The organism is Legionella sp. 39-23, assembly GCF_001897665.1.
Taxonomy (GTDB): Bacteria; Pseudomonadota; Gammaproteobacteria; order Legionellales; family Legionellaceae; genus Legionella; species Legionella steelei.
The window spans coordinates 1-115,343 of sequence record NZ_MKTO01000038.1 but is presented as its reverse complement, the minus strand read 5'-3'; the positions used below and the strand labels follow the sequence as shown (position 1 = coordinate 115,343).

Genomic DNA, 115,343 nt, shown 5'->3' with positions numbered 1-115,343 from the left:
AATAGCCAGAGCCCATAGGTTCTAGAGCAGTAACGTCATAACCTTCTTTGACTAACTGGCAGCTAAGTATCATACTTCCGGCACCAACCTCAAGTATCTTTGCATTTTTACCTATATTGTTCAAATCATTATGAATCAAATTCCTTCCAAATTTTGCCTCTCCAATATAGATCTCTAGTAAAGACAATATTTCTGGTGCTTTTTCTCTCACATATAAGCGTATGTCATTAAGCCATTGTTCTATTGGCGGAATATAAAGTGTATCGCTCATTACTTGATTGTCCCTAGTTTGAATGCTTACTATTTTATAATAATTAATGTATTAAATCTGATCGTGACACAAAAACACTGACACTAATTATGATTTTTGTTCAGCTGATCATATCTCTTAAACACAGTTCGAGGAAGGACAAATCTTTTTCTTGAAACAAATGGGAGGTTCCACCTATAACGCAGATAAATTATTTTGTCTAAAAACCAATAGTTTTAATGCAAAGAAAAAGTAAATGGCGATCAAGACTATTGCTATTAATTGGACTATTTGAGGAGAGTAACCTAAATGATCAACGCCCTCTATGAGTAATGCTAAATTAATTAAATAGCCGGTAATGTATGTGGCAATGAATCGTACTATAGTCATCCGATTCAATTGTTGATTTTGTTTATTCGCAAACACCCATCGTTTGTTACTGAAAAAACTAAAAGTAAGATTGAAAAAAAATAGTATGGTGATAACAATTTTAGGATTGATACCAGTCCAAGTAAGCCCTAGAAAAATGGAGTAACCAATCATATTGGTTATTAAACCCACCGTGCCAAAGCGTATGAATTGAGTTAAGTTTCTCGAGAATTGAAACGGAATAATCGCTTTATACATATTGTACTCTACTTACTTTTTGCTTTAATTTAATAAAAACATTGATTATGGTTACGATATTACTAAGCTATATGGCTAAGTGATACATTAAATAACAATTATTTTAATTATTAAATTAAAATGTATTGTGAGGCATAGAATCTTTCCATGCTAGCCGATGGAGATTACAAAGAAGCTAAAGATTAAGGCCCATTAACTCAAGTGCTTGTGGTTCACCTGAATCATTTTTTTTCAAAAGGAGAATGTCTCTCCTCCTAAGCTGATCTTTACATTAAAGAAACGTTGCACTAAAGTATGAAGCCTTAAAGCATAAGCCTTAATCGAGAGTATTAGATAAATTTGGGGTTAATTTAGTGCAAAATCAAAGTAATTTAGTGGAAGATATAAAATCACAATCCACCAGAGTTCCTGTTTCTTTGGTAACTGTTTTCATAATTTTCTGCTTGAATTTATTGCCATTATTTTTCTTCTTGCACCGAGCCTCTGTTCTGTTAAGTGGTATTTTTATTTTATTTTTATCTTGCCTCTTATTATATCCATATAAAAAGCGTTGGTGCTCTGGATATACTCATGAATTTAAAATACTGATCCGAAATAGGATTGATGCACTTTACTTTATTGCTCCTTTTTTTATAGTGCCTGTTTTTTGGAACATTTCTCCAACCATTTTATTTCTTAAATTTGATTTCTATACAAAGGTCATTGTTTCCTGGTTTATATTCTCAGTAATTTGGCTGAATAAATATTATGCTGTAGCCAATGAAAAAACAGAGTATCGTAGTATAGCGTTTTATTTTTTTATGTTTGCTAGTTGTGCTCTATGGTTACAACTACTCTGGAAAATTGGGGCGGAATCTGTTGTTTATACCAGCGTTTCTGCCAATCGATTCAACAGATTAGCACAAGCTTTTTATTACATTTGGGAACATAAGCCATTTTCATCTCATTTTTTAATGTCATTTCAATCTGTTGAGAATTATAATCAGCAAATTGCATACGCAGGATATTCTCCCCCATTTTTGATATTAATTTATGCTTATGCAAAAATATTAGCATTTTTATTAGGAGTAACATTAGAAATAACAACGAGAGTTGTTTCAATTTTTTATTCCATTATTTTTGCTGCCGTGTATGTATTTACACTTATCAATAATCCAAATAAATCGGCATTAAATAAAACCTTAGTCCAATTTTCAATTTTCTGTGTATTCGGAATAATGCTATCCATACCGAGTTTTTGGATTCAACTCACTCAAGATAGTGGAACGGATAACGTTTTCCCATTAATAATGTATTGTACGCTTTTTCTATTCGTTTACGTTAGTCGACAAGATTTCACCTCTGCATGGTTCAAGTTTGGCTTATTGGGGTTATGCCTCCTTGTGCCAATATATGGAATATTGATGATTATTACATTAATGTTTTATGCTTTTCGTGAGGAGTATAAAAGAGAGCATTATTCCGCGGTAATTTCTGTATTATTGTTTGCATGTGTTGTTGTCATGGTGTCTTATTTATACCCAATTATTATGGTAAAGCTTTTGCATTATAAAAGCGATTCGAGTTCGTTTCTTTTTCGTTCAGGCTTAGATGGTGATGTAAGATATTACAAAAACATGCTCCAAGCTTTAGTTCGTCCTGTGTGCGTATCATTTACTCGTGAGTGGAGCAGTCTGATTCCTGAACTAATATTCTTATTTATTGCTTTTTTAATTGGCGGTAAAATTTTGTTGAAGGAAAAAGTCGAGCTTTATGCTGTTTATCTGTTTCTTTTTTTCCCCTATTTGTTAACTCTTGTACTTTGGCCGCAAGCGGTTTCAATACATCCCTATTTGTATGATTATATGTTGGAATTACCTCTCTTTTTTGTTGCGGCTTCATTAGTTATCAGCCCCCCAGTCCAACAGCGTCTTCGAGGGCCTTTTGCATTATTATTTATTCTGGGACTGATTAGCTTGCTCCTGTATAATTTTACGATGATCGCCCAGGCAACAAAGGCTTTTAGCCCGTAGTTATTTTAAAAAATTTATTATTGAAATTATATTACCTGCGGACTAAAATGTGCCGCGAGCTTTATTTTAATCAGATGAGTCGGAAGCGAATTAATACAGCGATTATTGATGAGACTCTCAGTTCAAAAGTAAAATGACCTGTGAAGCAACTAAGAGTAAATGTTCATGAAAAAAATCGCTATCCTTCAATCTAATTATATTCCATGGAAAGGTTATTTTGACATGATTGCATCAGTCGATGAATTTATCTTATATGATGATATGCAATTTACTAAAAATGATTGGCGAAATCGCAATAAAATTAAAACAACTAATGGTGTTGATTGGATTAGTGTACCTGTTGGCCAAAATATAAATAGACGTATTCGTGATGTTGAATTGCGAGAAGATGGGTGGCAGAAAAAACATTGGAAGACTTTAGAATACAACTACCGTCGCGCGCCAAAATACCAAGAAATATCATCTTTCCTCGAGCCGTTTTATCAAAAGCATTATACTCACCTCTCTGTTTTAAATCGGCAGTTGATTGAAGCGATATGTGATTACCTTGGGATTACAACAAAAATAACTAACTCATGGGATTACACCTTAATTGATGGTAAAACAGAGCGCTTAGTTGATCTTTGTCTACAAGCTGGCGCTAATGAATATCTTTCCGGACCTGCCGCTTTTGATTATATCAACGCGCAATTATTTGCTGATCAGGGCATTAAATTGAGCTGGTTCGATTATAAAGGCTACCCGGAATATCCCCAGCTGTGGGGTGAGTTTACCCATGAAGTTTCTATTTTAGACCTCTTATTTAACTGTGGCAAAGATTCTGTGAATTACTTGAGGTATGTGAAAAAATGAAATTATCTATTGTCACTACTTTATATAAATCGGAACAACATATTAAAGAATTTTGTGAGCGCGCTGCCTTGGCTGCTGAGCAGCTCGTTGGTGATGATTATGAAATGGTCTTGGTAAATGACGGTTCTCCTGATAATAGCTTTAACGTAGCCCTAGAATTAGCAAAAGTAAATCCGCATATCCTTCTTATTGATCTGTCTCGTAATTTTGGACATCACAAAGCCATGATGACTGGACTCGCACATGCAAATGGAGAGCTTGTTTTTTTGATTGACAGCGATCTTGAGGAAGATCCTGAGCTCCTCAATCTGTTCTCTAAAAAAATGGAATTGGATCTTTGCGATGTCGTTTATGGTATTCAAGAAAAACGCAAGGGTGGCTTTTTTGAGCGAATATCCGGACAGTTATTTTATAGAGTATTTCGCGCACTCACCGGCATAAAAATCCCATCAAATATTGTTGTTGCGCGTTTAATGACTCGACGTTATGTTAATGCACTGTTACTTCATCAAGAACGTGAAATATTCATGGCTGGTCTATGGTCTATTACGGGTTTCAACCAGCAACCACAAATTATAAATAAAAAAAGCACAAGTCAAACTACCTACACACTACGCCGTAAAATATCCATGTTTGTAAATGCGATCACTGCGTTTAGTAATACACCATTAATTAGTATTTTTTATGTTGGTATTTTGATTTTATTATTTTCATCTGCTTATGCGGTGTTCCTCATTGTCAATCGGTTTGTTTTTCACACCATACTCAGCGGTTGGACCTCTATAATGGCATCAGTTTGGCTGTTAGGAGGCCTAATTATTTCGTTCATTGGTATTATTGGCATTTATCTTTCGAAAATTTTCTCTGAAATTAAACAACGCCCATATACTATTGTTCGGCAAATATATCAAAAAAACCTTATCGAGCCGCGTAACAAAGAATTGGTAGTCAGGTCAGCTAAGCCAACAATTGATGAATAATTTAATTGATGTGCCTGGTTTTGAAACATGAATAATGATAGAACATCTTGAAGACCACGTATTCTGAATTAAAGCGAATGCGTTGTATTCAGAATAACTTATTAAGGGACCTTATGAAAAAACTAATTATTTTTGGAACCACAGATGCCGCTGAACTCGCACATTATTACTTTTCTCGAGATTCCGACTATAAAATTGAAGCGTTCTCAGTAGATCGCGAATATTTACGATCAGACACATTTTGTGGTTTACCGGTTATTCCTTTTGATGAAATTGCCCAGAAATATCCACCAACAAGCCATGAGTTTTTCGTTGCGCTAGGATATTCAAATCTCAATGAGACGAGGAAAAAAAAGTATTTTGAGGTAAAGGCAATGGGTTACCAACTTGCCACCTACATTAGTCCTCATGCAACAATACTGAACCAGCACCAAATAGGGGAGAATTGTTTTATTCTCGAAGATAATACCGTTCAGCCATTTGTAACCATTGGTAACAATGTCACCCTTTGGAGTGGCAACCATATTGGTCATCATTCTGTAATATCTGACCATTGTTTTTTAGCTTCCCATATTGTTGTTTCTGGGCGTGTAGAAATCGGTGAGTCTTGCTTTATTGGGGTTAATGCAACATTCAGAGATAATATAACTATAGGGGAAAAATCAATCATCGGTGCAGGAGCACTAATTCTTGCCTCTACAGAACCGCTAGGTCTCTATGTTGGTAATGCAACGGAACGTGCACGTGTTCCAAGTAACCGAATAAAAAAAATTTGAGTCTAGGAAATAAAAAATGAAATGGGAAAAACTAGGTCACATATTTTGCGCAGATAACCATAGCGATTGGATGTACTCACACGCGATGATCCCTATTGCCGAACAAATTGATAATGAATTATATCGAATCTATTTTTCCTGTAGAGATAAATATAATCGTGGGCATGGGGCTTACGTTGAAATTGATATGCGTAATCCGACGAAAATCCTTCGAGTTCATGATAAACCGGTCCTTGAGCCTGGAGAATTAGGTTGTTTTGATGACAGTGGCGCTCTTCCAAATTCGATTGTAATGCATGAAGGAAAGAAGCTGCTTTATTATACAGGGATCAACTTAGGTGTAACGGTTAAAATTCGCAACTCAATTGGTCTTGCGGAGTGGAATGATTCGACGGAGCGCTTTGAGCGACGCTTTTTTGGCCCAGTTATTGATAGAACTCGCGATTTCCCTCATTTTGTAGCAACTCCTGAAGTAACTTATGAGAATGGTTTGTTTCGGGCATGGTTCACATCGTGCATTGGCTGGAAACAAACATCCGAAGGCCCAAAGCATTTCTATCGCCTTGAATATGCAGAATCTAAAGATGGTATTTGTTGGGAACGAGACGGAACAATAGCCATCGATTTTAAAGATGAGCATGAGTACGCTCTTGGCGTGCCAAGAGTGTTACGTGATCCACTCGGTTATAAAATGTGGTTTTGTGCAAGAGCAACAAAAAATTGCGACACTTATCGAATTAATTACGCAACGTCAGAAGATGGGCGAAATTGGCAACGACAAGATACAGTTGAACTTGATGTTTCTGCATCTGGTTGGGACTCTAAGATGACATGCTACCCATTTGTATTTGATTATAATCATGAACGATATATGTTGTATAATGGCAATGATTACGGAAAAACAGGATTTGGAATCGCGGTGTTGATTAATGACTAACTTGGGTAGCTGGCTTTATTCCCTGTGAGTATCGATTTTCTCTGACACCCATAGCAGGACTTTAGTGCTGTTAGAAATTTTTGCTAATCAATTAAGCGACTCATATGAGCGTACAAATGGTAAGTCATTATGGTATCGTGGAAGTTATAGGAATAATGTCGAAATGATGAATACAGAAAAAATTCCCTTCAATAAGCCATATGTTACAGGCAAGGAATCAGATTACATCAACCAAGCTCAGCTCAATAAACAATTATCAGGTGATGGCATATATACCAAACGTTGCCATACGTGGTTAGAAGAGCAAATTGCTGGTACCAAAGCTCTTCTTACTCATTCCTGTACAGCAGCATTAGAAATGGCTGCACTTTTGTCGAATATACAGCCAGGCGATGAGATAATCATGCCATCCTATACCTTTGTATCGACAGCAAATGCTTTTGTTCTTCGGGGTGGTATACCTGTATTTGTCGATATTCGAGAAGACACGCTTAATATTAATGAACATCTTATAGCCGCGGCGATAACGCCTAAAACTAAGGCAATAGTACCTGTACATTATGCTGGTGTAGCTTGTGAAATGGATGCAATCATGGATATTGCAGCACATCATGATTTAAAAGTAATTGAAGATGCAGCACAGGGCGTGATGTCTTATTATAAAGGGCGTGCTTTAGGTGGTATTGGTGATCTTGGGGCTTACAGTTTCCATGAGACTAAAAATATTATATCAGGTGAAGGTGGTGCGTTATTAATTAACAATCCTGAATTTGCTTTACGAGCTGAGATAATTCGTGAAAAAGGTACCAATCGGAGCCAATTTTTTCGCGGAGAGGTAGATAAATATACTTGGAATGATGTTGGTTCCTCTTATCTGCCTAGTGAACTAATTGCAGCTTTTCTTTGGGCTCAACTTGAAGAGGCTGAAAAAATAACGCAACAGCGCCTAGTCATTTGGAATTATTATCATGAGCAACTTAAATCGCTAGAGGATGCTGGTTTTCTTCGCCGTCCGATTGTACCTAGTTCCTGCCAACACAATGCGCATATGTACTATGTCATTTTATCACCTGAAATTAATCGGCAATCAATTTTAGACGCGCTCAACTACAATCATGTAAAAGCAGTATTTCACTATGTGCCTCTGCATTCCTCTCCTGCAGGTATGCGCCATGGCAGAACTCATGGCGATTTATCCTTAACGGATTCTCTTTCAGAGCGAATAATCCGCTTACCTCTTTGGGTTGGTCTGTCTAATAAGCAGCAGGACATCGTTATTGAGCAACTTTTTAATGTATTAAGCATGGGTATTTAATTTTGAAAATTCTAATTACCGGCGGGGCAGGATTTATTGGTTCAGCATTAATTCGCTACCTGATTAAACACACATCGGATTTTGTAATTAATGTAGATAAGTTAACTTATGCTGGGAATTTAGAGTCTCTTTCTCAAATCAGCCATAGTAATCGCTATGTTTTTCAGCAAATAGATATTTGCTCTTCAGAGCTAATCAATCATGTTTTTTCTAGTCTCCAACCTGATGCCGTTATGCATTTGGCAGCAGAAACGCATGTGGATCGCTCTATTGGCGGACCGGCTGCCTTTATCAAAACTAATATTGTAGGGACGTATAACGTACTTGAGGCGGCACGTACCTATTGGCAGTCTTTGCCTGAAACACGTCGCCAATCATTTCGATTTCACCATATCTCTACTGATGAAGTTTTTGGTGATCTTGAAAATTCCAATGAGTTTTTTACTGAAACTACACCCTATGCCCCTAGTTCACCTTATTCGGCAAGCAAAGCAAGCTCCGATCATCTTGTAAGAGCATGGCATCGAACGTATGGGTTGCCAATCCTAATAACAAATTGTTCGAATAATTATGGCCCCTATCAGTATCCAGAAAAATTAATTCCATTAACCATTTTAAATGCACTTTCGGGTAAGCCATTGAGCATATATGGAACTGGGACACAGGTGCGTGATTGGTTATATGTCAACGATCATGTCCGCGCTTTATACCAAGTTCTAAACTATGGACAAGTCGGAGCTACCTATAACATTGGTGGTCATAACGAAATGCAGAACATTGATGTTGTTCGAACTATTTGTGCACTATTAGAAGAGTTGAGCTTTACCAAGCCACAGGGCATTACTCATTATGAGGATTTAATTACCCACGTTACCGATAGACCTGGCCATGATCTTCGTTATGCTATTGATGCAAAAAAAATTCAATCTGAACTTGGGTGGCGGCCTGTAGAAAGTTTCGAAACAGGGATGAGAAAAACAGTAGCATGGTATATTGAAAATCAAAGCTGGTGCAAAGCTATTTTAAATAAAACTCAGCAAGCCTCCAACAGTTTTAAGCTGACTGATAAGGAATTGGTCGTATGAAAGGAATTATTCTAGCTGGTGGTTCGGGCACTCGGCTCCATCCCATTACAAAAGGGATCTCAAAACACTTATTACCTATTTATGATAAGCCGATGATTTATTATCCCTTGTCCGTGCTGATGCTAGCAGGTATTCGTGAGATTCTTATCATTACAACTCTTGAAGATCATCCAGCTTATCTAAGACTCCTTGGTTGGGGGGAACGGTTTGGTATCACCATAGATTATGCGATACAGCCAACCCCAGATGGTCTCGCACAAGCATTTATTATCGGCGAAGAATTTATTGGACGTGACCGAGTTTGCTTAGTCTTAGGTGATAATATATTTTATGGTCAAGGTTTTACCCCAAAACTACGTGAAGTTGCTACTTGTGAAATAGGGGCTACTGTTTTTGCCTATCCAGTAAAAGATCCTGAGCGTTTTGGTATCATTACATTTGATGACAAAATGAAAGCGGTTTCAATTGAAGAAAAACCGACTAAGCCAAAATCAAATTATGCCGTAACTGGGCTTTATTTTTACGATAATCAAGTCGTTGACTTTGCGAAGCAAGTCAGGCCATCCCACCGAGGTGAATTAGAGATCACTTGTATCAATCAAAGCTATTTGGAATGTGGTAATCTTCATGTTGAGCTACTTGGTCGCGGGTTTGCATGGCTGGATACAGGAACTTATGAAAGTCTTTTAGAAGCGAGTATGTTCGTGCAAACGATCGAACATCGCCAAGGACTAAAGATTGCGTGCCTAGAAGAAATTGCTTACAACAACGGCTGGATGAGCAGAGACATGATTGAGCAAATAGGACGTGAGTTAATTAAAAGCAGTTATGGTAATTACTTGTTAGGACTTTTGAGTCAGGAGTTTTAAAGTATTCCTCATTTTCTATATGAAGTGATGTGTGAAGAATACCCAGCCTTGAGCTGCAAATCCCGAGATATCCTCAGCTTTTTTATATACAAAGGTTTTTTAAGAATCCATATTAAGAATACTAATTTTGCTCTAAATCCCTGTCATTCCCGCCTGCGCGGGAATGACACCATTTTACGCCCCTGTTTTTTTAGGGCGCCAAAAAGAATTGCCCTCATTGACACAAGAAATCTCACGTGGTTTGGGTGGATTTATGGCCTCAAGATGAAAAATGGGCATACTCGTATCGGTATATTCTTTTGTTATCTTCAACCATTTTGGTGCTTGGGTTGGATCAAGCTTTTCTAAGTGGGCTCCATGAGTTGCCTTTTGCACTGCCAGATGCATAAATCCTCTTTGGTATAAGGTTTCCCAGAGTTTTGAGCTCGGCATATCTTGAATATTTAATTCACTCATTTGGTTAATACATTGTATCAGATCATCCCGTAGCCAATAGGTATAATATCCCATGACATAGACCCGCTCTCCTTTGGCAACGTTGGGGTTTAAAGAGTTATAAACATAACAATAACCTGATGTTTCAATATTACATGTTGTGCTATGACCTTCTGGATGCTGTATATCCTTAATCGCTAATCTTGTCATGAGACCTGTATCTGTAATGGGTATAAATGGTGCAATACAAAGTGCGATACCCGCAAGCAGCGCATAACAGATTGAGATTAAACGTGGTCGAATTTCAGTTTGCCACATGTACTCTACTGCTATGGCGGGGAAAGGAATGAGCATAATTAAGGTGGCTAAAAAATATCGCGGTACAAAAACGGACGCTTTTGTAACTACCCAACACAATAAACCCAAGCAACCGCAGAGCATTATTTGTGTGGCCGGTTGTTGCAGTGAACGTTTTGCTTTAGGTAAAAATAAAAGGAATATAAATGAGGCAATCCAGAGCACGGACATCGTACCGCCCATTAAAGGATAAAGCCCAAAAACCAGAGCGAATGGATACGTTGAGGCAATCCAAATGGTATCTTTCACAGCATACCAGTGGGATTGATCTGCCCAATTTTTCATACCAAAAAAAGGAGCCAATGGGTTGCCAAACAGGATTTCATTTTTTAATAGATGCGGGAAAAGTGCGATTAAAACGCCTATCCCAAACAAAACTAAAGCGAACATGCTTTGCCGGATGGGGTTTGTTACTTTTAAGTCTCGATTCTGGACAATTTCCTGCCAAAAGAGTAGAGAAACTATGGCTGGAAATAATGCAATGATAAAAGAAAATTTTGCACTGATTGCAAAACCCGTCAGTATTCCTGTAATAATGCTTAATGACTTTGGAAATTGTCTTTCTCTGATGAGGACAATACACAATACGGCGGTAATTCCCAGGAGTGTTGTAAATAAGTCCGTTTTCCCATCGGATAAAAAATTATAATAGGTGCTGGAGGTAAGTAGGATGCTGACTGCAGTGGTCTGAGCAATGAGTCCACCACCTAAATAACGCGTTAAACTTCTTAAAACAAATAGAACACTGATACCAACAATCCAGGCAAATAATTTAGCAATAACAGGATTAGCCAATTTCATGAGCACGGCATAGTGTAATTCACCACTGATACCAATTGAGGAAAAGTCGTGAAATAAACCCGGCATAGCCGTCAATTTATCTCTAAGGGAAATAATTTTGGGATATGCCATGTAAAATGCGGCCGCATCTCCTGCGGGTGCGCGCATATACGTTAAAATCCCAAGCCAGATTACAACAGCAATTACCAGCAGTATAAGTAAAAAGTAGAGCGGACTTTTAACTACTTCTTTGAATGAAACTCTAAGAGATGAAGCAGATATTTGGTTATAGAGATAGGGTATTGATAACAAAGCCATAATGAGTACGATCGAACCAATGAACTCTTTATGTAAAAAACCGGCCAGACCAATAAAAATCCATAGTGTTGATAAAAATGCGGTGCCTAGAGAAAACATGACACAAGGTGGGAGATATTTTCCTAATCGTCTGGAGAAAATACTCAATAATGCATAGCTACAACCAATATTGGCGAGTGTATATATGATCAAAATTAAAAATGGGGTCATATGCGAACCTTATGCACGCAAATTGCGATAAAATAGAGGTTTAAATGTGTTATGTATATTTTGGATGGCTTCTGATTTCGAGCTAAATAGGTATTGCAACGTTTGATGATTTGCAACGACCATAAAAAAGAACAAACAAAAGCCAAACCAGAGAAGGGCAACGAATTTTTGCAAAATAAAATTTTTAATCATTGCTCATCCCTTTATTTTATTGTTGATTGATTTTTGCTTCTGCGCGTTCCAGACGCTCTTTCGTTAAAGCAAGTTCTTGGTTAATTTGTTTTAATTTTACCGTTAATGATGAAACACGAGTAAGACTTTCAAGCATCAAAAACAACACCCAGACAGCACCTAATAAAAACAAGCTGTATGGCGCGTTTTGTTCTCCAAGAAAAGCGCGGATTGATGAGCGAAGATACTCTGAACTCATAATGATTAAGAACGCTAACTCAGCAATGATCCAACTTATTGCCATATGGGCGCTCAATTTTTCTGCACGAACGAGATGGATGGTGTACAACAGTACCAGAACTATGACCCCAATTCCCAAAAAACCAGGTTGTATGATATATCCCATTTCTTATATATCCTTTCTTTTTAATAACAAGCCAGTAAAGCCAATAATAACGCGAAGAGGATATAAACTGGCCTTAGCAAAATTAAATAAAGACTGGCCATGCACACGTCCACGCATTTTTACGGGTATTTCCAGTAAGCGAAAACCTTTTTGATGCAGCATAAGTAATGCTTCTGCTTCGGGATGATCCACTGGATAAGATTTAGAAAAATATTCAAATGCTTTTCGATCGAGTGCTCGCAAACCCGAGGTAGTGTCGGTGATGTGAATACCAGTTGCAAGATAGAGCATACTTGTTGAAAAATACATACCAATGCGACGTGCAAGCGGTGTTTTATAATCTTTATCAGGATTTTCAGACAAATAGCGCGAACCAATAACACAATTTGCTTCCCCGCGAATAATCGGAGCAACTAATGCTTCGATCCAAGAAGGATTATGCTGACCATCCCCATCTACTTGCACTACGATGTCATATCCATGGGTCACTGCATATTTAAACCCAGTCTGAACTCCACCGCCAATACCAAGATTTGCCGCAAGAGACAGGACAGGTACGCCTGCATTTTTAGCAACCATAGATGTATTATCTTTCGATGAATCATCAATGACTACTATATCATAGCCCAATTGTTGTATTTCCTTTAACAATGCTGGAAGGCTCGCTTCTTCATTGTAGGCTGGAACAATGACTAAAATCTTATTTTTTGACATTATTTAAAGGTCCTTATGTCGCAACATGATTATTTTTTTTTATTTTTCAATTCACGCACATCACCAATGATGCGTGCAGGATTTCCTCCGACAATAGCATATGCAGGCACATCCTTAGTCACTACGGCACCAGCACCTACAATGGAACAACGCCCTATACGAACTGAGGGAAGAATTATCGCATTAACGCCAATATAGGCTCCATACTCAATAACCACATCTTCTACGGTGAACTCCATACCTGTTTCATGCTGGGTTGCCGGTGTAAATGAAGTGTGGGAGATGATTTTTGCGCCACGTGTGATGTATACATTGTCTTCAATATGTACATTTTGTGGGAATGTCGTATCGATTAGGACATTGGGCGCAATATAAACTGTGCGAAACTTATCTATTTTTACCCCTCTGATTTTATGCAGCCAGGCAGGTAACCATACGGGAAAAACAGCAATATAAGCCAGATAGCCTAAAGCCCCTTTCCATAAAAATGAAAAGCTTTTGAAATATTTATCTACTCGTTGTGGTTGTATATCTTCCATTATCCGTTCCTTTTCTCTGCGCGCTCTTATTGAAAAGAGAAACACAGCATCTCATCTGTACGAGAAATATAATTAAATCCTACTCTCGTGAATAATTTTCTACTTGCTTGATTACCTTCTTTTATTTCAGCAATTATTTCGCCATTATTAAATTTAGAACGAAAATAACTGATGGCCTGCTCCAATAATTCTTTGCTCAATCCACGATTGCGAAATTCAGGAGCTAAGGTAATACTAATTTCCCATTGTGAACTATTCTCTAGGCGATCAAAACGCACCATGCCCAGGGATTGATTCACTAACTCACCAATTAATAGCATTCGATTAGGGTTACTTAGCAAACGAGTATACCACTGCGAATGCTCATCAACCGCAACAACCTGTTGGTTTCGCGACATCAAGCGAGTATGAGTATCATTGCGCCAACGCAAAATATCTAAAGAATCTTTAAGCTCAGCAGGGCGTATATTCATTTACCAAGTAGTTCCTTTTAATCACTTACTATAGGCTTTGATTACTTTACGTACAGCCTCAATTGTATCATTGATGTCTTGATTACTCATTGCTGGAAACATTGGTAAGGAAATCATGCGTTCATACTCTGCCTCAGCCACAGGCCAATTTCCTTTGCGATAGCCCAGTTGAGCATAATAACTCATCCAGGGAATTGGTATGTAGTGAACATTGACGCCAATATTTTCTGCACGCAGCGCGGCAAATAGTTCTTCACGACCTACTTGTAACTTGTCTAAACATAATCTGATAACGAAAAGATGCCATGCGGAATTGCATTCTTTGCGTTCTGTAGGAAGTTCGATTTCGCCGAGATCGGCTAAACCCTCATTGTAACACGCAGCGATAAATCTTCTTCTTTCTAACCATCCATCCAGTTTTCCAAGTTGGCTTAGGCCTAAAGCACAATTAATATCTGGAATTCGGTAATTATAACCTAGCGTAATGATATCGTAACGCCATGATTGTGTTTCAGCGCGTTGATGAAAATCTAAGTCGATTCCATGATGGCGAAATGAGCGCATACGTTTGGCTAATCCTGCATCATTGGTGAGAACCATGCCTCCTTCGCCGGTAGTGACATGCTTTACCGGATGGAAGCTGAGAATGGTCATGTCCTGTAAGGTACCGACTTTGCGTTCTTTATAGGTCGCGCCTAGTGAGTGTGCGGCATCTTCTATGACAATAAGATTATGTTTTTTTGCTATTTCTCGAATCGCATCGTGATCACAAGGATGGCCAGCAAAGTCTACGGCGATGATGGCTTTAGTTTTAGAGGTAATTTTTCTCTCAATATCAGCAGGGTCGATATTTAAAGTATCGGGCGTTAGATCCGCAAAAACAGGTTTGCCTCCCATGTATAAAACACAGTTGGCACTTGCAACAAAAGAAATTGCCGGGACTATTACTTCATCTCCGGGGCTAATGTTTGCTGCCCATGTGGCCGCATGCAAAGCAGCTGTACCTGTATTCACTGCTATTGCTTCACCAGCACCGGCATAGGCACTCATCGCATCTTCAAATTGTTTTACCATGGGGCCAGTAGTTAGCCAGTTTCCATTTAAAACAGCCTCCACTGCACTGCGGTCCGCATCATCTATACTTTGGCGTGCATACGGTAGGGGTGTCGAGCGAACTGGAGTTCCTCCATAAAGAGCCAATTTCTCACGCATTTTATTCCTCTCCCCTTGAGTTAATTAAGTTTCATCTGCTAATTGCATGTATTTTTTTGGGCGTCTAAGCTTTGTTTGTATCCCCACGCTTACAAATAATACAAAAGTAATTGTTTGAAATATAGTTCCATATGCTACTGCTTCTGATTCACTAATCCCAAAACCTCGCAGTGCGAATATTGAAGCGATTTGATATACGCCAATATATCCTGGTGTAGAAGGAAGAGAAAAAGCCGCTGCTAAATAGGCAAGCATAATAATTGCAGGAAGCAAAGACAACTCTTTCCATCCGAAAGCATAAAATAGAAACCAACATGCTAAGATATCAAATAGGGTAATTAAGATTTGAATTGTAAGACAGGAGCATAATAATTTAGGCGATTTTAATAAATGCACCGCGGTTAAAGATTGTTGATAAATTTGGTTCAACCGTGTTCCTACTTTTGATTGAGTCGCAAGAGATGTGAAGAAGCGTTCTAAACGATGCCCACTTACAGAATACAATGCAATGACAAACAGGCCTAATATAAAACAAGCGGCGATAATCCATACGACAAAATTAAGATTGAGTTGTTTTCCCCAGGCAATCACTAAAATTGCCAGTATTCCACAAAGAGCTAAGCCATCAAATAGTCTATCAATTAAAGTGCTCATTAAAGCTTCAGTATTACTGATGCCAGTGAGCTGCTGTAGTCGTATGCTTTTTAAAATGTCACCTGCCTTAGCAGGATAAATAGCGGTACCGAGATAACCTATCGCTGTGGCCTCCCAGACCTTACTCATGTTTATCCATGGAAGTCCGGTAATGATGTGCCAACGGACACTGCGAAGAAACATAGACAATAAAAAAGAAGCAGCCATAATTGCGATCCAGGGTGTTGCCACATTTTTTATTGAGGAAATAAAATCAGACCATTGTACTTGCGAAAAAGAGTATGCGAAAAAAAAAATACCCAGTATATATCCCGAAAATTTAAGTATTTTTTTCATAGTAATTGGAATAAAAAGTGATTCATTTTATTATGAGAAGTCCCGAATGCTAAGTACTTCGCTAAACGGAGTTTTATATAGGTTCGAAACGTCAGTACATAAGACTGGATGAGGTAGGGCCACAATGTAGGTGAACGTTTTTTTGTATCAGCCTCTGCCATTACTCCTAAACAGAATTTTTGTTTAGACATCTTTTCCCTAAATTGTTCATTCTCACACTGAGAGCGGAGTATAATTAAAACGCACCATTATTTCAATAATTAACCATTTAGGTTTGTCAAAAGGGTAGTACTTGATTTTTAAGGAAATTTCTAAAAACACAGTATGCAACACCTGACATAGATGCTGATTTCAATAGAGTAGATAGTTCTCTTGGTTTATGATTTATCTTAGTAAGCGGTTAGCTTGTTTTGCTGGCTATCATCTATATTTATGAGTTGGTTAACGGTATAATTATTCTTTTGCATAAATTCTGACAAGACTAAAAATAGCTCAAAAGAAATAATGCTGAGTATTTTTTGCCGCAAATTTCTCTGAGTGTAGCACTAGTATTTTCTTGTTGGGTGAATTTTGTTGAGTAGTCGAAGTATGTTCAGTAAGGGGGAAAAAGGAGTGCATACAGAAAAACTTATTGGAAATCACAGCGAAATAACGATGAATCAATTGCTGTGTGAATTTTATCAGCATAAAAAAACCATTTTATTGGTCACCTTACTGAGCATTGCACTTGGAATTATTTATATTTTAGTTAGCGCCCCTGTTTATCAGGCATCCGCGCATATTTCAGCGCCTATGCAAGGGGATATCGTTGCCTTTAATAAGGGAAATTTATGGGGCGATAATAAAACGATTAAGCCCATGAATGTAGATTCAGTGTATGCTGTTTTCAGTAAAGAATTGCTTTCAGCATCCAATAAGAAATATTTTTTTCAAGAATATTATCTGCCTCTTTTAAAACAGAAACCCAAAAATAATGCGTCCTTAAAAAAACTTTATGATGCGTTTTTCAAGAAATTTTCAATAAAAATAGATAACAAACTTTCACCCGGACAAAAAGCTACGGGGGTACAATATGATGTGATGATGAAGTCCACAAACCCGGAACAAGCAGCAGCTTGGGTTAAGCAATTTATTGATTTGGCAAAAGAACGCACGATCAGCTCCCTTATAGGTGATATAGAGAAGCAACGAGCGGTTGTTATTTATCAATTAACACATAAAATAGATATTATCAGTAGGGTCGCTAAAGAAAATCGAACCGACCAAATAGCTAAATTGCATGAGGCGCTAAAAATTGCGCAATCTGCAAAAATGAATTCCGCATTGATGCAATATACTTTGGCAAGTGAATCGAATATGGCATACATGTTGGGTGCCAATGTACTGCAAGCGCAAATAAAAAATTTGTCTGAGAGAAAATCTGATAATGAGTTTATTCCTGATCTACGTACGTTGCAGAGTAAGCTTGATTTTTACTCTTCATTTGTTATAAACCCGAAAGATGTTGCAGTTTTTTCTTCTGATGGCACCGTTGAGATTTCAGGGACACCTATTTCGCCCAAAAAAGAAGTGGTGATCGCTACGTCCATCTTGTTGGGCTTAATCATTGGCATGTTGGGTGTCATGCTATGTTTTGTTATAAGAGTGAATAAGGCTGTTTAATATTATCTAGATTTTCAGGTTAACCTCAGGAATGAGTTGAGAAGGGGTAAGTTTTTGATGAAAGTTTTAGTAACAGGAGCAGCCGGATTTATTGGTTCGCATGTGGCACAAAGATTGTGTGAGCGTGGCGATGAGGTTATTGGTATTGATAACCTGAATAACTATTACGATGTAAATTTAAAAAAAGCGCGCTTACAAAAATTAGCTGATTTTACCCAGTTTAAATTCATTCGCCTTGACCTTGCTGATCGAGAGAATATCGCGCAATTATTCGCAACCCATCATTTTCAACGTGTGATTCATCTTGGTGCGCAAGCCGGAGTACGCTACTCACTTGAAAATCCACATGCTTATGTTGATAGTAATTTAGTCGGTTTTGTTAATATTCTTGAGGGTTGTCGACATCATGGTATAGAGCATTTGACCTATGCCTCATCGAGCTCAGTTTATGGTGCAAATGAAACCTTACCTTTCTCTGTGCACGATAACGTCGATCATCCTTTGAGTTTGTATGCCGCAACTAAAAAGGCCAATGAATTAATGGCACACAGTTACAGTAATTTGTATCAATTGCCTACCACTGGGTTGCGCTTTTTTACTGTGTACGGGCCTTGGGGGCGTCCAGATATGGCGCTGTTTACTTTTACGAAAAAAATTCTTAATGACGAACCTATCGATGTGTTTAATTTTGGAAACCATCGCCGAGATTTCACATATATCGATGACATCGTAGAAGGAATTATGCGCGTCCATGATCATGTGGCAACAGCAAATACGTTATGGTCAGGCGCAACTCCTGATTCTGGAACAAGCGCGGCACCATGGCGGATTTATAACATTGGTAATAGTAGTCCTGTTGTTTTATCTCGCTATATCGATGTGTTAGAACAATGCCTTGGAAAAAAAGCGAAAAAGAATTTATTGCCGTTGCAACCTGGGGATGTACCTGATACTTATGCAGATGTTGAAGACCTTAAGAACGACGTTGGGTATTGCCCGAGTACTACGGTTGAAGTCGGGGTAAAGCGTTTTGTTGACTGGTATCTTGATTATTATGCGGTAAAAAGACACCAGGATGTAAGCCAATATGTAAGCTCTTAATTATGAGCTTCATCTGGAAAATTAACTAATAAAAAATATGGATGAGGGCTAATGTTAACGTCTGTTGAGGAAAGAAAGCTTGCAATAGTTGGGTTGGGTTATGTTGGCTTACCTTTAGCGGTTGAGTTTGGTAAAGTGCGCTCAGTAATGGGGTTTGACATCAATGCCAACAGAATTAATGAGCTTAAAACGGGACATGATTCTACATTAGAGGTAAGTGGTTCAGAGCTGCATGAAGCGAAACATTTATACTTAACAGCAAACTCAGAAGAAATTGCATTTTGTGATACTTATATCATTACCGTACCAACACCTATAGATCAGCACAAACGACCTGATTTTTTGCCGTTGATCAAAGCCAGTGAACTGATTGGCAGCCTATTACAGCCTGGAGATATCGTTATTTATGAATCAACGGTTTATCCGGGGGCTATTGAAGAAGTTTGTGTGCCAGTTCTTGAACGAGTATCTGGGTTGACGTTTAATAAGGATTTTTATGCAGGCTATAGCCCTGAGCGGGTAAATCCTGGCGATAAGCTTCATCGCGTGACTACCATCATGAAAGTAACCTCCGGCTCAACCCCTGAGGTCGCAGATATTGTTGATGCTTTATACAAGCAAATTATTGTTGCGGGAACATATAAAGTTGAAAGTATTCAAGTTGCAGAAGCTGCAAAGGTTATTGAAAATACGCAACGAGATTTGAATATTGCATTGATTAATGAGTTGGCGATTATTTTCAATAAATTAGGTATCGATACACAAGCGGTACTGAAAGCAGCTGAAACGAAATGGAATTTTCTACCGTTTCGTCCTGGTTTAGTGGGCGGGCATTGTATTGGTGTCGATCCTTATTATTTGACTCATAAAGCAGAAGCAATTGGTTATCATCCAGAAATTATTCTTGCTGGACGGCGTCTCAATGATGCAATGGGCACTTATGTGGTGTCGCAGCTTGTTAAAACAATGATAAAAAAACGGATACATGTCGAGGGTTCCAGAATTCTCGTGATGGGGTTCACTTTTAAAGAAAATTGCCCTGATATAAGGAATACACGTGTTATTGATGTGATTAATGAACTAAAAGCTTATAATGTGGCTGTAGATATATATGATCCATGGGCTTCCTCTGCAGATGTTGCGCATGAATATGGACTCACTTTGATTGAACACCCTCCTATGCAGTCTTACGACGGGATTATTCTCTCGGTTGCTCATGAGCAGTTTAAAGAATTAGGAGTTGAGGCCATTCGGTTGTTTGGTAAAACTCAGCATATTCTTTATGACTTGAAGTATTTATTCCCTGCTGATGCAAGTGATTTGCGTTTATGATAGGTGTGTTTTCGATGGTATCACTTTACTCATCTAAGAGTGAGGCAAAGTGAGATGTACGTTATGTTAAATTGATTGATTAAATCAGCGGCTAAATAGAAATGAATAAAAAAATTTTAGTTTTAGGTGCATCAGGTATGCTGGGTAATGCAATCTACAGATACCTATCTGAGCAACCCAATTTGAGCGTTTTTGGGACGATACGAAATTCTAGTAATCTGAAGTATTTTGCAGATAACTTACGCGAGTATCTGTTTCCCAATGTTGATGTGTTACATCAAGATGATTTAATCCATCTGCTTAAAGAATTAAAACCGGATGTAATCATTAATTGTGTTGGTATTATTAAGCAGTTATCTGAATCAAAAGATCCATTAGTGGTTTTACCCATTAATTCGATGTTACCTCATCGATTGGCCCATCTTGCTGATTTAATCAATGCACGAGTTATCCATATTAGTACAGACTGTGTGTTTGCAGGAGCAAAAGGATTATACACAGAAGATGATGATTGCGATGCGAGCGATTTATATGGTGTCTCTAAACGAATTGGTGAGTTGTGCGACTATCAAAATGCCATAACACTGCGCACATCAATTATTGGACGTGAATTAAATACGAATTATGCACTGATTGATTGGTTTCTTAGCCAGCAACAGTCGATCAAAGGTTATAAACAAGCCATATTTTCAGGGTTACCAACGGTCGAATTAGCTCGGATTATCAATGATTATGTGCTTCCTAATGCGCAACTGTCAGGTTTGTACCATGTATCATCAGCACCTATTGATAAATATTCTTTATTGAAATTGGTCGCTGAAGTCTATGGCAAGGAAATTGATATTATACCTGATGAAGATTTTAAAATTAATCGGTCACTTAATTCGGATCGTTTTAAACAGATAACAGGTTATGAACCACCTTCGTGGCCAGAGCTTGTTTTAAAAATGAAAAACTTTAAATAGGACATGTATTATGTTTGATGGGAAAACATTACTAATAACTGGAGGTACAGGCTCCTTCGGTGAAACAGTTCTCAAACGATTTTTGAAAACGGCAGTTAAAGAAATTCGAATTTTTAGTCGAGATGAAAAGAAGCAAGAAGATTTGCGTCTCGCATTAAATGATGACAAGGTTAAATTCTATATTGGTGATGTGCGTGATTATAATAGTGCGTTTCAAGCAACTATAGGCGTTGATTGTATTTTTCATGCGGCTGCTTTAAAACAAGTTCCTTCGTGTGAGTTTTACCCATTGGAAGCGGTAAAAACTAATATTTTAGGTACAGAGAATATTTTGAATGCCGCAATCGCCAACCAAGTGCAAAAAGTGGTTGTGCTAAGTACTGATAAGGCGGTTTACCCGGTAAATGCCATGGGGATGTCAAAAGCACTTGCGGAGAAAATTGTTATTGCTAAATCGCGAGTAATACCCAAATCTGGTCCAACGCTATGTATCACTCGCTATGGCAATGTGATGGCTTCACGAGGCTCAGTGATCCCCCTATTTATTGATCAAATAAAAAAAGGTGAGCAAATAACAATTACTGATCCATCGATGACTCGCTTTTTGATGACATTAGAGGATTCAGTTGATTTAGTGTTGCACGCATTTGAACATGGTAATCAGGGAGATATTTTTATTCAAAAAGCGCCTGCATCAACTATTGCCGATTTAGCACAAGCGCTTCAGGAGTTGCTAAATGGCTCAAGTGAAATTAAGGTCATCGGCACTCGCCACGGCGAAAAGTTATATGAATCTTTAATTTCCCGCGAGGAAATGGCTAAAGCTGAGGAAATGAAACGGTATTATCGAATACCAGCTGATAATCGTGATTTAAATTACAAAAAATACTTTGTTGAGGGTGAGACTAAAATCACGCTATATGATGATTACACCTCCCATAATACGGATCGTCTCTCAATTCCTGCAATAAAAGATTTACTATTTCAGGTGGATTACGTTAGAAATGAGTTAGGACTTTAATCTTCACTTGATAAAGTGTGAGCTTGATCCGAATGAATCAAATGATGGCTAAGTGATTGTTTGATGCTTCGGATCGACGACTTGTACAATGTAAAAAAGTAAGTTTTTTCATTACCCATCTCGATTATCAACAATCATTAAACGAGAACCATTCAATTTCAATTCTGAAGAATTGATAAATAATCTAATCTGAAAAATAAGTTGCAGAAAGCTCGAGATAAGTATTGAAAACCCTAAACCAATTGCACCGAGTGCAAAGAATTTAACTAATACAAACGTGGCGACGATATAAGTTACAGCATAAAAAAAGGCTGCAGAAAAATTCAACCATGCTTTACCTGAAGACCATAAAACTTGACTCATTACCAGAGCAAATGATGCAACATAACCGCATAAACTTATCAATAATAAAACATTGCCATATTGTGCAAAATCAGCGTCATAAATAAGCAATATCTGCTCCTTTAATAGCAATACCATAAGCAAGATGGATAATCCTGTTACTGCATTAGCAGCAAAAATTTTCATAATTGCATGCACAAAAGCGCGATCGTTTCGACCTTTTTCTTTCACTAAAAAGGGTATTGTAAAATTTGCAACAGATGAAGGAATGAAGTTTAAAATGACATGCCACTGAAAAAACGCAGTAAAAACAGCAAGATTACGTACTCCTTCACTTCCTGAGGTGGCTAATACAGTCAAACAAACCCAATGCACGGGACCACCCAGGGCCATTGCGCCCCAAGTAGGGACCGTAAATGTTTTAATAATATGATAAACCTTGGATATATCTATAAATTTTACATTTAATGTGACAATATCCTTGTGAATTGTAATGTAATAGGACAGGGTTGCAAAAAATAACCCTATAGTTAAGCCAACGCACATTCCTACTACGCCATAGGACTTAGCAAAAAATAATCCTAAAACAACGCTTAAGATAGAGCCTATTCCACCAATCAAAGCTGCAGCTATGTTTTTTTCAAAACAATTAAGTATTGCATTAAGTACGGTATTTTGTAATGTAAAAAAGGGGATTAAGCTTGCCCATTTTAATAGGATTAAAACAGAGTTATCTTTGCTCAACCAAACGCTGACAAAGGAACAGAACATAAAAATAAATAAAAGAAGACAAGAAACTGCAAACGAGCATTTTATTAATTCCCCAGTCAGTTTACATATTTTAAGATTATCTTCCTGCTCTTTAATGGACACATAGCGATTAGCCGTTGTGGCGAGCCCCTCACCTAAAAAGCTGGTTAAAGTCACGCTGGTCGCATAGATAAATGCAAAAGAACCGAATTCATCAATATTCATAATTCGGGCGGCAATGATCATCATAATAAAAACGGCGATTTTTTGAATTACAGTAGAACCGAATATAATAAATAGTCGGTGCATATTTCTATTCCTTAAACTGTTTGCTAATTGTTGAAAATTGATCAAAATAAAAAACCTAGGCCGTAATAATTTCGATTGCATTAATTTATCTGCACATCTATTACACGTAATATTTTGCGCTTAGGGATTATAAACTATTTATAAATTTTTTGGTTATAAATATAACATCACCATGTTAATTTCTTTAGAATTTTCATTATGAATTTGCTTGTAATACCCAACTATTCTAAGTACTTATTTTCCATTATTGCTCAGGTGTTTTCCCCATGATTGATTGAGGTTTTAGGCTTTGGATGATATATTGTTGGCGGCTAATGTTTGTTAATCGCTGACTAATAAATGATATGGTATTTTAAACAATGTTGATAAATGATGACAAAAAAAGCTCGCCAATAGGAACGGTAATTATTTTTTTTGTTCTTATTTGTTTATATTACTGTGGAATTTTATTATGTAATTTTACTTTTGATAATGACTCACTCATTGAACTGTTAGTTATTACTTCTGCGCTTTCAGCCATTCTAATTGCAAGAGCCAGTTACAATATTATTTTTTTTTCGCGACTGAGTTTGTTGTTTTTAGTGGGTGTTTATCCCGTTACAATTAAACTCATTGACCCCGAATATTTTTTTTCTGTTTTTGAATTTAAAACGCAAAGTCTTGAAATCACAACATTGATGTATGGCTTAACCTTAATCGCATTACCATCTGCTTTTATTGGGTGGTTAATAGGGCAAAAGCTGTTTCATTTTGCAAAACGGCCAGTTGCTAATCTCAATCTGGATTATTATCGGTTCTTTTTTTATGCAAGTGGAGTTGCTGTACTTTATTTTGGTCATATGATTGCCGTAAGTTCAGGAGGAACCATTTTTAATATAGCTTACGGTGAGAGTACTTCGGGCACACCATTGTTGGGGACTGCAGCGGCGACAGGGGGTGTTGCGCTGTCAATTATGTTTTATTGTGCTCTTGTATTAGGCGAGAGGAAATATTTAGCATTATTTGCAATGGCTGCTTTCTATTTATTAATTTGGTGTCAATTTATACGTGGGCTTAGACAAGAGTGTATTGGTACCAGTTTTTCTATTTTTATCATTTATCTCATGTTTCATCATAAAAAAATTGGCTGGAGAGCCATCTATTTTATTTATATGATACCCCTGTATTTATTTCTCGAATTATGGGGTTTGGTCAGAACTGGATTGCATTTATATCTGAGTGGGGAAACAGGAGTTTCTGATGTGATCAATATGGGACTCGGAAATGCTGCAATAATGGACCATGTGGTCTATTCAGGCACTTTGGGGCCTATCACCACTACTTTTGCAAATACAGTGTATCTCATCGAAAACGGGTTGATTTCATTTTTGTATGGATCTGGATTTGTTGATTATATATGGAGAACATTGCCCTCGTTTCTATATCCAGAAAGACCTCAGGATTTAGCTTATATATTTCAGGATTACGGTCTATCATCGGGTGGTGGTTTTTTTGAGCTTGCCGAAGCGTATTTAAATTTCGGGATGTGGGGGGCGGCTCTTGTTCCCTTGTGTATTTCTTTAGCTATTTCCTGTGTTTATACCTATGCAAAAAATGGTGCAAGTTTGTATCGTTTTTTTGCTCTTTCTGCCCTATTATGCGTGTGGTTACGTGGGGCGTGGTATCAAACTTTTGCTTATTACAAGTCATTTATTTCTGCTACGCTTCTGTTTCTGATACTTAGTTTTATATGTGCGCTATATATGATGGTGAAATTTCCTACTAAGAGGCTGAAGCAATTTAGTTCCTAAGCCTTTAAAATTAAAGGCTATGTTGGAATTCGTTTTTTATGGAAATTATTTTTTTCTGACCATCGTGAATATTGCTGGCAGAAATTATATGAGGAATATATGTGTGGTTTAATAGGGGCACTTTCTTGGAACGATTTTTTAGGTGAGACTGTAACTCGAAAAGAAAATGCGCTAAAAGCATTAAACTTAATTGAGTCTCGAGGACCCGATGCAAAAGAAATTTGGCAAGATGGACACGCTGATTTAGGTCACGTTCGCTTGGCAATTATTGATTTGTCTTTATTAGCAGGCCAGCCAATGGTTTCGGCATGCTCACGTTATGTCATTGTGTTCAACGGCGAAGTTTATAATTTCTTAGACATAAAAAATGAAATTGGCACGGAATATGAGTGGAAGACTGATTCTGATACCGAAGTCATTTTAGCAGCCTTCATTAAATTTGGTGTTGATTGTTTGCAAAAATTTCATGGGATGTTTGCATTCGCTATCTGGGATAAAGTAGATAAAAAGTTATTTGTGGCACGTGATCGTATGGGGGTTAAACCGCTTTATTTTCATGCCTCAGAGCAATTATTTATTTTTGCTTCAAGACCACGAGCAATATTTCAATTGGTACCCAACTTAAGTAAAGAGATTGATCGTCAAGGATTACGATATTATTTAGAGTCTGGTTACTTGCCTGCCCCTCATAGCTATTACGCGGCAATTAAAAAATTAGAACCAGCTCATTATATGTGGGTTGATGAATTTGGTGCGGAAACATTTTGTTATTGGAGTTTGAATAATATTCCAACCGAATTAACAACAGATGATAAGCATGAGTCGGAACTTCTTGATGAACTGGATGCGCTGATTAATAAATCGGTCCAGTTACGGATGGTCAGTAATGTCCCTGTCGGTGCTTTTTTATCTGGTGGGATTGATAGTTCTTTAGTTGTTGCCTACATGAAAAAAAATGCGAACAGCCCAGTCAAGACATTTACTATTGGGTTTGATGATGAGCACTTTGATGAGAGCAATGATGCTGAATTGGTTGCAAACCATCTTGGCACTGAGCATGTCTGTAAAAGATTAACGCCTAATGATTTATTAGCATTGATGCCTAAATATTTGCAGGAATTTGACGAACCTTTTTTTGATTACTCGGCTTTTCCAGTTATGGCTGTGTCGCAATTAGCGCGCAACGATGTCACTGTAAGTCTTTCTGGGGATGGTGGTGATGAAGCATTTGGTGGATATCATTATTATCGCATAATAAAAATCTTGAGCCGAATACAACGTTGGCCACAATCGATACGAAAGGCATTAGCTGCGGGATTTGCTCTGATCCCTGCAAATAAAGCAAAATTGTTTGCCCGTGCATTAAAATCAAATGGTGATGTGGACTCATTTGCATTTATTCGCAGTGTGATAAAAGATTTTTCAGGAATTATGCAGCCGCAATTTCGCGCAGAAACGAAGTCTTTTTCATCGTTATTGGAGGCAAAAGCCCAATCTATGCATGAGGATGTAGGGATTGTAGAAAAATCGATGCGTTTGGATATGGCTTATACATTGCCTGATGATTATTTACAGAAAGTCGATGTGGCGAGTATGGCTTTTTCACTTGAAGCTAGAGAACCATTGTTAGATCATACTATTTTGGAATGGGCGGCTAAACTGCCATTAAAATGGAAAATTAGAAAAAATGTTAATAAATATCTTTTGCGGCAATTAGCGTACCGTTATGTTCCGCGTAAAATTTTAGATCGCCCAAAGAAAGGATTTGGCGTCCCTATGGCTTCCTGGTTACGTAATGAGCTGCGACCTTGGGCTGAATCTCTTTTGGCTGATAAAGCAACGATGGATTATCTTGGTTTAGATAGTCAGTATATTGCTAATATTTGGGAAAAGCATAAAGCCGGTAAATGGCAGGCACAAAGTTGTTTATGGACAATTTTGATATTATTACAATTTCATCAGACGGAACATAATGAACATATTAATTAATGCATATTCTGCGCGTCTTGGTGGTGGACAAACCTATTTAAAAAATTTATTGGATAATTTACCGTCTCATCCTGATTTAAAAATTTATCTTTATGTTCCAGACTCCTTGGTGTTGCCTGCGAGTACTGCAATTACACGCTTAACAACACGTTGGCCAACCCAAAATCCATTATTGCGCGCGGTTTGGGAAAAGTTTGTGTTACCTTTGACTCTAAAAAAGTTGAACATTGATGTATTCTTTTGTCCTGGAGGCGTTGTCGGTACGCGAGCCCCCAAACAGTGTAAAACAATTACCATGTTCAGAAACATGATTCCTTTTGACGAGGGAGTGTACAAAAAAATTCCCTATGGCCTGCAACGCCTCAGAAATTGGATGTTAGCTCGTGTCATGCTAAAGTCCATGACTGCAGCTGATCTTGTCATTTTTATTTCAAATTATGCGCGCACCGTCATTGAGAAACAAACTGTATTAAAAAAAGCGGTAACTATACCTCATGGAATTCCAGCACATTTTCGTCAGTCTACAGAAGGATTATCAAGACCTAAATTTTTACCAGAAAATAATTATATCCTTTATGTATCAAAGTTTGATTTTTATAAGCATCAATATGAGGTGGTAAACGCCTATGCAAAATTGCCCGAAGACTACCGCAAACAATATTCGTTGGTGTTGGTGGGCGGCGTTGATGCTATTGAGTATCCTCGAGTTTTGGAGCTTATTAAAGAAAAATCGTTGAGCGAGCAAGTACACATACTTGGCTCTGTACCTTATGAGGAGCTTCCAGCCGTTTATCGATTTGCCTATATTAATATTTTTGCCTCTTCTTGTGAAAATTGCCCTAATATTCTTTTGGAGGCAATGAGTGCAGGACGTCCAGTTCTATCCTCAAATGTAATGCCCATGCCTGAATTCGGCGGAGAGTCCGTTATTTATTTCTCACCATACTCTGCTGATGATTTGTATGAAAAAATGATTTCTTTATTATCCAATGAACAACTTGTTCATGATTATTCGACAATGGTTGCTCAACAAAGTTTATTATTTGATTTCCCAAAGACAGCAATTAAAACTTGGAGCGAAATTTATAACTTATTCCCAATAAATCAGGTAGCACATGAACATTGCCTTGGTTAGCCAATATTTTTGGCCAGAATCATTCATTATTAATGATCTTGTTAAAGAGTTGACCGAGCAAGGTCATTCTGTATTTGTCCTGACAGGAAAACCCAATTATCCTTCTGGAACAATTTTTTCCGGGTATACCCAACACTCTTGTATGACAGAAGAATATATACCTGGAGTTGAGGTGTTTCGCGCTCCATTACGCCCTCGCGGAATGAAAGGTGCGAAGAGTTTGTTTTTGAATTATTTTTCATTTGCTTATAACGGGATTAAGTTTTTTCCCAAAGCAGTCAAAGGCAAACCTTTGGATGTGATTTTATTTTATGGTCCATCACCAATAACCTCAGCAATTCCCGCAATCTTTTTAAAATGGAAAACTAAAGCACATCTAGCTCTTTGGGTACAAGATTTGTGGCCAGAAAGTTTAAAGGCCACTGGGTATTTGACGAATAGTTTACTTTTGAAAACGGTAGAATGGATCGTTCGTGGGATTTACTTTTGCTCAGATACATTATTGGTTCAATCTAAAAGTTTTATACCTAAGGTGAGTCGTCTGGCAAAGAAAAACAAAATAATCTACTACCCGAATTCTTTTCCTCTGAATGCGAATGAGCCTTTAACCACAACACCTCTTCCGCAAGAGCTGTTAACCTTGTTAGAAAACTATTCTTGTTTTGTTTTTGCCGGCAACTTAGGTACGGCACAAGCTTTAGATACATTACTAGATGCGGCTAAAAGCTTAAGCCATTTAGAAAATTTTAGACTAGTTCTGGTCGGAAGCGGCAGCCAATCCGAGCATATTGAGCGACGCATTAAAGAAGAGGGAATAACGCACGCAGTATTAGCGGGACGGTACCCTATGGAGGTTATGCCGTTGATTTTTAAGCGTGCAGCAGCATTAATTGCTAGTTTAACCAATGAAGAAATATTTTCATATACAATTCCAAGTAAGATACAAGCTTATTTGGCTGCCAGTCGTCCAATTATTGCTGCGTTAAACGGCGAAGGTGCGGAGGTTATCAATGACGCTGGCGCAGGTTTTACTTGTGCTGCTGAAGATGCATCTGGACTCATGCATTGTATTGAGAAAATATACCATATGTCAGAAGAGCAGCGAAACGAAATGGGCCTATCTGGGCACGCTTATTTTATGCAGCACTTTGAAATGTCGGCGCAGACGAAAAAGCTAGTTGAGCTGTTAAATCAGCGTTTAAGTAAAAAAATTTATGCAGAGCAACTGGTTAAAAACAGTGAGTGTGAATGAACAAGATGTTCATGCAATGGCCTTAACTTAAGCATGTGTAGCTAGGTTGCTGGCACCGGGGGGATTATTCACCGTTTGATCCTGGTTGCAAGCAACCAGGCTATGATGGTTCAAAGATTTAGGGTGAAGATGTATCAATTTAGCGCTGCAATTTTTTCTTTAAATCGGCCAATACTCGACTTCCGGTACAAAACATCGCTACCTTCAATTCATATTCTATCGTTTGCATGCATAAACTGACTTGTGCTGATGACTCTAAAGCTGCTTCGAGCATCGGTTTTGCATAACCTACGGTTGATGCTCCTAAAGCAAAAAGTTTTGCTGCATTTAAGCCGTTAAGCACACCGCCTGAGCCCCAAATTTCAAAAGATGGTTTGAGTTCCGCTGCATGGCGTACTGATGTTGCGGTATCAATTCCCCAATTCTGAAAAGTAATGGCTGCTTGTTGTCGAATTGGATCATGAGTTGCTCTATGCCCTTCAATGCGTCCCCAATGGGTGCCACCTAAGCCTCCCACATCAATCGCTGCAATACCAATCTCATTGAGACGCATCATTGTTTCACGTGAAAAACCACAGCCGGTTTCTTTAATGATAATAGGTAAAGGAAGATTTTTAACCACATCAGCCAAAGCCTGCCAGCAGCCTTTATAGTGTGTTGTCCCTTCGGGCTGCATGCATTCTTGTAAGGGATTACAGTGGATAATTAATGCATTAGCTTGTAATGCATCAGTTAAGCGTTGGATATCGCTCAAGGGATTAGTGATTAATTGCGCTATCCCTAAATTACTGTACAAACTGACTTCAGGAAAGTCACGGCGTAAATGTTGCCATTCAAAAGCAGCTTTGGGATCAGTGAGTTCACGTCTTTGTGAGCCAACACCCATTGCCCAACCGTTCAACGCACATGCCTCAATCAGGTTGTGATTAATGTGCTTTGCACGCCGATGGCCTGCGGTCATGGAGCTGATAAGAAAGGGCTTTTCTACTTCTTGGCCAAGCCGGGAACTTTTGATGCTTATTTCATCAAAATTTAAATCGGGGAGGGCATCATGTACCAAATGGATGCTATCGAACGTGCTGAGCTCTGCAGTTTGATTGTCAGGCATTAAAGCCAATTTGATGTGATCTTGCTTACGCTGCTCAAACTGCTCATAGTGATTCGTCATGGATTATGCCTGTTTTACAATTGACTTAACGTTTGGTGCATTGCGATGGCCGCATTGGCCACATCGACTCCCTTATGTCCACCTTTTCCACCTAATCTATCCCATGCTTGTTCTTCGTTATCTGTAGTAAGTACACCAAAAATAACAGGAATATTATATTCCAATGAGACCTGTAAACATCCTTGGCTTACCATATTGCAAACTAGATCATAATGACTGGTTTCACCACGAATTACTGCACCTAGGGTGATAATTGATTGTACCTTTTTTTGCATAGCGATACGTTTTGTGATTAACGGTATTTCTACGGCTCCGGGTACTTCAAATGACTTAATGTCATGTTCGTTAAAGCCACGCTTCAGAAGTTGTGATATTGCTCCTTCTTGCAGCGCTTTGGTGACCTGACGATTAAAAATACTGGTGATGATCGCAATGGGGAAAGAACTTACTATGGTGTCTTCTGCGGCCGCTGTAATTTGCATAATCTGGCTCTCTTATTTCTTGCTGTTTGTAGTAATTTGTGCAATTTACCTTTTTATGTCTATATTTTCCACTTATTTTGCTTTGTGAAGATTCTATTTATGTGAAATAATTTATCTTAGAAATAACAGTTGAAACCTACTATACAAGCTAAAGGTAGCAAATCTGCCGGATTTTTTGTTTTTATGCCTGAAAACCTAATCGCTTCAATCACGAGGAAACACTTATGAGCGCTGCGCGAATAATTATCGGAATTACTGGTGCATCAGGTATGATTTATGGAGTACGTCTTTTAGAACTACTACGACCCACTGCTATTGAAACGCACTTGATTGTCAGTAAGTCAGCACAATTGACACGTAAGTACGAAACCAATTTATCTCTTACTGAATTGAAAGCATTAGCGGATGTCTATCATTCATGGAACGATGTGGGGGCTAGTATTGCTAGTGGCTCTTTTCAAACATTGGGAATGATTGTTGCCCCATGCTCGATGAAAACTTTGGCGGAGATTGCTCATGGAACCAGTGATAATCTAATTGGTCGTGCAGCCGATGTGACCCTAAAAGAGCGTAGAAAGTTAGTACTTATGCCTCGCGAATCACCATTGCATTTAGGGCATTTGCAAAACATGGTCTCACTGACACAACAAGGTGCAATCATTTGTCCTGCAATGCCTGCGTTCTATACCAAACCAGAAACAATTGACGATATTATCAATTACAGCGTAGGAAGAATACTTGATCTTTTTGATCTCGATGTAGGTATTGTTGCGCGTTGGCAGGGTTAAAGTATTATTGCCATAAATTCTGCGTTCGCGTAGAGAGCAGGCTGGGCAGTTAAGACCAGCAATTTTTGAATCTTATTTTTTGAAAAAAACTTTGGAAGTTGTGTTGTTACGCTGGGCTTAACAGCCCAGCCTATTTCTTCGGGTGTACTTTGACCTAGGATATTTTATTTTTTGCACTAGCCTTTCGTATTAAGCTCAACCCAATCGGCATAAGTCGCTATAAATTTTTCTAGGAACTTTCGGGTGTCTTCTTTGGCAATATTCCCTTGCGCGTCAAATAAATCTCCCGCCATACCAATGTATGTTTCTGGTTGCTGCAAGGTTGGTATGTCTAAGAAGACAAATGATTGTCTTAAATGGTGGTTTGCTCCAAAACCCCCAATAGCTCCAGGGGAAACACTCATGACGGCGCCTGGCAGTTTGCTCCAAATACTTTTGCCATAAGGTCGAGAACCTACGTCGATTGCATTTTTAAGTACACCGGGAACAGAACGATTGTATTCTGGAGTGACAAATAAAACTCCTTGATATGTTTTCATTTGCTCGCGAAATTGAATCCAGGCAGCTGGAGGTCGGTTTTCGTCATCGAGATCCTGGTTATATAGTGGCAAATCACCAATTTCGATAATGTGTAGATCGAGAGATTTAGGTGCAAGAGAAATAAGTACTTTTGCCATTTTTCTATTGTAGGACTCTTTGCGCAAACTTCCAACGATGACTGCAATTTTTTTACTCATGCTACAACTCCTTGTGTATTTCAGAATGGCGTTCGTGATTAGACCCCAAGCAAAATCCGAGGTTATGAATAGGTCTATTGTATAATTGCTATAACCTTCCAGTCATTCAGAATAGTATCCTGCACAAACCAGATGGTCAGCAATATCGGTCAGACGCAATGCGCTTAATCGAGAAAATATTGTATTGGGAATTTTTACAAAGAAAAACCCCCTATCCACAAAAATATTGTCATATTTAAGCAAATAGGGGGTTTAAGAAATGATTTAGACTACTTCAACTTCTTCAGCTTGAGGACCTTTTTGTCCGTTGCTTGGCTTGAACATTACTGTTGCACCTTCAGCAAGAGTTTTAAACCCTGTGCCAAGAATTGCACTGAAATGTACAAAATAATCTTTACCGCCACTTTCTAAAAAACCGAAACCTTTGGACTCATTAAACCACTTTACTGTACCACGAATTTTATCTGACATGTTAATTTCCTAAATTGTTACCAGGACATTGTAGCATTATTTATATTAATTGTGCTGTTTTTTATTAAATATTTTTAATTTTTTTTACATTTAATGCAAAAACAACAAATAATGCTTCGCCATCATAGAGCATTTTGATTAAAAATTCTAATACTTTACGATCTTTTAGCCGTTTTCATTTAAAAGCAGGCAGAATGGCGCTAAAAACTTTATAAGGAGGGCTTTTCGGGAGTTTCAATGAGCTCAAGCCCATCTTCTTTTTTGAGAAAAGTAAAAATGATCCCTGAAAAAAAAGTCAGGATTCCAAGCATGAGAAACGTATCATGGAATATTTGGATGGATAAAACATGATTCACAGAATATTTATAAATGAAAAAATTCAGTAAGATTGCTGAAACGGCAACACCAAAACTTTGAGCTAATTGTTGGGTTGTGCTCATGATGCTGGTGGCCGCACTCATATCGTTTTCTGTAATGTTTGCATAGGCGAGTGAATTCATACCAGTATATTGTAATGCGATTAAGAACCCATAAACAAAAGTCAAAAAGGCAATGCCGTATACAGACGAATGCTGGTTGATGGTGAAAAAGGACCAAAGAGAAATGCTGACTAAGATCGTATTTAAAATTAATAAATTTTTATAACCAAACCAGCGCAGTATATATAAAGATAAAGGTTTTACTAAGAAAACACCTAAAGCGATGGGGGTGAGCAATAGGCCAGATAGACTAGGTGTATAGCCCAAAGCAATTTGTAATAGTAGTGGCAATAAAAAAGGAACGCCTCCAAAACTGAGACGGGATAATAAATTGCCCGCAACTGAAATAAAAAATGTACGCGTATGTAAGAGCTCTACCTTAACTATAGGGTGCTTTCTTTTATAGGCGTGTTTGGTATAGCCGCCCAATAAAAGGAGCGCGATAAGGAGTACAGTACCGATTTGCGCTGTCGTTACATTCGATTCGCTAACCATCGATAAACCGAAGGTTAGGGTGGCCAAGCCAGTACCAAAAAGAATAAAGCCCACTTTATCCAGTGGAGGAACTGGGCGTGGAGGCATGTACGGTAACAATTTACTTGATAAGCCTACCGCAAGTATGCCTACGGGAATATTAACCCAAAAAATCCAACGCCAGGAAAAATGATAGGTAATAATTCCTCCTAATAAAGGTCCAAGCATCATCCCTAATGAGGCAACCATGACCACAATACTCATTTTGGCGATTAATTCATGTCGCTCACACGTTCGTAAAATAATGAGTCGACCAATGGGCATAGTTAATGAGCCACCTAAGCCCTGAACAATACGAGCGCAAATTAACTCCGATAGGTTATTTGTAAACCCGCACCAAATAGAACTCAAAGTAAACACCGAGATGGCTGTAATAAAAACAATTTTCATGCCAAATTTATCGGCGATCCAACCACTAATGGGAATAAAAATTGCTAAACTCAAAAGATAGCTAATCAACGCTAATTTCAAATCCACTGGATTGACATCTAAACTCTGCGCCATCACGGGAATTGCTGTATTGATAATCGTAGTATCCACTGCCTCCATAAACATGGCAAAAGAAACAATGAACAGAATGATATTTTTTTTCATGGGTTCAGTATATCAATGGAGATAAAATCTGCATATAGGATTAATTATAAGATCGTAGCCCGGGTTTCGCTGCGCCGCAGGCTACAACTACAATTAAAGCGCAAATTACGATTCACTTAGCAAATTCTTTAATCCTGCCAAATGGGATTTGGCCAAACTTTTGGATTGCTCTTCAGTGCGTTCGACGTTTTTACCAAACCATTCTAAATGTTCGGAGGGCAGCTCCTCTAAAAATCTGCTTGGCAAACAATCTTGCAACTCACCCGCTCGGCGTCTTTGTTTGGCTAGGGTAAAACATAATCCTTTTTGTGCTCGTGTAATCCCGACATAGGCCAAACGTCTTTCTTCTTCAATATGATCCTCATCGATGCTTACTCGATGTGGTAATAACTCTTCTTCCATTCCAACTAAATAAACATAAGGAAACTCTAGCCCTTTTGATGCATGTAAGGTCATAAGTTGTAAGGTTTCATTATCCTGCTCATCGGCCTGCTCCAGAATGTCGATCAAAATTAATTTGTTGATGACTTCGGCCAAAGTTTGTTCTGGATTTTTAGTTAATAACCGTCCTACCCATTCCAACAATTCCCAGACATTCTCCATCTTTTTCTGTGCTTTTGCGGGAGTATCACATTGTTCGTAAATATAGGCTTCATAACCACTGTCTTCGATCAGTTGCTTTAAAAGTTCCAGCGTCGATCCGTTAGTCAATTGCTTTTTGATTTCCTCTATCCACGATTTAAAAGTAAGCAGGGCCGCACGAGGTTTTTCGGCAATATACTCACTTAGTGCAAGGTGGTCTGCTGCCGTGTAAAGGCTAACTCCCCGGCCTTGTGCATAATGCCCTAAAGCATCAAGACTGGATTCTCCTATGCCGCGTTTGGGGGTGTTAATCACTCTTAAAAAAGCGGCATCATCTGCCTCATTACACAGTAATTTCAAGTAAGCGAACGCATCTTTGACTTCTGCTTTAGCAAACCACGACTGACCGCCGCTGATGTTATAAGGAATACCATAATGGCGTAGCACTTTTTCAAATATGCGTGATTGATGATTACCGCGGTATAAAATGGCGTAATCGCCATACTCTGTTCTTGCGCGTAGCTTATGACTAATTAAATCAGTTACTACTTGTTCTGCTTCATCGTTTTCATCTTTACAACGGATAACACGTAATAGCTCACCATGACCAAACTCGCTCCATAATTTTTTTTCAAACAAATGCTGATTGTTGGCAATAAGATGATTGGCGGTATGCAAAATAATGTTGGTTGAACGGTAATTTTGTTCTAACTTAATTATTTTCAATTGCGGGTAGTCTTGCTGTAACTGTTGCAAATTTTCCGGTTTGGCACCCCGCCAAGCGTATATGGATTGGTCGTCATCGCCTACTACAGTAAAACGGGCTTGGATTCCGGTTAATTTTTTTACCAAAAGATATTGGCTGGTGTTTGAGTCTTGGTATTCATCAACCAATAAGTGACGTATTTTGTTTTGCCAATATTCAGATACGGAAGGATGTTCGTTTAAGAGACTGACGGGAAGACGGATTAAATCATCAAAATCGACGGCATTGTATGCTTTTAGTGCTTGTTGATAACGCGGATACAGCAGGGCCGCCTCTTCATGATACGGCGCATCAGATGCAAGTGTAACGACTTGCTCCGGTGTTAGGCAATCATTTTTCCAACGCGAAATTCGTTGTTGGATTTGGAGAATAAATTCGCGTTCAGTTGCTTTATTGGTAGGTAAAAAACCCCGTAAGATTTGTAAACAGTCTTCACTGTCGAAAATAGAAAATCCTTTTTTCAGATTACATAAAGCAAGATCGCGCTTAATCATGCTTAAACCTAAAGTATGGAAGGTTGCTACTTTTAAACCGCGGCGGTTTGCTGCTGGCAGAACAGCGGCAACGCGAGCACGCATTTCATTGGCTGCTTTGTTGGTAAAAGTTACTGCACACACTGTATTTGCGGCATAGCCGCAGGTATTAATTAAATAGCCTATTTTTTGCGTTATGACTCGTGTTTTACCGCTTCCAGCTCCAGCAAGAACTAATAAAGGTCCATCGATATAATGTACTGCTGCCATTTGTTGGCTATTTAACATCTTAAGGATTTCTCACTCAAAAAAAGAGCGATTATTGCCCGCTTGGCATATGTGAATCAACTACTAATTCATGGAGCGTTCGACATCAAACTCTTCTTCGGTATCAATTTCAATGAATTCGGGTTTGGTTTCTGGTTCTTTAGGTTCTTCAATCCCGAAAACTACTTTATCAATGGTTTTAAATAAGGGTGCAAGTATGTTTTTATCTATCATGATTTAGTCCTTTAATTTTTCAGAGGGAGGTTTTAAAAGCATAGCCCAAGATAATTTTTTCTCCAGGAAAATTACGAAAAAATTATGTTATACTTTGCACGGTCACGGGATTCCCTGTGGCTTGCCGTAATTTTATTTTGAGTCCGTTATGAAAGAATCCGACACCCTACAACGCTTTATTTTTGAACATGCTAATATTCGTGGCGAAATTGTCCATATAGAAAATACCTATCAAACGATTATGAGCCAACGGAACTATCCTCCTATGGTTAAAAATTTGTTGGGAGAGGCTATAGTTTCTTGTCTGCTTTTGGCATCCAGTATTAAATTTCAAGGCAGTTTAAATTTGCAATTTCAGGGTGATAAAAGACTCCCGTTATTATTGGTGCAATGCGACCATGAGTTTAATGTAAGGGCTTTTGCTCAATTTATTGAGTGTCTGGAAACAAAAGAGTACGCGGCTGCTTTTCTTGAAGGGCAGATGGTAATTACTATTAATCAGTACAATAAAACAAACTCCTATCAAAGTATGGTTCCTATTCAATCAACTTCCATGGGTGAGAATCTCATGAATTATTTTGCTCAATCTGAGCAAGTCTCTACGCAAGTTTGGTTGGCTGTAAATGAGAATGCAGCTGCTGGGATGTTACTGCAGTTGATGCCCGGTCAAGATACGATACAAAGAGAACAATTTTGGGAGTACGCAGTCCATTTGGGCCAAACAGTCAAAGAACATGAGTTACTCACTTTAGATAATGAAACGTTACTTCATCGTCTTTACCATGAGACGGAACTCAGGATATTTGATAGCCGCAAGACGCAGTTCCAATGTCGCTGTAGCTTGGAGAAAATGAAACAGGTATTGACTGTTTTAGGTGAGGAAGATGCAAAAGAATTATTAAAGGAACAAGGCGAAGTTGCGATTCGCTGTGATTTTTGCAACAAGAAATATACTTTTGATCCGATAGATGTGACGATGTTATTCCATAAGGGATAGCTCATGCAGAATCCTGGGGGATGGTGAAGCCATAATTCAGGATTCCGAATAAAATCTTGTCCCATAACCCTGGATTCCGCTGTGCCGCACCCAGGCTACAATAATCTACTTTATTGTAACGTAAATTTTATAGAAGATAAGATCCCCTGCTCCGATTGAATAAGGTCCATACATTCTCCACGCATGGCTTGTAATATGTGTTGTAAAGTAAGGAATTGCTCACTAAGTTGAATGTACAGACTTGCGGTATGCTTTCCTTCTAACTCGCCAATAGTAAGATAAGCGGCTTGTCCCATTCCGGAGAAATAATCAAGGCTGACGTGGCGTCTCTTGGCAATTCCAGGAAACAGCCCACAAAAAAGTAAACTTTTATCACCTACATCCCGTAACAATTCCATTTGCAAAGTTCTTGGCCTGTGCATGGACTCAAGAAAATCAAGTGCAACAACCGATTCAATAAGTTTAGGTCCTTGGGAAAAACGCATTAATAAAAACACCAAATAACTTTCAGTATTTTCATTGAGTATCAACTGAGTCGCGGCTTGCGCCTCATTCACCAATGCGTGCCATTGGCTGATGTCGGTGGGATGTAAAATTAGTTGTTTCATCATTACTCCCTATTTTTAGCCCCTCACTATTATTTTAGCATCTAAAAAACAACTTGCAGGCCGGAGCTTACGTGAACGTACGCGTGCCCGGAAAATATTTATTGGATAGTAGAATCGTAGCCTGGGTGCAGCGCAGCGGAACCCGGGGATGAAATGTCATAATTGTCTCCCGGGTTCCGCTGCGCTGCACCCAGGCTACAAGTCACAAGTAACAGCGTATAACTCCAGTTTTACTGCTAAAATACAACAAGCAGGTAGGTTTTAGCTGCTTATTCATGTATAATGTCAAATCTATGTACAAATATTCTGTTTTTCCTTCGAAGGTTATTTATGATTGATCAGATTCGCAACATCGCCATTATCGCCCACGTTGACCATGGTAAAACCACGCTAGTAGATAAGCTACTGCAACAAACAGGTACACTCAATGAGAGAGCACCTAAAGTTGAACGTGTAATGGATTCCAATGCTTTAGAAAAGGAGCGAGGCATTACCATTCTCGCCAAAAATACTTGTGTGTATTGGAAAGATCATCAAATTAATATTGTTGATACTCCAGGGCATGCTGATTTTGGTGGCGAAGTAGAGCGTATCTTATCGATGGTTGATAGCGTCTTGTTGTTGGTGGATGCAGTTGATGGGCCAATGCCACAAACACGTTTTGTGACGCAAAAAGCGTTTGCTCGTGGCTTAAACCCTATCGTGGTGATTAATAAAATCGATCGTCCTGGAGCACGCCCACATTGGGTTATGGATCAAGTTTTTGATCTCTTTGATAATCTAGGTGCAACTGATGCGCAATTGGATTTTCCGGTTGTTTATGCATCTGCATTAAATGGTTATGCTAAGTTAAATCTGGAAGATGAAGCGACCGATATGAGTGCTTTATTGCAGACAATTATTGATAAAGTCGACGCACCGAAAGTGGATGCAAATGGTCCTTTCCAAATGCAAATCAGCTCCTTAGATTATTCATCTTATGTAGGAACTATTGGTATAGGTCGAATCACGCGCGGACAGATTAAAGCAAAATCTGCAGTGAAGATTATCGATAAAGATGGCAATATTCGCACTGGCCGATTATTACAATTATTAGGCTTTAAAGGCCTTGAACGTATTGAAGTTGAAGAAGCGGGTGCCGGTAATATTATTGCAATTACAGGTATTGAAGGCCTTAAAATTTCGGATACGATTTGTGATCCGAATATGGTTGAAGCATTGCCTGTGCTTTCGGTTGATGAACCAACAATTAGTATGACGTTCCAAGTTAATGATTCACCTTTCGCAGGTCAGGAAGGAAAGTTTGTGACGTCACGAAAAATTCGCGAACGTTTGGAAACGGAATTATTACATAATGTGGCTTTGCGGGTTGACGATTGTGACGATCCAGACAAGTTTCGCGTTTCTGGTCGAGGCGAACTCCATTTATCTATTCTTATTGAAACGATGCGTCGTGAAGGGTATGAATTAGCAATTAGTAAGCCTGAAGTAATTATTCGCGAAGTAGACGGTGAACAACAAGAACCTTATGAACATCTGACTGTAGATGTGGAAGAAAATCATCAAGGCTCTATTATGGAAAAATTGGGTGAGCGTCGTGGTGAATTACAAAATATGGTTCCAGATGGCAAGGGACGTGTGCGTCTTGACTACATGGTTCCTACCCGTGGCCTTATCGGTTTTCATAACGAATTTTTGTCATCTACCTCAGGTACTGGTTTAATGTATCATGTTTATGATCATTATGGTCCAGCAATTAAAGGACGCATAGGCAAGCGTGCTAACGGGGTATTGATTGCTAACTGTCAAGGAATGGCACGTGGTTTTGCTTTATTTAACTTGCAGGAACGAGGCAGATTATTTGTCGAACCACAAACAGTATGTTATGAAGGAATGATTGTTGGGATTCATGCACGCGATAATGATTTAGTTGTGAATGTGACTAAAGAAAAGCAATTAACGAATATGCGCGCTTCAGGTACTGACGAAAACATTATATTAACTCCTGCAGTTAAGTTAACTTTAGAACAGGCATTGGAATTTATTGATGATGATGAGTTAGTTGAAGTAACTCCTGACTCAATTCGCATAAGAAAAAAATCATTGAAAGAACATGAACGAAAAAAAGCATCAAGAACAGCAAACATTGAAGAATAAAGTTCAATTCAAACGGGTCATCTTGTATGCTCGCCAGCACAGGGCGAATCAAGGGGTGAACGAAAGTTTATACCGTTTGGTTGATTTTTTGCAGAAACAAAATGTTCAAATCTATCAAGATATCGATACGGCTGCGGGATTTGAGGCGCAAGTCCCGGTATTGGCCAGAGAAGATATGGGTGCAAAAAATGATTTGATTATTGTTGTTGGTGGTGATGGAAGTTTACTTTCTGCTGCACGCATGGCGATTAAAGTCGGTACCCCAGTCATTGGGATTAACCGAGGTCGTTTGGGATTTCTCACCGATATTATGCCCCATGAGTTGGAAACGCAGCTCAGTGCAGTTTTAGCTGGTCATTATGAAGAAGAAAAACGTTTTCTTCTTCATACCAAAATATACGATGAAGAGAATACTTATTTTGAAGGTGATGCACTTAATGATGTTGTTTTAGGTCGTGGCAAGGAAACACACCTCGTTGAGTTCTCGGTATACATTAATCAACAATTGGTAAGTCATTATCGTTCGGATGGGATGATTTTATCCACACCTACAGGCTCTACAGCTTATGCTTTATCTGCGGGTGGTCCAATCATGCATCCTCATTTGAATGCGATTGTTCTTGTGCCCATGTTTTCTCATAGCCTGAGTTCACGTCCCTTGGTTATTGATGGAGAGGCTAAAATTGAACTGCAGATCAGCCAGTTTAACGAAACTGATTTGCGCGTGAGCTGCGATGGCCATGAGTCGAGAATGGTCAAACCCGGACAAAAAGTCGCCATTCAAAAAAATAATCATCAATTACGTTTGTTGCATCCTCTTGATTATCATTATTATGATACATTACGATCAAAACTGGGTTGGGAATCCAAACATCAAGGATAGAATAGAACATGCTCACTACTTTGTGTATTGAACAATTTGCGATTGTGCAACACCTGGAGTTAGATTTTATTCAAGGAATGACGGCCTTCACTGGCGAAACAGGTGCGGGTAAGTCGATCATGATCGATGCGTTGATGCTGGCTTTAGGTGATAGAGCGGATGCTTCCGTAATTCGACCTGGCCAAGAAAAATGTGATATCACTGCCGGATTTTTTGTGGGACAGGACTCTGAGCCCGCACAATGGCTAGTGGCGCATGATATTCCTTGTGATGATGGCGAAATTTATTTGCGGCGTGTCATTTATGCTGAAGGACGCTCTAAATCCTATATTAACGGTCAACCCTTTCCCTTACAAAAAGTAAAAGAGTTAAGTGAGAAACTGGTCCACATTCATGGACAACACCAGCATCAAACCTTGATGCATCATACAACGCATCGTCAACAGTTAGACCAATATGGCAAGAATCAGCTATTACTTGATGAAGTGAGTCGCTTGTATAAACAGTGCCAGAAAATTCAGCAGGAAATTGATATATTGCAAGGCCAGGAGCAACAAGCAGATAGGATCGCATTATTGCAATTTCAAATTGAAGAGTTGTCGGCGTTGAACTTGCATGAAAATGAAATTGAAACCTTATATCAAGAGCATCAAATGCTCCATCATGCAAAAGAGTATTTGCAAAAAAGTCAGCAAATACACGGTTTATTAAACTCTGAAGATGAGCCCAACCTTTGTACTAGCCTAAATCAAATTTTGCACCTGCTCAGTCAATTACCAGCAGAGCAAACACAAATCAAAAATACTTTTGAATTGATTAATGGCGCATTGATTCAATGCGAAGAGGCATTTGATGAAATGCAGCAATTTGCTGAGCGCGTGCATCTGGATCCAGAACGTTTGTATGAAATAGAAACACGCATGAGTGCAATACATCAGCTTGCACGTAAATATCATATTGATGGTAGCCAACTCCATGAACATGCGCATAACTTGCAAAAAGAGTTAGATTCGCTACAAGACAGCGAAAGCAGATTGGCGCACTTAAAAATAGAACATCGTCAGTTGGTGGCGACCTATGAAACGGCCGCCCTGAAGTTAAGAATAGAACGGCAAGGACAAGCTGCACAGTTGGCGAAAGAAATCACCAGCAGTATTCAACAGCTTGGTATGCCTAAAGGTTGGGTTGAGATCGAAATCACGCCTCTTGAAAAAATGCAGGCTCATGGAATGGATAAAGTGGAATATAAAGTATGCACTAATCCAGGAATGGAGCTTGACTCACTCAACAAAGTGGCGTCAGGTGGTGAGCTGTCACGAATTAGTTTGTCCATTCAAATGATTACTGCCCAACAAGGAGCAACACCTACTTTATTGTTTGATGAGGTGGATGTCGGTATTGGTGGGGCAACAGCCGCCTTGGTAGGGCAAATGTTGCGTAAATTGGGCGAACGGTTACAAGTATTTTGTGTGACGCACCAACCACAGGTTGCCGCCGCAGCGCACAACCATTTTATGGTTGAAAAGCGCAGCGATAATAAAGAAACATTTACCCGTATTACCCTGTTGCAATCTGCTGAAAAAGTGGACGAAATTGCACGTATGCTGGGAGGGTTGACTATAACCGAGCAAACCCGCTCACATGCTAAAGAGTTATTACTACAGAGCAACTAGTCCTGTTTATATTTCTACTATTTTGGCCCAAGTTAGCGAAATGTAAAACAGGCCTTTAATTTTAAAAAATTGTAGCCTGGGTGCAATGTTTATTACTGCTTTAATGCTTCATCTAGTGAAATAAACTGATAGTCGTGCTCGACAAACATGTGCAGTAAATCATCTAAAAAATAACTATTTAGTAAATTAGCGTGGATTAATAAGACTTGTTTTCCTGGTGTAAGTTTTTCGGCGGTTAATGTTCGTTGCCAAACATAAGCGAGATAACGTTTTTTTAAATCAGCTAACGATGCTGTTGGATTTTGTTCTTTTAATTGTTCTAACTCTGCATCAAATTCAAAATCCCGACTATCAATTGTGACTGGGGCAACAATATAGTGATTCTCATTGAGATAGTGACGAACGACACTTTTGCGCCACAATTTCCCTTCAGAAAGATAGGGATAGCGAAAATATTTGGGCTTTGACATAAACGGCGTCAGAACTACATCTGCTTTAATCAGATCATCAATGTATTTTTCACAAGAAGTATGTTTTAAATTCAGATGAGAATAAGTGTGGTTTCCTAACGCCAACCCATTTTTTTGGAATAGTTTAAATTGCTTTATGGTTTTATTATTGACTCGGTTGCCAATGATAAAGCCTATTGCAGGAACTTCATATTTCACTAGGCTATGGACAATATTTTCAATGGCTTCATACGGCGTGTCAATCAGAGGTAAGTCATCAATTGTAATTACAATCTCTCGTTGTTGTGCACAGCAGATGCCAATAAATACAAAAAATAACGTGATACTGTAATGTAGGATTTTTTTCAAAAGATTCCCCAAAACTTATATTGGCCAAAGTTCCCATATTATAAACATATTGCATTGGGATATTTATGCAATGAGGGGCATAATCTCAAAAAAAAAATAATTTCGCGGTGTTTTTCATTCTATAAAACATGAAACAAGAGTTTATAAAAGAGGGTACTGCATAGAGGATTTTGCCAACATGATTATTGCAAAATAGGTTTTTTTTTATCAATATGTTCTAAGTCTTCTTTGGCATGGAACACTCGCTCTTCTAATTTGTGTAGTGGGATTTGTACCTGTCCAATTTCTTTTTGCTGGCTTATAAAATATTCTTTTAAGTCTTTGAGTATTTTGCCTGTATTGGTAGTATTATAGACATTAAGTATTGATATGGCACATATAGGATTGTTTGTGTTTATGGGGATTTATTTCGAGGGAGCCCATCCCTACACTTAACAGTTAGGGATGGCCCATAGAATGATGCATAAAGAAATGATTAAAGTGCGTTAACGCGCTCAGGTAATTCGTTAACAAATTCTTGCGTCGCCGTGCTCGCACCTTCTTGTAGCGCAGGAAATAATCGATGTTGTCCATAGACGGGATTCTTTTTTGCGGTCGTAAGTATGCTACTTAATGAAGATCCATTAGGTTGACGAACTTCTTGCTTTAATTTTTCAAGCTCCGCTGTTTTCTGCTCAGCGATTTCATCGCCACACCACACCTCATTTAAGTGTTTTCGTTCATATTTTTCAATCAGCGAAACAGTATGTTCAATCTGCCATTGTTTTGATGGACGTTGTGCATCTTTAGCTAACGCTACATTTACTTCTTCTTCCTCTATCCCTAGTTGTTTATATCCTGCTTGCACAAAGGTAAGTATCCTAGGTTGTGGGGTTTTGGCATCACCTGAGACAGGATGATTCAATTTACTTGTCCCCCAATCCCAAACGGCGGCAAGGAAATACACTGGGGAGGCAAGCACAGTAAGAAGAAAAGTAGGGATATCTGAATCGAGATGCTCTTCTTCAGAATCTAGACGTTCCTCCAGTAATGTTTTTGCTTTTTTCTTCGCCCCAATAAAGTAATGCGCATCTTCAAATCCCTCACAGATAATTGCCACAAGTGCAGACACGATTTGCGGAACCCCTGGCATGCGATCTGAGGTAAGTGCAACACTGACTAAATGGCCAAGAAAAAACAGAATACGCAGGGGGGTAATCGTTAATTTTAAGAGGAGACGGAATGGGTTAAGCATCTGCAGCCAATTCTCAGTATCCCATACATGGGTGAGTACCTCGGCGACTGCTTGGTATGTGCGTTGAAATACATTGGGTTTCTTCTCGGCACCAGCCTCTGTATCTGGGGCGGTGGCTTCATAGAGCATTTCCAGGGATTCAGCAGAGTTTTGTACATTAAAAAATATAGCAGAGAATCCAGTTACTATGGGATTAATAATGCCCATAATAAAACTGGGCATTTTTTTCATCCACTCAAATAGAGGGCGCGCACTGGTTGCCACAGTCCACCAGGTACCTGCAGTACAAATAGTCAGTGCAACTGCTAAGCTCACTAAAATAACAGCCGTGGCGGTCATAAATAGGTTTCGAGCAGTTAGCCCTTGGCTCAAATCATTGAGCAGTCGCGTTTTCCATTTGTTGATGGTGTCATTGTTAATGAGATCGGTGACCGTGTTATAAATCAACATGCCATAAGCAGCTCCAGCAACTACTGCCATGGGAACAATAAAAATTGGCCAAAAAGTAAAGGGGATGGCGGCCATCAAAGGAATAACACTAAAGGCTTCAACAATGAGATAGGTGCTACCAAGCCCCATAAACGTTGCCGAGAGAAGACTAAAGCCTTTAACAAACTTAAAGGTGGATAGTCGTTTGTCTAAGCGTGCTTGCCACTCATTTTGTTCATGTTGATTCAACCATTCTCTTAACTCTTCCGTGTAGGCGGATTGCTTTTCCTTATTTTTGCTTGCGAATAATTGCAAGGCAAACCATTTTTCCATGTCCGCGAGCGTTTTTTCTATTTGTTTTTTTCGTTTTTTGCTCTCTTTATTGAGTGGCTTATGGCTAAACTCACTGAGTAGTTTGAGCTGGATTTCATAATCTCTGAAAAACTGAGGGCATTTTTCAGACTGAAGGTCTTGGGGAAAGTGTTCTAGCAAATATTCTTTGGCGAGGTGATTCTCTAAGTAATTTTTTTTAAATAACTTTTTAAAAGCTCCTTTAATATTTTGTAAATAAATTTCACCTTCATAGGCTACGGAAAGACCAAAAGCAGCAAATGCTAGAGATATCGCAGGATATAATGCATACATCCCTCCAAAACTTAAAAAGCCAAGAATTAAACTAGCGCCTACAGTCAGAGACCCTAGAGCAAGGTAACGAGGAATTTTTTTGAACTTTTTTTTATTTACTGCCATTTATTTGCTCAATTAATGGATTGGGTTCAAACTGTAGCGCAAATGAAAATGATTATCAATAGCAATAAGATTAAAAATAAAGCATGTGGTTATTTTTTTATTGAAGAAAACTGAAATTAAACAGTAGATCCCACTGCAGAATTTCGGTAAAGTGAATTTTTACGATGAAATTACGTTTGGAATTTAATTTAACTTAGGAGTGGAAATGCGTTTGAATCAATGGATGACTTATATCGCGGTGGCCTCGGTGCTGGCTAGTACGCATGTTTTGGCAGCAAATGCCCCTGTGCATGAACAGTTGCAAGTACCTCAATGTCTTGCAGCAAAAATTGCTACTCCTTATGAGGTTTTAGCTGAAAATAAACAGTTTAAGATTATTGATATTTCTGCGGCTGATGTCGATGCGCTAACTCGTTTGGCAGATCACGCGAATTGTGGTCGTTTTGTGAACGTAAGCCACCATATTATGGGTTCTTTACTGCAAGCAAAAAAACAATCGGCACAAAGAGTTCTGCAGAGAAAAAACCTTAAAGCAGCGCAACCACAAAGCATTGCCTACGAGATTAAACATCAAGATGACGTGAATGCTGCATTACAGGATGTCGTGCCAGAGAATATCTGGAATACTTTGACACAGCTTACTTCATTTCATAACCGCTCAGCGACGAAAGATACTGGGGTGGATGCGGCAAAATGGTTGAAAAAAACTTTTGATGACATGACTGTAGCCAGTGGCCGTACTGACACGACATCATTTTTCGTGAAAACAGGCAGTTATTATAAGCAACCATCGTTAGTAACCGTTATTGGTAAAGACATCAATGCACCTGCGGTGGTGATTGGTGCGCATATGGATACACTTGATGGTCGTATGCCAGGTGCAGGGGATGATGGAAGTGGTTCTTCATCAGTTATGGAAATGGCGCGAATTTTGTTGTCTTCCAAAACAACCTTTAAACGTCCTATTTATATTATTTGGTATGCTGCTGAGGAGCGGGGTTTAGTCGGCTCTCAATATGTAGTGGAGCATTTTATGGATAATTCAATTCCAGTAAAAGCGGCAATCCAATTTGATATGACCGGCTATCGTGTCGATTCTAAAGATCCGACCATGTGGGTATTTACCGATTATACCGACAAGAGTTTAAGTGATTTTGTGGCAGAATTGATTAGTACTTATGTTCAGGTTCCAGTTGCTTATTCAGAATGTGGTTATGGTTGTAGTGATCATGCTTCTTGGGATGAGGTGGGAATTCCAGCAGCATTCCCATGCGAATCGAATTTTGAAGAGCACAACCCATACATCCACAGTTCTAAAGATACTATGGATCGATTAAGTCTTGAGCATATGACCAATTTCTCGAAGTTAGCTTTGGCTTTTGCTATTGAAATGGCTTCAGAGTAAACTATATGGCTATGAATTAATCTTCTTTTTGCACACATCTCTGTCGACATCCATGGAAATGGGTTTTCAGGGATGTGCATTAGATGTAGATGTACTCATAGAATACAGGTGTTTTTCTTTAATAACATGTGAGATGTAAATAATGAGTCGAGCAGTAATAAATAAAGTAGGGCTATTCCTGGGTATATTTTTAAGTAGTGTCACGTTCACCGCGAGTGCCGGGAAACTTCTTCCTCCCTGGTACTTATTAAACAATCAGTTAAGTGCAACCTTAAATGCTGATCCTTGCGTACAAGTCAGCGATTTAACTGGCGATGGGCTTGAAATGGAAATCAAAGTTACTGTGTGTAAAGAGGATAAAGCACGTGCGCTAGCCTCGTTTATCAACCGTGTTCATGAATTTGGAGATAAGTTAGCAGTTACAGTAAAGGTTTATACATCTGATTCTGTACCTGTCGAAGCAAGTGCCCCCAGTACTCCAGAAGAAGCTGTGGCGCTGCTCAATCAAGCGCTTAAAGGAAACAAATATTTTGTGAGAGCAGACATTGGCCTAAGGCACTTTGATGAAGCCGCATTTGCATTATTTAAGCCCATGATTGTACAGTATTATTCTGACGATATTAGTGATTGGTATCTCAATACGAATGAAGTAGCAGCGAGAGCATTTGGAACTGTGTTTAATCTAGATCCTTATCAAGAAGGTGCTATTAAAATGTATGCAAGTACCGACATTGCCGAACAAGCTAAAAAGAATTAAACATTTTGTAGCCTGGGTGAAGGCAAAGCCGTAACTCGGGTTCCGCTATGCTGGACCCAGGTTGCAAGAATAAATAGTCATCCTCGATATTGGAAAATAAATCTGTCCAATTTGTCGCAGGGAGCTGAAAGGTCCTCAGCGGGTGATGTAGTGATTATTTTTCCAGTTGCAAGGGCGGACAATGGTATTCTTCTGTGATCTCATTTTCGGGACTGACTGCTTGCAAAACGATAGGAAATTTCCATAAAGAATAAAGATGTTTCAATACATCCGCTGTAGTATTACCTAAAGGTACTCTATTTTGCTGAGTGTATCGCAACGTCATTGAGCGATCACCTTGCACATCTACAGAATAAATTTGAATATCAGGCTCTAAATAACCTAAATTATATTGCCGAGACAATGCTTCTCTTATTTTTTGATACCCTAATTCATTATGAATTGCATTAACATACAAATCTGGGCTGCGATCATCATCGACGATATGAAATAGTTTTAAATCGCGAATTAACTTAGGCGATAAATATTGGGCAATAAAACTTTCATCCTTGAAGTGGCGCATGGCGTTATCCAGACTGCTTAACCAATCGGTATTGGCTAAATAAGGAAAGTATGCTTGATCCTCTTCAGTAGGATTTTCACAAATCCGTTTGATGTCTTGCATCATGTGATATCCCAAAGTATAGGGATTAATACCACTATAATAAGGGCTGTTATACGCGGGTTGCATGATGACGTTGGTATGGCTTTGGAGGACTTCCAACATAAACTCATCCGTAACCAAGCCCTCATCATATAGTGCATGTAAAATGGTATAGTGCCAAAAGCATGCCCAGCCTTCGTTCATTACCTTGGTTTGACCTTGTGGATAAAAATATTGGGCCATCTTGCGGACAATACGCACGATTTCTCTCTGCCATGGTTCTAGCAGAGGGGCATTTTTTTCAATGAAGTACAAAATATTTTCTTGTGGTTCCTCTGGAAATTGTTTTTTCTTTGCTTGTTCAGAGACTTGTTTACTTTGTGGAATTGTCCGCCATAATTCATTCACTTGCGATTGCATGTAAATTTCGCGGTTTTGTTGACGAATTGTTTCTTCCTGTATGGATAACGGAGTAGGGTGTTTGTATCGATCCACACCATAGTTCATCAGTGCGTGACAAGCATCCAAAATTGCCTCTACTTCATTGATGCCATAACGTTGTTCGCAGTCACTGATGTATTTGCGAGCAAATACTAAATAATCGATGATAGCATCTGCAGAAGTCCACATCTTAAACAAATAGTTGTTTTTAAAAAATGAGTTATGGCCGTAGCAGGCATGCGCAATCACTAGCGCTTGCATGGCCATGGTATTTTCTTCCATGAGATAAGAAATACATGGATTTGAATTAATCACGAGTTCATAGGCCAAACCCATTTGTCCCCGTTTATAACTTTTTTCAACGCCAACAAAATGTTTGCCGAAAGACCAGTGATGATAACCAATTGGCATACCTACTGAAGCATACGCATCCATCATTTGTTCTGCAGTAATAACTTCTATTTGATTGGGATAGGTATCTAACTTAAAATCTTTAGCTATGCGCGCAATCTCGCGATCATAGTCTTGAATTAATTCAAAGGTCCATTCTGCACCTGTAGATAATGGCTTCTTCTTTTTCATGCAGTTTTCCTTTTAAATAGCTCATGAAATACGGGGTAGATATCCGCCACCGTATCAATGTTTTCCATAGCAAAATTAGGGTAGCGCTCTTTCACCAGTTGATATACTTCCCACAAACTTTGATGATGGCGCGGCATGATTTCTATGTATGCAAAATATTGCAATAAAGGCATAATTTTATCTTGCAGTAGTTCCTGGCAATAGGGGGAATCTGCATTCCAATTATCACCATCCGATGCCTGGGCTACATAAATATTCCAAGCCTCAGGAGGATAACGTGTCTCAATAATAGTACTTAGAAGCTCCAAGGCACTAGACACTACCGTGCCTCCAGTTTCTCGAGAATAAAAAAACTCTTCTTCATTCACTTCCTTAGCGGAAGTGTGGTGTCGGATAAATACCAATTCTATTTTTTCATAATTTTTGGTGAGGAACATGTAAAGAAGAATAAAAAAGCGTTTTGCAATGTCTTTTTTAGCCTCATCCATGGAGCCAGATACGTCCATAACACAGAACATAACTGCTTGTGTTGATGGCGAAGGAACTCGGACACGAAAGTTATAACGCAGATCAAGAGTATCGATAAATGGCACTGTGAGTATTTTCTTTTTCAGGAATTCAATTCTTTTTTGCAGGCCCAATAAGGCTTCGGTGTCTTGAATGGGCTGTGCTTGCAGTTGCTCTAACTCTTCTATCGCATCTTTTAATTGTCTTTTATACGGTGAGGCTAAAGCGACTCGACGTCCGGTTGCTTGTTTCATTGAGCGCAGCACATTAATATTGTTTGGGATACCGCTGGTGGTTACGCCCGCTCTTACCGTTTTGAAAGTACTAATACGCGCTAATTCTTTTTTAATCAAATCAGGTAACTCCAGATCTTCAAAGTACAGATCAAGAAATTCTTCCCGAGATAACTCAAAAACAAAACTATCTTCGCCTTCACCAGTGTCGCTGGCATTAGAGCCATCACCACTGCCTGAGCTGCTGTTAGGTCTTCTTATTCTATCGCCTGTAATAAAATTATCATTGCCAGGAAGTACACGCTCTATATGCCCTCCTTGACCTCGGTGAAATATAGGCTCCGAAATATCTTTGGCTGGAATCGTTATTTGTTCACCTTGATCAATTTCGGTAATACTTCTTTTACCTACAGCATCGGAGACAGCTCGTTTGATCTGATTTTTATAACGACGAAGAAAACGTTGGCGATTAACCGTACTTTTTTTCCCCGCATTTTGTCGTCTATCAATCAATTGCGACATAATTTAGCCCCAAATAATCTTTTATCTTGCACCCATTTGTCGTTGCGTGGGGACATGGTCCTTCTCGTGTAGATCCCGAATTCCAGCCCCAAACTACAAATAGCAGTACCCTAAGCGTTCGCTCATGGGAGCGAGAGAACGATTTTTATTATTGTGACTTACGTACTCGCAAATACCATTCGCAAAGTAGGCGTACTTGTTTGCGTGTATACCCTTTATCAATCATTCGAGAGATAAACTCTTCATGCTTTTTCTTATCATCTTCAGATGCTTTCGCATTGAAGGAAATGACGGGTAATAAATCCTCAGTATTGGTAAACATCTTTTTCTCAATCACGGATCTTAATTTCTCATAACTATTCCAGACTGGGTTTTTGCCACGATTATTCGCACGAGCACGTAAAACAAAGTTTACTACTTCATTGCGGAAATCTTTTGGATTAGATATCCCGGCTGGTTTTTCGATTTTTTCAAGTTCTTGATTTAATAAGGCACGATCAAAGATCTCACCGGTATCTGGATCGCGATAATCCTGATCTTGAATCCAGAAATCAGCATAGGTTATATAGCGGTCAAAGATATTTTGTCCGTACTCAGAATAAGACTCTAAGTAGGCAGTTTGAATTTCCTTACCAATAAATTCAACATACTTGGGTGCGAGATATTCTTTGATAAAGCCTAAGTAAGATTCTTGTACTTCCTGAGGAAATTGTTCTTGTTCAATTTGACGTTCTAATACATACATTAAATGTACGGGGTTTGCTGCAACTTCACTGTGGTCAAAATTAAACACTTTAGAAAGAATTTTGAAAGCAAAGCGAGTTGATACGCCACTCATTCCTTCGTCAACGCCAGCAAAATCGCGATATTCTTGATATGATTTTGCTTTGGGATCGGTGTCCTTTAAGCTCTCTCCATTATACACGCGCATTTTGGAATAAATGCTGGAGTTTTGTGGCTCTTTTAAACGAGTTAAGACTGAAAATTGCGAGAGCATGTCTAAAGTCCCTGGTGCACATTGAGCATGCGTTAGCGAGCTGTTATCAATAAGTTTTTGATAAATTCTCGTTTCTTCTGTAACTCGCAGACAATAAGGCACTTTAACGATGTTAATACGATCGATAAATGCTTCATTGTTTTTATTGTTTCTAAATGTTTGCCATTCGGATTCATTCGAATGCGCTAAAATAATCCCTTCAAATGGAATGGAAGATAAACCTTCTGTCGCATTATAATTGCCTTCCTGAGTCGCGGTTAGTAAGGGATGCAGCACTTTAATTGGTGCTTTAAACATTTCGACAAACTCTAAAAGACCGCGGTTTGCACGACACAGCCCTCCTGAGTAACTGTATGCATCAGGATCATCTTGAGAAAAGTGCTCTAATTTACGAATATCAACTTTACCGACTAAAGATGAAATATCCTGATTATTTTCATCTCCTGGCTCTGTTTTGGAAACGGCGATTTGTTTTAAACGTGAAGGTCTGACTTTTATTACTCTAAATTGGCTAATATCCCCGTTATATTCATGCAATCTTTTGACTGCCCAAGGTGACATCAAATAACGTAAATAGCGAGAGGGGATCCCAAAACGTTCCCAGAGCAATTCTGCATCTTCTACTGGATTAAATAAAGACAGCGGGGATTCAAATACAGGGGAACCTTTTATGGCATAAAATGGTATTTTTTCCATTAAATCTTTTAATTTTTCAGCAATAGAAGACTTACCGCCTCCTACAGGTCCTAAGAGATAAAGCACTTGTTTGGTTTCTTCTAGGCCTTGCGCGGCATGTTTTAGGAAGCCGACAATTTGTTCAATGGGTTCTTCCATGCCATAAAAATCTTCGAATACATTATATCGTGGAATGATTTTATTGGAAAAAATTCTTGATAAAATAGGATCATGACGTGTGTCGACCATTTCAGGCTCGCCTATGGCCATGAGCAAGCGCTCCGCTGGATTGGCATAAGCAGCAGGGTCATTTTTACACAATTCCAGGTATTCCTCCAAACCCATCTCTTCTTCTTTGTTATCTACAAAGCGTTTGGTATAGCTGGTTAAAAAGTCTTGAGTGTTCATATGCCATCCCCTTTTTATCCGTATTAAGGATATCTTGTGTTTCTTTACATTTATTGCATTTTACTGGTAAAAGCAATAAATGAATTTTCAGCTAACTTCGCAATATATATAAAGATTGACCTAAGAAGTTACCCCTTTATAATCATTATAGGCTAAACTAGGAAAATTGTTATATAACTCAATAAACTTAATCGCTTTTTGCAAAGGATGTAATGATCATGCCTGACACGACCGTTTATTTAAAAAACTACCAGCCCCCCTTTTTTGCAGTTGAAACTATAAATTTGAATTTTGATCTGTATGATGATCATGCTTTAGTCAGTAGTGAACTTCAATTAATTCGTCAACATGAAGGCCCTTTACATTTATACGGTGAGGAGCTGGAATTGGTTAGTGTGCATCTGAATGGTCAAAAATTGGAACCATCTTCCTATGTTTTGCAAGCTGACGCGCTCATTATTGAAAATTGCCCAGACGCGTTTACCTTAAAGATAGTAACGCGCATCTACCCACAAAATAACACCCAATTATCTGGACTTTATCGTTCGAATCATCTGTTTTGTACGCAGTGCGAGGCAGAAGGCTTTCGACGCATCACTTATTTTTTTGACCGTCCGGATGTACTTACTACGTATACAACGCGTATCTCAGCAGATAAAAAACAATATCCAATTTTACTATCCAATGGCAATTTGCTCGAGTCGGGTACAACTACCGATGGGCGTCATTGGGTCGTTTGGCAGGATCCATTTAAAAAACCATCCTATTTATTTGCTTTAGTTGCAGGCGATTTAGCGTGTGTGCGCGATAAATTTGTGACCAGTTCTGGACGCACAATTGATTTGCGTATTTATGTCGAGCCAGGAAATGAAGATAAGTGTGCTCATGCAATGGAATCGTTGAAAAAATCCATGCGCTGGGATGAGGAAGTTTATGGTCGTGAATACGACCTGGATATTTTTATGATTGTCGCAGTCAGCGACTTTAATATGGGTGCTATGGAGAACAAAGGACTAAATATTTTTAACTCCAAGTACATTCTTGCTCGCCCCGATACCGCAACTGACCAAGATTTCGCCGATGTTGAAGGGGTTGTTGCGCATGAATATTTCCACAATTGGACCGGTAATCGGGTTACTTGCCGCGATTGGTTTCAGTTAAGTTTGAAAGAAGGTTTAACCGTTTTTCGTGATCAGGAATTTTCTCGAGATATGAATTCCCGAGATGTAAACCGAATTATGGATGTTAGGGCATTACGAAGCACACAATTTCCTGAAGATGCTGGCGCAATGGCCCATCCGGTTCGGCCAGAGTCATATCAAGAAATAAATAATTTTTATACTGCAACTATTTATAATAAAGGTGCGGAAGTCATTCGTATGCAGCATACCCTGTTGGGAAGAGACGGTTTTCGACGGGGCATGGATTTATATTTTAAACGTCACGATGGTCAGGCAGTCACTATTGATGATTTTGTTGCGGCGATGGAAGATGCCAATCATGTTGAGCTCACTCAGTTTAAACGGTGGTACAGCCAAGCAGGAACTCCAGAAGTACGCGTTACCAGTGAATACGCACAGGGACAGCTTACCATCAAGATGCAACAATCCTGCCCGCCAACTCCCGAGTGTCATGATAAAAAACCATTCCATATTCCAATCCGAGTTGCGCTATTTGATGCTCATGGTCATCAGATATCAGTCGAGAAAGATATTTTAGAGTTAAAAGAAAAAGAGCAAAGTTTTACTTTTACTGACTTGAGTGAAAAACCTGTCATTTCATTATTACGTGAATTTTCTGCACCAATTAAATTAAAACATGATTTGAGCCAGGAAGAGTTACTCTTTTTATTACGATATGAAGTGGATGGTTTTGCCAAATGGGATGCAGCGCAAAATCTGATCCTAAATTGTATTAAAGAATGTTTACAGCAACCTTCCAATAAATGGCAAATTCCCGCAGCTTTAATTTCTGCTTTTCAGCATGTATTGCTTGATGATTCACTGGATGCTGATTTACGAGCAGAACTACTCACTCCTCCTGGGTTTGAGGACATTGCGACGCGATTAGATAGTGTGGATGTGAGTGCGGTAGAGCAAGTTCGTGATTTCTTCCATCAACAATTGGGATGGTATTTGTATGAAACGGCCCAATCACTCTATCAACAATTATGGCAAATTGAAGATCACCGCATGAATGGACCTGCTTATGGCCGTAGAAAACTACGCAATGTTTGCTTATGGCTCATGATGAAAGCCAAAGAGGCTGCTACTTTAGATGTGTGTCAGCAGCAATTCATGGCGGCACAAACTATGACTGATCAAATTGCCAGTTTTTCTTTGTTGGTCAATTGCACCAATCAGGGATTGCGGGAGCAGGCGATTGAAGATTTTTATAAGCAATGGTCTAAAGATGAACTGGTTTTAGACAAATGGTTTGCCATTCAAGCCATGAGTGAGTTACCTGAGACGTTAACACATGTAAAAATGTTATTAAAACACACCGCGTTTAGTATTAAGAATCCTAATAAAGTTCGTGCATTGATCGGGGCATTTTGTATGGGAAATCCACGCAACTTTCATGCTTTAGATGGTAGCGGTTATCGCTTTTTAGCAGAAATGTTAGTGACGCTAGACAAAATTAACCCCCAGATTGCCGCACGTTTAGCCAATCCATTTACGCGCTGGAAACGTTATGACCAATCCAGACAAACTCTAATGCAAGAGCAATTGGCACAGCTGGCAAAACTGGAGTTATCGCGTGATTTAGCGGAAGTAGTTTCTAAAAGCTTGCTGGTTAGCTAGCAAAAAATAACTTCGTAGCCTGGGTGTAGCGTAGCGAAACCCGGGCTCTTTTTGCACTCAAGATGACGGAGATTACGCTTCGCTTTGCTAGAGTGCCACTTTAGTGTTTTCAGCAGGCAAAGCATTTAACGTGTTACAAAAATCTGTGGGGTTCAATGTATGATACAGTCCTAAACCCACTTCACATAAAAGAACAACCAGAATAAGCATTCCCAATAGGACGGAGATAATTTGTATGTTTTTTCTCTTTTTTTCATGGATCTTATTTAAAATAGTTTCATTGCTGTGTAACAATCGTTCACTTATTATTTTGATTACCGACTCAATAATCGCATCATGATAGGGATGATTTTCTAATGCATGTAATTTGCTTATGGACGTTTGTAAAACAACTGCTTCTTCCATTGCGATTACAGTGAGGGTGCAGGTGCGATTTCGAATCACTCTTATTTCATCAATGGTTTCTCCTGTGCTCAGTGTTTCTATGAACTCAGGGGGCGCGTTTTTATTTTCTTTCTTATAAAGTCCAACGGTCCCAGAAACAATAATAAAAAAATCATCATTTATTTCCCCTTCTTTAAGCAAAATATCACCTTTCCTAAATAGCTCTCTTGAGGAGATGGCGAGGAACTCCTCATAGTTTTCAGCAGATAAATGGCTTAATAAAGGGCTGTTTTTTAAAATATTTTTTTCATTTTCGGAAAAGTCGCTCATTGAATTTTCCTTAATTCAGGTCAGAGTAACTTATTATGCCTCTTGTTTTTTTGCATCACAGAACGATACAGATAAAAGAGACTCAGTTCCTTTAATTATTTGTAGCAATATGATTTTTTTCAAGGAAAGTTAGCTTTTTATCTTATGGCTCTAGAGTAAACACTGCTAATTCCTTGACAATTTGTCCGTGTGTGTCGGCTATCCCTACTCCTATTGCATCAACATGTTCTTCAATTTGTGTTTGATGGGATTGGCTAAATTGGTGAATTAACTTGCGCAGTTGCTGATATAAAAAAGTACTCTGTTGTGTATTTAAAGACTCTGCAGAAAAAATAGAGAAATGTGGATTAAAGTAGTCTAGCACACTTGGGCTACCGTATTGACGAAAAAGAGCTTGTCGTTCAGGATCCTGAGCAGCCCAGGCGGGAATACTTGCGTGTGGGTTACGAAAGTGTGCTAAGACATTTAATGTCTTATTGCTTAATTCGTGTATTGTTTTATCATGGCGTACCGTCAACATGACATAACCACTGCGGCTAGGAATAAATTCTGCGGTGGAAAAAAGAATAGGCTTCTGTTGCTTGGCTAATTCCTTTGTTGTTCTAAGAATGGCAGGAATTTTTTGGGGGCTATAGTCTGCCAGATATAAGGTAATGTGCAGCGGATGCTGCTGCAAATAAGGTGTAATCTGATACGCAGCAAATAATCCTTGCTGTGCTAGATATTGATTCAATTCTTTGATCAATGCTTTGATATGATTTTCTGGTTTTAATTTAAGATAAACATTAATTGATAGGCTTTTCGCTGTAACGGTATTGGCAATAAAGCAACAAATTAACCCAAATAGGAGAGTAAGGTGTCCCAACGTTTTGCAGTTATTGGTAATCCTATTGCGCATAGTTTATCTCCGGTAATCCATCAAGCTTTTGCCAAACAAGTGAACATACAACTGACTTATGAAAAAATTAAGGCAGATGATCCATCCTTTGAACTGCTAGTATCTGATTTTTTTGCTCAAGATGGCAAGGGTCTCAATATCACTTTGCCGTTCAAACAACGAGCTTTTGCAATGGCACAGCAGAGCAGTTTTCGCTGTCAACAAGCTGGAGCGGCCAATACTTTATGGATGCAAGCCAACCAATTGCATGCAGACAACACCGATGGTATTGGTTTGATTCGCGATTTGAGTCGTTATCTCTCAGTAAACGGCAAGCGGGTATTGATATTAGGCGCAGGGGGGGCTGCACGTGGAATAGTTTCTCCCTTATTGGAAAACCATCCTGCGGAACTGATTATAGCCAGTCGTACCTCAGCTAAAGCAGAGGAGTTTCAACGTGCGTTTCCACAAACACAATGTTTGAGTTTTGATGAAATTGAGGGGCAATTTGATTTAGTGATTAATGCTACTTCGGCGAGTTTGGTGGGTGAGTTCGTTGCCTTACCCGACGAATGCATGTCAGCAAAGCCATTTTGTTATGATTTGTCTTACAAACAGCACAGCGCGACCGCTTTTGTGCAATACGCTAGAGAATCAGATTGTGATGCAGTAGATGGTTTAGGAATGTTGGTTGAACAAGCAGCCGAGGCTTTTTTTATTTGGAATGGAATTATGCCTGAAACTGAAGAAGTGCTGACGTTGTTGCGTACCTAAGTCGTTTCTTAGAGATATAAACCACTATAGCCTGGGTGAAGGTGAAGCCGTAACCCGGGTTCTGCGTTGTTAATGCATCAAGCGCTGCAAATCTGCTGCCAATGTTTTTGGGCTAATAGGATAATGAAAATAGGCTTGGATCTTTGCTTCTGGATTAATGAGCACAATTTCTGTTCCATGACTCATAGGTGTGGTTGAGACTGTAACGTGCAGCTGTTTTTGCAAGGTATTTATTGCCGGCATGTCACCTCTGAGTGCGATAAAATGTGGGTTAAACTGATGCATAAATTGATTGAGCCGCTGCAAAGAATCATGTTCAGGATCAACCGAAATAAAAATCACTTGTGGCCTTTTGGTTGTGGTCAGACGTCCATATGTTTGATTTAGCGTTTGCATAGTAAGCGGACAAATCATGGCACAGGAGGTAAAGCCAAAAAATAATAAAGACCAATGACCTTTTAATTTTGTTTCTGTGAATAAATTCCCATGATTATCAATAAACTCAAAATGCGTGACGGTCTGGGGTTGATTGAGATAAACACCACTTTCTAGTTTGACTGCACTATGATGAAAAGCAAAATACACAATAAGACTGATGGCGATAATTAAATAGAAAAGGATTATTTTGGTAATTTTGGTCGATTTTTCAGTCACTTTATTCAATCTATTTAATATAAAATCCTGCTACACTTATACAAAATATAAAGAGTATCAAGGGAAATGTATACTGACTTTTTTCAAGTGAATGCCTTGCCACCTAATCAGCTCCTAGGTATCTATGATCCAAAATTGGTTGTTCTCTCTTTTTTCGTGGCTATGATGGCCTCCTATGTTGCGCTTGATTTAACTGGCCGCTTAAGAGATCGCAGTAACACAAAAAAAGAGGTCAGGCTATGGTTGTTGGGTGGGGCCATTGCGATGGGCTCGGGGATTTGGTCTATGCATTTTATTGGTATGCTCTCATTCACAATTCCTGGCCTTGTTTTAAAATATGATTTGTTATGGACTATCCTGTCACTCTTTGTTGCCATTTTGGCCTCTTGTTTTGCCCTATTTTTATTAAAAAAATCAATAATTAATATTGTCCATCTCCTTGCCGGTGGTTTCATTTTAGGGTTAGCGATTGCGTCTATGCACTATACTGGTATGGCAGCAATGCTTATTTCCTTAAATATTGCGTACTTGCCTAGCTTATTCTTGTTGTCGCTCCTTGTTGCTATTCTCGCTTCGGTAGCTGCGATTTGGTTTGCTCTAAAAAGCAATACAGTCATTTTAAAATTAAGAAATCGGATTAAAGCGCTATCGGCAATCACGATGGGGTTTGCGATTTGTGGGATGCATTATACTGGAATGGCTGCATCAGTATTTACCCCTCTATGTCAGCCCATCAGTATCGACAGCTATCAAGGGCTTAATCAAACCGTCTTGGCAATTATCATTGCTGCAGTCACTATGGTGATTCTAGGCATTGCTTTTTTGGCCTCTTCTTATAAAGAAGCTAGAAATCAACACCAATTTGAACAAGCACGTGAATTAGGCATGGCGGAGATTTCAGCTTCAGTTTTGCATAATGTGGGTAATGTGCTCAATTCGGTTAATATTTCCGTTGAAACCATGATCGCTAGCCAAAACTCATCTCCTTTAAAAGATATAAAAAAATTAGCGGAGCTATTTAACACCCATAAAGAGGATCTACCACAGTTTCTTACCCAAGATCCGCGCGGTGTTCATGTTGTCGCATATATTAATGAATTGGCCCAGTGCTGGAGTAAAGAACATGAACTGGAGGTAGGCGAGTTAAAAGAAATATCTAAAAATGTAGGGCTAATTAAAAACATCATATCTACTCAACAAAATGTGATTAAAGTAGATAGTTTTGAACAGATTATTTCTATTAACGATCTTATTGACGAGACGCTTCTCTTATCAAGCATTCATCTACAATCCGAAATTAAGGTGAAAAAGGAATATGGTGACCTAAACTCCGTTAAGGTTGATAAAATTAAATTGTTTCAAGTGCTTGGCAATCTCATTTCCAATGCAAAGGATGCGTTACTTGAGTCATCAAACCCAAATAAAACGCTAATAATTAAAACCAGTTTGGTAAATAAAGACAAAATTGAAATCAAGTTTTCTGAAAATGGCATTGGGATTGCCAAAGCCAATCTAAATAAAATTTTTATTTTTGGTTTTACAACAAAAAAATCGGGCCATGGATTTGGGCTTCATGCCTCTGCTCTTGCTATTAATGAATTGGGCGGCGAAATTTTTGCGCAAAGCGAAGGTCATGAAAAGGGTGCTACCTTCACCGTTTATTTACCTAATCGCAAAGCAAGCGTGCTGAAAAGATGAGAGGAGCATAGTAAATGGATAAACAAAACGATTTTAAGATCTTAATTATTGATGATAATCCTGCCATTCATCTTGATTTTCAAAAAATCTTAAAAATGAAAGAATCAACGACAGGGATTAACAAACTCAATCAGCTGGTTTTTGGAGAGGATTTGGCAAACGATGCGGAAAAATCAAAATCAGCTGCAATCGATCTTCCTGCCTTTCAAATAGACTGTGTTTCTCAAGGAGAAGAAGGAATTCAATATATTCAACGGGCCATAGCGCAGGGAGCTCCTTATGCCTTAGCTTTTGTTGATATTCGCATGCCGCCTGGATTAGATGGTATTGAAACCATTAAACGCATTTGGGCTTTAGACAAAGAAACACAGATTGTGATTTGCACCGCTTATTCTGACTATACCTGGGAGGAAACAGTAGCGGAATTGGGACTCAGTGATAATTTATTAATTCTCAAAAAACCTTTCGATAGTATTTCAGTACGCCAAGTGGCCTGTTCTTTAACTAAAAAATGGCGCTTGATGCAAGAATCAAAAAATCGCGAGAAAATTTTGGAGAAAACGGTTGAAGAACGCACGGACTCTTTACAGAAAACGCTCACGGTACTTGAATACCAGTCAACCCATGATAGCTTAACTGATTTACCCAATCGCACTTTGCTGGTGGATAGGATTAAGCGTGAAATTGCTAGCTCTAAAAGAAATCATTCCATGTTTGCAGTGATTTTTATCGATCTTGATCGGTTCAAACTCATCAATGACAGCTTTAACCATGAGTCAGGTGATATCTTACTGAAACGAATCGCTGAGCGTCTTTCTGAAGTCACTAGAGAAGAAGACGTCATTGCCCGTTTAAGTGGTGATGAATTTATTTTCATTTCAGCAGAAGTATATAAAATTGAACAGGTAGCTCATATTGCCCAAAAAATTTTAGAGACGATCAATAAAAGTCTGCATATTGCTCAGCAAGACATTATCATTTCTGCAAGCCTTGGCATCAGCATTTATCCTCAGGATGGTTCAACTGTTGAAGAACTGTTACATAATGCTGATCTGGCGATGTATCGGGCAAAGGCTTTAGGTGGGAATCAATTTCAATTATATACTGCTGAATTACAAGAGAAATGCATTGGCCGATTGGAAAAAGAATCCGATCTTCGTCGTGGGTTCATTGAAAATGAGTTTTTTTTAGAATATCAGCCACAATACGACAGCCAGAGTCAGACGTTAATTGGCGTAGAGGCTTTGATTCGTTGGCGACATCCTCAAAAGGGCCTTGTATTACCTATGGAGTTTATACCTCTTGCAGAGGAAACAGGTCTTATTGTACCGATAGGCGAATGGGTGATTAGGACTGCGTGTGCTCAAAATAAGGCTTGGCAAGATAAAGGAATTTCCCCCTTTCCTATTTCAGTAAATATTGCAACGAAGCAATTCATACAACCTAATTTTGTAAGCATGATTAAAAATATATTAAAAACCAGTAAATTAAACCCCAAATATCTGAAAGTGGAAGTCACAGAAAATGTCATTATCAATGCAGGAAATGTTATTGATTCAATTAATGACTTGAAAAAACTTGGTGTAAGCATTGTCCTGGATGATTTTGGTATGGGTAATTCTGGGTTCAATTATTTGAATAAACTGCCAATTGATCAATTAAAAATTGACCAATCATTTATCAAAAATATTAATTTTAACCGTTCAGATGGAGTGATTTTGCAAGCAATTATTGATATGGCGAGCAATTTGCATTTGGATTTAGTCGTTGAGGGTGTTGAGACTTCCAGTCAATTGGAATATTTAGAATCGCATAATTGTCATAAATTCCAAGGTTTTTATTTTAATAAACCAATGTCGGCTGAACAGTTAGAAAATTACTTAAAACGTGATTAAGGATAGCCCTCTTTCGAAAATGTCTGCTATTTTTTGTTGTTCCGTAGCGCATAGCAAAAGAGGGTGTTAAGAAAAATTATTCAAAAAAGGCGATCACTTCTTTAGCATTATTAATGGTGTCTTGAAAACCTAGCTCTAGCAATTCTCTTGTATAGTCTCGTTCAAACAGCACAAAACTTAACAAATCTCCAGAATGTTTCTTTTCTCCAAGGAAATTGAGAAGGTACCTAAGCAATGATGGCAAGGCTTTAAAATGTATTTGCGCTAAAGGAGCGAGATCTTTGCTGGGACGTAAATGCAAGGTAGTAATGGGACGCCATGGAGAGCGGCGCTTTTTCCACATCGACAAAAGCATTGCAATTTCGTTCATCCGATTAACCATTTCAATATCGCGCTCAAGGTTGTCCAAGAAAAGTGCGTTTAACATATTTCCAAAAATATGTGAAAAAGGAATGTCATCATGATTACGCAAATTTTCTTGCTCAACAAATGCAGGCAACGCCCGAGTCCCCAAAATCAGAATTTTATCCACTTCGAAGCGCACGGAACCTCGAAGGGGGGCGGCTAGGCCCACACTACCATCCCCATAATGAAAGCCATCGAGCAAAACTGTTGGAAAAAACAGAGGTAAGGCACTGGACGCTAAAATATGCTCTGCCTGGAAACTAACACGCTTGCTGCCATGTCGTGGATAATTCCAGTCAGTGAACTCAGGATTGTTGTGCTCATAAAAAGAAACCGTTTGACGGGTCTCATAACAGTTACTAATGATTTCTAAAGTATGGAGGTATCCGTCGTTTATATTTTGCGCGATCTTGCCGAAGTCAAGTCCATCTGCAATCATTTCTCGCAGTGGTGTGGTATCGAGTAGATGAGCTGCCTGTCGTTGTTTAATCATCATTGTACTCATATTACGTACAACAGATTTACTTAACGCTAAATTGCTGGCTCTATAGACTTGGTGGCAATGAATTTCACTCCAAATTGTTTCCAGTTTATCAAGAGCCGTTGGGAAGTCATCGGCGTTTTCTGCAAGTACTGCCGCATTGATGCTCCCTACGCTTACCCCACTGACCATTTCGAAAGGTAACGTTTTAACTTGCAAAATATGGCCAATTGCTTTCAGGACACCCGCTTGATAGGCGCCTCGAGCGCCACCACCTGCCAAATAAAGGGCTTTTTTAGACATAATGTTTTTTTTTATCGCATTTATTTAGTATCTATGTGAAATATAGTTGAATTTACATCGGATTAGCAAGTTCTCGTTTATATTGTAAAAAAAATTAGCACAAATTCAGAGAAATAGTATATTATATCTTTTTGCCAAAATGAGCTATTAGTGGTCATAGTGACAGAATTTGAGATTGCTAATCAAAAGCACGAAGCAACTGTAATTCTTGAGAAAATACAGCATCCAATCGATTATGATGCGGAGCTTTCGATTTCTACGCTCGATCTCGACAAGGTTTCAAAAAAAGTAATCTTAGTATCACAAGTCATCAAAACTACGGGTGATTCAAGCAAGGCCGTGATGCAGATTGGTTCTTCAGTTAGAACCTTTCAGAATATTCCTCCTACTGAGTCCCTAACGTTGGGCTTAGGTATTGGCTCAATTTTTATTGCTACAGTAGATTTCTTACTTATTCCGTTTGTGTATCTTACTTGTCATCTCTTAGGTACAAAAGCTCCTGTGACTCCGGAAAATAATGCGAAGTGGTTCTTTTCTGGGATAGCGTTGGCTCTGAGCATCACGTCTATCGCGGTACCTGCCGTAGCCATCGCAATTGCCTTTACAGCAACTTCAATCTCTTTGGCCCTGAGTTTATTTTTATTAGGCAAAACAATCTCTGAATACTATCAATTGAGTAAAGCACAAAGAGCGATTAAGAAAGCGATTTCTCATGCTGAAGCTGAAATGGAGGTGCTGCAGAAAAAAGTGCCTGGATTGAAAACCGCTTTAGGTAATTGTGCTACAACATCAGAGCTTATTTCGCTATGTGAGCAGATTGCCTTGCTTAATGAAGATTTTGAGGCACAAAAAAAATATCTACTTGAGCTTAAGTTAAAGGAATTGGATTTAAATAAGAAATTTAAGGATGCTAATTTTTCGCAAATAATAAACAAAGGAGTTGGTTTTAGTTTATCTGCAGTAGCGCTGATTGGTTTGATTGTATCGCTCTATTTCCCGCTGGCAGGCTTAGGAATATTAACAGCAATATCCGTTCTTTCGTTGGCATTTCTTGTTGTTCGAGTGGCAATACCTTTGATTAAAGTGCTAGTGGGGTGGGTTCGCAGCAAATTTGGAGCTGGCGACAGTGCCACAGGAGATCTTACTGAGACCTATGAGCATACTCAAGAACCTTCAACTGATTCCATGCTTGAGTATTTTTTTGGCAGCAAAGAAAATGCACGCGACATGTTAAAAATAGTGCCGCCTAAAGATATCGACCACTCATTAAGAAGTACTGGTCCTCTGTTTCAAGCCCCTAAGGATACTCTTGCTCCTCAACAGGCAAGTGAGCAGCAATCTCGGTATGAGTTTAGTGGTTAAACCATCGATTTTATGAGTCAGAACCTGTTTTTTCAACAAAAATCAACTTTATTGATGTATTTGGATCCATTTGCTCTTTTTAGTCTAAAGTGCATTGCAAAAAATTAAAAACTCCTTTAATTTAAAATCTTACACCTCAAAGGAAGAGAACTCATGGTGAATATACTTCGCGAGCAACCCCGTGCATTTCACATGATTTTCATGTTGGAGTTATGGGAGCGGTTTGGGTTTTATACTGTTCAAGGGATTTTGACTTTATATTTTATTCGCTATTTGGGTTACAGTGATACGATTTCTTATTATACATTTGGTGCTTATTCAGCTCTAGTTTACGGCATGGTGGTTGTAGGTGGATATTTAGGAGATAGGGTATTAGGCACCAAGCGCACCATAGTTCTTGGTCTTATTGTTTTGGCGGCAGGTTACTTCTCTTTAGCAATTACTGATAAAGAACATGTGTTCTTTGCGCTGGGTTTAATTTGTGTAGGGAACGGTTTATTTAAAGCAAATCCATCGAATTTGCTTGCTAAGTGTTATCAAGAAAATGATCCTCGTTTGCATGGCGGTTTTACTTTGTATTATATGGCAATCAACTTGGGAAGTATGATTGCGTTATTTGCAGGCCCAGCTATTTCTAGCCGCTATGGTTATTCGTATGCTTATATGATGAGTGCAATCGGTTTGTTAATCGGATTGGCCAATTATGGAGTGCAACGTCAATTTGTGGCACACATCAATACGGATGCTGATAAGCGGCGCGTTTCAGTATCCCAATGGCTCATGATATTAATTGGCATATTCATTCTTACTGAGTGCTCTGCACATTTATTGCAGCATGTAATGCTTGCTAAGAATTTATTTTGGTTTATTACTATTGCGGTAATTGCTTATTACCTATTGATGACACGTAAAGAAAGTAAAATTGTACAGATGCGGATGCTGGTCGCTTTAGCCTTGATGTTGGAAGCAATCATTTTCTTTACTTTATACCAACAAATGCCAACCTCGTTAAATTTATTTGCAGTACATAACGTCATTCCTGTTTTCTTTGGCATCACTATTGATGCACAAAGCTTCCAGGCGTTAAATCCTATTTGGATTGTATTAATGAGTCCTGTTTTGGCATATTTTTATGATTTCCTCAATAGAAAAGGCATACAGTTTTCTATCCCATATAAATTTTCTTTAGGAATGACTATGTGTGGCGTGAGCTTTTTAATGCTCTTTTTTGCGCGTTATTTTTATACGGATCAGGGGCTGGTTTCTTCTTGGTGGTTAATCATAAGCTATCTGTTTCAGAGTCTTGGTGAGTTGTTGGTTTCCGCACTTGGTGTTGCAATGGTAGCGGAGTTAGTACCGGCACAAATCGTTGGTTTTGTGATGGGAATGTGGTTTTTAACTTCTGCAATAGCAGGATTTATTGGCGCTACAGTCGCTTCTTATACAGCGCTTCCTGAACATATTAAACCAGGGGTTGGATCATTAATGATTTATACTCATGTATTTGCATGTATTGGTATTGTCACTTTAATTATTGCGTTGTTTATGTGGTTATTATCGCCACGATTAAGTCGTTATATTGCGCTAAAAAAGACTGATCTGCATCAAGAGGCGCAAGGGACAGAATACTCTGTATCTAGGTGTTTTATGATACAGTCATAAGTAAAATAGCGCCTCATGAAGAGATGCTACCTTGTGATATATGAGTAAGGAATGAAGGTGAGTCTATTTTCTCTAGCAAATTTAGGGTGCATAAACCACTCCGTCATCCCTCGTTGCACTCGGGATGACGAAATTAAGAGAATTTAATTTTATCGCCAGTGGCCACGACCTCCATGCCAACCGCCACCATGCCAGCCGCCACCATGCCAACCGCCACCATGCCAGCCACGATTCCAACCACCATGCCAACTGGTGTTCCACCTATGTGCACCCCAGTAGCCCCAATTACGGTGAGGCCGCCATCCAGAGTAGTAGTAACCACTTGGATAGTAAGAGCTTGAGTAGTACGTTGGAGAATAGCCAGAATAATAATAACCTCCTGGATAAGAAGAGACATAACAACCGCTTAACAGGAGTGTCGGCACAAACACTAATGTTGCGATAACCAGTTTTTTCATGATTGCTCCCTCAGTCAATGCCAGTACATTAATTATACTTCATGGCTATAAGTTAATCAAAAAAGGCAGGTATTTTTCAATTTTGTTCTTGGAAAGTGTTTATAAATCAAGGAGTTTTTTAATATAAATTGGATAAACTGTGTTCATATATATGATTTTTATTGTACTATTGGGTGTTGCAAGGCCATAAAGTTAAAAAAAATTCTAGTCTGGATGAGCACAGTGAAATCCTGGTTTCATGTAAGCTTTATAGCCCGATTTTGTTGCGCTAATCCGGGTTATAAAGTATCTAGGCTTCAATAATGAGAAAAAATGAACATTGTAATCAGCCCGCGTTCTCAAAAATTGATAAGAAAATATTTGTTAGCCTCCGGTGTTCATCAAGATGAGCTGCCCTCTATTGCTTCGTCTATTGATCTTGCTACGTTGATCTACTGGCTCAATCAAGAGCAATTAAACCATTCTCATAGGACAAAAGAGGAACAGCAAAGAATAGAGTTTATTTTTGTCTCTTTGCGTACAGAGCTGTTGCACGATTTGTTTGTTTCTATGGGTGGGGATGGTATCAAACTGCCTAAAGAAGACGAAAGCGAGTCGGTGGCAGACAAAATCCAATTTGGATTACTTACAGCGGCAGGAATCTTGGTCGCTGCATGTCAGGGGTTTGATGGTATCGTCACGATGTTGAGTATTTTTGAGGTGTCAACATCGGTGATTCTCGGTGCTGGATTTATATTTTCATTCCTTTCCGTAGTTGTTTTTTGTGGATTTGATTTAGTAAAAGTATCGAATGCTCTGGGAGTTAAGCTGGGTGAGGCTTATAAATTATTAGATGCATACGTGTTGCAATTGCAGATGATTAAACTCATAAGAGAGAAGGTCGATGATTATGACTTTGCGGATCCTCAATGTGATTTGCAAGAACTAAAGCAAATAATTTCCATGTTACAAATATGTTTTACATCGCTTACAGAGGCCAGCAAGCAATTTGAGCAAGCACTGAATAATGAGAACATGCAACTGGCCAAAGCACTCATTTCAGGAGCGTCTGCAATACTCTTTTTTGGCGGTGGTTTTTTTGCAGGGCAATCAGTAGCAATGATTATCTCAGGTCTATTTGTCAGTTCAATGATTCCGGCTTTTTGGCCGGTCATTATTTTTAGTTCTTTAGTAGGCATCGCCGCATTGAGTGTTTATTGGTGTGTTGAACGCCCTGGACTAAATAAGTTAGTAAGTAGCTGGTTTGGTCTAAATGAAGAAAACGTACAGAAATTATGTGATAAGGACTTGATAAGTAAGGAAACAAAAAATTTAGATAATTTAGAAAAGAAAATAATCAGCGCCTCAAGGTTAGCAGATAGGCTTGCTCGGTTGGAGCATCGTGTTGGTGTTGACGAGCAAATGGTCCATGACGATCCTGTACCACAAGGTACAGCGATGGCGACACGGGCTAGTGCTAACTATTATTCCTTTCTTAAACCAGATTCATTGACTTCGATTGCTGTTAAGGGGGAAAACTTAGATGAAGGCAGATGTTTTTGTATCTAGGATCTGGTGGTGTTATGTACAAAATATCGTTGATAATTTGTTGCCGTCCATTTCCTCCTAAACATTGGCGTTATTTCTGGGATTAAATATTCAAGATATCTTTTACAAAAGGGATCGTTATTTTTCGTTGTGCAGCAAGCGACGCATCATCTAAGCGATTAAGTAAGTTTTGCAAATCATGCATATTTCGCGAGCATCGATTTAGGAGAAATTGTCCCACGCTGTTTGGTAAATCAAATCCACGTTTTAATGCATGCAGTTTAAGCGTATTAATTTTATCTTCGTCATTTAATTCCATTAATTGAATGACTAAACCCCAACTTAATCTAGACCGTAAATCCGCTAACTGAATGGGAACAGTGGTTGGTGATTGATTTCCAGAAATGATTAAAGTGCTTTTTCCCATGTCTTTGATTTTATTATATAAATGAAATAAAGCCTCTTCCCATTCAGGATCTTTGGCGATAATGTCTATATCATCAATACAGATTAATTCTTGTTCCTCTACCCCTTCTATGGTTTGCGGTCCCCATTCTTTCAGGAGAGATAAGGGTAGATAGATTGCAGATTGTGTTGCATTAACGGCTTGGCAACATGCTTGTAATAAATGAGTTTTCCCACAACCTGCATTGCCCCAAAGATAAAGTAATCGATCTTCTCCGTGGGCGAGCATGTTATGTAATTGTTGCTGCAGTAGTCTATTGGAGCCCCAATTGAAATCAACAAGGGTTGCTTCATCATTTAATTTGATTGCGAGTGCTAATTGCTTGTTCATTATGATGGTTCTTTTTTGGGCCATGCTTTTCTGCCCCACGTCCACATATAATCAAGGTAAGTAATCGCCGTAGTAAATGTTGTTGATATGATCAGGGCATTAAGGAGATAGGGAGGAAATTCAAAATAAGCTAATTCAAATAAGCAGGAGGTGACCAGCGTTAACTGTAATGCCGTATTTATTTTACTGAGCAATGTGGGTTGAAAATCCAGTTTGCGACGAATAAATTGATACCAAACAAGCACCCCTAAGGAAATCGTTAAGTCTCTGAGAAATACTAAAATGACTAACCACCAGGGCAATACACCAATTAAGGCTAAAGAGATGAAGCTAGAAGCAATTAATAACTTATCAGCGAGTGGATCGACGAATGAGCCAAAAAAACTTTGCCAGTTAAAACTCCGTGCTAAAAAGCCATCCAAACCATCACTTAATCCTGCTAATATAAATAAATAAAAAGCAATAGTGTACTCATGATTGTACAAATAAAATATGAAAGGAATGATTAACATAAGACGCAATAATGTCAGAGCATTTGGAATGTATTTTAATATCATAGGCCATACGATAATTTAATAACCCTTATTTGCCCGCACCTTCACGATGAATCTAGGGATTGGATTTTGAAGGGAATATGTGTTTTGCTAAACAATAAAATCTAGTGTATACAATACTCGCAGTTCTGTCACTTATGTTTCTCTTCATTTTTACGATACATAATCACTGTGTTACCAATCATTTGTACGAGTTCTGCCTGTAATTGCTGGCATAGCTCACCTGCCATGAGTTGTCGGTCTTCCTTTTCTGCACCGTTAATTTTCACCTTGATTAGTTCATGTGAAAGCAATGCAATGTTTGTTTCCGCAATAACGGCTTCAGTTAATCCTTTGGCGCCAAGAAGTACGACAGGTTTTAAATGATGTGCTTGGGCTTTAAGCGATTTTTTGAGTGAACTATCCACTGTAATGTTCCTTAATACACGCCAAATAATACAATTATTTTGGAGGCTGAATGATAAAATGGTAAATTATTGCACGTTTTGCTGGGAAAAGGTAGTGAAATTCAGTATCATAGGTCAAATTGATACTCATAAATAAATTTATGAAGCGTACTAAAAGCAGTAAACGATGGTTGCAAGAGCACTTTGATGATGTTTATGTAAAAAAAGCACAAGCAGAAGGCTACCGCAGTCGCGCCGTATACAAATTAAAAGAAGTAGACGAAAAGGAGTCATTACTCAAACCTGGGATGACTGTAGTTGATCTGGGGGCAGCTCCCGGCGGATGGACTCAGTATGTTTCTGAGCGATTACAAGGACGCGGACGTGTCATTGCTTTGGATATATTGCCTATGGATGCTTTACCCGATGTTGATTTTATTCTAGGTGACTTCCGAGAAGATGAAGTGTTGCAAAAACTAATGGATTTAATTCCAGAACGCGGCGTCGACTTGTTATTGTCAGATATGGCCCCAAATATGAGTGGTACTACTGCAATTGATATTCCACGCGCCATGTATTTGGTGGAATTGGCTTTTGATTTTGCAGAGAAAATGTTAAAACCTGGTGGTTCCATGCTGATAAAAATCTTTCATGGGGTAGGTTTTGATGATTTGGTAAAACAGGCAAGAGCTTCTTTTGAAAAAGTCGTGATTCGAAAGCCTTTAGCTTCTCGAGCTCGCTCAAAAGAAACCTATTTGCTGGCAAAGGGATACAATTTATAGTAACTTTATGATCTAAGCATTCGATCATAAAATAAAGCTGTACGTACTAACGGGGTTAATACTTTGAACGACATGGTTAAGAATTTATTTTTGTGGCTGATTATAGCGATAGTGCTTGTTTCAGTTTTCAGTAATTTCGGCCCTCGAAATTCGGTTGCTGAGAAACTTTCTTACAGCCAATTTTTGAAAGAAGTCGATCAAGGTATGGTTAATTCAGTCACCATTGAGGATGATAAAATCATCAAAGGGATGACTAAAAATAATAAGCGCTTTGTCACATACATGCCTATGCAAGATAATGCTTTGCTAGGTGAGCTATTGAAAAGCAAAGTCGATGTAAGTGGCCAAGAAAAGCAACAAGAAAGCTTCCTTCTCCATTTATTTATTAACTGGTTCCCAATGCTGCTACTCATTGGTGTTTGGGTTTTCTTCATGCGCCAAATGCAAGGCGGGGGCGGTCGAGGTGCAATGTCTTTCGGACGTTCGCGTGCACGCTTACTCGGCGAAGACCAAGTTAAGGTGACCTTTGCGGACGTTGCTGGTGTAGACGAAGCTAAAGAGGAAGTTAAAGAATTAGTTGATTTCTTACGCGACCCTACCAAATTCCAGAACCTGGGTGGGCGTATTCCCCGCGGTGTCTTATTAGTAGGTTCTCCTGGAACAGGTAAAACTCTTTTAGCTCGTGCTGTTGCAGGTGAAGCTAAAGTACCATTTTTTACAATTTCAGGTTCTGATTTTGTTGAAATGTTTGTTGGTGTGGGTGCCTCACGCGTTCGTGATATGTTTGAGCAAGCAAAAAAACATGCGCCCTGCATTATTTTCATCGATGAAATTGATGCTGTAGGCCGTCATCGTGGTGCTGGTCTTGGCGGAGGTCATGATGAGCGTGAACAAACGTTAAACCAATTACTCGTGGAGATGGATGGTTTTGAAGGCAGTGAGGGTGTTATTGTTGTTGCCGCAACAAACCGTCCGGATGTTTTGGACCCTGCATTATTGCGCCCGGGCCGATTTGACCGCCAGGTTGTCGTTCCTTTACCAGATATCCGTGGCCGAGAACAAATATTAAGAGTCCATTTACAAAAAGTTCCAGTAGATGGCAATGTTGACATTATGGCAATTGCTCGAGGTACTCCAGGGTTCTCAGGGGCCGATTTGGCAAATCTTGTGAATGAAGCCGCTTTATTTGCTGCGCGTGCTAATAAGCGTAAAGTGCACATGATCGAGCTAGATAAAGCAAAAGATAAAATCATGATGGGGGCTGAACGACGCTCCATGGTGATGGATGATAATGAGAAAAAATTGACTGCTTATCATGAGGCTGGTCACGCGATTGTTGGTTTAAGCGTACCTGAGCATGATCCTGTTTATAAAGTTTCTATAATTCCACGTGGTCGTGCTCTCGGTGTAACCATGTTTTTACCGGAGCAAGATAGATACAGCCATAGTAAACGTCGTCTGGAAAGTCAATTGTCCAGTTTATTTGGTGGTCGAATTGCTGAAGAGCTGATTTTTGGTCCGGAAAGTGTGACCACGGGAGCATCGAATGACATTATGCGTTCTACTGAAATAGCGCGTAAAATGGTCACGAGCTGGGGGCTATCAACCTTGGGACCGCTTACTTTTGGCGAAGAAGAAGAGGAAGTATTCTTAGGTCGCTCAATGAATAAACATAAAGAAATGTCAGACAGGACAGCGCAACAAATTGATGATGAAGTACGCGCAATCATTGATAGAAACTATAAGCGAGCTAAAGAAATTCTGGTTTCGAATATGGATAAGTTGCATTTAATGGCTGAAAGCTTAATTAAATACGAAACTATAGATTTCAAACAAATACAAGAAATTATGTCCGGTAAAGAACCATCGCCACCGGAAGACTGGGGTTCATCAAAACCTCTGGATGGTGCTGAGGTAGTTCATAACTCATCAGAAAAGCCATCGGAACATGAAGTGATTGTGAATCCTGCTGAAGAGCACTGAGATTAGTAGTGAGAGAAGCAGGTGAATTCAAAGCAATTTTTAGGTTGGCTTGAACGTCAATGCCAACCTTCCTTGGATAACTCCCCAGAAAAACCTTTAATAATGGGTATATTAAATGTTACTCCAGACTCATTTTCTGATGGGGGTAAATTTTTATCCATGGGTAGGGCTTGTGAGCACGCATTTCACTTAATTGGCCAAGGAGCTGATTTAATTGATGTCGGCGGCCAATCTACCCGACCTGGAGCTGAGCCGGTTTCATTAGAGGTCGAATTAGACCGGGTGATTCCTGTTATCGAACAAATTCGTGCTAATTCAGACATTTGTATCTCAATTGATACAAATAAACCTGAAGTAATGGAGGCTGCAGTCGCTGCGGGTGCTAATGTAATTAATGATATTTATGCTTTACGCAGCAAAGGGGCGCTTGAAATGGCGGCAAAACTTGCAGTTCCTGTGTGCTTGATGCACATGCAAGGAGAGCCACATTATATGCAAAACGAACCGTATTATCCGAATGGTGTCCTTGCGGAAGTAACACGTTTTTTTACAGAGCGTATTACGGAGTGTGAGCGTGTAGGTATTAAAAGAAGAAATATAATCTTAGATCCAGGTTTTGGATTTGGAAAACAAGTACAAGATAATTTGCTCTTAATTAAAAATCTTGATAGCTTTGCAAGATTTGCGATGCCTTTGCTTTTAGGGGTATCACGTAAAAGTACGATTGGAGTGGTACTTGCTAAAGAGGTGGGGGAGCGGTTGATAGGAAGTATCGCGGTCGCAGTCTATGCTGCATTGAAAGGTGCGGCGATCATTAGAACGCATGATGTAGATGAAACAAACCAAGCGTTGCATATGATCACCATGATTAGTAAGGCGGGCGTTTTATCAGCTCTCGCAGGATAAAAATTCCTAGGAACGTACACGTTCCTTAATAAGAAGGTAGTTAAGGATGGGGCAACGTAAATATTTTGGCACTGATGGCATACGGGGACATGTGGGTTTATCAAATATTAACCCTGAGTTTGTGTTGAAGTTGGGTTGGGCAGTTGGCCGTGTATTGGCTAATGGTCATCGCAAGAAAGTAGTTATTGGCAAGGATACAAGGGTATCAGGCTACATGCTGGAATCTGCTCTGGAAGCAGGACTCTCCGCTGCTGGTGTTGATGTTGCTTTATTAGGACCTATGCCAACACCTGCTATAGCCTATCTGACCCAAACACTTAGAGCCAATGCCGGAATTGTGATCAGTGCATCGCATAATCTTTTTGAAGACAACGGGATTAAGTTTTTTTCATCAGAAGGAGGGAAATTACCTGATAGCGTTGAATTAGCGATTGAAGCTGAGCTGGAAAAGAAAATGCAAACTGTGCCTTCGCAAAATTTAGGGAAGGCGACTCGAATTAATGATGCCAGCGGACGTTATATAGAATTTTGTAAGTCCACTATTCCGTCATTAACCCGATTATCTGGTTTGAAAATTGTGGTTGACTGCGCAAATGGCGCGACGTACCACATTGCGCCTAATGTTTTTTCTGAGCTAGGTGCGCAAGTTATTTCTATTGGTAACCGCCCCGATGGTTTTAATATCAACGAAGATTGTGGTTCAACATCTCCCGAGCTATTAAGACAAAAAGTCATGAGTACAGGTGCAGATATTGGCATTGGCTTAGACGGCGATGGGGATCGCGTAGTGTTAGTTGACTCTGATGGCCATTTAATTGATGGAGATCAAATCCTCTATATGATTGCTAAAGACCGGCATCAACGAGGGGTGCTCAATGGTGGTGTAGTTGGTACACAAATGAGTAATTACGGCTTGGAAATTGCGATTAAAAGTTTAGGTATTCCTTTCATAAGAACCCGAGTTGGTGACCGTTATGTTTTAGAGGCCCTCCGCGAAAAGGATTGGAAAATAGGTGGTGAAACCTCCGGACACATTGTTTGCCTGGATAAAACCACAACAGGTGATGGGATCGTTGCTGCCTTACAAGTGCTGTCAATTATGGTCAAACAGGGCAAATCCATACAACAACTTAGAGAAGGTATTAATTTATTACCACAAAGCTTGGTGAATTTAAAAACCAATTACGCGACCTTACTTGCAGAACATACACAAGTCATCGAAGTAGTTAAGGCGTTAGAGTCAAGCTTAAATGGAGAAGGAAGGGTTTTACTCAGACCTTCCGGCACTGAGCCATTATTACGTGTCATGGTAGAAGGTATGAACGAGTCTTTAGTAAGGCAGCATGCGCAAAAGCTTTGCGATGATATTAGTCAAATTGAGAGAAATTTAAATATACAGTAGATAAATTGGGCTCATAGTTTTTTATATCTACTGAGCCGTGTAATAAAAAAATCGCAATAGGGCTACACATCGGCAATGAGTTTGGGTATAGTCCGCAGTTGGATGCGAGGGGGATAAATGAGACACAAAATAGTTGCTGGCAACTGGAAAATGAACGGTCAGCTGCAGCAGGTAATTCAATTAAGTAATGAACTTAGAGAATTACTTCACTCTATTAATGATGTCCAAGTTATTGTAATGCCACCGGCCATTTATATCCCACAAGTCCGGGATATACTTGCTGAATGTGATATTGAAATTGGCGCTCAGAACGTCTATCCAAAAGATTTTGGTGCTTATACTGGTGAGATGTCCGCACCGATGTTAAAGGACTACAACTGTCGTTATGTCTTGGTTGGACATTCTGAGAGAAGACATTGTTTTCACGAAGATGAAAATTTTGTAGCACAAAAATTCCACCACGTAAAAGAACATGGTATGATACCGGTTCTTTGCGTCGGTGAAACGTTAGTAGAACGTGAAAAAGGGCAAACAGAACAAGTTATTGCCGAGCAATTGTTTGCCGTAAGTGAACACAATAAAAATTGTTTTCGTGATTGTGTCGTAGCTTACGAGCCCGTTTGGGCAATAGGTACAGGAAAAACTGCGTCACCAGAACAAGCGCAGGAAGTACATCAGTTTATTAGAAAACTGGTTGCAGAAATTAATCATAGCGATGCTGATCGTTTACCACTTCTCTATGGTGGAAGTGTAAACGAAAACAATGCCAAGGCATTATTTGCCATGCCAGATATTGATGGTGGTTTGGTAGGAGGTGCATCGTTGAACGCGAAACAGTTTGTGGAAATTGTGAAATGTATCAATTGATATTAATGATTCATGTAATTGTTGCTGTGGTCTTAATCGGCTTAGTTCTTATCCAACATGGCAAAGGTGCTGATATTGGTGCTGCTTTTGGATCTGGTGCTTCAAATACTTTATTTGGAAGCCAAGGAACAGGTGGGTTTTTATTTAAATTAACTGGTGGTTTAGCACTGACATTTTTTGTCACCAGTTTATTGTTGTCTTATTTGGTGTCTGTGCAATATCAAAAAACAGAACAACAAGTAATTCCTCAGCAAACCAGTGTACCTGCGAATTCAATTCCAGTACCGGTAGATAACAGTAAGAAAAGTAAATAAAATTCCTTGTGCTGCGTTAAATAACGCATTATAAGGGTTGAAAAAAATAATTATAAAAGGAGTTTGCTTACATATCGTTAGCTTGAGCCTAAATAGTCTGATTTTCGAACACTAAAGTGCCGAAGATTGAGATGAAAAGCTCAAGAGAGTAGAAATGTAAACAGGCTCAAAAAGAGTATGCCGAAGTGGTGGAATTGGTAGACACGCCGTCTTGAGGGGGCGGTGGCGAAAGCCGTGCCGGTTCGAGTCCGGCCTTCGGCACCATTTTAATCCGTGCAAGGTGAAAAAATGCTATCTCAATATTTACCTGTTCTCATCTTCATAATTGTCGGATTGGCATTAGGTATAGCAATGATAGGAGCCGGCTCCTTATTGTCAACACATAAACCTGATAGTGCCAAGAATTCTCCCTATGAATGTGGATTTGGGGCATTTGAAAGCTCTCATATTCCATTCGATGTTCGCTTTTATCTTGTAGCCATATTATTTATTATTTTTGATTTGGAAACGGCATTTTTCTTTCCATGGGCGTTGGTTTTACGCAAAATTGGTTGGTTTGGTTTTGCTGGGATGATGTTATTTTTAGGGCTATTAGTTATTGGCTTTATTTATGAATGGAAACGTGGCGCACTCGAGTGGGAATAATTTTTTAAGAGTGCGAAATAGAGCTTGTTCACAATTATCTGAACTGCAAAACTTTGATTTTGCGCGCTGAAGCACGGCATGTGAGCATCGGGGCACAAAAAAGCTAAGCTTTGTGATTTAATTGACGAATTGTAAACAGGTACAAATTCACTTCTGATCGCAACTGCAATTGCAGAAGAAAGCAGTCAGAGGTGATATTTTTTATTAATATTTAACTGCTTAGAGGCTAGCTATGGCGGTTGCAGAATTGCAAAAAAGTGGCTTTGTAACGACTTCAGTCGAGAAACTTCTCGGATGGGCACGTAGTGGTTCTATGTGGCCTATGACTTTTGGTTTGGCATGTTGTGCAGTGGAAATGATGCACGTCGGCGCAGCACGTTATGACTTGGACCGGTTTGGAATTATTTTTCGTCCCAGCCCTCGCCAATCAGATGTCATGATAGTTGCTGGTACACTATGTAATAAAATGGCTCCTGCCTTACGCAAAGTGTATGACCAAATGCCCGACCCTCGATGGGTTATTTCTATGGGCTCTTGTGCGAACGGTGGTGGATATTATCATTACTCTTATTCCGTAGTTCGTGGGTGCGATCGTATTGTCCCCGTAGATGTATATGTGCCAGGTTGTCCTCCAACTGCTGAAGCTTTGCTGTATGGCATTATTCAATTGCAGAACAAAATCAGGCATAAAAAAGTCTTAGAAGCTTAAGATCATCAAAGGTGCAAATAGATGACAAAAAATGATTATTTGGTTGAACAACTCAAAAACGAATTATCGAGTCATGTTAACAATGTTACGGTCGCTTATGATGAAGTAACTGTTGAGTGTGGCGTATCAAATTTAAAAGCAGCAATGCTAGAGCTGCGTGATCTGGAAGCATTTTGTTTTGATCAGCTTATTGATCTTTGTGCCGTAGATTATTTGCTTTATGGTGAGTATGACTGGGAAACAGACACAGCAACTGAAAGCGGCTTCTCTCGAGGTGTAGAACGTCAGGAAGTCAAAGCTTATGCCCTGGATAAACCACGTTTTGCTGTAGTGTACCACCTACTTTCAACTAAAAAGAATCACCGTTTACGTGTCAAAGTATTTGTAGATGAGTCTCATTTAATCGTTCCATCGGTACATCATTTGTGGAAAGGTGCTGATTGGTTTGAGCGTGAAGCCTATGATTTATATGGTGTTTTATTTGAAGGACACCCTGATTTAAGACGTATTTTGACTGATTATGGGTTTATCGGGCATCCATTCCGTAAAGATTTTCCATTAAGTGGTCATGTTGAAATGCGCTATGACGCAAAATTTGAAAAAGTTATCTATGCTCCGGTAGATATCGAACCCAGAGTTTTAGTGCCCAAGGTTATTCGTGAAGATAACCGCTATATTGGTGAAAAAGGGGCAAAAAATGATTGAATTAAAGAATTACACCTTAAACTTTGGTCCACAACATCCAGCAGCACATGGCGTATTGCGCTTAGTTCTTGAGCTTGAAGGCGAAACAATCGTGCGCGCAGATCCACATATAGGATTACTGCATAGAGCAACAGAAAAATTGGTAGAAACCAAACCTTATCTCCAATCTATTGGTTACATGGATAGACTGGATTATGTATCTATGATGTGTAATGAACATGCCTATGTACGCGCTATAGAAAAGTTTTTAGGTATAGAAGCACCGCTTCGTGCTCAATACATTCGTACCATGTTTGATGAAATAACTCGTGTTTTGAATCATCTGTTATGGTTAGGTGCTATAGCATTAGATATTGGGGCAATGACTGTGTTTCTGTATTGCTTCAGAGAGCGTGAAGACCTTTTTGATTGCTATGAAGCAGTCTCGGGCGCACGGATGCATGCTAAATATTATAGACCTGGTGGTGTCGCTCGCGATCTACCTGATACTATGCCTCAATATAAAGCATCTAGATGGCATAGTGAGCGTGAAATTGAAAAACTGAATGAAGATAGAAGTGGGAGTTTACTTGATTTTCTGTGGGCATTTACTGAACGCTTCCCACGTTGTGTTGATGAGTATGAAACACTATTAACTGACAATAGAATCTGGAAGCAACGTACAGTAGATATCGGTGTTGTTTCACCTGAAGAGGCTTTGCAATGGGGTTTTACCGGACCAATGCTTCGTGGTTCTGGAATTGCGTGGGATCTGCGCAAGAAGCAGAGTTATGCTGCATATGATCGGGTGGATTTTGATATTCCAGTGGGTAAAACGGGTGATTGCTTCGACCGTTATTTGGTTCGTGTAGAAGAGTTAAGACAATCAAATCGTATTATTAGACAATGTATTGAATGGCTCAGAGCAAATCCTGGTCCGGTGCGTATTGATGATCATAAGGTTACACCGCCGCGCCGTGTTGAAATGAAAGAAGATATGGAAGCCTTAATCCATCACTTTAAGCTGTTCACTGAAGGTTTTTGCTTACCTGCTGGAGAAGTATATAGTGCTGTTGAAGCCCCTAAAGGTGAGTTTGGTATTTATATGGTTTCTGATGGTGCCAATAAGCCCTATCGGGTAAAAATTCGTGCGCCTGGATTTGCGCATCTGTCGAGTTACGATGCGATGACAAGAGGACATATGATCGCTGATGGTGTCGCTATTTTAGCGAGCCAGGATATAGTATTTGGTGAAATTGATCGTTAATTTGTGGTACGTCATTTCTTACGCTTATGAAGTGACATTCCAGAAAATTACAATTTAAATAAAGGTTTAGAAATGTCTGCTAATTCAGCAAAAATATTACATCAATTGGTGTCAGATCACAGAATAAAAGACATAGATCATTGGATCGCTAAGTATCCTGCGGATCAAAAGCAATCTGCGGTAATGAGCGCATTGAGAATTGTCCAGGAAGAGCATGGCCATTTAACCACAGAATTAATGGATGCCATCGCTGATTATCTTGATATGCCGTCTATTGCTGTATATGAGGTTGCTAGTTTCTACACCATGTATGAGCACAAACAAATCGGTAGACATTCAATTAATGTATGTACAAATATTTCTTGTATGTTACGTGACTCAGCAGTAGTTGTTGAACATTTAGAAAAGAAATTAGGCATTAAATTAGGTGAAACCACAGATGATGGGCGTTTTACCTTAAGACCTGTTGAGTGTTTAGGTGCTTGTGTTAACGCGCCGATGATGCAGGTGGACAAGGATTATCATGAGAATCTGACTCCTGAATCTATAGATAAAGTGTTGGAACAATACCAATAAAAAGATAGAGGTGGTTGCCGTGGTTGAATTAAATCAAGTTTGTTATCGAACATTTCATCTACCAGAGCCTTGGACATTATCTGCTTATGAAAGTGTTGGCGGATACAGTGCCTGGAGAAAAATATTAAAAGAACAAACTTCTCCACAAACAATTATTGATGAGTTAAAAACATCCTCCCTGCGTGGTCGAGGTGGTGCTGGGTTCCCAACCGGATTAAAATGGAGTTTTATGAACCGTAATTCTCCTGTACAGAAATACGTAGTTTGTAATTCTGATGAAGGTGAGCCCGGTACATGTAAAGACCGAGAAATACTTACATTAAACCCACATCAACTCATTGAAGGAATGGCTATCGCTGGATACACCATGGGTGCTACTGTGGGATATAACTACATCCGCGGCGAATTTTGGCTGCCCTTCGAACGTACAGAAGCTGCGTTGAAAGAAGCTTATGCGGCAGGTTTACTTGGGAAGAATATTTTAGGTACTGGCATTGATTTTGATTTATATAATCATTTAGGCGCGGGCGCATACATTTGTGGTGAAGAAACAGCACTTCTTAACTCTTTGGAAGGAAAAAAAGGCCAGCCGAGATTTAAACCTCCATTCCCTGCAAACTACGGTTTATATGGCAAACCCACGACTATAAATAACACAGAGACTTTTGCCTCTGTTCCAGTCATTTTGGAAAAAGGTGGCGAGTGGTTTTTAAAACTAGGTAAACCGAATAATGGTGGCGCCAAATGTTTCAGTGTAAGTGGCCACGTGAATAAGCCTGGAAATTTTGAAATTCCGCTAGGAACACCGTTTAAAACATTGCTTGAGTTAGCAGGTGGTGTGATTCAAGGCAGAAAGATTAAAGCAGTGATTCCCGGGGGTACTTCCATGCCTGTGTTACCTGGTGAGGTAATGATGGGACTTGATATGGATTATGACAGCATACAAAAGGCAGGCTCAGGTTTGGGTTCAGGTGCTGTAATTATTATGGACGAAACAACCTGTATGGTTGATGCGCTATACCGTATTTCTGAGTTCTATATGGATGAGTCTTGCGGTCAATGCACACCTTGTCGCGAAGGTACAGGCTGGTTAGTCCGTTTATTACATCGTATTAAAGAAGGCCATGGCGAACCTGGGGATGTAGAGAAATTAGTCAATGTTGCGAACAATATCGAAGGTCGCACTATTTGTGCATTGGGTGAGGCAGCAGCTTGGCCTGTGCAAAGTTTTGTTAAGCATTTCCGCGATGAATTTGAATATTTCGTTAAGCATAAACGCTCGATCGTCGCAGCATAATTAAAAGGTTTGACCATGACTACTACTATTGAAATCGACGGTAAAACATTTGAAGCTGAAAACGGTAAAATGATTATTGAAGTTGCTGATGAAGCAGGCATTCATATTCCACGTTTTTGTTATCATAAAAAATTATCAGTGGCTGCAAATTGCCGCATGTGTTTAGTTGAAGTAGAAAATGGCCGTAAGCCAGTTCCTGCATGCGCTACTCCTATTACTAATGGAATGAAAGTGTTTACCAAATCAGAGGAAGCATTACATTCGCAAAAAGTCGTAATGGAGTTCTTACTTATTAACCACCCCTTGGATTGTCCTATTTGTGACCAAGGTGGTGAATGTGAGCTGCAAGATATCTCTATGGGCTATGGAGCAGATGCATCAGAATATACAGAAACAAAGCGTTCTGTAGAAGATGATAAGCTGGGTGAGTTGATTTCAACAGAAATGACTCGTTGTATCCATTGTACCCGTTGTGTTCGTTTCGGTGAGGAAATCGCAGGCTTACGAGAGTTGGGTGCAACCGGCCGTGGTGAGCACATGCAAATTGGAACTTATGTTCAGCACAGTATGAAGTCAGAAGTTTCTGGCAATATTATTGATTTGTGCCCAGTAGGTGCGTTAACTTCAAAACCTTATCGCTTTACAGCCAGAGCGTGGGAACTTACCCAGCATGATGGTGTAGCACCACATGATTGTCTTGGCTCAAATATTTATCTGCATACACGGCGCAATCAGTTAATGCGCGTAGTTCCTAAAGAAAATGAAGTGATTAATGAAACTTGGTTATCAGATAGAGATCGATTTAGCTATCTTGGATTAAAAAATCCATCAAGGGCAAGCCAGCCACAAATTAAACGTAATGGCCAATGGGAAGTTGTAGATTGGGAAACCGCCTTAAAATTTACAGCAGAAGGCTTAGCACGAGTTATAAAACAAAATAGTGTAGAACAAGTGGCGGCCTTTGCATCCAGTTCCTCTACGTTGGAAGAAATGTACTTGCTGCAAAAATTAATGCGTGCGGTTGGTGTCCACAACTTAGATCACCGATTGCAACAAGTAGATTTTAAAGATCAGGAAACCCAGGCAACTACGCCTACAAACTCATTACCTTATGCGGAAATTGAACTACAAAACACAATTGTGTTGATCGGATGTAATATTGATCGTGAAGTTCCGCTTGCTGGCGTCAGAGTTCGTAAGGCTTATCGCAATGGTGCCAACATCTATGCGATAAACCCAGTGGATTTTGAATATCGCTTTGATCTCAGTGAACGTGCTATCGTTTCACCTTTAGAAATGCCAATGCAGCTCGCGAAACTTGCCTTAGCACTTACTGATGATATAAAAATGTTGCCAGCAACAGTTCAGAAGTTATTAATAGGACTTGAGCCAGACCAGGCAACCCAAAAAATTGCTAAAGCATTGAAAGAGGAAAAAGCATGCTTGATTACTGGTGCTTTGTGTGAAAATCATCCTGAAGCAGCTTTACTTCGTACATTAGTATTCCATATCGAAAAATTAAGCGGCGCCAAAGTACTCAGACTGACGCATGGTGCAAACACAGCAGGTGCTTGGATGGCGGGTATGGTTCCGCATCGGACAACGGCTGGAAAAACTGACTCTACTCCAGGAATGGATGTACAAGCCGCGTTGAATGCCAAACTCAAAGCCTATTTTTTAATGGGCGTAGAGCCAGGTTTTGATTTTGCAAATCCTTATGGTGCACGACAGTCCATGCTTGCTGCGGAATTTGTAGTATTAATGTCTGCGTACAATCATGAGTCAATGCATGATTATGCAGATGTCATTTTACCAATGGCTCCTTATGCTGAAACTTCAGGGACCTACATTAATGTGGATAATACTTGGCAAACTGTAAAGGGAGCATTGGCGCCTTACGGCGAGTCACGCCCTGCATGGAAGATATTGAGAGTATTAGGCAATTTATTGCATTGTGATGGCTTTGAATATCTGTCAACAGAAGATATTTTGGCAGAAATTAAAAATAGTGTTGCAATCACAATGGAGCAGGAATATAAGCCATATTATCCTGAGAGCCTGCCAGTGATGAATCAATCATTAGTTCGCGTTGGGGAGTGGCCACTCTATCGTAGTGATGCAATTGTTAGAAATAGCAAAGAGCTGCAATTATGCGCTGCTGCTGAATCGGCATGCATACGTATCAATCCTCTAACAGCAGATAGATTGAACTTAGAGGATGTTGCTACTGTATCTCAGGGAGATATTGAGATAACATTGCCGCTTAAACGTGATGAACGCATTGCGGCAGATGTTGTATGGGTAGCAAACGCGATGCCTGAAACAGTAGATTTGGGTCATTCATTTGCTGCAATAACTATTAAGCGCTAGGCAGGTAAGAAAATGCTGCAAGACATTAGCATATTAATTTGGATCATCATTAAAATATTAATCATCGTAGTACCTTTACTACTATGTGTCGCATATTTAATATATGCAGAGCGTAAGGTTATTGGGTATATACAAGCGCGTATAGGGCCTAACCGTGTTGGGATAAAAGGTTTACTGCAGCCAATCGCGGATTTAATTAAGTTAATTACTAAAGAAATTATTATTCCTACGCGTTCAAATAAATACTTATTTATTGCCGCACCTCTATTTGCCTTGGTACCGGCTCTAGCAGGTTGGGCAGTTATTCCATTTCAGGAAGGAATAGTATTAGCCAATATTAATGCAGGCGTGCTCTATATTTTTGCAATGAGTTCACTTGGAGTTTACGGGGTATTAATTGCTGGTTGGGCATCTAACTCTAAATATGCAATGTTTGGTGCATTAAGAAGTACTGCACAAACGGTATCTTATGAAATTGCTATGGGTTTTGCTTTAGTGGGCGTGTTATTAGCTGCTGGAAGCATGAATTTAACTGATATAGTTAATTCACAAAGAGGCGGAATTTTACATTGGTGGTTTATTCCTCTTCTTCCGCTGTTTTTTGTATTTTGGATTGCTGGAATTGCCGAAACAAATAGGGCACCTTTTGATTTGGCAGAAGGGGAGTCTGAAATTGTTGCAGGATTCCATGTTGAATACTCTGGGATAGGGTTTGCGCTATTTTTCTTATCAGAATATGCAAGCATGATTCTTATCTCTGTACTAATCAGCATTCTGTTTTTAGGTGGCTGGATGTCACCATTTGAAGGGATTCCTTTCCTAGAAAACATATTTTTTGTTGTACCCGGTTTTGTTTGGTTACTCGTAAAAGTGAGCTTTTTCCTGTATGTATATTTATGGATAAGAGCTACTTTTCCTCGTTATCGTTATGACCAGCTTATGCGTTTAGGTTGGAAAGTACTTATTCCGGTCACCATTGTTTGGATTATTGTAACCGCATTAATGGTTGTTACACATGTTAAACCTTGGTTTTAATGGTTAATAGAGAAGCCGATGAAAAAAGCATATCAAAATATTAAATACTACATACGCAGTTTTCTATTTATAGAGTTATTGCAGGGTCTAAAGTTAACTGGAAAATATTTCTTTAAGAAAAAGATAACCGTTCAGTTTCCAGAAGAGCAAACCCCATTATCTCCTCGATTTAGAGGGGCACTTGCTCTTCGCCGTTATCCTAACGGCGAAGAGCGTTGTATCGCTTGCAAATTATGCGAAGCGGTTTGTCCTGCATTGGCAATAACTATAGAGTCCGAACCACGAGAAGACGGATCTAGACGAACCACAAGATATGATATTGATGTGTTTAAATGCATCAATTGCGGTCTATGTGAGGAATCTTGCCCTGTAGATTCCATAGTCGTTACACCAGTACTTCACTATCATGTTAGCGAACGTGGTCAAAATATTATGACTAAGGAAAAGCTCCTTGCACTTGGTGATTTGCTGGAGCCAAGACTTGCAGCAGATCGCGCTGCTGATGAAAAATACCGATAACGGGGTAAAGTATGCATGAATTATTAAACCAAATAATTTTCTATTTTTTTGCGGCTATAGCAGTTGGTGCTGCCTTTATGGTAATCATACAAGACAACCCAGTGCGTAGTGTTTTATTTCTTGTACTTACCTTTTTTGCAAGTGCAATATTATGGATACTTGCCGAAGCAGAGTTTCTTGCCCTGATCTTAGTACTGGTATACGTTGGCGCGGTGATGACGTTGTTCTTATTCGTGGTCATGATGCTCAATATTGATATTGAAGTGATTAAAAGCCATTACAGACGGTATTTACCGTTTGGCTTAATTCTTGTTGCTTTATTAACAGGGCTTTTAATGGTATCTATCCCTGCAGGTACATTTAAATCCAATGTTGAAACACAAAGCACTACTGCAATCAGTTCACAATTTCTTGATGTAGCACAAAATAACGAAGCACAGCCATTATCAAATACTGAAGCCCTAGGTATGGTTTTGTATACAGATTATTTACTGGCTTTTGAAATTGCAGCTGTTTTATTACTTATTGCGATTATTTCTGCAATTACCCTGGTACATAGAGGCCCGAGAAAGTCAAAGAGACAGAATGTGAAACAACAGATTCTGACTCGTAGAAATGAGCGGGTCGAGTTAATTAATATGAAAGCAGAAAAATAATATTGGGGAATTCCTTATGATACCTGTTAATAACTACCTGATTTTAGGTGCGATTTTATTCGGGTTTGGTCTTATTGGCATAATGATGAATCGTAGAAACATCATCTTACTGCTGGTATGTATCGAATTGATGTTACTTGCAGTGAATACAAATTTTATTGCGTTTTCTCATTATTATAATGAGATTAGTGGTCAGGTTTTTGTCTTTTTTATTTTAACAGTTGCTGCAGCAGAAGCAGCAATAGGATTGGCCATAGTGATGTTGCTTTATAGAAATAGAGGCAATATTGACGTAGATAAGATGAATCATTTAAAAGGTTAACATTGTGAGTATCCAACAACTTTGTTTAATAATTGTTTTAGCCCCCTTGGCAGGCTCCATAATTGCTGGCTTCTTCCGTAATCAAATAGGACGAGTCGGGGCCCATAGTGCAACCATTCTCGGTGTTACAATTTCTTTTGTAGTATCACTGTATGTTGCTTGGCAACTGTTTTCTGGCGCCATTACAACTGAAAGCACGGTGGTATATCACTGGGCTAGTGGCGGATTAATACTTCCTTTTGAATTTAATATTGGTTTTTTAATCGACCCACTTAGTGTGGTTATGCTCGTGACAGTTAATTTCGTCTCTTTGTTGGTACACATCTACAGTATTGGTTATATGGCAGATGATGATGGCTATCAGCGCTTTTTTAGCTATATTTCACTATTCACTTTCATGATGCTCATGTTAGTAACTGCTAACAATTTTCTACAGTTGTTCTTTGGTTGGGAAGGTGTAGGTCTTGTTTCTTATTTACTTATCGGTTTCTGGTACCAAAAAGAATCAGCAATTGAGGGTAGCCTTAAAGCATTTCTTGTAAACCGAGTTGGTGATTTTGGCTTTCTATTAGGTATTGCCCTGGTCTTTGCATATACGGGTAGTGTTGATTATGAAACCGTATTCAAGAGTGTAAGTTATCTATCAAGTCAAAGCATCGAGATATTCAATGGACATCCCTGGTCTTTAGTTACGGTGATTTGTCTGGCCTTGTATGTAGGTGCTATGGGTAAATCAGCACAGGTGCCACTGCATGTATGGTTACCTGAATCAATGGAAGGTCCGACACCTATTTCTGCTCTTATTCACGCTGCAACCATGGTTACCGCGGGCGTATTTATGATCGCACGTATTTCACCTTTAATTGAGTTTTCTACTACGGCACTAAGCGTCGTATTGGTTATTGGTGCAACAGGAGCACTCTTTACTGGTATTTTAGCCTTAGTGATGAATGATATTAAACGTGTAGTTGCTTATTCAACATTATCGCAATTAGGTTATATGATGGTTGGAATGGGCGCTTCTGCATATAGTGCAGGGATGTTCCATCTTCTGACTCACGCATGTTTTAAAGCGCTTTTATTCCTTGGGGCTGGCTCCGTAATTATTGGTATGCATCATGAGCAAGATATGCGGAAAATGGGTGGTTTATGGAATAAAATGCCTATCACTTATGTGACTTATGTTATTGGTTCGCTGGCTCTTTGTGCGATACCGCCATTTGCAGGTTTTTATTCTAAAGATACAATTATTGAGGCAGCTCAGTTATCACAAATACCTGGCAGCAGTTATGCCTATTTCTGTGTTGTTCTTGGTGCAGGTGTAACCGCATTGTATACCTTCAGATCTTTGTTTATGACCTTCCATGGCAAACCACGAATGGATGAACATACACTAAGCCATGTTCATGAGTCACCATGGGTTGTATGGTTGCCACTTGTTCTTTTGGCTATTCCTTCAATTATCTTGGGTTACGTACTGTATATGCCTATGCTTTATGACAACCCAACAATTTTAAGTTCATCATTGTTTGTTCTCCCACAACATAATGTTTTGGCTGAGCTGGCACATGAAATTACATCACCTTTTGAAAGCATGTTGCATTCAGTCTACTCACTTACTCTTTGGATAACTTTAGCGGGGGTAGTTATTGCCTGGATTTGTTATATAGCAGTTCCATCGATTCCAGCTTATCTGACACGCTATTTTTCACTTATCTATAAGATACTTGTTAATAAATATGGATTTGATGCATTTAACAACTTAGTCTTCGTAAAAGGTTCTAAGGGTTTAGGAGCTGTGTTTTACAGTGTGGGTGATCAAAAGCTCATTGATGGAATGGTTGTTAATGGCAGCAGTCGACTTGTTAGATGGTTTTCAGCTAAAGGTCGCGCTATACAAAGTGGTTATCTGTATCATTATGCAGCAGTAATGGTTTTTGGATTGCTTGGATTTTTATGCTGGTTAATACTCGGCTGAATATAGGGTGAAGGTATGCATTATTTGCTCAATTTACTAATTTGGTTGCCAGTAATAGGCGGTGTCTTCGTTCTTCTCGCAGGAGATGATCGTAGCCCGAATATTTCGCGTTATTTGGCATTATTTACTGTAATACTGTGTTTGCTGCTTTGTATCCCTTTGGTTGCAGGTTTTGACCCACAAGTATTAGGAATGCAATATTTGGAAGAATTTCCATGGATGCCCGCTTTAGGTATTAGCTATAGCTTAGGTATCGATGGGATGTCTTTACTCTTAATCGTACTGAGTATTTTTACAAATTTAGTGGTGATATTGTCAACCTGGGATAGCATTACCAGCAGAGTATCGCAATATTTAGCTGCATTTTTGATTATGCAAGGTTTATTAGTCGGCGTGTTCTCAGCGTTAGATGCAATTTTATTCTATGTGTTTTGGGAAGCAACGCTCATTCCTATGTATCTAATTATTGGTATATGGGGCTCGGACAATCGAGTTTATGCTGCAATCAAATTTTTCTTATATACCTTTTTAGGTTCTGTGTTAATGCTCGCTAGCTTTTTATATTTGGGTTATACGGCTGGTACATTCAATATTGAGGCGTTTTATGCTGTTAAATTAAGTATGACTGCGCAGACCTTGATTTTTATTGCATTTTTCTTAGGTTTTGCAATAAAAATACCAATGTTCCCGGTTCATACATGGTTACCTGATGCCCATACCGAAGCTCCGGCAGGTGGTTCAGTCGTACTGGCAGCAATTTTATTAAAGCTCGGGGCTTACGGATTTATTCGTTTCTCCTTACCAATCGTTCCTGATGCATGCAGCCGTTATGCAGGCGTGATGATAGCTCTGTCTTTAATTGCAATTGTTTATATTGCTTTAGTTGCAATTATTCAAAAAGATATGAAGCGTCTCATTGCATATTCTTCAATTTCACATATGGGATTTGTAACCTTAGGTTGTTTTGCAATCTTTGCAATTGCAAAACAAACGGGTTTAAGTGCAGCAGGCTTGATATTAGAAGGCGCAATTGTGGTTATGATTTCGCACGCGTTTGTTTCAAGCGCACTGTTTGCTGGCGTAGGCTATATTTATGACCGCATGCATACGCGACGATTGGCAGATATGGGTGGGATAGTGAATACAATGCCAATATTTGCATCCTTCTTTATGCTCTTTTGTATGGCAAATGCAGGACTCCCAGGCACCTCGGGTTTCGTTGGTGAATTTATGGTGATTTTAGGATCAATTAAAGCCGGTTTTTGGGTGGCATTTTGGGCCGCCACTACCCTTATTACTGCAGCAGGCTACAATCTTTGGATGTATAAACGAGTCATTTTTGGTCCTGTAGCAAATGAAAAAGTTGCGGCATTAAAAGATCTTTCGGGGTTTGAGTTAAGTGCTTACGTTCTACTTGCTTTGATGGTTATCGCTATGGGGGTTTATCCCAAGCCGATGTTGGAGTACATACATCAAACAGTAAGCCATACTCTAGCATTAGCAAGTCAATCAAAATTGTAATCAAGGTTAATCAATATGACAGCATTACTTGAAAATATCCATGTAGCCCTTCCGGAAGTGATCGTGTTGGTTGCAGCGTGCATTGCGCTGCTTGCCGATTTATTTTTACGAGATCGGTATAAATCAATTGCTTATGTTATATCCTGCATCGGTTTGGTGTTAGCTGCTGTGGTTAGCTTCCTTTATATTGGTATGTATAAAGTCATTACACTCCATGGTCTATTTATTAATGATGACGTGGCTAATCTAATGAAGTTCTTTATCTATCTAACGGTATTGCTGAGCTTTATCTATTCCAAAAATTATATAGATGAGCGTCAAATGCCGGCAGGTGATTACTATGTATTAGGAATGTTTGCGACATTAGGAATGATGCTCCTTGTTTCTGCACACTCACTACTGACTATCTTCCTTGGTTTGGAATTATTATCCTTACCTTTATATGCAATGACTGCTATTCGTAGAACAGATAGTGATGCTTCCGAAGCCGCAATCAAATACTTTGTCATGGGTTCAATTGCCTCAGCGATGCTTTTATATGGTATCTCTTTAATTTATGGTGCAACAGGAAAACTTGATTTACTGGAGGTTGCTAATGCAATTACTGCGAATTGGCAACAGCAAAGTACATTACTTGTTTTTGCTCTAGTCTTTATCTTATCCGGAATTGCATTTAAGCTGGCAGTAATTCCCTTCCATATGTGGGTTCCTGATGTCTATCAAGGAGCGCCAACATCGGTTACTTTATTTATTAGCACTGCACCAAAAATTGCTGCTGTAGGTATGACATTTAGACTGTTGACAATTGGTTTGGTTGATATCAGCGCGCAATGGCAACAAATTTTATTGGTAATGACGCTACTTTCAACTGGATTAGGGAATTTATTTGCAGTAGTGCAAACCAGTATTAAACGTCTGTTAGCCTATTCAGCGATTTCACATATGGGATATGCACTGTTTGGTATTTTAGCCGCCACAACTGCAGGTTATTCTTCCGCGCTGTATTACATTTTGATTTATGCAATTACTTCAGCAGCATCATTTGGTTTGATTGTTTTAATGTCAAGTCAAGGGATGGAAATTGATAATGTTGATGATTTAAAAGGCCTTAACAAAAGAAGTCCATGGCTGGCATTTATGATGCTTATTGTTATGTTCTCTCTGGCAGGCGTTCCACCTACGGTTGGCTTTTTTGCAAAATTACTGGTACTCAAAGCTTTAGTCGATGCACAAATGATTTGGGTTGCGGTGGTTGGTTTATTATTTACAGTAATAGGTGCTTACTATTATTTAAGAATTGTTAAAATTATGTATTTTGATAAACCAACGCATATTGAACCTGTAATTATAAATAAAGGAAATGCAGTAGTACTTTCTTTCAACTGCTTATCACTTCTTTATTTGGGTATTTTTCCAGGCGCCTTAATTGTAGCTTGTATTAATGCTTTTGGTTCTTAAAAATTAAATAATCTGCTTCTGCATCAGAGAAATATCAGCTTTTTTAATGTAGAACAGATATTTATGCGTAATCTTAGCGAAAGTACTTGCTAAGCGTACTGACTCTCAGTATACTTGCCATCAGTTGACGCGGGGTGGAGCAGCCTGGTAGCTCGTCGGGCTCATAACCCGAAGGTCGTAGGTTCAAATCCTGCCCCCGCTACCACTTTTTTAGAACCCCATTTATGGGGTTTTTTATTATGTATAATTTGTAACTGCACTAAAGAATAGTAGTAGCCCAGTGAAGCCAAGGTCGTGCTCGGAAACATTGTTTATCAGAAGTAACTTTCCCGAGTTAAGTCCTTTCCCGAACTCAGGTTACTATATTGTATTTGTATTAGGCACGTACCCCTTTTTGGTTTGTTAATACTATGATACAAGATGAATTAGAACATTTATTAGCTCCTACGATCAATGATATGGGCTATGAGCTTTGGGGATGTGAATACCTTTCACAAGGTAGGCATTCTTTATTGCGAATCTACATTGATAAAGCTGATGGAATAGGGATTGAAGACTGTGAAGCAGTAAGCCATCAAGTGAGTGCTTTACTTGATGTTGAAGATCCAATTCATGGAAATTACAGCTTAGAAGTTTCATCACCAGGCATTCCAAGACCACTATTTAAAAGTTGGCAATATCAGCGTTACATAGGAAACGAAGTACAAGTAAAAACTTTTAAACCAGTTGCTGGTAAGCGTAAATTTACAGGTACTATTGTCTCAGTATCTGAGAGTTCTTTGGTACTTAATGTAAATAACGAAGATCAAGAATTACTTTTTTCAAATATTGTGAAAGCAAGTTTGACAGTATAGAGAGGCGAACAATGAGCAAAGAATTGTTACTAGTTGCAGAGGCGTTATCAAACGAAAGAGGTGTAAGTAAAGATGTTATTATACTTGCCATTCAGGCCGCATTGGAGTCTGCAACTCGCAAGATCTTTGGTTTAGATATAGGTGTGCGAATTAAACTGGATTCCCGTACAGGTGAGTATGAAACCTTTAGATATTGGGATGTGGTTAATGATGATGAGATAGAACACGCTGACCGCCAATTAACTCTAGAACAAGCAAAAGAACGTAATCCAGCAACAAAAATTGGTGAGCGTATCGAAGAATCAATTCCTTCAATTGAATTTGGCCGAATTGAAGCTCAGGCAGCGCGCCAAGTTATTATGCAAAAGGTCCGAGAAGCGGAGCGTGAGCTCGTAATTGATCAATTTAGAAGCAAGCTAGGACAATTGATTTATGGTACGGTTAAGAAAGTAACACGCGATAACATAATCATTGATTTAGGTGGTAAAGCAGAAGCCTTTTTACCGCGCACTGAGATGCTGCCTCATGAAATGTTCCGTCCGAATGATAGGGTGCGGGCTTATTTATACGAGATTACACCACAAGCACGCGGTCCTCAGTTATTTGTGAGCCGTACTCGTAATGAGATGCTTATTGAGCTGTTCCGAATTGAAGTACCAGAAATTGGTGAGAACGTTATTGAGGTTAAAGCTGCAGCTCGAGACCCAGGAAACAGGGCTAAAATTGCAGTAAAAACGAACGACGGGCGTATTGACCCTGTGGGTGCTTGTGTGGGTATGCGCGGAGCTCGAGTTCAGGCTGTTTCTAGCGAACTAGGTGGTGAGCGTGTAGATATTATTTTGTGGGATGACAATGCAGCTCAATTAGTAATTAATGCGATGGCTCCAGCTGAAATTTCTTCAATTGTTGTTGATGAAGACACGCATACAATGGATTTAGCTGTAGAAAAAGACCAATTATCTCAAGCGATTGGTCGCAATGGTCAAAACGTTCGATTGGCAAGCCAATTAACTGGATGGACCTTGAATGTCATGACTACAGATGAGTTTGAAAATAAGAATTTAGAAGAATCGAGTAAAATTGTTAAGTTATTTACTTCTGCACTAGAAATTGATGAAGAAATTGCTACATTACTTGTAGCGCATGGTTTTTCTTCACTGGAAGAAGTTGCTTATGTACCTAAAGAAGAATTACTCGCTATAGACGAATTTGATGAAGAAATTGTTGAAGAGCTAAGAAATAGAGCAAACGATAAATTACTTACTATGGCCCTTTCATCTGGTAAAGAGCTTTCTGGTTCACCTGACGAATCACTACTCTCAATGGAAGGTATGACTGATGAGTTGGCTAAAAAATTAGCTGCTAAAGGTATTACCTCCATGGAAGATTTAGCTGAACAATCTGTAGATGAGTTGTTAGAAATTGAAGGAATAACGGAAGAAAAGGCCGGGGCTTTAATTATGAAGGCCAGAGAACCATGGTTTTTATAAGACTATGGATTTATTATAAATTAATGTAGTGCAATATGCAGTTTTACTCATAGATGATGGATAGAACTGCTGAAAGGGGATTAAAATATGGCGGATGTGACGGTTAAACAATTAGCACAAGTCGTTGGTATTCCGGTTGAACGCTTATTGAACCAGTTACAGGAAGCAGGGTTATCTTTTACTGATGACCAACAGACTGTGAACGAAGAGCAAAAGCGGATCCTACTTAATCATTTGAAGAGGACTTCTCTGCGCGATGCGAATGTTTCGCCTGAACGAATTACTTTAAGACGAAAAAGTTTATCACAAGTCACTGTTGGCCATGATGCGCATAGTGGAAAAACTGTGAGTGTTGAAGTTCGCAAGAAAAAAATCTTTGTAAAACGTACCCAGATTTTAGAGCAGCAACCTGAAGTTGAAGAGCCAGCAGTTATGTCCGAAGATCAGCAGATTGCGGTTGAGCAGCATCTTGTTGAAGCAGCTCCAGAAAGTGTATCTGAAATCGCTACTGAGACAGCTGAAAATGTGGCTGAGACCGCTGAGGTGCATATTGAGCCCAAAGAAGAGTCTGCGGCTAAAGAAGTGTCACATGATGAACAAACTGAAGAGCCCACAGAATCTCTTACTCCAGAAGTTATTGAAAATAAAAATACCTCCGAAGAAACAAAAGAGGCTGCTGTAAAAGAAGAACATAAATTGGAAAAACAATCTAAAAAGAAACATGTCGAGCAGACAAGCGAAGCAGAGGCATCAGAATTTAGAAAAGTTAAGAAAAAGCCAAAATACCAAACGACTTATGATCGTGACGAGGAAGATCAAGATGGACCTAGACGTAGTGGACGTAGTAAATTCAAAAAGCGTAAGGGCATCGAAAAATCGGAAAAACTCAGAGAGGCCGAAGAATCATTAACGCATGGCTTTGCTTTGCCAACCTCGCCTGTAATAAAAGAGGTTTTAGTACCAGAAACCATTACCGTTGCTGAGTTAGCAAAAAGAATGTCTGTAAAAGCCGCTGAAGTGATTAAAATTATGATGTCACTTGGCGCAATGGCAACTATTAACCAAGTTCTTGATCAAGAAACAGCCGTTATTGTTGTTGAAGAGATGGGACATAAAGCACGCATAATCAAAGAAGATGCTATTGAAGTAGGTTTGGGAGAGTCGATTACTAAAGGTAGTCGTACTGAGTCTAGAGCCCCGGTAGTTACAATTATGGGTCACGTCGATCATGGTAAAACTTCTTTGCTTGACTATATTCGTCGAACCAAAGTGGCTATTGGTGAAGCCGGTGGTATTACCCAGCATATTGGTGCTTACCATGTGAGCACGGCTAAAGGTGATATTACCTTCCTAGATACCCCTGGCCATGCTGCATTTACCGCAATGCGAGCCCGAGGTGCAAAGGTCACTGATATCGTTATCTTAATTGTTGCCGCAGATGATGGTGTGAAGCCACAAACTATAGAAGCAATTCAACATGCGAAAGCGGCAAAGGTACCGATCATTGTTGCGATTAATAAAATGGATAAGCCTGATGCCGATCCAGATCGCGTCATGAATGAATTGACCGTACATGAAGTCATTCCAGAGGCATGGGGTGGTGATACTATGTTTATCAATATCTCAGCCAAAGCAGGCATGGGTATTGATGAGTTACTTGATGCAATCCTATTGCAATCTGAAGTGTTAGAATTAACAGCGGTTACTGATGGTGCTGCCAAGGGCGTGGTCATTGAATCACGTTTGGATAAAGGTAGAGGCCCTGTAGCAACCGTGTTAGTCCAAAGTGGAACCTTACATAAGGGTGATATTTTACTTGCTGGTTTTCAGTATGGCCGGGTGCGTGCGCTTGTTGGTGACAATGGCGATATGGTGGATTCTGCTGGCCCATCAATTCCAGTTGAGGTTCTTGGCTTATCAGCAATTCCTCATGCCGGAGACGAAGCAGTTGTTGTTCCTGATGAGAAAAAAGCAAGAGAAGTGGCTTTATTCCGCCAAGGTAAATTCCGTGACGTAAAACTTGCCAGACGACAAAAATCAACGATTGAAGGCATCATGGAAAATATGGCTGCTGGAGAATCAAAAGTACTTAATGTTGTACTTAAAGCGGATGTTCAAGGTTCTCTTGAAGCAATTTCTGACGCATTAGTGAAATTATCTACCGATGAAGTTAAGGTTGAAGTGATTTCAAGTGGTGTAGGTGGTATTACTGAATCCGATGTGCATTTGGCAATCGCATCTAGTGCCATCTTAGTCGGTTTTAATGTCAGAGCTGATAGTGGTGCTAAAAAATTGGCGGAGCATGAATCAGTATCGCTACATTATTACAGTGTTATTTACGATATTGTGGATCAGATAAAAGGTGCGTTAACAGGCATGCTTGCTCCACAATTTAAAGAAGAAATTGTTGGTATTGCCGAAGTTCGTGATGTGTTTAAGTCACCAAAAATTGGTGCTATCGCAGGTTGTATGGTTATTGAGGGTGTTATTAAGCGAAATAACCCTATTCGTGTACTGCGAGCTAATGTGGTTATCTATGAAGGAACTTTGGAGTCATTAAGAAGATTTAAAGACGATGTGGTTGAAGTTCGCCAAGGATTTGAATGTGGTATTGGCGTTAAAAATTACAATGATGTAAAACCTGGCGACCTCATTGAAGTGTATGAAACAGTAGAAATTAAGCGTGATTTATAAATATGGGTCATCATTTTAAACGTACAGATCGTGTCGCTGAGATGATTCAGCGAAAACTAGCTCAGATTATACCGATGGAAGTAAAAGATCCGCGCTTAACAGGCTTTGTGACTATATCAGCAGTAAAAGTAGCTGCTGATTTAGGTCATGCCAAAGTATATTTTACCGTGCTTAATGACGATAAAAAAGTCGCCGCAACAATTTTAAATGCTGCCGCCAGTTATCTGCGCGGTGCTTTGGCACGAAGTATTACTTTACGTACAGTTCCTCAACTACATTTTGTTTATGATGAATCAATAGAGTATGGGCAACATTTAAGCCGACTCATTGATAAAGTGAATCCTCCGACTTCAGAAGATAATGAAAACGAATAAATCTTTAGCAATAGATGGAATTTTTTTGCTAAATAAATCGGAAGGAATGACCTCTAACACCGCGTTACAGAAAGCGAAAAGGTTGTTAGGAGCACAAAAAGCAGGACATACGGGAAGCTTAGATCCTTTAGCTACGGGTATGTTACCGCTTTGTTTTGGTGAAGCGACTAAAGTCTGTCAGTTTTTACTTGATGCAGATAAATGCTACCAAACCACTGGTTTATTGGGTGTTAAAACCAATACTGCTGATGCTATGGGTGAAGTCACTGCGCGTGTTGATGCATTTACCGTTTCTGAAAAGCAATTATTAGATGTTTTAATGCAACATACAGGCCATATAAAGCAGATTCCTTCGATGTTTTCCGCTTTAAAACATAATGGTACGCCTCTTTATCGCTTAGCCAGAGAAGGGATCCAGATTGAGAGAAAAGCGCGTGAGATCCTGATTAGTGATTTACAACTCATAGCTTTTGACGGAGTTCAATTTTCTTTAACTGTGACGTGCAGTAAAGGAACGTACATTCGTAATTTAGTTGAAGATATTGGTGATGCTTTAGGTGTGGGGGCTCATGTGACTCGTTTACATAGGGTCTATACCTCAGGTTTAGAACATATGCCAATGTATTCGCTCGCTGAGTTAGAGAAGATGTCTGCTTCCGAAAGAATGGATTGCTTAGTGCCTATGGATAGAGCAGTGAACCACTTAGAGCAAGTAACTCTTTTGGATGACGAAATAGTCACAATTCGTCAAGGCAGAGTAATTACAAATAAAATAGGTGTTGAAGTAGCAGATTGTGTGCGTCTTTATGATGAGAGAGCACAATTTATTGGGTTAGGTGAACGAAATACACTGGGTGATATTAAAGCGAAACGATTACTTTCTTTTTAATCTTTTTCGTCTTATAAATGAATGATCTCAATTAAATATGAAATTTTTTGCACAAAAATAATTTTCAGTACTTGTTTCGTTGGACATGCCTTGGTAGAATGTTCGCCTTTAAATGAATACTTAGTAGTTCCGGGAGTGTATAATGTCGCTAAGCAGCGCGGATAAAGCAGCAATTGTTAATGAATTCAAGCGTTCTGAAACAGATACAGGTTCGCCTGAAGTTCAGGTTTCTATTATTACAAGCCGCATTAAATATTTAACTGAGCATTTTAAAGAGCACAAAAAAGATTTCCATTCTCGTCGTGGACTGCAAGAACTCGTTAATAAGCGTCGTAAGTTGTTAAAATATTTAAAGCGCAACGATGAAGCTCGTTATCAAACATTGATTCAATCGCTAGAGCTGAGAGATTCTTATTGATTGATGAGCAAACACATTTCTTTGGAAATGTTTTTTATACAAGATACTTTAAATAAAGGCGCAATTTTTAGCGCCTTTTTTTCGTTATAATTACTTAATGAGGAAGATTACGTGGCTAAGTTTACAAAAGAAATAGCATTTGGTGACCACACTCTTATATTGGAAACTGGTGAAATTGCACGACAAGCTGATGGAGCAGTATTAGCCAGCATGAATGGCACCCAAGTATTAGCTACTGTAGTTGGTAAAAAAGAAGGTGGCGAAAACAATGACTTTTTTCCTCTGACAGTAAATTACCAGGAAAAATTTTATGCGGTAGGTAAAATCCCCGGCGGATTTAACAAACGTGAAGGCAGACCCTCTGATAATGAAACATTAACTTCACGGCTTATCGATCGTCCTATTCGACCTTTATTTCCAGATGGTTTTTGTAACGAAGTCCAAGTGATTGTCACTGTTCTTTCTTTAAACCCTGAAGTTTCTCCAGATATTGTTGCAATGATTGCTTCATCTGCTGCCGTAGCGCTTTCTGGTGTACCGTTTAATGGACCAATTGGTGCTGCACGTGTTGGGTATAAAGATGGCATTTACTTATTGAATCCCAGCCGTAAAGACTTAGAGTATTCTAGGCTGGATTTGGTGGTTGCCGGAACTAAAGACGCTATTTTGATGGTTGAGTCAGAAGCTAAAGAATTAAGTGAAGACATTATGCGTGGCGCGATCATGTTTGGCCATGAAATGATGAAAAATGTGATCAAAGCAATAGAAGAGCTGGCTGCTGAAGCAGGAAAAACCCGTTGGGAGTGGACTGCACGTGAAGTAGATACTCATTTGCAACAACGAGTAGCTGATATGGCGAAACAAGAAGTTGAGGCCGCTTATCTGATTAGAGACAAGCAAGAGCGCTATCAACGTCTAGGTGAATTAAAAGAGCAAACAATTGCTGCTTTGCAGGCTGAAAATGATGAGTTAAAAGCGGATGTTATTGGTACGATGTTTGTTGAAATAGAGCGCGCTACCGTACGTAATCGCATCCTGGATGGCGAGCCACGAATTGATGGCCGTGATCATAAGACAGTGCGTCCTATTGCGATTCGCACGAAACTTTTAGAAAGAACGCATGGTTCTGTTCTGTTTACGCGCGGTGAAACACAAGCTATTGTCGTTGCGACTCTAGGCAATGAGCGTGATGCCCAAATGCTGGATAATATTGCTGGCGAAACAAAAGACCGCTTTATGTTACATTACAATTTCCCTCCATATTCTGTTGGTGAGACAGGTATGGTTGGCAGTCCTAAGCGTAGAGAAATTGGACATGGCCGTTTAGCCAAACGAGCGATTGTTGCAGTATTGCCAGAAGCAAAAGAATTTCCTTATGTATTAAGAGTTGTTTCTGAAATTACTGAATCAAATGGCTCGAGCTCAATGGCTACAGTATGTGGTACCAGCCTTGCATTAATGGATGCGGGTGTTCCATTGAAAGCTCCAGTAGCTGGAGTAGCAATGGGCTTAATTAAAGAAGGTGAGCGCTTCGCCGTGTTAACGGACATATTGGGTGATGAAGACCATTTAGGTGATATGGATTTCAAAGTTGCTGGAACGGAACAAGGGATTACCGCATTGCAAATGGACATTAAAATCCAGGGGATTACCAATGAAATTATGGAACAAGCGCTAGACCAAGCATTAGCGGGCCGCTTGCATATTCTTGGCGTCATGAATAATGCATTATCAGAACACAGAGATGAATTATCACAACATGCACCTCGTATTACTACTATGAAAGTCGCTGAAGATAAGATCCGTACTATTATTGGTAAAGGTGGCGCAACGATTAAAGGATTGATTGAGAGCACAGGTGTTTCAATCGATATCGATGATACAGGTGTGGTTCAATTATTTTCCCCAGATATGCAGGCATTGGAAGAAGCACAAAAACAAATTAAGGCGTTAATTGCTGAAATTGAAGTTGGGCAAACGTATCAGGGCAAAGTAAGTAAGATTGTTGATTTCGGAGCGTTTATTAATCTTTTACCTGGAAAAGATGGCTTACTACATATCTCGCAAATCTGCAGTGATCGCTCACAAAAAGTTGAATCTGTATTGCAAGAAGGCCAAGATATTGAAGTATTTGTTGCTGGTATTGATAAGCAAGGCCGCGTGAAGCTTGAGTGGAAAGATAAGCCTCAAGTTGAAGGAGCAGCCGCTGCTCCAGTGGCAGAAGAGCAAGTTGCAGAAAGACAACAAGACGCTGCCGCCAATATGGATGAACGTGTAGACGAAGAAGAGTAAATTTTCGTTGATTGCTGCTCCTGCATCTTGATGTAGGCGCAGCGTAATTTCAAGCCCTTTCTGAACGACCTATTATTCTGCTATTTCGTTGACAAATATGACCGATGTAGGCTGGGCTGTTAAGCCCAGCATCGTCTGAGTTAATGCGTACTATCCAAAACTCCATCATGAAGTCTCTACTGTAAGCTAATTAATAAGTAACTTATTCCCGGCTTTTCTTGGCGTTGCTATATGCTTGGCTTAGTAGCCTAGCCTACACTTAGTGAGTTTTTTGCTGACAGTCTACTCGATATGAGGAGTCTCTAGGATTAGACGAAGCCGTAATCCTAGACTCATGATGCCTTTGCTGGGCTTATACATACAAGTAGGTATAAAAGCTTAAGTTGAAGCTATTACGTAAACGCTTGCTATCCAGGATATTAATGCTTAAATGAAGAAATTAAAGCTGGATTACTTGCCTTGCGTCAACATTAAAAATTCAGCACGGCTTGTTGGGTTATTACGCATTTCACCAAGCATTACTGAGGTGGTCATTATTGAGTTTTGCTTTTCAACTCCGCGCATCATCATACACAGATGTTTTGCTTCAATAACCACAGCCACGCCACGCGCACCAGTAATTGATTCCAAGCAGGTTGCTATTTCCGTAGTTAAACGTTCCTGAATTTGCAGGCGTCGAGCGAAGTAATCAACGATACGCGCCATTTTTGATAATCCGATTACTTTTCCATTAGGAATGTATCCAACATGACATTTGCCGAGAAATGGGAGTAAATGGTGTTCACACATAGAATACATTTCTATATCCTTGACGATGACCATTTCATTCATGTCCGAATCAAAAAGGGCATCATTGACGATGTCATCTAGATTTTCATTATAACCCTTCGTTAAATAACGAATTGCATTGGCGGCACGTGCAGGCGTATCAACCAATCCTTGCCGAGTTACATCTTCACCTAATTGTGTTAGCAGTTCTTTATAGAGTTTTTCCATAGTTATTTCCTAGCCAGGGGGCCAAGTCATATGACGTCCGCCCAGTAAATGTAAATGAATGTGATATACTGTTTGGCCACCATCGGGATTAATGTTAAAAACTAATCGATATCCTGCGTCACTTATTCCTTCAGCTTGAGCAATTTTTTTTGCCCCTAAAATCATTTTTCCCAACAGGGCCTGGTTTTCATCGCTGGCGTCATTCAGTGTAGCAATATGTTGCTTCGGAATAATCAGCAAATGTTGAGGTGCTTGCGGGTTAAGATCACGAAAAGCCATTATCTCACTATCTTCGAAAACTACTGATGCAGGAATCGCACCTTGTGCAATTTTGCAAAACAAGCAATCCATGGGCAATCTCATTTTGATTAAAAGAGCTATTATACATTGCATTGCTGATAATGCGACAGCTTCTCTTTGCCTTTTGATGTGTTTTTTCGCATAATAGCCGCTTTATAGCGTAATTCTACATTCGTGCCATGATCATTTTTAAAATGAAAATCGCTCAGTATGCTGGGAATTGCTTTGAGATTGAGTGCTCCAAAAAAGGCATATTTTATGCTTTTAAAAGCCAGGTTATTTTTATTCAACAAGAGGGGAGATGAATAAATGAGTTTAATGAAAATTAGCAGTGGTCGTGACTTACCCAAAGAAATTAATGTAATTATTGAAATTCCTATGCACAGTGAACCTGTAAAATATGAAGTAAATAAAGAATCTGGGGTGTTATTTGTTGACCGTTTTTTATCAACACCAATGTTCTATCCCGTTAATTATGGTTATATCCCAAACACTTTATCTGAAGACGGAGACCCTGTTGATGTGTTAGTTATAACTCCAGTTCCCCTTGTTGGTGGCTCAGTGATTCCATGTCGACCAGTGGGGATGTTGCAAATGACTGATGAGTCAGGTGTTGATGCTAAAATTTTAGCCGTTCCTACCAATAAACTCACTAAAATTTATGAATCGATTCAAACACACGAAGACGTTCCCCAACATTTATTAAACTCTTTAGAGCACTTTTTTAGCCATTATAAAGATTTAGAAGAGGGTAAATGGGTGAAACTAAACGGTTGGGTTGGTCCTGATGCTGCATTTGAAGAAATTATGACCAGTGTGGCTCGTTTTAACGGTAAAGAAAAAAATAGATAAATTTTTGCCGATATGGCGAAAAAATCGTTACTTGGTTAACCGCAGAATTTTGTCGGGCCATGGCCCGACCTACTTGATTTAAGCCACAATGAGCATGAGTAGTTTGTATTGACGCAAGTAATCCAGTAAATAGCCTCTATCATTCAACATTTGCAAAAAAATACCTGAGCAAAACTCACTCTACATAAACGATGCTTCAAATCTAGAACACATGGCTAGATGTTTTTTTTATCCATGTAATGTTAAAATTATTTCAAATAGACGCTATCTCGCTTTCTTTGACACCATATGGTACTTTATTTCGGGTCATAAAAGGCTTAAGGAAATTCGGTGGCATTCCATCTTTCTACATTGTGTATCATACTGCTTTTTTTAATTTTATTGGCCGCTTTTTTTTCAGGCACTGAAATTGGTATGATGTCGATTAACCGCTACAAGTTAAAACATCTGGTCAAAAAAGAAAATAAACAGGCAATAAGAGTAAATCAAATACTCTCCCGACCTGATCGATTATTGAGTGTGGTGTTAATCGGTAATACCTTAGCCAATATTCTCGCTTCAACAATAGCAACGCTGATTGGTCAGCATATTTATGGCGATGCGGGTATTGCTATAGCAACGGCGGTGTTAACGCTGGTGGTTTTAGTGTTTGCGGAAATGATACCAAAAACATTTGCAGCAATTTATCCACAGCAGGTTGCATTTACTACGTCATTGCCTTTGCAAATTCTCCAATTGATTTTCGCTCCTCTTGTGTACATAACCAGTTTTATGTCTAATGGGGTTTTACGTTTATTTCACGTCTCAATTGATAAAATACAAAAAGAATCGTTGACTGGAGAGGAATTACGCTCGGTGGTGCATGAGACAGGAGGCTTATTGCCTGTTGAACATAAAAGTATGTTAATTAGTCTACTGGATTTAGAGCAAGCAACTGTAGAAGATATTATGATCCCTAAATCAGATATCGTTGGGATTGATATCGAGGAACCTTGGTCGGAAATTCTCTATCAATTAGAAACAGCAAAGCATACTCGCTTGCCCTTATACCGTGATTCAATTGATGATTTAGTAGGAATGATTCATGTACGCGACATATTAAATCTGGCGATAGAAAATGAGTTGGATTTGAATAGCCTGTTGGCTGCCGCGGATAAGCCTTATTATATTCCTGAGGCGACCCCCCTCAATACTCAGATTTTAAATTTCAGAAAAATGAAACGACGTAGCTCTTTTGTTGTCGATGAATATGGAAATATTCAGGGCTTAGTTACTATGGAAGACATACTCGAAGAAATCGTCGGCGAGTTTACTACCGATGTAGCTGCATTAAGCCGTGATATTATGCCACAAGATGATGGTTCAGTTATTGTCGACGCCAGTTTAACATTACGCCATTTAAATCGCTTAATGGGGTGGCACTTACCCATGATAGGACCCAAAACTTTAAGTGGCTTAATCGTAGAGCATCTTGGATATATTCCTCCCGCAGACTCATGTTTGACTATAGAGAACTATCAAATGGAAGTATTAAAAGTTGGCGATAATACGATTAAAAGTGTGAAAGTATTCAAAATGAGTAAGAAACGTAAATAAAAACCACGCGTAGGCTGGGTTGTTAAGCCCAGCGGTTGCTGTTAATTCTTATTCGCTAAAATGTGTCTCATAAACCCCCATCACTGTAAGCTCAATTAGCCAATCCTAAGACTTTGCGTTGCTGGGCTTATCAGCCCAGCCTACGTTGTATCAATAAGAATAACGCGAGCGAGAATGATTGCATTTATTTTCTTAAGTTTTCCAATATATTTTTACACTGACTAAGAAACTCTTGGAATTGAGTGTCCTTCACAAAATACCCATCAATATCAAAATTTTGGGTCGCGATTTTATCTTTATTATTATTAGACGTGGTAAGAACAAAAATGCGTACACTATTAAATTCTGCATGGGTGCGGAATGATTGTAAGAACTCTATGCCATTCATTTTAGGCATCATTAAATCTAAAATAATAATCGCAGGCATTATTGCAGTTTCAGTTTTATCATTTATTAATATGTCTAAGGCTTCAATCCCATTTTTTGCGATTTGCAGTGTTAGTGGCAAATTTAATTTACCTAGCTCTCTTTCTACGTAGATACAATCAATTTCATCATCATCAACCACTAAGATATGGGGGATCGTATGTTCATGAGTCACACCACACCTCCCATTTGTTTTGGCCACGTAAAATGAAATACTGAACCTTGATTTTTATCTGATTTGACACAAATACTGCCTCCTTGGGCTTCAATAATTTTCTTGGCAATACTAAGCCCAACACCACAGCTTTCTACAATATCACGCGGTTGTAGGGTTTGAAACAGTTGGAAGATACGGTCTTGGTACACAAGCTCAATACCAGGGCCATCATCAGCGACAAAAAACTCATAATAGTCGTTTTGTTCTACCACGCCCACTTGAATGTGTCCTTTTTGCAGATGGTGATGTTTCACACTATTATCAACCAGTTCATAAATCACTTCGTGTAAGGGCTTTTTTTCTGCCTCAACCGTAAAAGCACAATGTTCGCAACAGATATTAAAGTCATTTGCAGCCTCTACTTCGTGGGCTACAGTGTTTACTAAGTCAGGGAAATTAATTTTTTCGACTGGTGAGTGTATCGTTCCGGCTTGAGCATATTTTAATAGCCCATCCAGCAAGTTTGACATGCGATACGTGCGTTTGCGTAAGAACGATAGATATTTTCGTGATTGGGGAGTTAATTGGTTCCCTACGTCTTCTTCAATCCATGAAACTAAATGATCAATTGCTGGCAATGGTGATTTTAAATCATGAGACGCTAAATAAACAAATCGCTCCAACTCATCTTCAGCATGTTTAACCAAAATTAAATTTGCAATTCTGGCTTTAAACTCCTTAGTAGAGAACGGTTTAATCATATAATCTTGGGCTCCTTCTTGGAGCATACGTACACATAGTTCATCGTCTGCTTTAGCCGTTACAATCATAATAGGGGTAGACAGTAGGGAAGAATGTTGTCTAATGGCGTGCACCATTTCTATACCATTCATCTTGGGCATCATGATATCGCTAATGATGATTTGAGGATGTAATTGAATTGCTTTATCCAAACCTTCTTTGCCATCTTGCGCGCAGGCGATGCGATAATCGTTGCTTAGAAGCTCACACAAAAATTCATTCATGGCCAAATTATCTTCTACGACTAAGATCAGTGGCAGGTTGACATTACCTTCAGTATTTAGCTGCATAGTCACTATTTTGTGTTGTTTATTCACAATACGTGGTACTTCAATCGTTCTTTGTATTGGTTGTTCGCTATGTACCAAGTGCTCTGTTGGAGCATTTAACGGAATTTGCATGACAAAAAGCGCCCCTCCTAATTTGGCTTGATGTACTTTAATTGTACCTTGATGCAATTCGATAAAATCTTTTGCAATTGTTAATCCTAAACCAGTACCAGTTGAATGACGCATGCTTTCTTCCAATTGAAAGAAGCGTTCAAAAATCACTTCTCTAAATTTTGCAGGAATACCTGGACCATCATCTTCAATAGAAAATTCTGCATGATTTTTCCTTTTATATAACTTAAGGCAAATTGTTCCATGAGACGACGTAAATTTTATTGCATTGGAGAGTAAATTTAGGATAACACGCTCGATTTTTTCATTATCCATCTGCATGGATAATTGTTTAGGGAAAGAGCAAGAAATATGCAATCCTTTGGCTTCAATATCCGCTGCAAATAAGGAAAGAATTTTTTTAATAAGGAGGACAAAATCAACGTTGTAATAATTAATTTTTAGTCTGTCTGAATCAAATTTCGCAATATCTAATAAATCATTGACATGCATTAATAAAAGGAGGGCGTTTTCCTTCATTAAGTGCATTTTTTTTATGTGGTCTGGCCCTAATGCTTTATCCTGCAACAAGATATCTATTGGTCCTAAAATTAACATGAGTGGTGTGCGCAATTCATGGCTAATATTAGCGAAGAATTGTGTTTTCATTTGATCAAGTAATGCTAAATGACTGTTCGCATCTTGCAACTGTTTGTTTACTACCTGAATTTCTTGAGCGCGTTGATAAATTTCAACTTCCATCTCACCAGCTCGGGTACGAAGTTCTTCCATTATTTTTAATTGTTCAGAACGCGTGTTTTTTAGCTTGATGTATTCGGTAACATCTTCGACACGATGAAGAATATATTTAATTTTTTTATGGGCATCTAAAACGGGTAAATTTACGGGGCTCCAATACCGTTCTTCATATCCTCCGCCTTGTTCTGTAGGACGACGAATATCATATTTTTGGATAGCCATTGCGTCATGTGTTTTATTCTTTAAAACTCTATTTAATGAGTTACTTAAATTACTTGCTCCATTTGCATGAGGGTCTTCTGGATTTTCTGGAAACGCTTCAAATATATTTTTCCCAATAATTTGTTCCCTGGTTACCATAGTGGCTTGCAGATAATTATTACTGGCTGCAATGATATTAAAATCTATATCCAGCACAAGGTAAAGTCCAGGAGCAGACTCAAAAAGTAATTTAAAATCAATAAGGTCGTTTGTGTTCTCCATTAGGTCACCTCACAATCCATGCACTTTAAGTATAAAATATATACAGCGTATTTGAAAGTCTGTGAGTGTGAGGCAATACTATTTTGTATCGCCTTCTTTGATGGTGACTACTTGGGCTGTGAACATATAACCCCCATTGCGGATGGTTTTAATTAATGCAGGTTTTTTGGCATCCACTTCAATCTTCTGACGAAGCCTGCTTATTTGTACATCAATTCTACGATCAAAAGGATTTAAGTCACTGTTTTTAGTGATCTGTAATAGAAGCTCGCGATCCAAGATACGTTGGGGTTGTTGTACGAAAGTAAGTAATAAGTCGTATTCCCCTACGCTTAATGACAACTCTTCATTCGCATTACTAAATACTTGTCTGGATGCGGGATAAAGCCGCCAATTAGCAAAAACAAGAACTTCTTTTTCATGATCAGATTGTTGCTGTGCACGTAAAACACGCCGGTTAATCGCACTGACACGAGCATGAAGCTCTCTTGGTAAAAGTGGTTTTACAATGAAGTCATCTGCTCCAGCTTCCAGCACTTTGATACACGCCTCTTCGTCTGGAGTATCATTGATAATCAATAAGGGTACTGGATAATCTGTATAAAATTGATGAATTGCCTGCGGTTCATTTTTTAAAATAGACCAATTAATTAGAATGGCAACAGGCTTCCCCAATCCGTTTTGCATGGGAGTTAATTGATGTTGCTGCATGATATTTATGTTAAATTGAGCAAAGTATTTTTTGAGATCCTCACTCACAGGATCGTTATCAATAAATAATAGATAACTGGGGTGTGGCATTAATTTATTCCCGGTTTTTATAAGCACTATTCGTCATAATTTTGGCAAGATTAGTATAGACTTGCAATTATTTTCGATATTATCCTAGAAAAAGTAGTTGAATCAGCAGTGAGTCGGAGCTTTTAACTGGCTGTAGATGCTCGATTTTCTATGCTGTTGGACATCGGCTCTATCATAAAATATTCCAGATTGGAGTCGGATGTTACTTCAGGACGCCGCTTAAGGAGATAGGATGACTCATCATAGCGCTCAATTTACAAGTTGGTTTGTTACAGAAAATGATCGAGTAAAGGCTTTAACCAAATACGAACTCAATAGATTAAAAAACAACCTTCAAAAACATTTAGAAGATTCTAATGAGTTCGAGGCTTGTTCTGAGAAAATCAGCTTATTGTGTCAGTCTATTGCGAATAAGTATCTTGATTATTTGCAGTTAATTGGCCATAAAGTAGCAATCAATGCACCAAAAGAAGTAGTGACTAGGACTCACTGGGCAGAACATTTTAAGCAAATCGCTCTTTTGGAGCAAAAAATTACTGCGACACTAACTTTTGCAGAACAAAAAGAGCTTTTATTGGAAATCATTTCTTTATATCAATGTATTCAACCTGAAGAGCCTTTAGTTTCTAGGAATCAAATCCCTCTATATTCGCAACAATTACAACAATTATTTTCTAAGCGACAGTTTAATTTATGGCTGGAAGGATTTGTTGATTTTATCAATAAAAATGATGTGGTTCATGCCGAACTCGCAGCTCTATTTCAAGGCTGGAGTGTTGAACAGCAGCAAGAGGTATTGGATTATTTTTCTAATCCAGAATTTGCTGCTTTAGTTAATGCTATTTTCTTTTACAAGATACACCCGGACAAATTGTTTGTTGATGGAGTACATCCAGAAAAGCTTGTTTCGGTGCAAGTGCGTTTAGGAGTATTGCATCATTATATCGAATTAATGCAACAACAATTATATAAGGTTGCTTTACAAAATGACTTGCTTCCAGGAAGCGATTACTTTTTGCATGATGAAGAATTACCTCAAGGTATCATTATCGAGGGCAATGAGGAATTCAGACTGGTGCTGCAGGCTGCAGTTAAGAAATTGAAAGCCAATGTAAATTTAATTCAGGAAAAACATGTGGCCATTGATTGTTTGCATGATCTGATGCGAGCTTATAAATTTTGGTTTAACCCTAATCGATTAATCGATGCGGTGATGGTACTGCAGCAAAATTTATTGTCCAAAATTGTAGCGCAAGAAGAACGAGCGGTTATTTTTCAAGAAAAAATGGTGGTGTTATACAGTCAACTCACTACTACAGAATGTTTGGATCTATATGGTTATTTTGCCAATGATGATACTCGCTATCTATTGTTTACTTTTTTTAAGCTTGCCCAAGGGGGGACTTTCGATTGGTTGCCCTCGCTAAATAAAGAAGAACGCGCTGCAGTAGTCGAGGTATTTGAGGCTTTATACTGTGTGATGGATGCATTACGAATCGAATTAAAAAATCGACATTTGCTTGCTGAAACATATCTTTGTGATTTAGCAAAAATAAACGTTGATATAGACCCGCGTAATCGTGATGCAGTATTTAGAGTGATTAGGATTTATAAGCACGCTCATGTAGTTCCGAGCAATGTTATTGAACAATTATTCCAATCGATTGAAGAGTTTGATTAAACAAAGTGAATAGGTCTGCTGAGCATTCTACTTTTGGAAGCCGCTCATTTCTGAGCGCAAGCGAACGTCAACAGCTACTAAGCGATACCTTATTTTTTCTTTTTTGTTTCTAAAAAGAAGGAGCTTAAATATTTAATGATTAAAGCTCCTAATTTTCTTTCTCTCCCTGATTGAGTCAGGGGAATGCCAATTTTTCGTGAAATTTTGGCTTTTAGCGCAGAGATACCAACCAGTCTTTTCCATGAAAATCCACCACGATTCATTTTCTAAACCTCATTCTCTAAAATTCGCCATTTTGCCTCAATCTAGCGAATTGTAAACAGACCCGAGAATAAATTTATTCATGATCAGCAGAAGGGCTATTGATATGCCAATTATAGATGTAACTATCAATGGTGTTGATGTGCTTAAGTTGGCTTAGTAACGGTTCTTTTGCGAATTGTTGTAAATGAAAAATGATGTCTTTTTTAGTTCCGCCAAAATCTTCTTCGTACCAATCATATAATTTAGAGATGATGAGTTTCCCTTCAATGACATTTACACCTCTGAGTGAGTTGACGTAAGTTGAAGCAGCTAGGTTTAATTGCTCATCAAGGAGATTTCCTTGATAGATTTTTCTACTCAGATTTGGGGCGCCAATAGTACCATTGTTTAAAGCATAATGGGTGCGAGGGTCATTCCAAATCGCTCTGATTATGCGGTTATTAATATCATCTAAAGTTAACGCAGTATCTTTTACTGTGATTAGATTCGCTCCCCAGGGGCCTATACTGAATAATCCTGGTGATATGTTAATTTCTTGGACGGAAGTAACGGGATAATAATTAGCTATAACTTGTACAGTCAGTGCATTATATACGTTAATCCAATACGCTAATTGTTCATCGCGATTGTAATTTTCAATATTTATCTCAGACATACTTTTTAAATAGTCTTTCAATAGATTCAAGTCAATTTGCGTCATGTGGCCATAATCAACTAGATTGATATTTTCTTCACTGGAAACAATACGACGATTTAGAAAATCCTGCCAAAGTTTGTGAGAGATAACTTCTTTCGACAAAGGGTTATTTACTTCCCATCTTGGCCATAAATTTTTATAAAAAGATGCATTTGCTAACCCCGAAATGAGGAGCATTAATATGAAAAGGCATTTACGAAGGTATACTGTTTTAAACATGAATTATTGCTCTGTTGCGCAGGGCATTCCCTATAGTGTTGCCATCCAAAAACTCTAATTCTCCCCCAGAAGGAATGCCATGCGCCAATTGTGTTATGTTGATTGGTAGATCATGCAAAAGCTGATGAATAAAATGAATGGTAGTTTGCCCTTCTACACTAGGGCTTAACGCCAATATCACTTCTTTAATATTTTCTTGAATGATGAGATTTTTAAGCCGAGGTAATCCTATGTCTTCCGGTCCTAATCCATCTAGTGGCGATATTTTTCCCATAAGAACAAAATACTTGCCTTGAAACGCGTTACTTTGCTCTATAGCCGATACATCGGCAGGACTTTCTACGACACAAAGTAAGGATGAATCCCGATTTGTATTTTGACAGAGGACACAAATTCTTTGCTCTGTATAATTAGCACAGCGTTCACAATGGTGAATGTTGTTCATTGCTTGTTCTAAGCATGATGCAAGGTGTAATCCTCTCTGTCTTTGATGCTGGAGTAAGTGAAACACCATACGCTGCGCTGATTTTGGACCAACGCCTGGTAGACAGCGAAGCGCTTCTACCAAACGGTTTAACATATCCATCGTTAGGACTATTCCTTATCGCCCTTATCACCACCCATTAAATCAGTTGGAATATTGAGGCCTGCAGTTAATTGACTAATTTTTTCTTTAGATGCTTTTTCAATTTTTCGTACTGCATCATTAATTGCCGCAGCAACTAAATCTTCTAACATTTCAACATCCTCTTCCATCATTGTCGGTTTGATTTTAACCTCAGTAGCATCATGTCGGCCATTCATTTTAATCGTTACCATACCACCGCCTGCTTCACCTGTGACAACTAATTGGCTTAGTTGTTGTTGCGCTTCTTGCATGCGTTGTTGCATTTTTTGCGCTTCTTTCATCAGGTTACCAAGATTTTGATTCATATCCATTATTAAGGCCTCACATGTTTAGGTTTAAAATTCAATACATTATAAGTCATCTTTTAGCGGGACAATAGAATTTTTGACCAATTCCGCTGAAAATTCTTGCTGAAGTTGTTGGAACATTGGGTCATTGTTCAATGCGAGTTCAGCATTTTGTTGCTTTTGTTGCGTCGCTTGCTCCTTTTGTTGGGCAGGCGAGGCTTGCACCAACTCATCACTGTTTAAAGTAATTTTTATTTGATGCTGGTAATATTGGCCCAGTGCCGCTTCAATGCGTGAGAGTACGGTTGGCGTAAATAAGGATTGGTGTCCCCTTGCCACACGTAATGTGATCTCTCGCCCATCCTTAGCAATTAATTCAGCATTTTCTACTGCATTAAGTGCCAAACCGGTAAGCTTCAGCTGCGGGATAATACTTGCCCAGTCTTTAGCTTCGCGATTAATCTGTTGCTGTTGCTGTTGCTGTTGCTGTTGCTGTTGCTGTTGCTGTTGCTGTTGCTGTTGCTGTTGTTCCTCTGCTTGCTCATTTTCTTGAGGCTCGCAACTCTCATCATTAGTGAGAGGGGCCGGAGTGCATTGTTCCGGTGCATCCACAAAAACTTGTGCCTCTGCCAATGATTGTTGGGGCTGCAAGGTATTTGTATAGGTTGCCAAAGGTGGAAGAGCCTCTTTAGGAACGGGTCTAAAAGTTAACATACGTAACAGAGTCATATTAAAGCCAATGCTCAACGTAGGAGCAAGATGAATTTCCTCTCTTCCTTTAAGACCAATTTGGTAAAACAGCTGGATGTCCTCGGCTGAAATGTGTTGTGCTAGAGTGATGATCTCCGATGAAGGTTTAATTAAAGGATTATTATCTCCAATAGCTTGATAGATAGCTATTTGGTGAAGATCATGAAGCAGTTCATCGAGAACATATTGAAAAGGTCCTCCTTCAATGGAGATTTGTTGGCTAATATTTAACACAGCAGAAGCATTTTGTTCTGCTAAAGCTTGTAGTAATTGCAGTGCGTAATCATGTTGGGTATAACCTAAAATCATTTTAACATCACCGGCGCGTAATTGGGTATCACAGCCAGTAATGGCTTGATCCAAAAGACTTAAGGCATCACGCATACTGCCTCGCGCAGCTTGAGCTAATATATCTACAGCTTGAATTTCAAAATCAAATTGCTCTTCTTTAAGAATCCACTGCAAGTGCTGAGCAATTAACTCTGTAGCTAGGTGTTTCAGATTAAATTGCAAACAACGAGATAAGACCGTCACTGGAAGCTTTTGAGGATCAGTGGTTGCTAAAATGAATTTAACATGTGCTGGTGGTTCTTCCAGTGTTTTTAGAAGGGCATTAAAGCTATGTTGCGAGAGCATGTGCACTTCATCAATTAAATAGATTTTAAAGCGACCAATTGCAGGTGCATATTGCACGTTATCCAATAAATCACGTGTGTCTTCGACTCGAGTTTTGGATGCGCCGTCAATTTCGATTAGGTCAATAAATCGACCTTGCTCAATTGCCTTGCAGATACTGCACTGCAAGCAAGGTTCTGAGCTGATTCCTTTTTCACAATTAAGGGATTTAGCCAAAATGCGGGCAATACTCGTCTTTCCTACACCACGAGTGCCAGTGAAGAGATAGGCATGGTGCAATCGCTGCTGATTCAGCGCATTAATCAATGCCTTATTTATGTGGTCTTGGCCAACCAGTTGGGAAAAAGTACGTGGTCGCCATTTACGGGCAAGTGCCAGATAGCTCATACATGTTTTCACAAGTTGGGCGGCAGCTCTAAGAGCCACACCTCGGCGCTCGAATCAATCGTTACCGCTGCTCCCTTCCGGGCCTGACGGGGTTCACGATCTATCGCCGCGAAGGGACCAATAGAGCCACCATAGTTGAATCGCGAAGATTAACAAAAAAATGTGGGGATAGCCAGCCTTGTCAGAAAATAAATCCTAATGGGCTAGAATTCTTAAAAAATGCATATACCTTAATATATGTCTGTCTATGCAAAGAAAGGTAGCGATACATCATTTTTTTCAAAAAAAACAAAAAAGTGTTTGACACAGGAGCCGAAATCAGTAGAATACGCAGCACGCCT

The 115,343-nt window shown here is 39.1% G+C and carries 102 protein-coding genes, 2 tRNA genes and 1 other RNA gene (1 of these 105 running past the window's edge); 63 read left to right on the top strand and 42 right to left on the bottom strand.

The window, feature by feature from the left end; translation table 11 throughout:
- Both BGO44_RS14385 and BGO44_RS14380 read right to left on the bottom strand, forming a co-directional pair.
- Positions 1-271, bottom strand: partial view of a class I SAM-dependent methyltransferase gene (locus BGO44_RS14385; RefSeq protein WP_273198757.1) — the start only. It extends 608 nt beyond the left edge of the window; 271 of the gene's 879 nt are visible here — the first part of the coding sequence; the start codon lies at positions 269-271; its stop codon lies off the left edge, out of view.
- Positions 272-445: 174 nt separating this feature from the next.
- Positions 446-877 carry a GtrA family protein gene (locus tag BGO44_RS14380; RefSeq protein WP_058511560.1) on the bottom strand — a complete coding sequence of 144 codons (432 nt, stop codon included), beginning with the start codon at positions 875-877 and terminating at the stop codon, positions 446-448.
- A gap of 353 nt (positions 878-1,230) precedes the next feature.
- Between BGO44_RS14380 and BGO44_RS14375 the strand changes: the two genes are divergently transcribed.
- From BGO44_RS14375 to rfbA, 8 genes are all read left to right on the top strand, one after another.
- Positions 1,231-2,889, top strand: coding sequence for a hypothetical protein (locus BGO44_RS14375; protein WP_273198759.1), 1,659 nt, complete (start codon positions 1,231-1,233; stop codon positions 2,887-2,889).
- A 165-nt stretch (positions 2,890-3,054) separates the two neighbouring features.
- Positions 3,055-3,741 carry a WbqC family protein gene (locus BGO44_RS14370; RefSeq protein ID WP_058511562.1) on the top strand — a complete coding sequence of 229 codons (687 nt, stop codon included), beginning with the start codon at positions 3,055-3,057 and terminating at the stop codon, positions 3,739-3,741.
- Positions 3,738-4,721, top strand: a complete 984-nt coding sequence (locus tag BGO44_RS14365) for a glycosyltransferase family 2 protein (RefSeq protein WP_068310947.1) — start codon at positions 3,738-3,740, stop codon at positions 4,719-4,721. The genes BGO44_RS14370 and BGO44_RS14365 overlap by 4 nt, the downstream gene beginning before the upstream one ends.
- A 113-nt stretch (positions 4,722-4,834) precedes the next feature.
- On the top strand, positions 4,835-5,497 hold the full coding sequence (locus BGO44_RS14360) for an acetyltransferase (RefSeq protein WP_083503971.1): 663 nt from the start codon (positions 4,835-4,837) through the stop codon (positions 5,495-5,497).
- 16 nt (positions 5,498-5,513) lie between these two features.
- Positions 5,514-6,434, top strand: a complete 921-nt coding sequence (locus BGO44_RS14355) for a glycoside hydrolase family protein (RefSeq protein ID WP_058511564.1) — start codon at positions 5,514-5,516, stop codon at positions 6,432-6,434.
- 64 nt (positions 6,435-6,498) lie between these two features.
- Positions 6,499-7,749 carry a dTDP-4-amino-4,6-dideoxygalactose transaminase gene (gene rffA / locus BGO44_RS14350; RefSeq protein ID WP_273198761.1) on the top strand — a complete coding sequence of 417 codons (1,251 nt, stop codon included), beginning with the start codon at positions 6,499-6,501 and terminating at the stop codon, positions 7,747-7,749.
- Positions 7,750-7,751: 2 nt separating this feature from the next.
- On the top strand, positions 7,752-8,834 hold the full coding sequence (gene rfbB, locus BGO44_RS14345; protein ID WP_273198763.1) for a dTDP-glucose 4,6-dehydratase: 1,083 nt from the start codon (positions 7,752-7,754) through the stop codon (positions 8,832-8,834).
- Positions 8,831-9,703, top strand: coding sequence for a glucose-1-phosphate thymidylyltransferase RfbA (rfbA, locus tag BGO44_RS14340; protein WP_273198765.1), 873 nt, complete (start codon positions 8,831-8,833; stop codon positions 9,701-9,703). Before rfbB ends, rfbA begins: the two co-directional genes overlap by 4 nt.
- A gap of 174 nt (positions 9,704-9,877) precedes the next feature.
- On the opposite strand, the gene BGO44_RS14335 is transcribed toward rfbA, so the two are convergent.
- The 7 genes from BGO44_RS14335 to BGO44_RS14305 form a co-directional block, all read right to left on the bottom strand.
- Entirely contained in the window at positions 9,878-11,803 is a 1,926-nt protein-coding gene (locus tag BGO44_RS14335; RefSeq protein ID WP_273198766.1) for a hypothetical protein, read from the bottom strand.
- 208 nt (positions 11,804-12,011) lie between these two features.
- Positions 12,012-12,380, bottom strand: coding sequence for a DUF2304 domain-containing protein (locus BGO44_RS14330; protein WP_058511569.1), 369 nt, complete (start codon positions 12,378-12,380; stop codon positions 12,012-12,014).
- A 3-nt stretch (positions 12,381-12,383) separates the two neighbouring features.
- Positions 12,384-13,094 (bottom strand): glycosyltransferase family 2 protein, encoded by a 711-nt coding sequence (locus BGO44_RS14325; protein ID WP_058511570.1) that lies wholly within the window; start codon positions 13,092-13,094, stop codon positions 12,384-12,386.
- A gap of 29 nt (positions 13,095-13,123) precedes the next feature.
- Entirely contained in the window at positions 13,124-13,633 is a 510-nt protein-coding gene (locus tag BGO44_RS14320; RefSeq protein WP_273198768.1) for an acyltransferase, read from the bottom strand.
- A 26-nt stretch (positions 13,634-13,659) separates the two neighbouring features.
- On the bottom strand, positions 13,660-14,106 hold the full coding sequence (locus BGO44_RS14315) for a GNAT family N-acetyltransferase (RefSeq protein ID WP_058511572.1): 447 nt from the start codon (positions 14,104-14,106) through the stop codon (positions 13,660-13,662).
- A gap of 21 nt (positions 14,107-14,127) precedes the next feature.
- Positions 14,128-15,318, bottom strand: coding sequence for a UDP-4-amino-4,6-dideoxy-N-acetyl-beta-L-altrosamine transaminase (pseC, locus tag BGO44_RS14310; RefSeq protein WP_058511573.1), 1,191 nt, complete (start codon positions 15,316-15,318; stop codon positions 14,128-14,130).
- A 24-nt stretch (positions 15,319-15,342) separates the two neighbouring features.
- On the bottom strand, positions 15,343-16,308 hold the full coding sequence (locus BGO44_RS14305; protein ID WP_083503972.1) for a lysylphosphatidylglycerol synthase transmembrane domain-containing protein: 966 nt from the start codon (positions 16,306-16,308) through the stop codon (positions 15,343-15,345).
- A 612-nt stretch (positions 16,309-16,920) separates the two neighbouring features.
- On the opposite strand from BGO44_RS14305, the gene BGO44_RS14300 reads away from it, so the two are divergent.
- From BGO44_RS14300 to BGO44_RS14280, 5 genes are all read left to right on the top strand, one after another.
- Positions 16,921-17,970 (top strand): Wzz/FepE/Etk N-terminal domain-containing protein, encoded by a 1,050-nt coding sequence (locus BGO44_RS14300; protein WP_273198771.1) that lies wholly within the window; start codon positions 16,921-16,923, stop codon positions 17,968-17,970.
- A 57-nt stretch (positions 17,971-18,027) separates the two neighbouring features.
- Positions 18,028-19,071 (top strand): NAD-dependent epimerase, encoded by a 1,044-nt coding sequence (locus tag BGO44_RS14295; protein WP_058511577.1) that lies wholly within the window; start codon positions 18,028-18,030, stop codon positions 19,069-19,071.
- Positions 19,072-19,122: 51 nt separating this feature from the next.
- Positions 19,123-20,403 carry a Vi polysaccharide biosynthesis UDP-N-acetylglucosamine C-6 dehydrogenase TviB gene (gene tviB / locus BGO44_RS14290; RefSeq protein WP_058511578.1) on the top strand — a complete coding sequence of 427 codons (1,281 nt, stop codon included), beginning with the start codon at positions 19,123-19,125 and terminating at the stop codon, positions 20,401-20,403.
- A 101-nt stretch (positions 20,404-20,504) separates the two neighbouring features.
- A complete protein-coding gene (locus tag BGO44_RS14285) occupies positions 20,505-21,368 on the top strand; it encodes a dTDP-4-dehydrorhamnose reductase family protein (protein WP_273198773.1) in 864 nt (287 codons plus the stop codon).
- Between the two features lie 10 nt (positions 21,369-21,378).
- Positions 21,379-22,389, top strand: a complete 1,011-nt coding sequence (locus BGO44_RS14280) for a polysaccharide biosynthesis protein (RefSeq protein ID WP_058511580.1) — start codon at positions 21,379-21,381, stop codon at positions 22,387-22,389.
- A 111-nt stretch (positions 22,390-22,500) separates the two neighbouring features.
- Here the strand turns inward: BGO44_RS14280 and BGO44_RS14275 are convergent, their stop codons facing one another.
- Entirely contained in the window at positions 22,501-23,790 is a 1,290-nt protein-coding gene (locus BGO44_RS14275; RefSeq protein WP_273198775.1) for an oligosaccharide flippase family protein, read from the bottom strand.
- 359 nt (positions 23,791-24,149) lie between these two features.
- Here BGO44_RS14275 and BGO44_RS14270 point away from each other — a divergent pair, with 359 nt between their 5' ends.
- From BGO44_RS14270 to BGO44_RS14255, 4 genes are all read left to right on the top strand, one after another.
- Entirely contained in the window at positions 24,150-25,580 is a 1,431-nt protein-coding gene (locus tag BGO44_RS14270; RefSeq protein WP_273198777.1) for an O-antigen polysaccharide polymerase Wzy, read from the top strand.
- Between the two features lie 99 nt (positions 25,581-25,679).
- On the top strand, positions 25,680-27,569 hold the full coding sequence (asnB, locus tag BGO44_RS14265) for an asparagine synthase (glutamine-hydrolyzing) (protein ID WP_058511583.1): 1,890 nt from the start codon (positions 25,680-25,682) through the stop codon (positions 27,567-27,569).
- Positions 27,553-28,704 (top strand): glycosyltransferase family 4 protein, encoded by a 1,152-nt coding sequence (locus BGO44_RS14260; protein WP_273198778.1) that lies wholly within the window; start codon positions 27,553-27,555, stop codon positions 28,702-28,704. The genes asnB and BGO44_RS14260 overlap by 17 nt, the downstream gene beginning before the upstream one ends.
- Positions 28,685-29,956: a glycosyltransferase family 4 protein gene (locus tag BGO44_RS14255; RefSeq protein ID WP_058511585.1), complete on the top strand. Its 1,272-nt coding sequence runs from the start codon at positions 28,685-28,687 to the stop codon at positions 29,954-29,956. The genes BGO44_RS14260 and BGO44_RS14255 overlap by 20 nt, the downstream gene beginning before the upstream one ends.
- A 139-nt stretch (positions 29,957-30,095) precedes the next feature.
- Here the strand turns inward: BGO44_RS14255 and fni are convergent, their stop codons facing one another.
- Both fni and ribH read right to left on the bottom strand, forming a co-directional pair.
- A complete protein-coding gene (fni, locus tag BGO44_RS14250) occupies positions 30,096-31,124 on the bottom strand; it encodes a type 2 isopentenyl-diphosphate Delta-isomerase (protein ID WP_273198779.1) in 1,029 nt (342 codons plus the stop codon).
- A gap of 14 nt (positions 31,125-31,138) precedes the next feature.
- Complete coding sequence (gene ribH, locus BGO44_RS14245; protein ID WP_273198780.1) at positions 31,139-31,606, bottom strand: 6,7-dimethyl-8-ribityllumazine synthase; 468 nt, start codon at positions 31,604-31,606, stop codon at positions 31,139-31,141.
- A gap of 224 nt (positions 31,607-31,830) precedes the next feature.
- Here ribH and BGO44_RS14240 point away from each other — a divergent pair, with 224 nt between their 5' ends.
- Positions 31,831-32,394, top strand: a complete 564-nt coding sequence (locus tag BGO44_RS14240) for a UbiX family flavin prenyltransferase (RefSeq protein WP_058511588.1) — start codon at positions 31,831-31,833, stop codon at positions 32,392-32,394.
- Positions 32,395-32,570: 176 nt separating this feature from the next.
- On the opposite strand, the gene BGO44_RS14235 is transcribed toward BGO44_RS14240, so the two are convergent.
- From BGO44_RS14235 to BGO44_RS14215, 5 genes are all read right to left on the bottom strand, one after another.
- The gene (locus BGO44_RS14235; protein ID WP_058511589.1) at positions 32,571-33,131 is read right to left on the bottom strand and encodes an NADPH-dependent FMN reductase; all 561 of its coding nucleotides are present in this window, start codon (positions 33,129-33,131) and stop codon (positions 32,571-32,573) included.
- A gap of 264 nt (positions 33,132-33,395) precedes the next feature.
- Positions 33,396-33,602 carry a cold-shock protein gene (locus BGO44_RS14230; protein WP_010652353.1) on the bottom strand — a complete coding sequence of 69 codons (207 nt, stop codon included), beginning with the start codon at positions 33,600-33,602 and terminating at the stop codon, positions 33,396-33,398.
- A gap of 209 nt (positions 33,603-33,811) precedes the next feature.
- Positions 33,812-35,209 (bottom strand): DHA2 family efflux MFS transporter permease subunit, encoded by a 1,398-nt coding sequence (locus BGO44_RS14225; protein WP_273198782.1) that lies wholly within the window; start codon positions 35,207-35,209, stop codon positions 33,812-33,814.
- Between the two features lie 105 nt (positions 35,210-35,314).
- Complete coding sequence (locus BGO44_RS14220) at positions 35,315-37,318, bottom strand: UvrD-helicase domain-containing protein (RefSeq protein ID WP_058511591.1); 2,004 nt, start codon at positions 37,316-37,318, stop codon at positions 35,315-35,317.
- A 63-nt stretch (positions 37,319-37,381) separates the two neighbouring features.
- Entirely contained in the window at positions 37,382-37,531 is a 150-nt protein-coding gene (locus tag BGO44_RS14215) for a hypothetical protein (RefSeq protein ID WP_193393410.1), read from the bottom strand.
- 148 nt (positions 37,532-37,679) lie between these two features.
- On the opposite strand from BGO44_RS14215, the gene hslO reads away from it, so the two are divergent.
- A complete protein-coding gene (gene hslO / locus BGO44_RS14210; RefSeq protein WP_058511592.1) occupies positions 37,680-38,528 on the top strand; it encodes an Hsp33 family molecular chaperone HslO in 849 nt (282 codons plus the stop codon).
- Positions 38,529-38,638: 110 nt separating this feature from the next.
- Here the strand turns inward: hslO and BGO44_RS14205 are convergent, their stop codons facing one another.
- Positions 38,639-39,136, bottom strand: a complete 498-nt coding sequence (locus BGO44_RS14205; RefSeq protein WP_058511593.1) for a hypothetical protein — start codon at positions 39,134-39,136, stop codon at positions 38,639-38,641.
- Between the two features lie 330 nt (positions 39,137-39,466).
- On the opposite strand from BGO44_RS14205, the gene typA reads away from it, so the two are divergent.
- Genes typA through recN form a run of 3 tightly spaced genes read left to right on the top strand, consistent with a single transcriptional unit; the run spans position 39,467 to position 43,849 of the window.
- Complete coding sequence (gene typA, locus BGO44_RS14200; protein WP_058511594.1) at positions 39,467-41,293, top strand: translational GTPase TypA; 1,827 nt, start codon at positions 39,467-39,469, stop codon at positions 41,291-41,293.
- Entirely contained in the window at positions 41,250-42,176 is a 927-nt protein-coding gene (locus BGO44_RS14195; RefSeq protein ID WP_058511595.1) for an NAD(+) kinase, read from the top strand. The genes typA and BGO44_RS14195 overlap by 44 nt, the downstream gene beginning before the upstream one ends.
- 8 nt (positions 42,177-42,184) lie before the next feature.
- Positions 42,185-43,849, top strand: a complete 1,665-nt coding sequence (recN, locus tag BGO44_RS14190; protein WP_058511596.1) for a DNA repair protein RecN — start codon at positions 42,185-42,187, stop codon at positions 43,847-43,849.
- A 92-nt stretch (positions 43,850-43,941) separates the two neighbouring features.
- Here the strand turns inward: recN and BGO44_RS14185 are convergent, their stop codons facing one another.
- Together BGO44_RS14185 and BGO44_RS14180 are read right to left on the bottom strand one after the other, a co-directional pair.
- A complete protein-coding gene (locus tag BGO44_RS14185) occupies positions 43,942-44,667 on the bottom strand; it encodes a polysaccharide deacetylase family protein (RefSeq protein WP_273200273.1) in 726 nt (241 codons plus the stop codon).
- Between the two features lie 475 nt (positions 44,668-45,142).
- Positions 45,143-47,080 (bottom strand): hypothetical protein, encoded by a 1,938-nt coding sequence (locus BGO44_RS14180; protein ID WP_058511598.1) that lies wholly within the window; start codon positions 47,078-47,080, stop codon positions 45,143-45,145.
- A gap of 205 nt (positions 47,081-47,285) precedes the next feature.
- On the opposite strand from BGO44_RS14180, the gene lapA reads away from it, so the two are divergent.
- Together lapA and BGO44_RS14170 are read left to right on the top strand one after the other, a co-directional pair.
- Positions 47,286-48,485 carry an aminopeptidase LapA gene (lapA, locus tag BGO44_RS14175; RefSeq protein ID WP_058511599.1) on the top strand — a complete coding sequence of 400 codons (1,200 nt, stop codon included), beginning with the start codon at positions 47,286-47,288 and terminating at the stop codon, positions 48,483-48,485.
- A 142-nt stretch (positions 48,486-48,627) separates the two neighbouring features.
- Positions 48,628-49,242 carry a group-specific protein gene (locus BGO44_RS14170; protein ID WP_237760490.1) on the top strand — a complete coding sequence of 205 codons (615 nt, stop codon included), beginning with the start codon at positions 48,628-48,630 and terminating at the stop codon, positions 49,240-49,242.
- A 154-nt stretch (positions 49,243-49,396) separates the two neighbouring features.
- On the opposite strand, the gene BGO44_RS14165 is transcribed toward BGO44_RS14170, so the two are convergent.
- The 3 genes from BGO44_RS14165 to BGO44_RS14155 all read right to left on the bottom strand — a co-directional run bounded on the left by BGO44_RS14165 (position 49,397) and on the right by BGO44_RS14155 (position 54,250).
- Positions 49,397-50,908: a SpoVR family protein gene (locus BGO44_RS14165; RefSeq protein WP_273200269.1), complete on the bottom strand. Its 1,512-nt coding sequence runs from the start codon at positions 50,906-50,908 to the stop codon at positions 49,397-49,399.
- Positions 50,905-52,170 (bottom strand): YeaH/YhbH family protein, encoded by a 1,266-nt coding sequence (locus tag BGO44_RS14160; protein ID WP_058511602.1) that lies wholly within the window; start codon positions 52,168-52,170, stop codon positions 50,905-50,907. Before BGO44_RS14160 ends, BGO44_RS14165 begins: the two co-directional genes overlap by 4 nt.
- Positions 52,171-52,318: 148 nt before the next feature.
- Entirely contained in the window at positions 52,319-54,250 is a 1,932-nt protein-coding gene (locus BGO44_RS14155) for a PrkA family serine protein kinase (RefSeq protein WP_058511603.1), read from the bottom strand.
- A 218-nt stretch (positions 54,251-54,468) separates the two neighbouring features.
- Between BGO44_RS14155 and pepN the strand changes: the two genes are divergently transcribed.
- Entirely contained in the window at positions 54,469-57,054 is a 2,586-nt protein-coding gene (gene pepN / locus BGO44_RS14150) for an aminopeptidase N (RefSeq protein WP_273200264.1), read from the top strand.
- An 87-nt stretch (positions 57,055-57,141) separates the two neighbouring features.
- Here pepN and BGO44_RS14145 read toward each other — a convergent pair whose 3' ends face one another.
- Both BGO44_RS14145 and BGO44_RS14140 read right to left on the bottom strand, forming a co-directional pair.
- The gene (locus tag BGO44_RS14145) at positions 57,142-57,768 is read right to left on the bottom strand and encodes a cyclic nucleotide-binding domain-containing protein (RefSeq protein WP_058511605.1); all 627 of its coding nucleotides are present in this window, start codon (positions 57,766-57,768) and stop codon (positions 57,142-57,144) included.
- A 142-nt stretch (positions 57,769-57,910) separates the two neighbouring features.
- A complete protein-coding gene (locus tag BGO44_RS14140) occupies positions 57,911-58,666 on the bottom strand; it encodes a 2'-5' RNA ligase family protein (protein ID WP_273200261.1) in 756 nt (251 codons plus the stop codon).
- Here BGO44_RS14140 and aroE point away from each other — a divergent pair.
- On the top strand, positions 58,625-59,419 hold the full coding sequence (gene aroE / locus BGO44_RS14135; RefSeq protein WP_273200258.1) for a shikimate dehydrogenase: 795 nt from the start codon (positions 58,625-58,627) through the stop codon (positions 59,417-59,419). The genes BGO44_RS14140 and aroE overlap by 42 nt on opposite strands.
- Before the next feature lie 69 nt (positions 59,420-59,488).
- On the opposite strand, the gene BGO44_RS14130 is transcribed toward aroE, so the two are convergent.
- The gene (locus BGO44_RS14130) at positions 59,489-60,073 is read right to left on the bottom strand and encodes an SCO family protein (protein WP_273200257.1); all 585 of its coding nucleotides are present in this window, start codon (positions 60,071-60,073) and stop codon (positions 59,489-59,491) included.
- Positions 60,074-60,139: 66 nt separating this feature from the next.
- On the opposite strand from BGO44_RS14130, the gene BGO44_RS14125 reads away from it, so the two are divergent.
- On the top strand, positions 60,140-61,771 hold the full coding sequence (locus tag BGO44_RS14125; RefSeq protein ID WP_273200255.1) for an MHYT domain-containing protein: 1,632 nt from the start codon (positions 60,140-60,142) through the stop codon (positions 61,769-61,771).
- A gap of 14 nt (positions 61,772-61,785) precedes the next feature.
- On the top strand, positions 61,786-63,666 hold the full coding sequence (locus BGO44_RS14120; protein WP_068310949.1) for a two-component system response regulator: 1,881 nt from the start codon (positions 61,786-61,788) through the stop codon (positions 63,664-63,666).
- Positions 63,667-63,742: 76 nt separating this feature from the next.
- Here the strand turns inward: BGO44_RS14120 and BGO44_RS14115 are convergent, their stop codons facing one another.
- A complete protein-coding gene (locus BGO44_RS14115; protein WP_058511610.1) occupies positions 63,743-64,855 on the bottom strand; it encodes a patatin-like phospholipase family protein in 1,113 nt (370 codons plus the stop codon).
- Between the two features lie 150 nt (positions 64,856-65,005).
- On the opposite strand from BGO44_RS14115, the gene BGO44_RS14110 reads away from it, so the two are divergent.
- Together BGO44_RS14110 and BGO44_RS14105 are read left to right on the top strand one after the other, a co-directional pair.
- The gene (locus BGO44_RS14110) at positions 65,006-66,217 is read left to right on the top strand and encodes a hypothetical protein (RefSeq protein ID WP_273200253.1); all 1,212 of its coding nucleotides are present in this window, start codon (positions 65,006-65,008) and stop codon (positions 66,215-66,217) included.
- Positions 66,218-66,370: 153 nt separating this feature from the next.
- On the top strand, positions 66,371-67,879 hold the full coding sequence (locus BGO44_RS14105; RefSeq protein ID WP_273200252.1) for an oligopeptide:H+ symporter: 1,509 nt from the start codon (positions 66,371-66,373) through the stop codon (positions 67,877-67,879).
- 149 nt (positions 67,880-68,028) lie between these two features.
- Here BGO44_RS14105 and BGO44_RS14100 read toward each other — a convergent pair whose 3' ends face one another.
- Positions 68,029-68,337, bottom strand: coding sequence for a hypothetical protein (locus BGO44_RS14100; protein ID WP_273200250.1), 309 nt, complete (start codon positions 68,335-68,337; stop codon positions 68,029-68,031).
- A 312-nt stretch (positions 68,338-68,649) separates the two neighbouring features.
- Between BGO44_RS14100 and BGO44_RS14095 the strand changes: the two genes are divergently transcribed.
- A complete protein-coding gene (locus BGO44_RS14095; RefSeq protein WP_273200248.1) occupies positions 68,650-69,885 on the top strand; it encodes a hypothetical protein in 1,236 nt (411 codons plus the stop codon).
- 82 nt (positions 69,886-69,967) lie between these two features.
- On the opposite strand, the gene hda is transcribed toward BGO44_RS14095, so the two are convergent.
- The 3 genes from hda to yhbY form a co-directional block, all read right to left on the bottom strand.
- Positions 69,968-70,660, bottom strand: coding sequence for a DnaA regulatory inactivator Hda (gene hda / locus BGO44_RS14090; RefSeq protein ID WP_058511614.1), 693 nt, complete (start codon positions 70,658-70,660; stop codon positions 69,968-69,970).
- Entirely contained in the window at positions 70,660-71,217 is a 558-nt protein-coding gene (locus BGO44_RS14085; protein ID WP_058511615.1) for a CDP-alcohol phosphatidyltransferase family protein, read from the bottom strand. Before BGO44_RS14085 ends, hda begins: the two co-directional genes overlap by 1 nt.
- A 128-nt stretch (positions 71,218-71,345) precedes the next feature.
- Complete coding sequence (gene yhbY, locus BGO44_RS14080; RefSeq protein ID WP_058511616.1) at positions 71,346-71,621, bottom strand: ribosome assembly RNA-binding protein YhbY; 276 nt, start codon at positions 71,619-71,621, stop codon at positions 71,346-71,348.
- 140 nt (positions 71,622-71,761) lie between these two features.
- Here yhbY and rlmE point away from each other — a divergent pair, with 140 nt between their 5' ends.
- From rlmE to pnp, 29 genes are all read left to right on the top strand, one after another.
- A complete protein-coding gene (rlmE, locus tag BGO44_RS14075; protein WP_058511617.1) occupies positions 71,762-72,382 on the top strand; it encodes a 23S rRNA (uridine(2552)-2'-O)-methyltransferase RlmE in 621 nt (206 codons plus the stop codon).
- A 72-nt stretch (positions 72,383-72,454) separates the two neighbouring features.
- A complete protein-coding gene (ftsH, locus tag BGO44_RS14070; RefSeq protein WP_058511618.1) occupies positions 72,455-74,365 on the top strand; it encodes an ATP-dependent zinc metalloprotease FtsH in 1,911 nt (636 codons plus the stop codon).
- A gap of 21 nt (positions 74,366-74,386) precedes the next feature.
- Complete coding sequence (gene folP / locus BGO44_RS14065; protein WP_058511619.1) at positions 74,387-75,271, top strand: dihydropteroate synthase; 885 nt, start codon at positions 74,387-74,389, stop codon at positions 75,269-75,271.
- 46 nt (positions 75,272-75,317) lie between these two features.
- Positions 75,318-76,673, top strand: coding sequence for a phosphoglucosamine mutase (gene glmM / locus BGO44_RS14060; RefSeq protein ID WP_058511620.1), 1,356 nt, complete (start codon positions 75,318-75,320; stop codon positions 76,671-76,673).
- 117 nt (positions 76,674-76,790) lie between these two features.
- The gene (gene tpiA / locus BGO44_RS14055) at positions 76,791-77,540 is read left to right on the top strand and encodes a triose-phosphate isomerase (RefSeq protein WP_273200242.1); all 750 of its coding nucleotides are present in this window, start codon (positions 76,791-76,793) and stop codon (positions 77,538-77,540) included.
- Entirely contained in the window at positions 77,528-77,854 is a 327-nt protein-coding gene (gene secG, locus BGO44_RS14050) for a preprotein translocase subunit SecG (RefSeq protein ID WP_058511622.1), read from the top strand. Before tpiA ends, secG begins: the two co-directional genes overlap by 13 nt.
- 179 nt (positions 77,855-78,033) lie before the next feature.
- Positions 78,034-78,118, top strand: a tRNA-Leu gene (locus BGO44_RS14045).
- 24 nt (positions 78,119-78,142) lie between these two features.
- Positions 78,143-78,499 (top strand): NADH-quinone oxidoreductase subunit A, encoded by a 357-nt coding sequence (locus BGO44_RS14040; protein WP_058511623.1) that lies wholly within the window; start codon positions 78,143-78,145, stop codon positions 78,497-78,499.
- Between the two features lie 232 nt (positions 78,500-78,731).
- Positions 78,732-79,208, top strand: coding sequence for a NuoB/complex I 20 kDa subunit family protein (locus BGO44_RS14035; protein ID WP_028381738.1), 477 nt, complete (start codon positions 78,732-78,734; stop codon positions 79,206-79,208).
- Positions 79,209-79,229: 21 nt separating this feature from the next.
- Complete coding sequence (locus BGO44_RS14030; RefSeq protein WP_058511624.1) at positions 79,230-79,913, top strand: NADH-quinone oxidoreductase subunit C; 684 nt, start codon at positions 79,230-79,232, stop codon at positions 79,911-79,913.
- Positions 79,906-81,159: an NADH-quinone oxidoreductase subunit D gene (locus BGO44_RS14025; protein WP_058511625.1), complete on the top strand. Its 1,254-nt coding sequence runs from the start codon at positions 79,906-79,908 to the stop codon at positions 81,157-81,159. Before BGO44_RS14030 ends, BGO44_RS14025 begins: the two co-directional genes overlap by 8 nt.
- A gap of 72 nt (positions 81,160-81,231) precedes the next feature.
- Positions 81,232-81,735: an NADH-quinone oxidoreductase subunit NuoE gene (gene nuoE, locus BGO44_RS14020; protein WP_058511626.1), complete on the top strand. Its 504-nt coding sequence runs from the start codon at positions 81,232-81,234 to the stop codon at positions 81,733-81,735.
- A gap of 19 nt (positions 81,736-81,754) precedes the next feature.
- A complete protein-coding gene (nuoF, locus tag BGO44_RS14015; RefSeq protein WP_058511751.1) occupies positions 81,755-83,032 on the top strand; it encodes an NADH-quinone oxidoreductase subunit NuoF in 1,278 nt (425 codons plus the stop codon).
- A 15-nt stretch (positions 83,033-83,047) separates the two neighbouring features.
- Positions 83,048-85,402: an NADH-quinone oxidoreductase subunit NuoG gene (gene nuoG / locus BGO44_RS14010; protein WP_058511627.1), complete on the top strand. Its 2,355-nt coding sequence runs from the start codon at positions 83,048-83,050 to the stop codon at positions 85,400-85,402.
- Positions 85,403-85,414: 12 nt separating this feature from the next.
- Positions 85,415-86,437 carry an NADH-quinone oxidoreductase subunit NuoH gene (gene nuoH / locus BGO44_RS14005; RefSeq protein ID WP_058511628.1) on the top strand — a complete coding sequence of 341 codons (1,023 nt, stop codon included), beginning with the start codon at positions 85,415-85,417 and terminating at the stop codon, positions 86,435-86,437.
- Between the two features lie 18 nt (positions 86,438-86,455).
- Positions 86,456-86,956, top strand: a complete 501-nt coding sequence (nuoI, locus tag BGO44_RS14000; protein WP_058511629.1) for an NADH-quinone oxidoreductase subunit NuoI — start codon at positions 86,456-86,458, stop codon at positions 86,954-86,956.
- 11 nt (positions 86,957-86,967) lie between these two features.
- Entirely contained in the window at positions 86,968-87,612 is a 645-nt protein-coding gene (locus tag BGO44_RS13995; protein WP_058511630.1) for an NADH-quinone oxidoreductase subunit J, read from the top strand.
- Positions 87,613-87,628: 16 nt separating this feature from the next.
- Positions 87,629-87,934 (top strand): NADH-quinone oxidoreductase subunit NuoK, encoded by a 306-nt coding sequence (gene nuoK / locus BGO44_RS13990; protein ID WP_058511631.1) that lies wholly within the window; start codon positions 87,629-87,631, stop codon positions 87,932-87,934.
- 4 nt (positions 87,935-87,938) lie between these two features.
- Complete coding sequence (gene nuoL, locus BGO44_RS13985) at positions 87,939-89,912, top strand: NADH-quinone oxidoreductase subunit L (RefSeq protein ID WP_058511632.1); 1,974 nt, start codon at positions 87,939-87,941, stop codon at positions 89,910-89,912.
- Between the two features lie 15 nt (positions 89,913-89,927).
- A complete protein-coding gene (locus tag BGO44_RS13980) occupies positions 89,928-91,433 on the top strand; it encodes a complex I subunit 4 family protein (RefSeq protein ID WP_058511633.1) in 1,506 nt (501 codons plus the stop codon).
- Between the two features lie 15 nt (positions 91,434-91,448).
- Complete coding sequence (nuoN, locus tag BGO44_RS13975; RefSeq protein WP_058511634.1) at positions 91,449-92,891, top strand: NADH-quinone oxidoreductase subunit NuoN; 1,443 nt, start codon at positions 91,449-91,451, stop codon at positions 92,889-92,891.
- 128 nt (positions 92,892-93,019) lie between these two features.
- Positions 93,020-93,096 (top strand) — tRNA-Met (locus BGO44_RS13970).
- A 205-nt stretch (positions 93,097-93,301) separates the two neighbouring features.
- On the top strand, positions 93,302-93,745 hold the full coding sequence (gene rimP, locus BGO44_RS13965) for a ribosome maturation factor RimP (protein WP_058511635.1): 444 nt from the start codon (positions 93,302-93,304) through the stop codon (positions 93,743-93,745).
- An 11-nt stretch (positions 93,746-93,756) separates the two neighbouring features.
- Positions 93,757-95,235 (top strand): transcription termination factor NusA, encoded by a 1,479-nt coding sequence (nusA, locus tag BGO44_RS13960; RefSeq protein ID WP_058511636.1) that lies wholly within the window; start codon positions 93,757-93,759, stop codon positions 95,233-95,235.
- Positions 95,236-95,322: 87 nt separating this feature from the next.
- Positions 95,323-97,929 (top strand): translation initiation factor IF-2, encoded by a 2,607-nt coding sequence (infB, locus tag BGO44_RS13955; RefSeq protein ID WP_273200233.1) that lies wholly within the window; start codon positions 95,323-95,325, stop codon positions 97,927-97,929.
- 2 nt (positions 97,930-97,931) lie between these two features.
- Positions 97,932-98,303, top strand: a complete 372-nt coding sequence (gene rbfA, locus BGO44_RS13950) for a 30S ribosome-binding factor RbfA (RefSeq protein ID WP_058511638.1) — start codon at positions 97,932-97,934, stop codon at positions 98,301-98,303.
- Positions 98,290-99,192 (top strand): tRNA pseudouridine(55) synthase TruB, encoded by a 903-nt coding sequence (gene truB / locus BGO44_RS13945; RefSeq protein ID WP_273200231.1) that lies wholly within the window; start codon positions 98,290-98,292, stop codon positions 99,190-99,192. The genes rbfA and truB overlap by 14 nt, the downstream gene beginning before the upstream one ends.
- 142 nt (positions 99,193-99,334) lie before the next feature.
- Positions 99,335-99,610, top strand: a complete 276-nt coding sequence (gene rpsO / locus BGO44_RS13940; protein WP_058511640.1) for a 30S ribosomal protein S15 — start codon at positions 99,335-99,337, stop codon at positions 99,608-99,610.
- 111 nt (positions 99,611-99,721) lie between these two features.
- Complete coding sequence (pnp, locus tag BGO44_RS13935; RefSeq protein ID WP_058511641.1) at positions 99,722-101,902, top strand: polyribonucleotide nucleotidyltransferase; 2,181 nt, start codon at positions 99,722-99,724, stop codon at positions 101,900-101,902.
- A gap of 450 nt (positions 101,903-102,352) precedes the next feature.
- Here the strand turns inward: pnp and folE are convergent, their stop codons facing one another.
- The gene (gene folE, locus BGO44_RS13930; RefSeq protein WP_058509539.1) at positions 102,353-102,898 is read right to left on the bottom strand and encodes a GTP cyclohydrolase I FolE; all 546 of its coding nucleotides are present in this window, start codon (positions 102,896-102,898) and stop codon (positions 102,353-102,355) included.
- Between the two features lie 9 nt (positions 102,899-102,907).
- Positions 102,908-103,249 (bottom strand): histidine triad nucleotide-binding protein, encoded by a 342-nt coding sequence (locus BGO44_RS13925; RefSeq protein ID WP_058509538.1) that lies wholly within the window; start codon positions 103,247-103,249, stop codon positions 102,908-102,910.
- A gap of 258 nt (positions 103,250-103,507) precedes the next feature.
- Here BGO44_RS13925 and ppa point away from each other — a divergent pair, with 258 nt between their 5' ends.
- Both ppa and BGO44_RS13915 read left to right on the top strand, forming a co-directional pair.
- Entirely contained in the window at positions 103,508-104,050 is a 543-nt protein-coding gene (ppa, locus tag BGO44_RS13920) for an inorganic diphosphatase (protein ID WP_058509536.1), read from the top strand.
- A gap of 330 nt (positions 104,051-104,380) precedes the next feature.
- Positions 104,381-105,646 (top strand): HlyC/CorC family transporter, encoded by a 1,266-nt coding sequence (locus BGO44_RS13915; RefSeq protein WP_058509535.1) that lies wholly within the window; start codon positions 104,381-104,383, stop codon positions 105,644-105,646.
- 184 nt (positions 105,647-105,830) lie between these two features.
- Here BGO44_RS13915 and BGO44_RS13910 read toward each other — a convergent pair whose 3' ends face one another.
- The 3 genes from BGO44_RS13910 to BGO44_RS13900 form a co-directional block, all read right to left on the bottom strand.
- Positions 105,831-106,247, bottom strand: a complete 417-nt coding sequence (locus tag BGO44_RS13910) for a response regulator (protein ID WP_058509534.1) — start codon at positions 106,245-106,247, stop codon at positions 105,831-105,833.
- Complete coding sequence (locus BGO44_RS13905) at positions 106,244-108,652, bottom strand: ATP-binding protein (protein WP_058509533.1); 2,409 nt, start codon at positions 108,650-108,652, stop codon at positions 106,244-106,246. Before BGO44_RS13905 ends, BGO44_RS13910 begins: the two co-directional genes overlap by 4 nt.
- Before the next feature lie 78 nt (positions 108,653-108,730).
- Positions 108,731-109,453 (bottom strand): winged helix-turn-helix domain-containing protein, encoded by a 723-nt coding sequence (locus BGO44_RS13900; RefSeq protein WP_058509532.1) that lies wholly within the window; start codon positions 109,451-109,453, stop codon positions 108,731-108,733.
- Between the two features lie 232 nt (positions 109,454-109,685).
- Here BGO44_RS13900 and BGO44_RS13895 point away from each other — a divergent pair, with 232 nt between their 5' ends.
- Positions 109,686-111,134 (top strand): hypothetical protein, encoded by a 1,449-nt coding sequence (locus tag BGO44_RS13895; RefSeq protein WP_058509531.1) that lies wholly within the window; start codon positions 109,686-109,688, stop codon positions 111,132-111,134.
- Positions 111,135-111,223: 89 nt separating this feature from the next.
- Here BGO44_RS13895 and BGO44_RS13890 read toward each other — a convergent pair whose 3' ends face one another.
- The 6 genes from BGO44_RS13890 to ffs all read right to left on the bottom strand — a co-directional run bounded on the left by BGO44_RS13890 (position 111,224) and on the right by ffs (position 115,125).
- Positions 111,224-111,397, bottom strand: coding sequence for a hypothetical protein (locus BGO44_RS13890; RefSeq protein ID WP_193393381.1), 174 nt, complete (start codon positions 111,395-111,397; stop codon positions 111,224-111,226).
- Between the two features lie 74 nt (positions 111,398-111,471).
- Complete coding sequence (locus BGO44_RS13885) at positions 111,472-112,314, bottom strand: DUF547 domain-containing protein (RefSeq protein ID WP_273200224.1); 843 nt, start codon at positions 112,312-112,314, stop codon at positions 111,472-111,474.
- Positions 112,307-112,900 (bottom strand): recombination mediator RecR, encoded by a 594-nt coding sequence (gene recR / locus BGO44_RS13880; protein WP_058509529.1) that lies wholly within the window; start codon positions 112,898-112,900, stop codon positions 112,307-112,309. The genes BGO44_RS13885 and recR overlap by 8 nt, the downstream gene beginning before the upstream one ends.
- An 8-nt stretch (positions 112,901-112,908) precedes the next feature.
- Positions 112,909-113,253 (bottom strand): YbaB/EbfC family nucleoid-associated protein, encoded by a 345-nt coding sequence (locus tag BGO44_RS13875; protein WP_058509528.1) that lies wholly within the window; start codon positions 113,251-113,253, stop codon positions 112,909-112,911.
- Positions 113,254-113,292: 39 nt separating this feature from the next.
- Positions 113,293-115,002, bottom strand: coding sequence for a DNA polymerase III subunit gamma/tau (dnaX, locus tag BGO44_RS13870; protein WP_273200221.1), 1,710 nt, complete (start codon positions 115,000-115,002; stop codon positions 113,293-113,295).
- A 26-nt stretch (positions 115,003-115,028) separates the two neighbouring features.
- Positions 115,029-115,125, bottom strand: an RNA gene (ffs, locus tag BGO44_RS13865) — signal recognition particle sRNA small type.
- Positions 115,126-115,343 lie beyond the last annotated feature (218 nt).

Excerpts from the sequence above, each read along its gene's own strand:
- BGO44_RS14165 (WP_273200269.1), bottom strand. The coding sequence starts at position 50,908 with ATGAAAAAGAAGAAGCCATTATCTACAGGTGCAGAATGGACCTTTGAA.
- folE (WP_058509539.1), bottom strand. The coding sequence starts at position 102,898 with ATGGAAAAACTCTATAAAGAACTGCTAACACAATTAGGTGAAGATGTA.
- tviB (WP_058511578.1), top strand. The coding sequence starts at position 19,123 with ATGTTAACGTCTGTTGAGGAAAGAAAGCTTGCAATAGTTGGGTTGGGT.
- BGO44_RS14355 (WP_058511564.1), top strand. The coding sequence starts at position 5,514 with ATGAAATGGGAAAAACTAGGTCACATATTTTGCGCAGATAACCATAGC.
- truB (WP_273200231.1), top strand. The coding sequence starts at position 98,290 with ATGAAAACGAATAAATCTTTAGCAATAGATGGAATTTTTTTGCTAAAT.
- BGO44_RS14035 (WP_028381738.1), top strand. The coding sequence starts at position 78,732 with ATGGCGGTTGCAGAATTGCAAAAAAGTGGCTTTGTAACGACTTCAGTC.
- lapA (WP_058511599.1), top strand. The coding sequence starts at position 47,286 with ATGCGTTTGAATCAATGGATGACTTATATCGCGGTGGCCTCGGTGCTG.
- BGO44_RS14380 (WP_058511560.1), bottom strand. The coding sequence starts at position 877 with ATGTATAAAGCGATTATTCCGTTTCAATTCTCGAGAAACTTAACTCAA.
- pepN (WP_273200264.1), top strand. The coding sequence starts at position 54,469 with ATGCCTGACACGACCGTTTATTTAAAAAACTACCAGCCCCCCTTTTTT.
- BGO44_RS14125 (WP_273200255.1), top strand. The coding sequence starts at position 60,140 with ATGTATACTGACTTTTTTCAAGTGAATGCCTTGCCACCTAATCAGCTC.
- BGO44_RS13890 (WP_193393381.1), bottom strand. The coding sequence starts at position 111,397 with ATGAATCGTGGTGGATTTTCATGGAAAAGACTGGTTGGTATCTCTGCG.
- BGO44_RS14140 (WP_273200261.1), bottom strand. The coding sequence starts at position 58,666 with ATGCGCAATAGGATTACCAATAACTGCAAAACGTTGGGACACCTTACT.
- glmM (WP_058511620.1), top strand. The coding sequence starts at position 75,318 with ATGGGGCAACGTAAATATTTTGGCACTGATGGCATACGGGGACATGTG.
- asnB (WP_058511583.1), top strand. The coding sequence starts at position 25,680 with ATGTGTGGTTTAATAGGGGCACTTTCTTGGAACGATTTTTTAGGTGAG.
- BGO44_RS14040 (WP_058511623.1), top strand. The coding sequence starts at position 78,143 with ATGCTATCTCAATATTTACCTGTTCTCATCTTCATAATTGTCGGATTG.
- BGO44_RS14330 (WP_058511569.1), bottom strand. The coding sequence starts at position 12,380 with ATGGGATATATCATACAACCTGGTTTTTTGGGAATTGGGGTCATAGTT.
- BGO44_RS14305 (WP_083503972.1), bottom strand. The coding sequence starts at position 16,308 with ATGAAAAAAATACTTAAATTTTCGGGATATATACTGGGTATTTTTTTT.
- ftsH (WP_058511618.1), top strand. The coding sequence starts at position 72,455 with ATGGTTAAGAATTTATTTTTGTGGCTGATTATAGCGATAGTGCTTGTT.
- nuoH (WP_058511628.1), top strand. The coding sequence starts at position 85,415 with ATGCTGCAAGACATTAGCATATTAATTTGGATCATCATTAAAATATTA.
- typA (WP_058511594.1), top strand. The coding sequence starts at position 39,467 with ATGATTGATCAGATTCGCAACATCGCCATTATCGCCCACGTTGACCAT.
- rfbA (WP_273198765.1), top strand. The coding sequence starts at position 8,831 with ATGAAAGGAATTATTCTAGCTGGTGGTTCGGGCACTCGGCTCCATCCC.
- BGO44_RS14230 (WP_010652353.1), bottom strand. The coding sequence starts at position 33,602 with ATGTCAGATAAAATTCGTGGTACAGTAAAGTGGTTTAATGAGTCCAAA.
- dnaX (WP_273200221.1), bottom strand. The coding sequence starts at position 115,002 with ATGAGCTATCTGGCACTTGCCCGTAAATGGCGACCACGTACTTTTTCC.
- BGO44_RS14325 (WP_058511570.1), bottom strand. The coding sequence starts at position 13,094 with ATGTCAAAAAATAAGATTTTAGTCATTGTTCCAGCCTACAATGAAGAA.
- BGO44_RS13905 (WP_058509533.1), bottom strand. The coding sequence starts at position 108,652 with ATGGAGAACACAAACGACCTTATTGATTTTAAATTACTTTTTGAGTCT.
- nusA (WP_058511636.1), top strand. The coding sequence starts at position 93,757 with ATGAGCAAAGAATTGTTACTAGTTGCAGAGGCGTTATCAAACGAAAGA.
- BGO44_RS14365 (WP_068310947.1), top strand. The coding sequence starts at position 3,738 with ATGAAATTATCTATTGTCACTACTTTATATAAATCGGAACAACATATT.
- BGO44_RS14335 (WP_273198766.1), bottom strand. The coding sequence starts at position 11,803 with ATGACCCCATTTTTAATTTTGATCATATATACACTCGCCAATATTGGT.
- BGO44_RS14360 (WP_083503971.1), top strand. The coding sequence starts at position 4,835 with ATGAAAAAACTAATTATTTTTGGAACCACAGATGCCGCTGAACTCGCA.
- nuoG (WP_058511627.1), top strand. The coding sequence starts at position 83,048 with ATGACTACTACTATTGAAATCGACGGTAAAACATTTGAAGCTGAAAAC.
- BGO44_RS14225 (WP_273198782.1), bottom strand. The coding sequence starts at position 35,209 with ATGAAAAAAAATATCATTCTGTTCATTGTTTCTTTTGCCATGTTTATG.
- BGO44_RS14255 (WP_058511585.1), top strand. The coding sequence starts at position 28,685 with ATGAACATTGCCTTGGTTAGCCAATATTTTTGGCCAGAATCATTCATT.
- rlmE (WP_058511617.1), top strand. The coding sequence starts at position 71,762 with ATGAAGCGTACTAAAAGCAGTAAACGATGGTTGCAAGAGCACTTTGAT.
- BGO44_RS14115 (WP_058511610.1), bottom strand. The coding sequence starts at position 64,855 with ATGTCTAAAAAAGCCCTTTATTTGGCAGGTGGTGGCGCTCGAGGCGCC.
- rpsO (WP_058511640.1), top strand. The coding sequence starts at position 99,335 with ATGTCGCTAAGCAGCGCGGATAAAGCAGCAATTGTTAATGAATTCAAG.
- BGO44_RS14180 (WP_058511598.1), bottom strand. The coding sequence starts at position 47,080 with ATGGCAGTAAATAAAAAAAAGTTCAAAAAAATTCCTCGTTACCTTGCT.
- BGO44_RS14235 (WP_058511589.1), bottom strand. The coding sequence starts at position 33,131 with ATGAGTAAAAAAATTGCAGTCATCGTTGGAAGTTTGCGCAAAGAGTCC.
- BGO44_RS14145 (WP_058511605.1), bottom strand. The coding sequence starts at position 57,768 with ATGAGCGACTTTTCCGAAAATGAAAAAAATATTTTAAAAAACAGCCCT.
- recR (WP_058509529.1), bottom strand. The coding sequence starts at position 112,900 with ATGGATATGTTAAACCGTTTGGTAGAAGCGCTTCGCTGTCTACCAGGC.
- BGO44_RS14315 (WP_058511572.1), bottom strand. The coding sequence starts at position 14,106 with ATGAATATACGCCCTGCTGAGCTTAAAGATTCTTTAGATATTTTGCGT.
- hslO (WP_058511592.1), top strand. The coding sequence starts at position 37,680 with ATGAAAGAATCCGACACCCTACAACGCTTTATTTTTGAACATGCTAAT.
- BGO44_RS14215 (WP_193393410.1), bottom strand. The coding sequence starts at position 37,531 with ATGATAGATAAAAACATACTTGCACCCTTATTTAAAACCATTGATAAA.
- recN (WP_058511596.1), top strand. The coding sequence starts at position 42,185 with ATGCTCACTACTTTGTGTATTGAACAATTTGCGATTGTGCAACACCTG.
- BGO44_RS14030 (WP_058511624.1), top strand. The coding sequence starts at position 79,230 with ATGACAAAAAATGATTATTTGGTTGAACAACTCAAAAACGAATTATCG.
- BGO44_RS14195 (WP_058511595.1), top strand. The coding sequence starts at position 41,250 with ATGAACGAAAAAAAGCATCAAGAACAGCAAACATTGAAGAATAAAGTT.
- pseC (WP_058511573.1), bottom strand. The coding sequence starts at position 15,318 with ATGCGTGAGAAATTGGCTCTTTATGGAGGAACTCCAGTTCGCTCGACA.
- BGO44_RS13895 (WP_058509531.1), top strand. The coding sequence starts at position 109,686 with ATGACTCATCATAGCGCTCAATTTACAAGTTGGTTTGTTACAGAAAAT.
- BGO44_RS13980 (WP_058511633.1), top strand. The coding sequence starts at position 89,928 with ATGCATTATTTGCTCAATTTACTAATTTGGTTGCCAGTAATAGGCGGT.
- rimP (WP_058511635.1), top strand. The coding sequence starts at position 93,302 with ATGATACAAGATGAATTAGAACATTTATTAGCTCCTACGATCAATGAT.
- fni (WP_273198779.1), bottom strand. The coding sequence starts at position 31,124 with ATGACGAATCACTATGAGCAGTTTGAGCAGCGTAAGCAAGATCACATC.
- nuoN (WP_058511634.1), top strand. The coding sequence starts at position 91,449 with ATGACAGCATTACTTGAAAATATCCATGTAGCCCTTCCGGAAGTGATC.
- BGO44_RS14155 (WP_058511603.1), bottom strand. The coding sequence starts at position 54,250 with ATGAACACTCAAGACTTTTTAACCAGCTATACCAAACGCTTTGTAGAT.
- nuoE (WP_058511626.1), top strand. The coding sequence starts at position 81,232 with ATGTCTGCTAATTCAGCAAAAATATTACATCAATTGGTGTCAGATCAC.
- nuoI (WP_058511629.1), top strand. The coding sequence starts at position 86,456 with ATGAAAAAAGCATATCAAAATATTAAATACTACATACGCAGTTTTCTA.
- BGO44_RS14270 (WP_273198777.1), top strand. The coding sequence starts at position 24,150 with ATGTTGATAAATGATGACAAAAAAAGCTCGCCAATAGGAACGGTAATT.
- BGO44_RS14120 (WP_068310949.1), top strand. The coding sequence starts at position 61,786 with ATGGATAAACAAAACGATTTTAAGATCTTAATTATTGATGATAATCCT.
- BGO44_RS14105 (WP_273200252.1), top strand. The coding sequence starts at position 66,371 with ATGGTGAATATACTTCGCGAGCAACCCCGTGCATTTCACATGATTTTC.
- BGO44_RS14205 (WP_058511593.1), bottom strand. The coding sequence starts at position 39,136 with ATGAAACAACTAATTTTACATCCCACCGACATCAGCCAATGGCACGCA.
- BGO44_RS14260 (WP_273198778.1), top strand. The coding sequence starts at position 27,553 with ATGAACATATTAATTAATGCATATTCTGCGCGTCTTGGTGGTGGACAA.
- BGO44_RS14370 (WP_058511562.1), top strand. The coding sequence starts at position 3,055 with ATGAAAAAAATCGCTATCCTTCAATCTAATTATATTCCATGGAAAGGT.
- BGO44_RS14170 (WP_237760490.1), top strand. The coding sequence starts at position 48,628 with ATGAGTCGAGCAGTAATAAATAAAGTAGGGCTATTCCTGGGTATATTT.
- infB (WP_273200233.1), top strand. The coding sequence starts at position 95,323 with ATGGCGGATGTGACGGTTAAACAATTAGCACAAGTCGTTGGTATTCCG.
- hda (WP_058511614.1), bottom strand. The coding sequence starts at position 70,660 with ATGAACAAGCAATTAGCACTCGCAATCAAATTAAATGATGAAGCAACC.
- BGO44_RS14275 (WP_273198775.1), bottom strand. The coding sequence starts at position 23,790 with ATGCACCGACTATTTATTATATTCGGTTCTACTGTAATTCAAAAAATC.
- BGO44_RS14285 (WP_273198773.1), top strand. The coding sequence starts at position 20,505 with ATGAATAAAAAAATTTTAGTTTTAGGTGCATCAGGTATGCTGGGTAAT.
- ribH (WP_273198780.1), bottom strand. The coding sequence starts at position 31,606 with ATGCAAATTACAGCGGCCGCAGAAGACACCATAGTAAGTTCTTTCCCC.
- BGO44_RS14095 (WP_273200248.1), top strand. The coding sequence starts at position 68,650 with ATGAACATTGTAATCAGCCCGCGTTCTCAAAAATTGATAAGAAAATAT.
- BGO44_RS14220 (WP_058511591.1), bottom strand. The coding sequence starts at position 37,318 with ATGTTAAATAGCCAACAAATGGCAGCAGTACATTATATCGATGGACCT.
- BGO44_RS14320 (WP_273198768.1), bottom strand. The coding sequence starts at position 13,633 with ATGGAAGATATACAACCACAACGAGTAGATAAATATTTCAAAAGCTTT.
- BGO44_RS14025 (WP_058511625.1), top strand. The coding sequence starts at position 79,906 with ATGATTGAATTAAAGAATTACACCTTAAACTTTGGTCCACAACATCCA.
- BGO44_RS14160 (WP_058511602.1), bottom strand. The coding sequence starts at position 52,170 with ATGTCGCAATTGATTGATAGACGACAAAATGCGGGGAAAAAAAGTACG.
- rbfA (WP_058511638.1), top strand. The coding sequence starts at position 97,932 with ATGGGTCATCATTTTAAACGTACAGATCGTGTCGCTGAGATGATTCAG.
- ppa (WP_058509536.1), top strand. The coding sequence starts at position 103,508 with ATGAGTTTAATGAAAATTAGCAGTGGTCGTGACTTACCCAAAGAAATT.
- BGO44_RS14100 (WP_273200250.1), bottom strand. The coding sequence starts at position 68,337 with ATGAAAAAACTGGTTATCGCAACATTAGTGTTTGTGCCGACACTCCTG.
- BGO44_RS14085 (WP_058511615.1), bottom strand. The coding sequence starts at position 71,217 with ATGATATTAAAATACATTCCAAATGCTCTGACATTATTGCGTCTTATG.
- BGO44_RS13885 (WP_273200224.1), bottom strand. The coding sequence starts at position 112,314 with ATGTTTAAAACAGTATACCTTCGTAAATGCCTTTTCATATTAATGCTC.
- secG (WP_058511622.1), top strand. The coding sequence starts at position 77,528 with ATGTATCAATTGATATTAATGATTCATGTAATTGTTGCTGTGGTCTTA.
- BGO44_RS14295 (WP_058511577.1), top strand. The coding sequence starts at position 18,028 with ATGAAAGTTTTAGTAACAGGAGCAGCCGGATTTATTGGTTCGCATGTG.
- BGO44_RS14240 (WP_058511588.1), top strand. The coding sequence starts at position 31,831 with ATGAGCGCTGCGCGAATAATTATCGGAATTACTGGTGCATCAGGTATG.
- BGO44_RS13900 (WP_058509532.1), bottom strand. The coding sequence starts at position 109,453 with ATGCCACACCCCAGTTATCTATTATTTATTGATAACGATCCTGTGAGT.
- BGO44_RS13875 (WP_058509528.1), bottom strand. The coding sequence starts at position 113,253 with ATGGATATGAATCAAAATCTTGGTAACCTGATGAAAGAAGCGCAAAAA.
- BGO44_RS13925 (WP_058509538.1), bottom strand. The coding sequence starts at position 103,249 with ATGGATTGCTTGTTTTGCAAAATTGCACAAGGTGCGATTCCTGCATCA.
- BGO44_RS13995 (WP_058511630.1), top strand. The coding sequence starts at position 86,968 with ATGCATGAATTATTAAACCAAATAATTTTCTATTTTTTTGCGGCTATA.
- nuoK (WP_058511631.1), top strand. The coding sequence starts at position 87,629 with ATGATACCTGTTAATAACTACCTGATTTTAGGTGCGATTTTATTCGGG.
- tpiA (WP_273200242.1), top strand. The coding sequence starts at position 76,791 with ATGAGACACAAAATAGTTGCTGGCAACTGGAAAATGAACGGTCAGCTG.
- BGO44_RS14280 (WP_058511580.1), top strand. The coding sequence starts at position 21,379 with ATGTTTGATGGGAAAACATTACTAATAACTGGAGGTACAGGCTCCTTC.